93 protein-coding genes (2 of these 93 cut by a window edge) are annotated in these 115343 nt (G+C 58.2%); 38 read left to right on the top strand and 55 right to left on the bottom strand.

Annotated elements, in window-relative coordinates; translation table 11 throughout:
- The 9 genes from fliF to JMF94_RS07755 all read left to right on the top strand — a co-directional run.
- On the top strand, positions 1-14 hold the final stretch of the coding sequence (gene fliF / locus JMF94_RS07795) for a flagellar basal-body MS-ring/collar protein FliF (RefSeq protein ID WP_240824571.1). The gene continues 1630 nt to the left of window position 1, outside the view; 14 of the gene's 1644 nt are visible here — the last part of the coding sequence; the start codon falls outside the window, past its left edge; its stop codon occupies positions 12-14.
- Between the two features lie 16 nt (positions 15-30).
- On the top strand, positions 31-198 hold the full coding sequence (locus JMF94_RS07790; RefSeq protein ID WP_240824570.1) for a flagellar M-ring protein FliF: 168 nt from the start codon (positions 31-33) through the stop codon (positions 196-198).
- Positions 199-244: 46 nt separating this feature from the next.
- Positions 245-1240, top strand: a complete 996-nt coding sequence (fliG, locus tag JMF94_RS07785) for a flagellar motor switch protein FliG (RefSeq protein WP_240824569.1) — start codon at positions 245-247, stop codon at positions 1238-1240.
- Positions 1241-1277: 37 nt separating this feature from the next.
- Entirely contained in the window at positions 1278-2897 is a 1620-nt protein-coding gene (locus JMF94_RS07780) for a FliH/SctL family protein (protein WP_240824568.1), read from the top strand.
- A 6-nt stretch (positions 2898-2903) separates the two neighbouring features.
- Positions 2904-4421 carry a FliI/YscN family ATPase gene (locus tag JMF94_RS07775; RefSeq protein WP_240824567.1) on the top strand — a complete coding sequence of 506 codons (1518 nt, stop codon included), beginning with the start codon at positions 2904-2906 and terminating at the stop codon, positions 4419-4421.
- Positions 4422-4587: 166 nt separating this feature from the next.
- Positions 4588-7230, top strand: coding sequence for a PEP/pyruvate-binding domain-containing protein (locus tag JMF94_RS07770; RefSeq protein ID WP_240824566.1), 2643 nt, complete (start codon positions 4588-4590; stop codon positions 7228-7230).
- On the top strand, positions 7230-8933 hold the full coding sequence (locus JMF94_RS07765) for a sensor histidine kinase (RefSeq protein ID WP_240824565.1): 1704 nt from the start codon (positions 7230-7232) through the stop codon (positions 8931-8933). Before JMF94_RS07770 ends, JMF94_RS07765 begins: the two co-directional genes overlap by 1 nt.
- A 50-nt stretch (positions 8934-8983) precedes the next feature.
- Positions 8984-9361, top strand: coding sequence for a response regulator (locus JMF94_RS07760; protein WP_240824564.1), 378 nt, complete (start codon positions 8984-8986; stop codon positions 9359-9361).
- A gap of 1 nt (position 9362) precedes the next feature.
- Positions 9363-11975, top strand: coding sequence for a PEP/pyruvate-binding domain-containing protein (locus tag JMF94_RS07755; RefSeq protein ID WP_240824563.1), 2613 nt, complete (start codon positions 9363-9365; stop codon positions 11973-11975).
- Positions 11976-12305: 330 nt separating this feature from the next.
- Here JMF94_RS07755 and groL read toward each other — a convergent pair whose 3' ends face one another.
- The 3 genes from groL to JMF94_RS07740 form a co-directional block, all read right to left on the bottom strand.
- Positions 12306-13958, bottom strand: coding sequence for a chaperonin GroEL (groL, locus tag JMF94_RS07750; protein ID WP_192112017.1), 1653 nt, complete (start codon positions 13956-13958; stop codon positions 12306-12308).
- A gap of 42 nt (positions 13959-14000) precedes the next feature.
- On the bottom strand, positions 14001-14288 hold the full coding sequence (gene groES, locus JMF94_RS07745; RefSeq protein ID WP_022659228.1) for a co-chaperone GroES: 288 nt from the start codon (positions 14286-14288) through the stop codon (positions 14001-14003).
- 384 nt (positions 14289-14672) lie between these two features.
- Complete coding sequence (locus tag JMF94_RS07740) at positions 14673-17750, bottom strand: hypothetical protein (RefSeq protein ID WP_240824562.1); 3078 nt, start codon at positions 17748-17750, stop codon at positions 14673-14675.
- 226 nt (positions 17751-17976) lie between these two features.
- On the opposite strand from JMF94_RS07740, the gene JMF94_RS07735 reads away from it, so the two are divergent.
- The 8 genes from JMF94_RS07735 to aat all read left to right on the top strand — a co-directional run bounded on the left by JMF94_RS07735 (position 17977) and on the right by aat (position 26595).
- A complete protein-coding gene (locus JMF94_RS07735; RefSeq protein WP_240824561.1) occupies positions 17977-18240 on the top strand; it encodes a hypothetical protein in 264 nt (87 codons plus the stop codon).
- A gap of 570 nt (positions 18241-18810) precedes the next feature.
- The gene (locus JMF94_RS07730; protein ID WP_240824560.1) at positions 18811-20214 is read left to right on the top strand and encodes a diguanylate cyclase; all 1404 of its coding nucleotides are present in this window, start codon (positions 18811-18813) and stop codon (positions 20212-20214) included.
- 217 nt (positions 20215-20431) lie between these two features.
- Positions 20432-20737 (top strand): hypothetical protein, encoded by a 306-nt coding sequence (locus JMF94_RS07725; RefSeq protein ID WP_240824559.1) that lies wholly within the window; start codon positions 20432-20434, stop codon positions 20735-20737.
- A gap of 287 nt (positions 20738-21024) precedes the next feature.
- Positions 21025-22368: a DNA repair protein RadA gene (radA, locus tag JMF94_RS07720; RefSeq protein ID WP_192112012.1), complete on the top strand. Its 1344-nt coding sequence runs from the start codon at positions 21025-21027 to the stop codon at positions 22366-22368.
- Positions 22369-22379: 11 nt separating this feature from the next.
- Positions 22380-23021 carry a class IV adenylate cyclase gene (locus tag JMF94_RS07715; RefSeq protein WP_240824558.1) on the top strand — a complete coding sequence of 214 codons (642 nt, stop codon included), beginning with the start codon at positions 22380-22382 and terminating at the stop codon, positions 23019-23021.
- A 19-nt stretch (positions 23022-23040) separates the two neighbouring features.
- Entirely contained in the window at positions 23041-23361 is a 321-nt protein-coding gene (clpS, locus tag JMF94_RS07710; protein ID WP_022659235.1) for an ATP-dependent Clp protease adapter ClpS, read from the top strand.
- A 9-nt stretch (positions 23362-23370) separates the two neighbouring features.
- On the top strand, positions 23371-25683 hold the full coding sequence (gene clpA, locus JMF94_RS07705) for an ATP-dependent Clp protease ATP-binding subunit ClpA (protein WP_240824557.1): 2313 nt from the start codon (positions 23371-23373) through the stop codon (positions 25681-25683).
- A gap of 132 nt (positions 25684-25815) precedes the next feature.
- Entirely contained in the window at positions 25816-26595 is a 780-nt protein-coding gene (gene aat / locus JMF94_RS07700) for a leucyl/phenylalanyl-tRNA--protein transferase (protein ID WP_240824556.1), read from the top strand.
- Here aat and JMF94_RS07695 read toward each other — a convergent pair.
- Positions 26559-27050 carry a hypothetical protein gene (locus JMF94_RS07695; RefSeq protein WP_240824555.1) on the bottom strand — a complete coding sequence of 164 codons (492 nt, stop codon included), beginning with the start codon at positions 27048-27050 and terminating at the stop codon, positions 26559-26561. The two genes, aat and JMF94_RS07695, sit on opposite strands and share 37 nt — an antisense overlap.
- Positions 27051-27107: 57 nt before the next feature.
- Here JMF94_RS07695 and uvrB point away from each other — a divergent pair, with 57 nt between their 5' ends.
- The 3 genes from uvrB (at position 27108) to dapB (ending at position 32162) form a co-directional block, all read left to right on the top strand.
- Positions 27108-29138, top strand: coding sequence for an excinuclease ABC subunit UvrB (gene uvrB, locus JMF94_RS07690; RefSeq protein ID WP_240824554.1), 2031 nt, complete (start codon positions 27108-27110; stop codon positions 29136-29138).
- An 89-nt stretch (positions 29139-29227) separates the two neighbouring features.
- Positions 29228-31357, top strand: a complete 2130-nt coding sequence (gene ligA, locus JMF94_RS07685) for an NAD-dependent DNA ligase LigA (protein ID WP_240824553.1) — start codon at positions 29228-29230, stop codon at positions 31355-31357.
- Between the two features lie 16 nt (positions 31358-31373).
- Positions 31374-32162, top strand: coding sequence for a 4-hydroxy-tetrahydrodipicolinate reductase (gene dapB / locus JMF94_RS07680; protein WP_240824552.1), 789 nt, complete (start codon positions 31374-31376; stop codon positions 32160-32162).
- Between the two features lie 272 nt (positions 32163-32434).
- Here dapB and JMF94_RS07675 read toward each other — a convergent pair whose 3' ends face one another.
- Positions 32435-34750, bottom strand: coding sequence for a methyl-accepting chemotaxis protein (locus JMF94_RS07675; protein ID WP_240824551.1), 2316 nt, complete (start codon positions 34748-34750; stop codon positions 32435-32437).
- Between the two features lie 254 nt (positions 34751-35004).
- Positions 35005-35925 (bottom strand): DMT family transporter, encoded by a 921-nt coding sequence (locus tag JMF94_RS07670; RefSeq protein ID WP_240824550.1) that lies wholly within the window; start codon positions 35923-35925, stop codon positions 35005-35007.
- 261 nt (positions 35926-36186) lie between these two features.
- On the opposite strand from JMF94_RS07670, the gene JMF94_RS07665 reads away from it, so the two are divergent.
- Together JMF94_RS07665 and panD are read left to right on the top strand one after the other, a co-directional pair.
- Positions 36187-36609 (top strand): hypothetical protein, encoded by a 423-nt coding sequence (locus JMF94_RS07665; protein ID WP_027180902.1) that lies wholly within the window; start codon positions 36187-36189, stop codon positions 36607-36609.
- Positions 36610-36728: 119 nt separating this feature from the next.
- Positions 36729-37286, top strand: a complete 558-nt coding sequence (gene panD / locus JMF94_RS07660) for an aspartate 1-decarboxylase (protein ID WP_240824549.1) — start codon at positions 36729-36731, stop codon at positions 37284-37286.
- Between the two features lie 94 nt (positions 37287-37380).
- Here panD and JMF94_RS07655 read toward each other — a convergent pair whose 3' ends face one another.
- The 19 genes from JMF94_RS07655 to glpA all read right to left on the bottom strand — a co-directional run bounded on the left by JMF94_RS07655 (position 37381) and on the right by glpA (position 60054).
- On the bottom strand, positions 37381-38397 hold the full coding sequence (locus JMF94_RS07655) for a J domain-containing protein (RefSeq protein WP_240824548.1): 1017 nt from the start codon (positions 38395-38397) through the stop codon (positions 37381-37383).
- A 2-nt stretch (positions 38398-38399) separates the two neighbouring features.
- A complete protein-coding gene (locus tag JMF94_RS07650) occupies positions 38400-38852 on the bottom strand; it encodes a YkgJ family cysteine cluster protein (RefSeq protein WP_240824547.1) in 453 nt (150 codons plus the stop codon).
- An 18-nt stretch (positions 38853-38870) separates the two neighbouring features.
- Positions 38871-39296, bottom strand: a complete 426-nt coding sequence (locus JMF94_RS07645) for a CoA-binding protein (RefSeq protein WP_240824546.1) — start codon at positions 39294-39296, stop codon at positions 38871-38873.
- A gap of 230 nt (positions 39297-39526) precedes the next feature.
- Positions 39527-41545: a cation:proton antiporter gene (locus JMF94_RS07640; protein WP_240824545.1), complete on the bottom strand. Its 2019-nt coding sequence runs from the start codon at positions 41543-41545 to the stop codon at positions 39527-39529.
- 133 nt (positions 41546-41678) lie between these two features.
- Positions 41679-42620 carry a hypothetical protein gene (locus JMF94_RS07635; RefSeq protein WP_240824544.1) on the bottom strand — a complete coding sequence of 314 codons (942 nt, stop codon included), beginning with the start codon at positions 42618-42620 and terminating at the stop codon, positions 41679-41681.
- Between the two features lie 11 nt (positions 42621-42631).
- Positions 42632-43282 carry a Fe-only nitrogenase accessory AnfO family protein gene (locus JMF94_RS07630; protein ID WP_240824543.1) on the bottom strand — a complete coding sequence of 217 codons (651 nt, stop codon included), beginning with the start codon at positions 43280-43282 and terminating at the stop codon, positions 42632-42634.
- A 230-nt stretch (positions 43283-43512) separates the two neighbouring features.
- Positions 43513-44376 (bottom strand): hypothetical protein, encoded by an 864-nt coding sequence (locus JMF94_RS07625; RefSeq protein ID WP_240824542.1) that lies wholly within the window; start codon positions 44374-44376, stop codon positions 43513-43515.
- The gene (locus JMF94_RS07620) at positions 44369-45313 is read right to left on the bottom strand and encodes a hypothetical protein (RefSeq protein ID WP_240824541.1); all 945 of its coding nucleotides are present in this window, start codon (positions 45311-45313) and stop codon (positions 44369-44371) included. Before JMF94_RS07620 ends, JMF94_RS07625 begins: the two co-directional genes overlap by 8 nt.
- 81 nt (positions 45314-45394) lie before the next feature.
- Positions 45395-48106 carry a nitrogenase cofactor biosynthesis protein NifB gene (gene nifB, locus JMF94_RS07615; RefSeq protein WP_240824540.1) on the bottom strand — a complete coding sequence of 904 codons (2712 nt, stop codon included), beginning with the start codon at positions 48104-48106 and terminating at the stop codon, positions 45395-45397.
- Between the two features lie 74 nt (positions 48107-48180).
- On the bottom strand, positions 48181-49608 hold the full coding sequence (gene nifE / locus JMF94_RS07610) for a nitrogenase iron-molybdenum cofactor biosynthesis protein NifE (RefSeq protein WP_240824539.1): 1428 nt from the start codon (positions 49606-49608) through the stop codon (positions 48181-48183).
- Positions 49609-49674: 66 nt separating this feature from the next.
- Positions 49675-51039 carry a nitrogenase component 1 gene (locus JMF94_RS07605; protein ID WP_240824538.1) on the bottom strand — a complete coding sequence of 455 codons (1365 nt, stop codon included), beginning with the start codon at positions 51037-51039 and terminating at the stop codon, positions 49675-49677.
- Position 51040: 1 nt separating this feature from the next.
- Positions 51041-52630, bottom strand: a complete 1590-nt coding sequence (gene nifD, locus JMF94_RS07600; RefSeq protein WP_240824537.1) for a nitrogenase molybdenum-iron protein alpha chain — start codon at positions 52628-52630, stop codon at positions 51041-51043.
- 11 nt (positions 52631-52641) lie between these two features.
- Entirely contained in the window at positions 52642-53019 is a 378-nt protein-coding gene (locus JMF94_RS07595; protein WP_240824536.1) for a P-II family nitrogen regulator, read from the bottom strand.
- 9 nt (positions 53020-53028) lie between these two features.
- On the bottom strand, positions 53029-53352 hold the full coding sequence (locus JMF94_RS07590; RefSeq protein WP_240824535.1) for a P-II family nitrogen regulator: 324 nt from the start codon (positions 53350-53352) through the stop codon (positions 53029-53031).
- Positions 53353-53379: 27 nt separating this feature from the next.
- Positions 53380-54201 (bottom strand): nitrogenase iron protein, encoded by an 822-nt coding sequence (gene nifH, locus JMF94_RS07585; protein ID WP_240824534.1) that lies wholly within the window; start codon positions 54199-54201, stop codon positions 53380-53382.
- Positions 54202-55001: 800 nt separating this feature from the next.
- A complete protein-coding gene (locus JMF94_RS07580) occupies positions 55002-55757 on the bottom strand; it encodes a class I SAM-dependent methyltransferase (protein ID WP_240824533.1) in 756 nt (251 codons plus the stop codon).
- Between the two features lie 208 nt (positions 55758-55965).
- The gene (locus tag JMF94_RS07575) at positions 55966-57177 is read right to left on the bottom strand and encodes an anaerobic glycerol-3-phosphate dehydrogenase subunit C (protein WP_240824532.1); all 1212 of its coding nucleotides are present in this window, start codon (positions 57175-57177) and stop codon (positions 55966-55968) included.
- Positions 57174-58463 carry an anaerobic glycerol-3-phosphate dehydrogenase subunit GlpB gene (gene glpB / locus JMF94_RS07570; RefSeq protein WP_240824531.1) on the bottom strand — a complete coding sequence of 430 codons (1290 nt, stop codon included), beginning with the start codon at positions 58461-58463 and terminating at the stop codon, positions 57174-57176. The genes JMF94_RS07575 and glpB overlap by 4 nt, the downstream gene beginning before the upstream one ends.
- Positions 58447-60054 (bottom strand): anaerobic glycerol-3-phosphate dehydrogenase subunit GlpA, encoded by a 1608-nt coding sequence (gene glpA / locus JMF94_RS07565; RefSeq protein ID WP_240824530.1) that lies wholly within the window; start codon positions 60052-60054, stop codon positions 58447-58449. The genes glpB and glpA overlap by 17 nt, the downstream gene beginning before the upstream one ends.
- A gap of 283 nt (positions 60055-60337) precedes the next feature.
- On the opposite strand from glpA, the gene JMF94_RS07560 reads away from it, so the two are divergent.
- The gene (locus JMF94_RS07560) at positions 60338-61117 is read left to right on the top strand and encodes an HAD-IIA family hydrolase (RefSeq protein WP_240824529.1); all 780 of its coding nucleotides are present in this window, start codon (positions 60338-60340) and stop codon (positions 61115-61117) included.
- Between the two features lie 124 nt (positions 61118-61241).
- Here JMF94_RS07560 and ggt read toward each other — a convergent pair whose 3' ends face one another.
- Both ggt and JMF94_RS07550 read right to left on the bottom strand, forming a co-directional pair.
- Positions 61242-62999: a gamma-glutamyltransferase gene (gene ggt / locus JMF94_RS07555; protein ID WP_240824528.1), complete on the bottom strand. Its 1758-nt coding sequence runs from the start codon at positions 62997-62999 to the stop codon at positions 61242-61244.
- Between the two features lie 350 nt (positions 63000-63349).
- On the bottom strand, positions 63350-65158 hold the full coding sequence (locus tag JMF94_RS07550; protein WP_240824527.1) for a methyl-accepting chemotaxis protein: 1809 nt from the start codon (positions 65156-65158) through the stop codon (positions 63350-63352).
- 509 nt (positions 65159-65667) lie between these two features.
- Between JMF94_RS07550 and JMF94_RS07545 the strand changes: the two genes are divergently transcribed.
- Positions 65668-66723, top strand: coding sequence for an NAD(P)-dependent alcohol dehydrogenase (locus tag JMF94_RS07545; RefSeq protein WP_240824526.1), 1056 nt, complete (start codon positions 65668-65670; stop codon positions 66721-66723).
- Between the two features lie 116 nt (positions 66724-66839).
- Here the strand turns inward: JMF94_RS07545 and JMF94_RS07540 are convergent, their stop codons facing one another.
- From JMF94_RS07540 to JMF94_RS07525, 4 genes are all read right to left on the bottom strand, one after another.
- Positions 66840-68129 (bottom strand): TRAP transporter large permease, encoded by a 1290-nt coding sequence (locus JMF94_RS07540; protein ID WP_240824525.1) that lies wholly within the window; start codon positions 68127-68129, stop codon positions 66840-66842.
- A 9-nt stretch (positions 68130-68138) separates the two neighbouring features.
- The gene (locus JMF94_RS07535) at positions 68139-68699 is read right to left on the bottom strand and encodes a TRAP transporter small permease (protein WP_240824524.1); all 561 of its coding nucleotides are present in this window, start codon (positions 68697-68699) and stop codon (positions 68139-68141) included.
- A gap of 200 nt (positions 68700-68899) precedes the next feature.
- A complete protein-coding gene (locus JMF94_RS07530) occupies positions 68900-69904 on the bottom strand; it encodes a TRAP transporter substrate-binding protein DctP (protein ID WP_240824523.1) in 1005 nt (334 codons plus the stop codon).
- A 751-nt stretch (positions 69905-70655) separates the two neighbouring features.
- Positions 70656-71753, bottom strand: coding sequence for a DUF362 domain-containing protein (locus tag JMF94_RS07525; RefSeq protein ID WP_240824522.1), 1098 nt, complete (start codon positions 71751-71753; stop codon positions 70656-70658).
- A 215-nt stretch (positions 71754-71968) separates the two neighbouring features.
- Here JMF94_RS07525 and upp point away from each other — a divergent pair, with 215 nt between their 5' ends.
- The 3 genes from upp to JMF94_RS07510 all read left to right on the top strand — a co-directional run bounded on the left by upp (position 71969) and on the right by JMF94_RS07510 (position 75804).
- Positions 71969-72595: a uracil phosphoribosyltransferase gene (gene upp / locus JMF94_RS07520; protein WP_240824521.1), complete on the top strand. Its 627-nt coding sequence runs from the start codon at positions 71969-71971 to the stop codon at positions 72593-72595.
- Between the two features lie 11 nt (positions 72596-72606).
- On the top strand, positions 72607-73866 hold the full coding sequence (locus JMF94_RS07515) for a uracil-xanthine permease family protein (protein WP_022659274.1): 1260 nt from the start codon (positions 72607-72609) through the stop codon (positions 73864-73866).
- Between the two features lie 675 nt (positions 73867-74541).
- Positions 74542-75804: a diguanylate cyclase gene (locus JMF94_RS07510; protein ID WP_240824520.1), complete on the top strand. Its 1263-nt coding sequence runs from the start codon at positions 74542-74544 to the stop codon at positions 75802-75804.
- Positions 75805-76012: 208 nt separating this feature from the next.
- On the opposite strand, the gene JMF94_RS07505 is transcribed toward JMF94_RS07510, so the two are convergent.
- On the bottom strand, positions 76013-76243 hold the full coding sequence (locus tag JMF94_RS07505) for a hypothetical protein (protein WP_240824519.1): 231 nt from the start codon (positions 76241-76243) through the stop codon (positions 76013-76015).
- Positions 76244-76501: 258 nt separating this feature from the next.
- On the opposite strand from JMF94_RS07505, the gene JMF94_RS07500 reads away from it, so the two are divergent.
- Positions 76502-79042: a glycosyltransferase gene (locus JMF94_RS07500; protein ID WP_240824518.1), complete on the top strand. Its 2541-nt coding sequence runs from the start codon at positions 76502-76504 to the stop codon at positions 79040-79042.
- Positions 79043-79181: 139 nt separating this feature from the next.
- Here JMF94_RS07500 and JMF94_RS07495 read toward each other — a convergent pair whose 3' ends face one another.
- Together JMF94_RS07495 and JMF94_RS07490 are read right to left on the bottom strand one after the other, a co-directional pair.
- Positions 79182-79403 (bottom strand): hypothetical protein, encoded by a 222-nt coding sequence (locus JMF94_RS07495; RefSeq protein ID WP_240824517.1) that lies wholly within the window; start codon positions 79401-79403, stop codon positions 79182-79184.
- A 246-nt stretch (positions 79404-79649) separates the two neighbouring features.
- Positions 79650-80801: an HD-GYP domain-containing protein gene (locus JMF94_RS07490; protein WP_276612849.1), complete on the bottom strand. Its 1152-nt coding sequence runs from the start codon at positions 80799-80801 to the stop codon at positions 79650-79652.
- A 338-nt stretch (positions 80802-81139) separates the two neighbouring features.
- Here JMF94_RS07490 and JMF94_RS07485 point away from each other — a divergent pair, with 338 nt between their 5' ends.
- Positions 81140-82177, top strand: a complete 1038-nt coding sequence (locus tag JMF94_RS07485; protein WP_240824515.1) for a polysaccharide deacetylase family protein — start codon at positions 81140-81142, stop codon at positions 82175-82177.
- A gap of 36 nt (positions 82178-82213) precedes the next feature.
- Positions 82214-82858, top strand: a complete 645-nt coding sequence (locus JMF94_RS07480) for an HAD-IA family hydrolase (RefSeq protein WP_240824514.1) — start codon at positions 82214-82216, stop codon at positions 82856-82858.
- Between the two features lie 107 nt (positions 82859-82965).
- On the opposite strand, the gene JMF94_RS07475 is transcribed toward JMF94_RS07480, so the two are convergent.
- From JMF94_RS07475 to JMF94_RS07460, 4 genes are all read right to left on the bottom strand, one after another.
- Positions 82966-84189, bottom strand: coding sequence for an aspartate kinase (locus tag JMF94_RS07475; RefSeq protein WP_027180909.1), 1224 nt, complete (start codon positions 84187-84189; stop codon positions 82966-82968).
- A gap of 61 nt (positions 84190-84250) precedes the next feature.
- Positions 84251-84742, bottom strand: coding sequence for a tRNA (adenosine(37)-N6)-threonylcarbamoyltransferase complex ATPase subunit type 1 TsaE (tsaE, locus tag JMF94_RS07470; RefSeq protein WP_240824513.1), 492 nt, complete (start codon positions 84740-84742; stop codon positions 84251-84253).
- Positions 84730-86397, bottom strand: a complete 1668-nt coding sequence (locus JMF94_RS07465) for an NAD(P)H-hydrate dehydratase (RefSeq protein WP_240824512.1) — start codon at positions 86395-86397, stop codon at positions 84730-84732. Before JMF94_RS07465 ends, tsaE begins: the two co-directional genes overlap by 13 nt.
- Position 86398: 1 nt before the next feature.
- Complete coding sequence (locus JMF94_RS07460) at positions 86399-86770, bottom strand: holo-[acyl-carrier-protein] synthase (RefSeq protein ID WP_240824511.1); 372 nt, start codon at positions 86768-86770, stop codon at positions 86399-86401.
- A 164-nt stretch (positions 86771-86934) separates the two neighbouring features.
- Here JMF94_RS07460 and JMF94_RS07455 point away from each other — a divergent pair, with 164 nt between their 5' ends.
- On the top strand, positions 86935-88269 hold the full coding sequence (locus JMF94_RS07455; protein ID WP_240824510.1) for a UDP-glucose/GDP-mannose dehydrogenase family protein: 1335 nt from the start codon (positions 86935-86937) through the stop codon (positions 88267-88269).
- A gap of 351 nt (positions 88270-88620) precedes the next feature.
- On the opposite strand, the gene ychF is transcribed toward JMF94_RS07455, so the two are convergent.
- The 4 genes from ychF to JMF94_RS07435 form a co-directional block, all read right to left on the bottom strand.
- On the bottom strand, positions 88621-89721 hold the full coding sequence (gene ychF / locus JMF94_RS07450) for a redox-regulated ATPase YchF (protein ID WP_215647852.1): 1101 nt from the start codon (positions 89719-89721) through the stop codon (positions 88621-88623).
- Positions 89722-89952: 231 nt separating this feature from the next.
- A complete protein-coding gene (locus JMF94_RS07445) occupies positions 89953-90561 on the bottom strand; it encodes a FlgO family outer membrane protein (RefSeq protein ID WP_192111968.1) in 609 nt (202 codons plus the stop codon).
- A gap of 8 nt (positions 90562-90569) precedes the next feature.
- Complete coding sequence (locus JMF94_RS07440; protein ID WP_192111967.1) at positions 90570-90923, bottom strand: hypothetical protein; 354 nt, start codon at positions 90921-90923, stop codon at positions 90570-90572.
- A 12-nt stretch (positions 90924-90935) separates the two neighbouring features.
- The gene (locus JMF94_RS07435; RefSeq protein ID WP_240824509.1) at positions 90936-91580 is read right to left on the bottom strand and encodes a FlgO family outer membrane protein; all 645 of its coding nucleotides are present in this window, start codon (positions 91578-91580) and stop codon (positions 90936-90938) included.
- Positions 91581-92037: 457 nt separating this feature from the next.
- On the opposite strand from JMF94_RS07435, the gene ispG reads away from it, so the two are divergent.
- The 7 genes from ispG (at position 92038) to dxs (ending at position 100542) form a co-directional block, all read left to right on the top strand.
- Positions 92038-93111, top strand: a complete 1074-nt coding sequence (gene ispG / locus JMF94_RS07430; RefSeq protein ID WP_240824508.1) for a flavodoxin-dependent (E)-4-hydroxy-3-methylbut-2-enyl-diphosphate synthase — start codon at positions 92038-92040, stop codon at positions 93109-93111.
- Positions 93111-94841, top strand: coding sequence for a proline--tRNA ligase (locus JMF94_RS07425; protein ID WP_240824507.1), 1731 nt, complete (start codon positions 93111-93113; stop codon positions 94839-94841). The genes ispG and JMF94_RS07425 overlap by 1 nt, the downstream gene beginning before the upstream one ends.
- A 171-nt stretch (positions 94842-95012) precedes the next feature.
- Positions 95013-96554, top strand: a complete 1542-nt coding sequence (gene xseA / locus JMF94_RS07420; RefSeq protein WP_240824506.1) for an exodeoxyribonuclease VII large subunit — start codon at positions 95013-95015, stop codon at positions 96552-96554.
- The gene (locus tag JMF94_RS07415; protein WP_240824505.1) at positions 96554-97486 is read left to right on the top strand and encodes a M23 family metallopeptidase; all 933 of its coding nucleotides are present in this window, start codon (positions 96554-96556) and stop codon (positions 97484-97486) included. The genes xseA and JMF94_RS07415 overlap by 1 nt, the downstream gene beginning before the upstream one ends.
- A complete protein-coding gene (xseB, locus tag JMF94_RS07410; RefSeq protein WP_240824504.1) occupies positions 97483-97743 on the top strand; it encodes an exodeoxyribonuclease VII small subunit in 261 nt (86 codons plus the stop codon). The genes JMF94_RS07415 and xseB overlap by 4 nt, the downstream gene beginning before the upstream one ends.
- 3 nt (positions 97744-97746) lie before the next feature.
- A complete protein-coding gene (locus JMF94_RS07405) occupies positions 97747-98640 on the top strand; it encodes a polyprenyl synthetase family protein (RefSeq protein WP_192111961.1) in 894 nt (297 codons plus the stop codon).
- The gene (gene dxs / locus JMF94_RS07400; protein WP_240824503.1) at positions 98641-100542 is read left to right on the top strand and encodes a 1-deoxy-D-xylulose-5-phosphate synthase; all 1902 of its coding nucleotides are present in this window, start codon (positions 98641-98643) and stop codon (positions 100540-100542) included.
- Between the two features lie 143 nt (positions 100543-100685).
- Here dxs and JMF94_RS07395 read toward each other — a convergent pair whose 3' ends face one another.
- The 13 genes from JMF94_RS07395 to argH all read right to left on the bottom strand — a co-directional run.
- Entirely contained in the window at positions 100686-101231 is a 546-nt protein-coding gene (locus JMF94_RS07395) for a serine/threonine protein kinase (RefSeq protein WP_240824502.1), read from the bottom strand.
- Complete coding sequence (gene queC, locus JMF94_RS07390) at positions 101231-101989, bottom strand: 7-cyano-7-deazaguanine synthase QueC (protein ID WP_240824501.1); 759 nt, start codon at positions 101987-101989, stop codon at positions 101231-101233. The genes JMF94_RS07395 and queC overlap by 1 nt, the downstream gene beginning before the upstream one ends.
- Positions 101986-102708 carry a thermonuclease family protein gene (locus JMF94_RS07385; RefSeq protein WP_240824500.1) on the bottom strand — a complete coding sequence of 241 codons (723 nt, stop codon included), beginning with the start codon at positions 102706-102708 and terminating at the stop codon, positions 101986-101988. The genes queC and JMF94_RS07385 overlap by 4 nt, the downstream gene beginning before the upstream one ends.
- A gap of 112 nt (positions 102709-102820) precedes the next feature.
- Entirely contained in the window at positions 102821-104590 is a 1770-nt protein-coding gene (rpoD, locus tag JMF94_RS07380) for an RNA polymerase sigma factor RpoD (protein WP_022659301.1), read from the bottom strand.
- Complete coding sequence (gene dnaG, locus JMF94_RS07375) at positions 104577-106310, bottom strand: DNA primase (protein WP_240824499.1); 1734 nt, start codon at positions 106308-106310, stop codon at positions 104577-104579. Before dnaG ends, rpoD begins: the two co-directional genes overlap by 14 nt.
- A 17-nt stretch (positions 106311-106327) precedes the next feature.
- The gene (locus tag JMF94_RS07370) at positions 106328-108727 is read right to left on the bottom strand and encodes a Smr/MutS family protein (protein ID WP_240824498.1); all 2400 of its coding nucleotides are present in this window, start codon (positions 108725-108727) and stop codon (positions 106328-106330) included.
- 281 nt (positions 108728-109008) lie between these two features.
- Positions 109009-109476, bottom strand: a complete 468-nt coding sequence (locus tag JMF94_RS07365) for a GatB/YqeY domain-containing protein (RefSeq protein WP_240824581.1) — start codon at positions 109474-109476, stop codon at positions 109009-109011.
- 156 nt (positions 109477-109632) lie between these two features.
- On the bottom strand, positions 109633-109836 hold the full coding sequence (gene rpsU / locus JMF94_RS07360) for a 30S ribosomal protein S21 (RefSeq protein WP_183718206.1): 204 nt from the start codon (positions 109834-109836) through the stop codon (positions 109633-109635).
- A 311-nt stretch (positions 109837-110147) separates the two neighbouring features.
- Entirely contained in the window at positions 110148-110420 is a 273-nt protein-coding gene (locus tag JMF94_RS07355; protein WP_022659306.1) for an HU family DNA-binding protein, read from the bottom strand.
- 111 nt (positions 110421-110531) lie between these two features.
- Complete coding sequence (rsmA, locus tag JMF94_RS07350; RefSeq protein WP_240824497.1) at positions 110532-111353, bottom strand: 16S rRNA (adenine(1518)-N(6)/adenine(1519)-N(6))-dimethyltransferase RsmA; 822 nt, start codon at positions 111351-111353, stop codon at positions 110532-110534.
- A gap of 6 nt (positions 111354-111359) precedes the next feature.
- Positions 111360-113399 carry an elongation factor G gene (gene fusA, locus JMF94_RS07345; protein WP_240824496.1) on the bottom strand — a complete coding sequence of 680 codons (2040 nt, stop codon included), beginning with the start codon at positions 113397-113399 and terminating at the stop codon, positions 111360-111362.
- A gap of 191 nt (positions 113400-113590) precedes the next feature.
- Positions 113591-114463, bottom strand: coding sequence for a hypothetical protein (locus JMF94_RS07340; RefSeq protein ID WP_240824495.1), 873 nt, complete (start codon positions 114461-114463; stop codon positions 113591-113593).
- A gap of 17 nt (positions 114464-114480) precedes the next feature.
- Positions 114481-115343, bottom strand: the 3' portion of a protein-coding gene (gene argH / locus JMF94_RS07335) for an argininosuccinate lyase (RefSeq protein WP_240824494.1). 538 nt of this gene lie beyond the right edge of the window; the window shows 863 of its 1401 coding nt (coding positions 539-1401); its start codon lies off the right edge, out of view — the gene reads right to left on this strand; it ends in the stop codon at positions 114481-114483.

The following is a 115343-nucleotide window of genomic DNA, read 5'->3' as shown; positions in this document are numbered from 1 at the left end:
CAGCTACCGCCTAAAGCATCAAACCGTCAATTGACGGAAAGCAGCTCGACGCTCTCGCAGCTCAAGGCCTTGCGCCTTGCGCAAAAAGAAAGCAATCAGCGCGTTGAGGAATTGAAAATGCGGCTCTTCCACATTACCGAGCAGCATATGGATCAGGCCGTGCGGCTTATCAAGCGCTGGCTTGCAGACAAGGAATGAGCAACCCCGAGCAGCCTAGTGCGGATCTCGGTGAAGGAGTAGGGAGATGGAGTTGACCGGCAAACAGCGTACTGCAGTGCTGCTGCTCGCCATGGGCGACAAATTCACGGCTGACGTGTTCAAACGCATGGACCGGCAGGAAATAGCCGACATCTCCAGAGCTATCGTGGAATTGGAGCCTGTGCCGCGCGAAACAGTCGAAGAAGTGCTGCGCGAGTTCCATGAATCGCTGGTTGAAGGCGTGGATATGATCACGGGCGGCAGCGACACGCTGAAGCGTCTGCTGGTCAAAAACCTTGATCCTGAAACCGCCAAGTACGTTATGGACTCCCTGAGCCTTGAAACCGGTCCCGCGCCCTTCCGCGAGCTGGAATCGGTCAGCCCCAAGCTGCTTTCACAGATTCTGCGCAACGAGCATCCGCAAACCCTGGCTTTGATCATTGGTCATCTGCATCCGGATCAGGCCGCCAATTTATTGACAAACCTTCCCGCAGGTGTGCGCGCAGAGGTGCTCATGCGCCTTGCGCGGCTTGAAGCCGTGCCGGAAGAAATGCTCATGGAAGTGGACAAGGTGCTCACAAGCCAGCTTATCGCCATGGGCGGCAAGGAAGGCAAAAAAGTGGGCGGCGTGCAATCTGTGGCAGAAATTCTCAATGCTGTGGACCGCGCCACAGAAGAAGAAGTGCTCTCCGAAATCGAAGAAGATTCCGCGCAGATGGCCGAAGATATCCGCAACCTCATGTTTGTCTTTGAGGACTGCAAGAATATTGACGACCGTGGCGTACGCGAAATGCTGAAGGAAATTTCCAACGAAGATCTTACCCTAGCCCTGCGCGGCGCCAGCGACGACCTCAAGGAAAAATTCTTCAAGAATATGTCGGAACGCGCGGGCAACATGATTCGCGAAGAACTGGAATTCATGGGGCCGGCCAAACTCTCGGACGTGGAATCGGCCCAGCAGAATGTCGTCAAGATCGTGCGGCGGCTTGAAGGCGAAAACAAGCTTGTCATCAGCCGTGGCGCTGGCGACGTGTTTGTGTAGCGGCCAGCCGCAGAATCTGTAACCATCGGAACCCGGCATGGCGTCAGACCAGTTGCGCAAAAAATGGGGCACCATCTTCATGGGCGAGCGCGAGGCTACACCTCAGCAGCTTGACGCCATGCAGGAACCCTTGCTCCGTGAACGCGCCCAGCACCAGCAGCAGGAGGACTATCTTGCTCGGGTGCGCGCCAGGGCCGAGCAACGCGCGCGCGAAATTCTTGGCGCAGCCTATGCCGAAAGGCAGAAGGTTCTGGAGGAGGCCGGGGCAGAGGCTCAGGCCCGCGTGGAGCAGTTCACGCGCGAAGCGAAAGAGCTGAAGGCTCAGGCGCAGGCAGAACTGGCCGAGGCCGAGGCCGAGCACGGCAAGGCCCGTGATCTGCGCGAAGAAGCCGAGTTTATCCGCAGTAATGCGCATAATGAGGGCTTTCAGGCGGGCATGGAGCAGGCCGGGGCCGAGCTTAAGGAGTTCCGCGTCGATGTGGGGCAGATGCTCGGCAACATGCTGCGCGCTCTTGAGGCGCAGCGGCACAGCCTTGGTGAAGCCTGGCGCGACGAACTGGCCGAGCTGGCCCGCGTGGCCGTTGAGGCCGGAACTGGCTGGATTTTGCAGGCAGAACATCAGCGCATTTTGCAGAATCTGGTCTTTGGTTCCCTGCAATTGCTGGAAGACCGCGCCACCGTGAGCATCCGCGTGCACCCCGATGACGAAGACACCGTGAGCGACCTGTTTCGGGCCGCCCGCGAGCGTGTGCCCGAACTGAGCCAGTGGATCGTGAACGGCGATCCTTCTGTTGAGGCTGGCGGCCTTGTGGCCGAGAGCGTCAGCGGTTCGGTGGAAAATCTGCGCGAACATTACCGCGAAATGGTCAACGGCATTCTGGAGCATCTGACCTTGCCGCCGCGCTCAGAGGAAGAAAAGGCGGGGGAAGAGGTGAGCGCCACCGCTGCGCGTGAATCTGCGCGGCTGACGCAAGTCGTGCCCGAGGCTGCACCTGTGGTGGAGCCAGAGCCAGAACTGCCCGTTGAGCCTGTCGATACGATGGGCCAGCCGGAACTGTTGCCAGAACATCTGGCAGAACATTCTGCTGAAACTCTGGCGGCTGATACCTCGCCGGAATCCGGGCCGGAATTTGCGCCCGAATCTGCACCAGGTATGGCCCAAGATGCGCTGCCAGAGCAGGCCGCTTTTGTCGGTCAGGATGGCACTGGCCTCGCTCATGACGAAATTTTGCCCGCATCCGGGCCTGTTGATGTGGCTGCTGCCGCTGAATCTTTTGAGCAAGGGCAGGAACCTGCGCCAGTTGATGTTGCCGCACAGCCAGATGCCGCAGTTCCTTCTGCCAATGCCTCGCCCGAAATAATGCAGGATTCCATGCCCGAACCCGGAGTGCAGGCAGACGAGCAGGTTGCAGAATCATCCCCGGCCCCGATGGCGCAGCCTGTTGATGGTATTGAAGGGCAGCCCGCACAGGAGCAGGCTCCACAACCTGCCCATGCTCAGGCAGCGGAGATCAACGCCAATCCCAGCCTTGCCGAGCTTGAGGACGAGCTATTTCCCCTGCCGGAAGAGGAAACGGAACACGTCTCGCAATCTTCTTCCAGCGTCTTTGTCAGCGGGGGCTTCCTGCCCGGCTCGGGCAACGGCCAGCCGGGATAGCCAGCCATGAAGCTTGACCCTGATTCCTGCATAAAGCTGCTCAAAACAAGCACCCCTGTTCGTCTCTACGGCAAGGTCAACAAGGTTGTGGGCCTTGTGGCCGAGGGCAGCGGTTTGCGCGCGCCCCTTGGGGCCGTATGCCATATGCTGCCCGATGAAGGCGACGACGGCATCGCCGCAGAAGTTGTGGGCTTTCGCGAGGGCAATCTGCTGTTCATGCCCTATGGCGACATGCGGGGCATCCGCCCCGGCAGCCGTATCCGCAACACAAGTCTGCCCCCGGTATTCCCGGTAGGGCCGGATTTGCTGGGCCGCGCCTTTGACGCTTTCGGTACCCCGCTGGATGCCGGTGCGCCCATAAGTGCGGAACTCTACGTTTCACCTCTTCCAGCGGGGGAAAGCTCCAGAGAAGATTTTCTCCGCCAGCAGGAAGAGCAGCGCCCCTTTGTGCCCCACTGGCTTGAGGAGGCCCGCAAAAACTGGAATCCGGAGCTGGTGCCCATCTATGCCGATCCGCCAAGCCCCCTGCAACGCCCGCGCATTACCGATATTCTTGATGTGGGCGTGCGCTCGGTCAACAGCCTGCTGACCCTTGGCAAGGGGCAGCGCGTGGGCATCATGGCCGGTTCGGGCGTGGGCAAATCCACGCTCATGGGCATGATGGCCCGCTACACCCGCGCTGATGTCAACGTCATTGCCCTCATTGGCGAACGCGGTCGCGAAGTTGTGGAATTTATGGAGCGCGATCTCGGCCCCGAGGGCATGGCCCGCTCCGTGCTGGTTATCGCCACGTCAGACCAGTCTCCTCTTGTGCGTATGCGCGCGGCCTATGCCGCCACGGCTGTTTCGGAATATTTCCGCGATAAGGGTATGGACGTGCTGCTGATGATGGACTCCGTAACCCGTTTTGCCATGGCTGCCCGCGAAGTGGGGCTGGCTGTTGGCGAGCCGCCCACCACCAAGGGCTATACGCCCTCGGTTTTTGCCCAGTTGCCCAAGCTGCTGGAACGGGCAGGGCGTTCCGCCAAGGGGACCATCACAGGGATTTATACCGTACTTGTGGACGGCGACGACTTTAACGAACCCATCGCCGACTCCGTGCGTTCCATCCTTGACGGGCATATTGTGCTTACCCGCGATCTGGCCGACCAGGGGCATTTTCCCGCCATTGACGTGCTGCGTTCCATCAGCCGTCTGCGTTCCGACATCTGCGACCGGCAGGATGTTCTCGCGGGCCGTGTTGTCACCCGCTGCATGAGCACCTTCCGCCGCGTGGAAGACATGATCAATATCGGGGCCTACGCCAAAGGCTCCAATGCGGAGATTGACGCGGCCATTGCCAAGATGCCGGACATCAACGCCTTTTTGCGGCAGGATGTGGGCGAACCCCAGTTTGTGGAGCAGTGCATGGCCCAAATGCGCGCTCTGGCCGATATGGACGATGGCCAGCAGGGCGATCCCCAAGGCAATCCGCAGGGCGGCATGCCTGTACCGCAACAGCCCAACGGCGTTGCGCCGCTGTAGTTTTATCCATAATTTTCTTTTCCACATTTGTTTTTTTGAGAATGGGAATTCTGTCACATGCAGCTTGAAGGCGGCTTAGTGCTGTGCTAGGTTCAATGTGTAACTGTTGGCGCTGCGCGGTTTTTTGCGTTGCCGCAGGTTTACAGCCTTATCTTGTGGAGCCGCCATGTCCCTGAGCCGTCTGTTGGGCTTTTTAACGCGAGGCGCCCGCCGGGGCGACGAAGCCGTTTCCTCTTCTTCCGTCAGCGCGGCGGAGGAAGCCCAACGCTTTTTTGCCTTGCGGCACCACTCCTTCCGTCTGTTTCTCACGGCATGGAACGCCTTTCAGGAAACCATGACCGATCTGGAATACACGCTTTGCTGCGATCATCCTTTTGGCCTGTATCGTGTGCGGGCGCTCTGTACCTCTATGGCCACCCAGGTTTTTCAGTGTATCAAGCAGCTTGAACGGCTTGATCCCGCGCCTTGCCCGGCCCTTTACGCACGCTTTGGCGAATTGCAAAAGCTGGTGGCGGAAGAAGTGTACGAGCCGGAAGCCTGCCTGCTCGGGCCGCTGGTTGTTCCCCTGTGTCAGGACGATGCCGGATGCCTGGCAGCTCTGCACAGCGAGGGGCGGGTGCTGGTGGATCCTGCAACCGCCCGGCTTGAGAAACTGCGCCCCATTTTCCCCGGTGCTGTGCCGCAGGGCTTTGTGGTCACGGCGGCGGGGTGTCAGCACTATTTTCAGAGCGGCGACCTGCAAAGCGAGATCAACCGCTGCATTCAGGCTGCTGGCGGCCTGGCCCCCAACCATCTTGCGCGGCTTTCCAAAAAGTTGGGCGCGCTGGTGGAGGGAACCCCCCTGCCGGAAGACCTTGCCGCTGCCATCCTTGAGCAGGTGCAGCGTTTACGTGGCCTTTGCAGCAAGCCCATGCAGCTTTTGCTGCGCGGGCGCGTATGGCCGCCTGCCGCAGGTGAGGGCGAAGGCTGCGGCGTTGTGCTGTGGGGGCCGCCTGTTTCGTTGCAAGCGCATGACGATGATATTTTGCGCGCGGTGCGCGTAACCCTGTCCAGCAAGCAGCGCGCTCAGGCTCTGGTTTACCGCCGTGCGCGCGGGCTGACAGAAGGAGGGGCTGGCGTCTGCCTCACCTGTATGGCGGTGGATGAGGGCTGTTTTGGCGGCATTGCCCAGTCATCTGCGCCATTGACCCCGCACAGCGAAAACGTGCATGTCTACGGATGCGCGGGCCTGCCGCAGGAGGTGGAGTATTCCACCATGCCTGTTGACGCCATAAGTGTTTCGCGCGCGGCGCCGCACACGGTGACAGACCGCCGTCCTTATAAAGCCAAGCGCCCGGTGCTGGACGATGCCACCGCCGTACGTGCCGCAGAACTTGCCCTCGCAGTGGAAGAAGCCGCCGGAAGGCCCGAGGTGCTCACCTGGGCATGCAACCCCGAAGGCCATGTTTTTATGCTCATGGCGCGGCCCATGTCCTTGCCTCAGGAGGAAGACCCCGCCTTGCCGGAGCCTGCCTTGCCTGAACCGTCCAGGGCGCTGGACGATGCCCTGCTGCTGGAAGGGGGATTTACTGTCAATCCGGGCCGCGTATCCGGCCCTGCCTGGGTGGCCCGCCGCTGGGAAGACGCGCGCAGGTTCCCCACCGGCGGCATCCTTGTGGTGCCGGACGACAACTACATTTGGGGTTCGCTCATTGACCGCGCCGCCGGAATTGTGGCGGAGCGCGGTTTTCAGGGGTCGCGTCTGGCTTCGCTGGCGCGGGAGTTCGGCAAGCCCGCCGTCTTTGGCCTTAAATGGGCCACGGAAGTGGTGGAAAGCGGTCAGCGCATCACCCTTTGCGCTGACCTGCGCACAGTATACGAAAACCGGCAGGATTCCCTGTTGCCCAAGGTACCTCCGGGCAAGGACTATATGCCCGGCAGCCCCGTATACCAGATTTTGCAAACCGCCTCCCGCCGTATTCTGCCCCTGACGCTTGAGGTGGACAGCGTGGACTTCAAGGCGGCTAACTGCGCAACGTATCACGACATTGTGCGCTATTGCCACGAAAAGGCCGTGAGCGCCATGTTCAGCCTTGGCTCGGAAAAAAAGTACGCCCCGCAACGCATCAAGCAACTGCGCGACAAGGTGATCAAACAGTTCTGGGTGGTCAACCTCAGCGATGGCTTTGTGCGTACCCCCAGCGGGCCTGTCATTGACGTGGAAGACATTGCCTCCCTGCCCATGCTGGCCTTGTGGCAGGGCATGAACGCCCACCCCTGGCAGGGGCCGCCGCCTGTGGACGGCAAGGGGTTTCTTTCCGTGCTTTTTGAGGCCACGGCCAATCCCAATCTGGATCCTGCCGCGCAGACGGCGTATTTCACTGAAAAAAATTATTTTCTTATCTCCAGCGATTATTGCAGCCTGCATTCCCGCTTTGGCTTCCATTTTGTTTCGGTTGAGGCGCGCCTTTCAGAGCGCACCAGCGAGAACTACCTGAATTTCCAGTTGCGCGGCGGCGCTGCCGACATTGAGCGCCGTATTCTGCGGGTACGCTTTGTGGCCGATATTCTTTGGGAGTTCGGTTTTTCACCCGTTGTGCGCAATGATGCCGTGAGCGCCACGCTCAAGGATCTGGACAAGGAAGAAGGCGAGCGCCTGCTGGCGGTGGCAGGGTATATGACCATCCACACCCGCCAGCTCGACATGATCATGCAGGACCCAGGCCAGGTTGCGGCCCGCCGCCAGGAAATGCTGGCCCACTGCCGGGCGCTTTTCAGGGGGGAATCCCTGGCTGGCGTTGCTGATTCTCCATCCCAGGAGGCCCGTTAATGTCGTCCACCGTGCCTGCATCCCACAGAGGCTACAGGGCCATATACCGCCGTTTGCTGATAACGCTGCTGCTCATGGCGCTTACGCCGCTGGCTGCTCTGGGGATGTTTTGTCTGGACAGGCTCAGCGCCATCTATGACGAAAAAATCACTGCGGGCATTGAGGCTGTCATCAGCAGCAAGCACCGCGCCCTTGATACCTTTATGGTGGAGCGCATCGCGCAGGTCAAAAATCTGGCCTTCACCCACCCATATTCTGATCTCAGCAATCCAGCGCGCCTGAGCGAAATTTTCAGCGTAATGCAAAGCAACAGTCGCTCGTTTGTTGATCTGGGCATTATCGGTATGGATGGTCGCCATGTTTCCTATGTGGGGCCGTTTGACCTGCGGGACGCCAATTATTCCGAGGCCCCCTGGTTCTCGGAAGTGCTGCGCAAGGGCGTGTATGTCAGCGATGTATTCATGGGCTACCGCCACGTGCCGCACTTTATCATTGCCGTGCTGCGGCACGAGGGCGGGCGCACCTTTATCATGCGCGCCACCATCGACATGGACGCCATTGACGCCCTGTTGCGGCGCATATACTCCGGCCCGCACAGTGACGCATTTATCGTCAGCAACACTGGAGTGTTGCAGACGGGTTCGCGTTTCTACGGCTCTATTATGGGTAACTTTGCCCTGCCGCAGGAAAATCTGACCCGCAACAATGTGGTTACCATGCGATCGGTCGTTCCCAGCGGGGAAGAAATGCTGGTGGCCATGATGCGGTTGGATTCCATGCCCTGGGTGCTGGTGGTCATGGATGATGTGCGCGACAGTCTCAAGCCCCTGCGGCAGCTCAAGGCGCTGATACTCTTTTTTACACTGCTTGGCGGCGCGCTGACCTGCATGGGCGCGGAGCTGTGCACCCGGCGGCTTGTGGCTTCGCTTGAAGCCTCGGATCAAAAGCAGGCCCACATTGACGCGCGCATGTTGCAGTCAAGCAAGATGGCCGCTCTGGGCAAGATGGCGGCTGGCGTAGCGCACGAAGTCAACAATCCCCTGATGCTCATTCAGGAAAACGCGGGCTGGATACGCGACCTTCTAGACGATGAAGACCCGTCAACCATGAAGAATTACAAAGAAATTTTCGATAGTACGGAGAAAATCGAGCAGCACGTCAAGCGCGCCAAGGGTATCACCCAGCGCATGCTGGGCTTTGGGCGGCGCATGAATCCGGGCCGTACGGAAATTCTTATCAGCTCCCTGGCAGATCAGGCCGTGGAGATGCTCAAAACCGAAGCCGCCAACCGCAATATCGCCATCGTGCGGCAGTACGATGCGCATGTTCCCGTAATTTTGTCCGACCCGGCCCAGCTTGAACAGATATTCATCAATGTGATAGACAATGCTATTGATGCCATGGGCAAGAATGGCACCCTGACCGTCAGCACGCAGCCCTGGCGTACCGGAGTGCGCGTTTCCTTTACCGATACCGGGCCGGGCATGGATCAGGAAACCCTGCGGCAGATTTTCGACCCCTTCTTTACCACCAAGAAGGTGGGCGAGGGCACGGGGCTTGGCCTTGCCATCTGCTATACCATTCTTGAAAAGCTCGGTGGGCGCATAGACGTGCAGAGCGAACTTGGGCACGGCACCACATTCAATATTTTTCTGCCTGCGGAACCGCCGCAGCTCGCGCCTGAAGAAAGCGCAGAAGCATAATACCACTAGGCGGCCCCAATGGGGCATGCTGCCATATGAAGGAGGCCTCCATGCGCGCATTGTTTGTGGACGACGAAGTGGAATTTCTGGAACTGATGGAAAAACGCCTTACCCGGCGCGGTATGGAAGTTGTAACCGCGCCCGATGGGCAGTCGGCCCTCGATCTGCTGGACCAAGCCCTGCAATCGGGCGAGATGTTCCAGATTGTGGTCATGGATGTGCGCATGCCTGGCATGGATGGTCTGGAAACCCTGCGCCACATGAAGGAAAAAGCCACCAATCTGCCTGTCATTCTGCTTACGGGGCATGCCTGCATGGGCGTGGCCGTGCAGGGGCTTGACCTGGGCGCGTATGACTACATGCTCAAACCCGTAGCCATCAGCGAGCTGATTATCAAGATGGAGGAAGCGGCCCGGTCCGCTATGTGACATGACGGTGCTCGACTGCCTGCGAAAGTGGCTGGGGCGCGATGGCTCGGGTGAGCCTGACGCGGAACAGCTTGCCCGTGAGGAGGCTTTCAAGGCCCACCTGAGGGAGCGTTGCACGCGCTTCCGCCGCTTGCTGTCGTCCAACAAGACAGCCCTTGAGGCCATGAGCGATGTAGAGGAGCACCTCTCTGGCGCGCGGCCTTTCGGCATGGATTATGTGCATGCCGTAAGCACTCGCGCCGTAACGGCGGTTTTTCAGATGGTGCGCGACCTCAACGCACTTTCAGATGAAGGCTACGAGCCTTTGCAGCAGGCCTTTGACCGCATTCGTGAGCAGATGCAGAATCTGCTTGAAGATCAGCCGCATCAGGACGGCCCCAATATCATGCCGCTTGGCGATATCCGCCTGCACCACATCACCCTTGTGGGCGGCAAGATGGCCAATCTGGGCGAAGTGGCGGCCCATGCAGGTCTGGACGTGCCGGACGGTTTTGCCGTGACGGTCAGCGCCTACTACCGCTTTATGGAATACAGCGGCCTGCACAGCGAACTGAACCGCCGCATTCAGGCTACGGATATGCACAGCCTGGATGAAGTTTTCAGCCTTTCTGCGGCATTGCAGCAGGCCGTGCTCAGCGCGCCGCTGCCGCCGGAACTGGAGCAGGAAATTACCGAGGCTGTGGCCGCCATGCAGCGCCGGGCCGGGCCGGGTCTTGCCCTTGCACTGCGCAGCAGCGCCGTGGGCGAGGATTCGCTTGGCGTCTCCTTTGCCGGGCAGTATCGCTCCGAACTTAACGTGCCGCCGGAAGAAGCCTGCGAAGTCTGGAAAGAAATTATCGCCAGCAAGTATGCCGTAACCGCCATGAGCTATCGGTATCAGCACGGTATCCCTGACGATGCTGCGCCCATGTGCGTGGGTGTGCTTGCCATGGTGCCAGCTGCCGCTGGCGGCGTGGCCTACAGCCGGGATCCTGTTGCTGCCGCGCGCGGGCAGGAACAGGTGCTGCTCAATGCCGTGCCGGGACTGCCTCAGGCAGTGGTGGACGGCGCGGTTACACCTGATGTTTTTATTTTTACCCGCACCAATCCGCCGCAGCCCATAAGCAAGACTCTCGCCGGGCTTGCAGGTGTGCCAGCCAGCCTCACCGATGCGCAGGCCGCAGACCTTGCCCAGGTTGCGCTGGCACTGGAAGAATACTACGCCGAGCCGCAGGATGTGGAATGGGCGCTTGATTCCCGCAATGGGCGTATTGTGGTGCTGCAAAGTCGCCCCCTGCACGAGGCGGATGCCGCCACTGAAAATCGGGCCGATGTTGCTGACGGTGCAGCGGTGGGGCCGGGCGAGTGTAAAATCCTGGCGGAAGATTTGCCTGAAGGCCTTTCCATGCTGGCTTGCGGCGGCGTTGCCGTAAGCCCCGGCGTGGGCATGGGGCCTGTGTTTGTGGCCCGCAAGGAAGCGGATATGCTTTCCTTCCCCAAGGGCGGTATTCTGGTGGTCGAACGGGCCTTGCCCCGCTGGGCCCCTCTGCTTTCGCGTGCGTCTGGCATGGTCAGCGAAACGGGCGGCATGGCGGGGCATCTGGCCTCTGTGGCGCGGGAATACCGCCTGCCTGCCGTGTTCAGCCTGCCCAATGCCTGTAGCCTGCTGGACAATGCCGGAGACGCCACTCTGGATGCCGTGCGCTGCGCCGTGTTTGCGGGGCTGAATCCCGAGCTTGCCGCTCAGGTGACGGAGCCGCCCAATCTCATGGAAGGCAGCCCGGTGCACCAGCGGCTTGAGGCCCTGGCGACCCTGATGGTTCCCCTGCATCTGCTGGACCCGGAATCACCGGAGTTTGCGCCGGAGCATTGCCAGACCCTGCACGACATTACCCGCTTTTGCCACGAGAAATCCGTACAGCTCATGTTTGAGGAGGGCTCGGATGTCAACCAGCGCATGGGCAAACAACTCAAGGCCGGGGTCAAGCTTCAGTACTGGATTGTGGACATGGGCGGCGGTTTCAGGCGGCATGTGGGCGGCGCGGTGGTGGATATCGCCGATATTGCCAGTACGCCCATGCTGGCGCTGTGGGACGGCATGGTGGCCGTGCCCTGGGCCGGGCCGCCTGCGGCAAGCGCCTCGGGCTTCATGAGCGTGATGCTTGAAAGCACCATGAATCCGGACCTGGAAAGCACTGCGCCCAATGCCATGTCCAACAAAAACTTTTTTATTATTTCTGATAATTACATGATTTTGCAGGCCCGCTACGGCTACCACTTCTGTACGGTGGAAAGCCTTGCAGGCGCAAATAATCATGAAAATTTTGTGAGCTTTCAGTTCAAGGGCGGGGCCGCCGACCGGCAGCGCCGCCGCCTGCGCGCCCGCATGGTGGCTGACCTGCTGGAGGCGCATGGCTTCCGCGCTGACGTGAAGGACGACTCGCTCTTTGCCGTGGCGGAAAATTTCCCTGCTACCGATATTCTGCAAAAAACCCGTATGCTCGGCTATCTGCTCATTCATACCCGGCAGGTGGACATGATCATGCTTGAGCAGGAGCGCGCCGCAGCCCTCAGGGAAAAACTGGGCGGCGACATGGCCTCGCTGCTCGACAGACCTTTACCGTCGGGCAATTAGAGCAGGTTATGAATGATATGAGTTAACCGCATTGCAAGGTTTTTCCTGAAAATCCTTGATACAAAATGTGAACAGGCAGGCTTTTGCCTGCCACAAGTAAAGGTTCCAGAGATATCTGCTCTGGTGGGGCACATTGAATTACCCTGTAGCGCTCACAGCTGGAATTGTCTGGCCTGATTTTTCCCCTTTGTTTTCCATGAAAATTGACTGGTTGGTGCAAAGTCAGCCTACTCCTGCTTTCTGATAGCGCTCACTTCGTCAACGCAAAAAAGGCTCCCGCCGAAACGGGAGCCTTTTTCATTATTCAAGCGTATGAGCCGTAGGGCTGGCTTAGTACATGCCGCCCATGCCACCCATGCCGCCCATGCCGCCCATGTCGGGCATGGCAGGAGCCGCGCTCTTGGGTTCGGGCTTTTCAGCAATGGCGCATTCGGTGGTCAGCAGCAGGGAAGCCACGGAAGCGGCGTTCTGCAGGGCCGTGCGGGTAACCTTTTTGGGGTCGATAACGCCAGCCTTGATGAGGTCTTCGTATTCGCCGGTGGCGGCGTTGAAGCCGAAGCCGTCCTTGCCCTGGCGAACCTTTTCGACCACGATGGAGCCTTCAAAGCCGGCATTGTGGGCGATCTGGCGCAGGGGTTCTTCAATGGAACGGCGGATGATGTTCACGCCAGCAAGTTCGTCGTCGTCGGCGGGCTTGATGTCGTTCAGCACCTTGGAAACGCGGATCAGCGCAGTGCCGCCGCCAGGCACGATGCCTTCTTCAACGGCAGCGCGGGTGGCGTTCAGGGCGTCTTCAACGCGGTCTTTCTTTTCCTTCATTTCCACTTCGGTGGCAGCGCCCACATGCACAACGGCCACGCCGCCCACGAGCTTGGCCAGGCGTTCCTGGAGCTTTTCGCGGTCGTAGTCGGAGGTGCTGTCTTCGATCTGGGCGCGGATCTGCTTCACGCGGGCCTTGATGTCGTCGCCCTTGCCAGCGCCGTCAACGATGGTGGTGTTTTCTTTGTCGATGACGATGCGCTTGGCGGTGCCAAGTTCGGCAAGGGTCATGTTTTCAAGCTTGGAGCCGGTGTCGTCAGAAGCCACCTGGCCGCCGGTCAGCACGGCGATATCCTGAAGCATGGCCTTGCGGCGGTCGCCGAAGCCGGGGGCCTTCACGGCCACAACCTGCAGGGCGCCGCGCAGCTTGTTGACCACCAGAGTGGCAAGGGCTTCGCCTTCCACGTCTTCGGCGATGATCATGAGCGGACGGTTCACCTTGGCAACCTGTTCAAGCACGGGCAGCATGTCTTTCATGCTGGAGATTTTCTTCTCGGTGCAGAGGATGTAAGGATTGTCCATTTCGCAGACCATCTTTTCGGTGTTGGTCACGAAATAGGGGGAGAGGTAGCCACGGTCAAAGCGCATGCCTTCCACCACGTCCATGGTGGTTTCCAGACCCTTGGCTTCCTCAACGGTGATCACGCCTTCCTTGCCCACTTTGGACATGGCTTCGGCGATGATGTTGCCGATGGTGGCGTCAGAGTTGGCGGAAATGGTGCCGATCTGGGCAATTTCCTTCTGGTCGCGGGTGGGCTTGGCCAGGTTGGACAGCTCGGCGATCAGGGCTTCAACAGCCTTGTCCACGCCGCGCTTGATGGCCATGGGGTTGCGGCCGGCGGCCACAAGCTTGGTGCCTTCGCGGTAGATGGCCTGGGCCAGAATGGTGGCGGTGGTGGTACCGTCGCCAGCGGCGTCAGAGGTCTTGGAGGCCACTTCCTTGACGAGCTGGGCGCCCATGTTTTCGAACTTGTCGGTCAGTTCGATTTCCTTGGCCACGGTCACGCCGTCCTTGGTGATGACGGGAGCGCCGAAGGACTTTTCAATGGCGACATTGCGGCCCTTGGGGCCAAGGGTCACTTTAACGGCATTGGCGAGCTTGTCGACGCCACGGGCAAGTTTTTCACGGGCTTTAACGTCAAAAAGAATTTCTTTAGCGGACATTGGAAATTTTCCTCCTGAAATATAATTCGGCAGCAGTGGGAGTTAGTCAATAATGGCGAGAATGTCTTCTTCGCGCATCACAAGGTGATCAACGCCGTCCAGCTTGACTTCGGTGCCAGCATACTTGTTGAACAGCACCATGTCGCCCGCTTTCACAGCTAGAGCGACGCGTTCGCCATTTTCCCCAGCCTTGCCGGGACCGGCAGCAACAACCTGACCCTTGGAAGGCTTTTCCTTGGCCGTATCAGGGATAAACAGGCCACCGGCGGTCTTTTCTTCGGATTCAAGGCGTTTGACCAGCACACGGTCGTTAAGGGGCTTCAGCTTCATGACGTCAAATCCTCCCGGAAATGATATTATTATTGTCCATTTAGGACGCAGCAGCGGCCGCATCGCTGTGGCCGCGCTGGAAATATTGCGCGTTATGAACCGAAGCCAGTTACACTTCGCTTCAGTTCCGCACCGGCATAGAAATAAGACGCGCTCGGAGCTTGAAAAGGGGTTTGGACTGATTTTTTTACTTTTTTTTTGTAAAAAAATAAAAAATCAAACAAATCAAGCATGTTGAGTTTGGCCCCGCTCCGGATGCCTTTTTCTCTGCGGTGTAACCGCGCTCAATACTTTGGGCAAGGAGCACTACCGGAGGCAGAGCGCGCAGTCAAGCTCGACTTGCCCTGATGCTGTTTTCTTATTCGTGCCTCGGCCCATGCAAAGTCAGCACAGGCAGGGGCATGTGCCCAGCCTGGACTGCGCCTCGCGGCGAAGTTCCTTCACATAGGCTCTGTTGTTTTGCAGATAAAAGGCCAGTGCGCGGGCAAAATCTTTTTTCAGCAGGCCCTCAAGAATGAGAGTGCTGATTTCCCGTTCGAGTGAGAGCAGGGCGTGCATGCCAATGACAATGCGCCGTTCCTCTTGCGGCAGAGCGCACAGCTTGCGCCAGAATACCTCCCGGGCGCGGGGCTGATAATACCACATGTACATCATGTCCAGAAGGTGCGTTACTATTTGCCGTGCTGCTGCGCGGTCTTTGCCGTACAGCATGCGCCAGTATTCCGCAGGGTCTTGCAGCATTGTTTCAAGGTCTTTGCTGGGGAACAGCAGTTCCTGCCGGGCCAGGCTTTTGTATATCTGCGTAAACTTGCTGTCGTAATCACATTGCCGCATGCGCAGATACATGTTGCGGTCGGCAAAACCTTCAATGATGGATGCCACCATGTCGGACGAACATTTGGAAACAATGGCCGCGCAGTTCTGCATCAGGTTTATGGGATCAGGCAGGTGCATCGCGGTAAAGCAGAGCAGCAAGCCTTGCCCCATGACCATGGAAAGCGGAATGGAAAGCGCGCTGCGAAAGAGGTTGCCGACAATGGCTTCCTTGGGCAGGCCACGGTAAATGTTGTGCCCTGAAATATAGGCGCTGTTGATCATGGCTATGACCGTATAGACCGCAAGCGCGTTGTCCTGCACCGTCAAGCCCATGAAGTCCTGCAAGAGCCACAGGCGCACCACGACCTCAAGCAGCGGAACGGATATGCCCGTGTAAAACAGTGAATCAGCCATGCGGCTCCAGCTCACATAGCGTTTCCACGGCACAAGCACAGAGCGGGTAAAGGCCCCACCGCCCACAACAGCCTGCCCCACGTTGCGCACCGCTGTAATGGCAAACCATATAAGCGCGCCAAACCATGTGAGCACCCACCAGCCGTCCACATAGCTAAAGGCCCACTGCGCGGGCAAAAAACCTGCCAGGATTTTGAGAACATTGACAATGTCGCTGTTCATGTATTCGGGCGACCAGAAAGGGATTTCCCCTTTTTCCGGGCCGGGCGTCTGCTGCATTTCGCGGTTCACGCCCTTGGCGTCAACACCGCCCAGGGTCACAAGGTTGCCGTCATGGCCCACGCTGGTGGTATTTTTTTCAAGGCCCCAACCGCGCACCCGGTGGCAGCCCAGATTGCCAAGGCCGGGAACGTGCCTGAGCAGGCGCTGCCACCATGGTTGCGGCTGCGCTGGCTCATGGTAATGCGTGAAGCGGTAAATATCCGTATGCACGGGCAGGGTGAGGCGCAGGGCATTGTCTTCGCGGCGCAGAACAGCGCGGGCCTTGGGGGGCAGCGTTTCCACAAACACAAGCCCCATGCCGTGGGTGTGGTGCGAGCGGCTGGTGGAGTCCGTGCCAATGCGCGAACCCAGCGGCGAAAGCGCATAAAATTCCTGCAGCTGCGGTATATGCCCCAGTATCTCCTGAAACAGAGGCATACGCGGGGAATCTTTGGGTTCCTTGCTGATAATGCTGCGGATGACCTGCTTGAGCCTCGGGGTGCTGCCCTCGTTGACGGCCCTTTGCAGTGTGTTGATTTCTTCCACGTGAGCAAGCTGACCGGCTGTCCACTCGCGCAGGTTAAAAAGCTCAAGGTGGGTAATGCGCCCACGGCCCAGCCACAGCAGTTCCAGCACGTCTTGTTCCGTCAGTCCGGCAAGATTGAGCACAATCTGGCAGGGATGCAGCGGATAGATGTTTTCCAGCAGAAATTCCGGCGACTGCTGCAAAATAGCGGGCAAATCCTTGTGCGGTTTGTAAGGGAACACGATCTCCGGGTTGGCCTCCGGGCCGAGCCAGTCTTCGCGCAGCATGTCGGGCACCATGTCGGTCAGTTCCGTCAAACTTTCGCGCAGTTTGGCCGCCCGTGCGGGGTTTGTTTCCGCAGTCAGGGCCTCGCGCAGGCGTTCGCCGCGCAACTGCCGCATGGGCTCCAGATGATGATAAATAAATTCGGCAAGATGCAGCGAGGACGGCTGCTTTTGACCCACATAGGCAAGAAAAGCCTCTTCCTTGATAGGCTCCGGCGCGGGCATATCCCAGCGGGCAGCCAGCGAGGCGGCGTGCCTCTCGTTCCAGGCCCGCAGGAGCTTGAGCACGTAGGCGCGCATCCAGTCGTTGACGGGCGCGTACTTGCGTAGCGCGTCTGTGATGTCCTTGCGGTGCAGCAGGTTGTCAAAAGCTCTGGAAGTTTCGGTATTGAGCGGCGACCATGTAAATTCCACCAGTTTGTCGCGGAACGTGGCCTTGAACTCAATGCCGATGCGCACCGTAATGTCCATGATGCGCGCAGCGCGCAACAGTTCCTGGGCAGCTTCGGGGTCAACGGTATTATAGTAGATCACCGTCAAAAAGCGGATGCCCTTGATCCACGCATCCATGACCAGATGGGTGGGATTTTTGCGCCCCTTGGTGTTGGCGTCGTGCACGTGGTGGTCAAAGGCGTGCTGATTCCATTCCTCCGGCATTTCAAGCAGGTGGTATTTGCGCAGCAATGCCCGCACAATGCGCGGCGTGCCGCGCACGGCCTGATGAAATTCGTGCGCGAGGGGCAACTGGTGGCTGGCATCGTTATGTGAGCGCACGAGGTCTTTCATGATCTGCACCAGCACGCGCGCTGTATTGTTTTGCAGCGAAGAATGTGTGGAGTACAGAACCTCGTCGTGCAAGCGGCGCAGAGCCTGCAATCTCTCGCTGGGGCCGCCGGCCTCCAGGCTTTCCAGCAGCACGATGACGGCGCTGGCAAGGCGCAGGCCGTGCGAAGAGGTCATTTCAATAATGCCGTGGGGGTGCAGGCCCGGTTCGGGCTGACGCAGGGCGTGATCCTGGGCGCGGGCGTCCACAAAGGCGTTCACCATCTGGATGAGCTTGTGGTCCTGCCTGTCGAACAGCAATGAAGAAAACTTCCGGTGCGCGTGTTCGCGCCCACCGGTTGAGAAACCGTTGGTAGTGGTACTTGTAGAACTGAGCATGTATAATGTCGGGAAAAAGTGCTTAAAGATATTTGCAGCGGCTGCATGCCCTGCAAGCTGACCGTATCAAGATATGATGCAGTGCAAGTGCGCGAAAGTCCAGCGTCATGTTTCTGCCAGCGGGCATGCGCTCATGCGCATTGATAAAAAAGCCATACTGCCGTTAAATGGCAAAAAGCAGTCTCCTGCACGGATGTCCGCTCTAACCCGTTACCTTGGAGGATATATGTACCAGCAAACCAATGAACTGGCCGGGGGGCATGTGTTCGCCTCGGCTCAGGAAATGATGGACTGGCTTGAAAAGGCCATGACTGACAATATCCGAAATAACAAGGATCAATACCGGTTTGAGGCTGATCCCTACGCCTATGTGGTCAACTATGCCGCTGCCGCCGGGCTTGAACTCGACGATGCGCAACTGGGCGACATGCAGCGGCGTGTCGCCCAGTGGGCAGAGCAGCGCTTTGCCGAGACTATGATGGAAGAATAGCTGTCTTTTCTTTTACTGCTGGCTGCTGCGGTGATTGCAATGCAAAGCGCGGGAGATGATCAAAAAATTCAGGTGGTTTGCACTGATGTTTGCCGACAGCAGTCAGCAATGTTTCGTTGATAACAAATTTTAATCCGTTACTGAAAGCTGATGGTGCAGGTTGTATTGATATGTCAGTTGCAGTATTTCAGAATGTTACGCAAAACCGTACACAGTAAATGTAATTATTTTACTGAGGTTATAAAAATTTTATGTGCAATGGTTACATTTTGGGGTTGCCAAACGCGCATAAATTGATGAAGGTGCTGGGGGTAATTTTCTTTACGGCAAACGCAAGGGAATATGGCTTGTGAATATGGTTTTTTGTATATGAAGTCATTGTTTGGACTGCTCAGAACGCAAATTGAAGAACGTCCAACTCGAGCAATATTTTTGCTTTGGTCTTTATCACTTCCTGTTGCTGCATTATTTTCACTGCTTGTAGCATTGCACTGGCGTTCAGAGCGTTTGTCAGTTGCAATTGATGAAGCAGAATATTCTCTGTCGCAACGTGTTCAGCGCGTTGCTGAAATGGCAGATCTTAAATTTGATACAATAAAAAAACTTACCGTACTTCTGGCTACAGATTCGCGCATTATTTCCGCTCTGAAGGGAGAAGGGGATTTTGCGGAATGCACCCGCTACCTGCAGAGCGTGGGGGACACTCTCCGGCTGCACCGTGCGTTCCTGCTTGACAAAAACGGCGTGTGCGTTGCTTCCAACGATGCCGGGATGCCCAAAAATCTCCTTGGCGTTAATCTTGCCGACCGTGATTATTTTATCCGCGCCATGGCTGGCGAAAGTTCCGTGCAGTTTGTTGTAGGGCGGGTTTCAACAATTCCCGGTTTTCATTTTTCCGCGCCTGTCAGCGGGCCTGATGGCTACCTTGGCGTGGCTGTGCTCAAGGTTGATACGGACACGCTTGCGCAGCAGCTTTACCTGCCCACGGGTTTTGTTACGGACAAGGCGGGTGTGGTGGTGCTCTCCGATTCACCGGGGAACATGCTGCGCGTGGTGCCTGGCGAGAGTGCCGCCTCGCTTGCCCCGGGCAAGAGTCTGCTCCGCTATCAGCGAGAAAGTCTTGAACCCGTGTATCTGCGTAAAGTGGATGTGGACGGCTACGATGCATGGGAGCTCAGCCCCGGTGGCCCGCCCTACTTGTGCAAGACGGTACGCATAAGTAAAGAAGGGCTCAGCGTGTACGGCTTTGAGAACCTTGCACCTCTGCTGGCTGACCTTGCGGAAAACTTCCGCATGCATCTTGCCACCACGTTTATTTTTTTTGTGCTTGGTTTTGCGGTCATAATCGGTACCACCGTGAACCTGCTGCGCGACAGATATCTGCGCAAAACCTTGCAAAAACTTAATGATACCTTGCGGGTTCAGGCGCAGCATGATTCCCTGACAGGGCTGCTCAACCGCAGGATGTTTGATGAAATGGCCGAGGCGTGGTTTGCCCAGACATTGCGGCTTGGCGTACCTTTTTCGCTGGTGCTGTTTGACATCGATCATTTCAAGCGGCTGAATGATGCTTTCGGGCATCAGGCCGGCGACCATGTTCTGCGCGAAATCGCCAGATGTGTGAGCATCCGCCTGTCCCGCAGGGGCGACAGGGTTTTTCGCATTGGTGGAGAGGAATTTGCCGTGCTGGCCAGCGCGGCAGAGGAGCGGCAGATCGTTTCCCTCATGGAAAAGATCCGAAAAACAGTGGAGGATATGCGCCTCCAGCATCCCGATGGGGCCGACAAGGTCGTAACCATCTCTTTGGGCGGCTTGCTGGTGCGAAGCTGTTGCGATATGTCGTTTGACGAAGCGTTCAAAAGGGCGGACGAAGCATTGTACAGCGCCAAGGCTCAGGGGCGCAACCGAAGCGTATTGGCAGGCAGTTGCGGCGCTGAGGAGAATAAGGACTGTTTGATACGTCCTCATTTCTGACACAGCACATTTATGCGCTCTCCATTACGAAGTTTTTCGTGCTCAAGTTTCCAGGTTCACGCTGATAATCCATATAGTTGCAATCATGCTAGACGCAACGGCGTAATGTTCTTCTTTTTTATGTTGACTTTGAATTTCAATTTCATAAAATACAGCCTGTCGCCCCAATCGGGCCTCACTGTTTACCGCCGCAAAGGCATACAGGAGAACAGGTAAAATGTATAACCGTTTTGGAACAACGCAGGAAATGATGATCCAGACCGTTCAGGAAAATGGAACGGAGGCCGTGCTGGCCATCGACAGCAGGGGTCTGTATCTGACCACCGCCCAGTTTGTGGGGCGCCCCATTGCCGACCGCAACCGCTATAGTGGTGTGCGTAAAGAGGTGCCGCAGAGGCTTGCCGCCCTCAGGCTGGATGTGGAAGCTCTGGTGGCCGCAAACCAGCACCGCATTCAGGTGGAGACCGTCTCCTCCAAGAAGGTCAACCCCCTCAAGGCCTCCAAGCGTGGTTCCAAGGGCTAGGCTGGAGCAACTGCCAAGTTTGCAACTATCCATACTCCAGAACAGGATGTGGCTGAAAATGCCCAACTGCTCAGGTTGACGCCACAGGCCGAAATTTTACGGCTGTATACCAGCGTCCGTTGTTGATACGATTGCCCGTACAGGGTTCCGTTCAACAACGGGCGCTGTTGCTTCAATCTCGCCGGAATTTTTATTGCGCCAGCCTTGCAGGGGAGGGGCAGAGGGGGGCTGCATTGCCCGAGCGCCCATGCCTTGCGCCCTGTGTACTTTTTCCGTAGGCTTTATTCATGTCGAAAACACGTGAAATTTATATATGCTCTTCTTGTGGCTCACAAACCATGCAGTGGCGTGGGCAATGCCCCAACTGCCATGAGTGGAATACGCTCCAGGCGGCTGTGCAGCCCAAATCCGCCCCCGGTGGCAACAGGCCCCGCGCTGCCACGGATTCTTCCAGCCGACCCATTGCCTTGCGCGATGTGGAAGATGCCGGGCATGCGCCCTACGGCAGCGGCCTGAAAGCCCTTGACCGCGTGCTGGGCAAGGGCCTTGTGCCCGGTGCGGCCATTCTTGTGGGCGGCGAGCCGGGCATCGGCAAATCAACCCTTCTGCTCCAGGTGGCGGGGCTTGTTGCGGCGCAGGGCAGGCGCGTTCTTTACGCCAGCGGCGAGGAATCCCTGCCGCAGATCAAGGGCCGGGCCGAGCGGCTTGGCATGCTGGATCATAATCTGATGGCCATCGCCACCTCCCGCGTGGAGGACGTGCTCGAAGCTGCCAATGCCGCGCCGCCAGCCCTGCTGGTGGTGGATTCGGTGCAGACCCTCACAAGTCTTGAGGCCGATGGCCTGCCGGGCAATGTCAGTCAGGTGCGGGCCGTGGCTACCACCTTGCTTGAGGCCTGCCGCCGCCTGTCATGCACCCTGATTCTGGTGGGGCACGTGACCAAGGACGGTGTGCTGGCTGGCCCCCGCCTGCTGGAACACATGGTGGACACCGTTATTTCGCTTGAGGGCGACCGCCGCCAGATGTTCCGCCTGTTGCGCGTGTTCAAAAACCGCTTTGGCCCCAATGAGGAACTGTTGGTTTTTCGCATGGAAGCCTCGGGCATGCAGATTGTGGACGATCCCTCCACGTTTTTTCTGGGTCAGCGCGATCCTTCGCTATCCGGCACTGCCGTGGTCATGGCCGTAGACGGGCAGCGCCCGCTGGCAGTGGAGGTGCAGGCCCTTGTTTCCCGTACTTTTCTGAGTATTCCGCGTCGCGCGGCCCTTGGTTTTGACGTGGCCCGCCTGCATTTGCTGCTGGCTGTGCTGGAAAAAAGGCTCAAGCTCAACTTTGGTCAGGTGGATATTTACGCCAAGGTGGGCGGCGGCATGAAGCTGAGCGAGCCGGGGCTTGATCTGGCGCTGGTGGCTGCGGTGCTTTCGTCGTATTATGATGTTCCGCTGCCGGAAAAGAGCGTGCTGTGGGGCGAGGTTGATCTCAACGGGCAGGTGCGGCCCGTATCCGCGCAGGATTTGCGCCTTACGCAGGCGCGGCGGCTGGGCTTTGATCCCATTGTCCACCCGGCTGTGGAGCAGGGCGGCATCAGCACCATAGCCGCCTTGCAGCAAAAACTGTTTCATCGCAAGTAAAGGCGGCGGTTATGGGCCTTGAGATTGAACGCAAATATCTGCATGTGAATCTGCAAAGCCTGCGGCAGGCGCTTGTGGACAGCGGGGCGCACTGCCTTGGCGCGCATTTTGAGTGCAACTGGGTGTTTGACACTGCCCAGGGAGCGCTGGTCACAGGTGGCAAACTGCTGCGTTTGCGCAGTCAGGAATGGCAGGACAAAACGCGCCACCTGATCACGCTCAAGCTGCCCGCCACGGAAGACGGCGGCTTCAAGGTGCGCGAGGAGCGCGAAACGGAAGTTGTCGATGGCGCGGCCTTGCGGGGTATTCTGGAAGGGCTGGGCTATACGGTGGCGGCCCGGTACGAAAAAGTTCGCGAGCCATGGCGCATGGACACCGTGGAAGTGGAGCTGGACGCGCTGCCCTTTGCCCAGGTGGTTGAACTGGAAGGCCGGGCGCAGGATATTGCAAGGGTCGAGAAGCGTCTGAACCTTGACAATGCCGAAATAAGCATCAAAAGTTATCATGAGCTGCATCAGGAATGGTTGCGGCAAAACAACAAGCCGAAACAGCTTTCCTTTGTGTTTGACGAAGCGCAGAGGGCGCACTGGCGCACAGTGCTGGGCCTGACCGACAAGGCCGATGTCAACACGGATTCATCGCGGCAGAGCTGAAACGTCTTGGGAGCCATGCATGTCTTTTATCCCCGACAATCAAACCAGCGGCGACAGCCGCGTAATCGTGGAAAAAAAACTCAAGGAACCGGATCGCTACCGGGTGCTCCTGCACAATGACGACTATACAAGCATGGAGTTTGTGGTGTCTGTACTGTGCGGCATTTTCCACAAAACCGCCGAAGAAGCCACGGCCATCATGCTGGCGGTACACCAGCGCGGGGTAGGCCAGTGCGGCATATACACCCTTGAAATAGCCGAGGCCAAGGTTCGGCGTGTGCACAACACGGCGCGGGCGGCAGGGTATCCCCTTAAATGCACCATGGAAAAAATCCATTGAGATAAGCCTATGTTGAGTAAAAATGTTCAGTTGGTCATTCGGGACGCCCTCATGGAAGCCCACCGGCGACGGCATGATCTGTTGACTGTGGAGCATGTGCTATTTGCGCTGACCAACAGCATGAAGGGGCGCATCATTCTTGAGGGCAGCGGGGCAAGCGTGCCCGTGCTGCGCGAGCAGCTTGAGGAATTTTTCAACAAGGAACTGGAACCCGTTTCCCTGGCGGAAAAGCACGAAGTCTCGCAGACAGACAGCGTGCAGCGCGTGCTTGAACGCGCGCTGGAGCATATCCGCTCCTCCGGGCGTGATGCTGTGGAGCTTGGCGACCTGCTCATTTCCATCATGGATGAGGAGGAAAGCTACGCCCACTTCTATCTGCGCAAACAGGGCGTTGAACGGCTGGACGTGCTGACTTTTATTTCGCACGGGCTTGATGAAGGTTCCGGTTCGCGCGGCGTGGAAGCCGGGGCCGAAGCCGGGGATGGCGAAGCCAAGGCAGACCCCCTGGCCCAGTATACCGTTGAACTTACGGCCCGTGCCAGGGAAGGCAAGATTGACCCCCTCGTGGGGCGCACTGCGGAGCTTGACCGCGCGGTTGAAGTTCTGTGCCGCCGCCGCAAGAACAACCCCCTCTTTGTGGGCGACCCCGGCGTTGGCAAAACAGCCCTGGCCGAGGGCCTTGCCCTGCGCATTGTGGAAGGCAACGTGCCTGAAATGTTTGCCAAAACAAAGCTCTATGCCCTTGATATGGGCCTTCTGCTTGCAGGCACCCGCTACCGGGGCGACTTTGAAGGGCGCCTCAAGGCCGTGGTGCAAAAGCTCAAGGAGCAGCCCGACTGCATCCTGTTTATTGACGAGATCCACACCATCGTGGGGGCTGGTTCCACCTCTGGCGGCTCGCTTGATGCGTCCAACCTGCTCAAGCCCGTGCTCGCCAATGGCGAAATCCGCTGCATTGGTTCCACCACCTACGAGGAATACCGCAACCATTTTGAAAAAGACCGCGCGCTGGCCCGCCGGTTCCAGCGCATTGACCTTACCGAGCCGACCACGGAAGAATGCCTTGGCATTCTTGAAGGGCTTGAGCCGCGTTATGCGCAGTATCACCACGTGCGTTACAGCCCTGCGGCCCTCAAGGCCATGGTGGATCTTACCGCGCGCCATGTGCGCGACCGCCTGCTGCCCGACAAGGCCATTGACGTGCTGGACGAAACTGGCGCAGCAGTGCGTCTGGGCCGTGGCGTAACGCCTGCCGGAAAGCCTGCCAAAAAGAGCGGCAAGGACGCCCCGCTGGTAGGAGTGCCCGATGTGGAACGCATTGTGGCCCGCATGGCGGGAATACCCGTGCGCACTGTCTCCGGCAAGGAACGCAACAAGCTGGCAACGCTTGAGAAAGACCTCAAAAGTCTTGTGTTCGGGCAGGAAAAAGCCATTGAGCTGACCGTGCGCGCCATTCTGCGCGCCCGCGCCGGGCTTGGGCAGGAGCAGCGCCCCGCTGGGGCCTTCCTTTTCTACGGGCCTACGGGCGTGGGTAAAACGGAAGTGGCCCGCAGCCTTGCCAAACTCATGGGCGTGGAGTTTCTGCGCTACGACATGAGCGAATACATGGAGAAGCACTCTGTTTCGCGGCTCATCGGCGCCCCTCCAGGCTATGTGGGCTTTGATCAGGGCGGGCTCATGACCGAGGCCGTGCGCAAGGCTCCGTATTCCGTGGTGCTGCTGGACGAAGTGGAAAAGGCCCACCCGGATATCTTCAACGTGCTGCTCCAGGTGATGGATTACGCTACGCTGACGGACAACACCGGGCGCAAGACGGACTTTTCGCACGTTATCCTTATCATGACCTCCAATGCCGGGGCCTTTGAAATGTCGCGGCCCGCCATGGGCTTTGGCGGCACGGCCCCGCAGGATGCGGCGCACAAGGGCCTCAAGGCTGTGGAAAACACCTTCAGCCCTGAATTCCGCAACCGGCTGGACGCGCTTGTTCCCTTTGGCAGCCTCACAGAACCCATGATGTTGCGCATTGTGGACAAGTTTGTGGGCGAAATCCGCACCAGCCTTGAGCAGCGCGGCGTAACGCTTACACTTACGGAGACCGCCCGCAAGTGGCTGGCCCGCAAGGGTTTTGATCCCTCCATGGGGGCGCGGCCTCTGCGCCGTCTGCTGCGCACGGAGCTGGAAGACCGTCTGGCGCACGAACTGCTCTTTGGTTCGCTCAAAAAGGGCGGCAGCGCAAAGCTGACAGTCAAGGGCGAAGAACTGGCCCTTGAACATGAGGGCAGCGCGGCAAAAAGCCGTAAGCCGGTGTCTGTAGACGCCTGATTATATGCACAAAGGCGGGCCGGGGCTGTTGCCGAATGCGGCAGTCCCGGCCCGTTTGCGTTGACGCTGTTTTCAAGGGCATCCGCCCCATCCCCCAAATATTCAAATGGTACTCTGTCGGCAAAGGACGCTATGATCGGGGCATTTACAGCACTGGCCTCTCAATTTCCGCCGCCGGAATCAGCCCGTGAAGACGGCTTGCTGTGTCTGGGCGGCGATCTGCGTCCAGAACGTCTGGTTGCTGCCTACAGCCGTGGGATTTTTCCCTGGTACTCCAAGGGAATGCCCATCCTTTGGTGGTCGCCGGATCCCCGCTGCGTCATGCCCCTTGAGGGCTTTCGTTTGCCTGCGCGCAGCGCGCGCAAACTGCGCCTGCATCCTTTTGAGCTGACCCACAACGCCGCTTTCGGGCGGGTTATCCGCGCCTGCGCAGCACCAAGGGACAAGGAGGGCGGCACCTGGATTATTGACGACATGATGCGCGCTTACGAAGACCTGCACGCCCTTGGCTATGCCCATTCCATTGAGGCCTGGCGCGATGGCGAACTGGTGGGCGGTCTGTACGGCGTGGCGCTTGGACGGGCCTTTTTTGGCGAATCCATGTTTCACACCCAGCCCGAAGCCTCGCGGGCCGCACTGGCAGGGCTTGTGGCCCTGCTGCGCCAGCGTGGAGCAACCCTGCTTGACTGCCAGCAGGAAACGCCGCACATCATGCGCATGGGCGGCGTGATGCTCCCGCGCGCAGTTTTTCAGGCCGAACTTGAGCGCGCCCTTGCCTCGCAAACGCAAACAGGCGCTGTGCAAAGTTGCGCAACGCCTGAAATGGCTGGAAGCGGTCTGCCGTTTCCGTGGCTGCCCTGGGGAGTTGTGTACAGTTATTCCCCGGACGGCTTCTGGGCGGCCAGATCGTAAAAACCATAGGCCGGGAAGGGCAGTGGGTAGTCGCGCACCGCGTCAAAGCGGATGAAGCCCGTGGTCTTGCCTTCGCCAATGCCTGCCAAGGGCGCAACGCCAAAGGGCACGGGCAGATCAAGCGGGCAGACCGTGATTTTTTCAATCTGGTCGGCATAGCGCTTTTCAAGGTATTCCACCAGCGCGTGGCTTTCTTCAGCGGTGAAGGATTCAAGCACGCAGCGCAGGGCGGCTTCTTCCGTAGCGCCTTGCAGCACTTCTGCCGGAACGGAAGGGTCAGCCGGGGCCACAAGGCCAAGACCCTTGATGGCTTCCACTTCGGCATCAGTTGCGCCGGGGCGGAAAATCTGCACGTCCAGATGGCGACAGCCCTTGAAGGTGCTGAGGGTTGCGGCCACAATGAAAACCCGGTCGATGGGCAGATCTATCTGAGAAGGTACGAAGATTTTTTCCATGGCAATTCCCGTTCGTTATTGATGTAATCCTGTCCTCTTACTCCAAAACATAATATTATGGAAGATAATCCGGTTATCCCATTCAGCCTTGAAACGGCATACACCCCCACGGGCGACCAGCCCACGGCCATTGACGCCCTGGTGGACAATCTTCAGGCCGGGGTTCCCTCCCAGGTTTTGCTGGGCGTTACAGGCTCCGGCAAAACCTTTACCATGGCTAACGTCATTGCCCGCTGCAACCGCCCGGCGCTGGTTCTGGCCCCCAACAAAACACTGGCAGCACAGCTTTACGGCGAGTTCCGGGGGCTGTTTCCGCGCAATGCCGTGGAATATTTTGTCAGCTATTACGACTATTACCAGCCGGAGGCCTATGTTCCGGCTTCCGATACCTATATTGAAAAAGATTCGTCCATCAACGACAATATTGACAAGCTGCGCCATGCCGCCACTCACGCCCTGCTGACCCGGCGCGATGTGATCATTGTGGCTTCGGTTTCGTGCATTTACGGCCTTGGCTCGCCGGAATATTACGCCAAGATGGTCATTCCCGTTGAGGTGGGACAGCACTTCCCCATGGACAAGCTCATCACCCGTTTGGTGGAAGTGCACTACGAACGCAACGATTACGACTTCCACCGTGGTACCTTCCGCGTGCGCGGCGATGCCCTTGAAATCATTCCCGCCTACCATCACGAGCGGGCGCTGCGGCTGGAATTTTTTGGCGACGACATCGACCTCATGCGCGAGATTGACCCCCTCACGGGCGAGGTGCTGGCCGAGGTAAGCAAAACCGTGCTGTACCCTGCCAGCCACTTTGTTTCCGCGCAGGACAACCTCAAGCGGGCTGCCAGCGACATACGCGATGAGCTGGCGGTGCGGCTCGCCTATTTCAAGGAGCACGGGCAACTTGTGGAGGCCCAGCGCATTGAGCAGCGCACCCAGCTTGACCTCGAAATGATTGAAGAACTGGGCTACTGCAACGGCATTGAAAACTACACCCGCCACCTCGACGGCCGCAAGCCGGGCGAGCCGCCGTCCTGTCTGCTCAACTATTTTCCCGAAGATTTTCTGCTTTTTGTGGACGAATCTCACATCACCATTCCGCAGGTGGGCGGCATGTACAAGGGCGACCGCTCGCGCAAGCAGACCCTTGTGGACTACGGCTTCCGCCTGCCCTCGGCTCTGGATAACCGCCCCCTCCAGTTCAACGAGTTCACCAACCTGCTCAATCAGGTAGTTTACGTGTCGGCCACGCCCGGCAAGTACGAGCTGGATCAGGCTCAGGGCATTGTGGCGGAGCAGATCATCCGCCCCACGGGGCTTGTGGATCCGGTGGTGGAGGTGCGCCCCACCAAGGGCCAGATGGAAAACCTGCTGGGCGAATGCCGGGGCAAGGTCACGCTGGGTGAGAGGGTGCTGGTCACCACCCTTACCAAACGCATGGCGGAAGACCTCACCGAATACTGCTGCAACATGGGCGTGCGGGCGCGCTACCTGCATTCGGATATTGATACGCTTGAGCGCATGCAGATCATCCGCGCGCTGCGGCTTGGGGAATTTGACGTGCTGGTGGGCATCAACCTGCTGCGCGAGGGGCTGGACATCCCCGAAGTGTCGCTTGTGTGCATTCTGGATGCGGACAAGGAGGGTTTTTTGCGCTCCACGGGTTCGCTTATTCAGACCTTTGGCCGCGCCGCGCGTAACGCGCAGGGCAAGGTCATTCTGTATGCGGACAAGATCACTGATTCCATGCGCGCCGCCATGGGCGAAACCGAGCGCCGCCGCGCCAAGCAGTCGGCCTACAATGAAGAGCACGGCATCACGCCCACGAGCACCCGCAAATCGCTTGAATCGCCACTGGATAGTCTGTATGTGGAAGATGGCGGCGGACGCGGGCGCGGCAAGGGCAAGGGCAAACAGCGCGAGGCAGATGCCGTGCCGCTGACAGCCGAGGATGTTGCTGTTCTTGTTGCCAAGCTTGAAAAGGAAATGCGTCAGGCGGCCCGCGATCTGGAATTTGAACAGGCCGCAGAGCTGCGTGACCGCATCCGCATTTTGCGGGCCAGGCTTATCGCCATGCCCGAATAGACAGGGGCGCTTGCCCCTGTGAGCAGTGCCGCCGCAAAGCCCGTAAACCAAACAGGGACACGGCGGCTGACCATAAAAAAGGTTTTTTCATGTCGCAGAATTCACGCAATGGCAGGCAGGAGCAGAACAGCCTCTTTGCCACTGGCCCCGCTGGCGGCCCAAGCAGCGAGGAACGCAACCGCGCCCGCTGGCTGGCCGCCGAACTGGAGCGCCACAATTATCTGTATCACACGCAGGATGCGCCGGAAATTTCGGACGACCAGTTTGACGCGCTGTTCCATGAGCTCGCAGCGCTGGAAGACCGCTGGCCCGAGCTGCGTTCTGCCCATTCGCCCACCCTGCGCGTGGGCGGCAAGCTGCTGGACGGCCTCGCCAAAAAAAGCCACAGCCGTCAGATGTACGGTCTGGACAACGTCTTTTCTGTGGAAGAGTGGCGCGATTTTGTGGAGCGTATGCGCCGCGCATGGGATACGGAAGTCAACGGCCCCCTGCCGCAGGCCTTCTGGTGTGATCCCAAGCTTGACGGCCTCGCGCTGGAAATCATCTATGCGAATGGCGTGTTGCAGGAAGCTCTGACGCGCGGCGATGGCGAAGTGGGTGAAGTCGTCACCGAGGCCGTGCGCACCATCCGCACCGTGCCTCTGCATCTCAGGGGCGAAGGGCCGTTTCCCGCGCGGCTTGAAGTACGCGGCGAAGTGGTGATGTTTAAAAAGGATTTTGACGCCCTCAACGCCCGGCAGGAATCCCTGGGGCAAAAGACCTTTGCCAATCCGCGCAATGCCGCCGCCGGGACTCTGCGTCAGCTTGATATCTCGGTTACGGAATCGCGCCCCCTGCGTTTTCTTGCTTACAGCCTCGGTGATGCACAGTGGGCCCCGGCGCAGCCCTGCCGCCTGCATTCGGATCTGATGGCCCGTCTTAGGGAATACGGCTTTCTTACGCCGCCAAACGGCAAGCTCTGTGCGAATCCGCAGGATGTAGAAGAATATGTGAACTGGGTGCGCGAGAACAGGCCGGAATTTGCTATGGAAATTGACGGTGCCGTGGCAAAGCAGAACGACCTTGAAGCCCAGGAGGCGCTCGGCTTTACGGCGCGCGCGCCGCGTTTTGCCGTGGCCTTCAAGTTTCCGGCCATGCAGGCGCAGACCTTACTTGAGGGCATAGAAATTCAGGTGGGCCGCACAGGGGCGCTTACGCCTGTGGCCATGCTTGCGCCTGTGGCTGTGGGGGGGGTCATGGTTTCGCGCGCAACCCTGCATAATGAGGATGAAATCCGCGCGCGCGACGTGCGCGTGGGCGATACCGTCATTGTGCAGCGCGCGGGCGATGTTATCCCCGAAGTGGTCGGCCCGGTGCTGGATAAACGGCCCGCAGGCGCTGAACCTTATCAGTTTCCCCGCACATGCCCGGCCTGTGGGCAACCTGTGTACCGCGAAGAAGGCGAGGCTGCCTGGCGGTGCGAGAATCTGGCTTGCCCCGCCATCCGGCTGCGCTCCATAACCCACTTTGTTTCCAAGGCCGGGCTTGATATTCAGGGCGTGGGGCAAAAGTGGATCGAGCAGCTTGTGACCAGCGGACGCGTACAGTCGCCAGCCGATCTGTTCAGCCTCACCGTGCAGGAGCTGCTGGGCTTTGAACGCATGGGCGAGGTGCTGGCGCAAAAGTTTGTGGATTCGCTGGAAAGCGCCCGGCACACCGCGACCCTGCAAAGGCTTATCAGCGCCCTTGGCATCCGCCACGTGGGCGAGCAGACGGCCCGCACCTTGGCGGCGCGCTTTGCCGATCTGGACGAACTGGAAAATGCTACGGTGGAAAGCCTGCTGGCCCTGCCCGATGTGGGGCCGGAAGTGGCTTCGTCCATACGCAACTTCTTTGACAGCCCAGCCAACCGCGAGCAGCTTGCGCGGCTCAAGGAGAACGGCCCGTGGCCCAAGGGCGCAGATTCGGCTCAGGGCACGCAAACCCTTGCCGAAGGGCCGCTGGCTGGCAAAACCATTCTCTTTACGGGCACCATCAGCGTGCCGCGTGGCACGGCGCAAAAGTGGGCCGAGGCCGCCGGGGCTGTTCCACTTGGTGCTGTCAGCAAGAAGCTGGACTATCTGGTTGCGGGCGAAAAGGCGGGCAGCAAACTGGACAAGGCGCGCTCCCTTGGCGTAACCGTGCTGGATGAAACGGAATTCAAAAACCTGTTGCGTGAATCCGGCATTGAGCCGGAATAACGGAAACGGAGAAGCTATGAGCACTTCTATTATTGTGGTCGGGGCCAGCGGGCGCATGGGCAAAACCATCAGCGGGCTTGTGGAAGCCGACCCCCAGTTCACCCTTGCGGGGCTGGTGGACAGCCCGGAGCGCATAGCCGCTCTTGCGGGCGCTGCCTGCCCTGTTTCCGACAGCTTGGCGGCCCTCTTGCCCAAGCTCCCGGGGGCAGTGGTCATTGATTTCACCGCGCCTGCGGTGAGCCTGCAATCGGCCAAGGCCGTGGCGCAGACCGGCAATGCCCTTGTGATCGGCACCACGGGTTTTACCGATGAAGAAAAGGATGAGCTGCGCGTCCTTGCCGCCAAGGCCCCGATTTTCTGGGCCTCGAACATGAGCATCGGCGTGAACGTTCTGCTCAACATCCTGCCCCAGCTCACCAAGGCCCTTGGCGAAGATTATGATATTGAAATGGTGGAACTGCACCACAACCGCAAAAAGGACAGCCCCAGCGGCACGGCCCTGACCCTTGGTGAATGCATTGCCGAGGCCCGCGACTGGAAGCTCAACGATGTGCGCTGCTCCGCCCGTGACGGCATCATCGGCGCTCGCCCCAAGGAGCAGATCGGCATTCAGGCCATACGCGGCGGCGATGTGGTGGGCGTGCATACCGTGTACTTTATGGGACCTGGGGAGCGCATTGAAGTGACCCATCAGGCCCACTCGCGCGAGAATTTCGCGCGTGGCGCTATCCGCGCCGCCGGCTGGATGGCAGGGCAGAAGCCCGGCAAGCTCTACAGCATGCAGGATGTGATCAAGGATATTTAGTACACATCACTGGTTGTTTTGTCTGGACGAAATTTCAGTCTTGAATGTTTTTTGTACAGACCAAAGCCAGGTGGTTTAAAAAGGCCCGTTTTCGTCCAGTGGCAGCACGTTAGGTGCTGCATTGAACGAAGGCGGGCCTGATCTGTTTTATTGTTGCCGAGTCTGAGTACATGGGCCAGAGCGCGATAAAGCCCCTGAATGGTAGACCATTCAGGGGCTTTGAGTTTGTTGCAGGGGAGGGCAGGCTTGCGCACTGCCCCCTTTGTGCGTTTTTAGGAAACCATCTGCGCAATGAGCTTTTTGAGTTCCTGCGCCTGCTTTGCCAGTTCCGTCACTGCGTTTGCAGATTGCGACATGGCGGAGGCCGTCTCAGAGCTGATGGTATTGATCTGTTCCACGGCGCGGTTGATCTCGTCGCTGGTGGCCGACTGTTCTTCTGCGGCGGCGGCGATGGAATGCGCCTGATCCGCAGCCTGATCCACCAGCACCACAATTTCTGAGAGCGCCTCGCCGGAGGTTCCGGCAAGTTCAGTAGTCTGCTCGATGGTGTCTACAGTCTGGTTGACCTGATCAATGTTCTGCGTGGTGCCATTCTGGATGCCCTGAATGGCGGAACCAACCTCGCGGGTTGCCTGCATGGTCTTTTCCGCCAGTTTGCGCACCTCGTCGGCCACAACTGCAAATCCGCGTCCGGCTTCGCCCGCGCGCGCCGCCTCAATAGCTGCGTTAAGGGCCAGCAGGTTGGTCTGATCTGCAATGTCTGAAATCACGGTCATGATCTGGCCGATACTCTGGGCCTGATCGCCCAGCGAGGCCATACCGGTCTTAAGGCCCATAGCCTGCGTGTGCAACTGGTTGATGCCCTGCACCACCTTATTGACCACTTCTGCGCCGTGTTCCGCCTTGCGCTTGGCATTAATGGTGGTGTCGGACGCGCCGCCCGCATTGCGCGCAACTTCAAGCACCGAGGCATTCATCTGCTCCATGGCGGTGGCAGTTTCAGAAACGCGCTGCGTCTGCTGATCCGCGCCACGGCTGGCCTGTTCCACCTGGGTGGAAAGCTCTTCGGTCGCTGTGGAAAGCCTGTCAGCGATGGCATTGGCGTTCTGCGCCACCTGGGCAACGGCATCACGCTGTTGCTCGATGGTGGCCTGCTGCTTTTTGATTTCCGTCAGGTCAAACACAAGTGTTACTGCGCCCACAATGTTGCCGTCCAGATCGCGGATCAGCGAGGCATCAATGCGCAGGTTTTTGTGCTGGCCGTCTGCAAAGGTCATTGCAGCTTCAATGCCATGTGCGTTCACTCCCTCGCTCAGACATTTATGACAGATGGTGCGCTTGTTGGCATCCCCATAGAAAAATTCAGCCGCTGTCATACCCTTATAATCTGCGGGCTTGCCACTTTTTCCTACAAGTTTGACCATGGCATCATTTACATAGGTAATATGCACGTCTGTATCTGCAACCAGGGTGGGGAAGGTGATGCCCTGCAATACGCCGTCAGCAAAACCCAGACGGTTTTTGAGCACAGCTGTCGTTTCTTTGAAATTTCCTGCAAGTTCAGCCAGTTCAAAACTATAATTGCCCGTGAGCGTGGCCTTGAAATCGCCGTGCGCAATCTGTGCGCTGTAGTCCATGATGTTTTTCAGCGGGGCAGTAATGATCCGGCGAACCATAAATACGATGCTGCCCAGCAATACAACAAAAATGCCGATGGCAACGAGAATAAGAATGTTGCGTTGCTCAATGGCGTCTTTTGCAAGATCGTCTGTAAAGGCGGAGGTGCAGACAAGCCAGCCTGTTCTTTCAATGGTCTGAAAAACAATTACCTTGTCCTTACCCTGAAATTCGTAATCAAAAGAGCCGTTCTTGATTTTGAGCGCCTTGACTACAAACTCCAGTTTGCTGACATCGCTCATGTGAGTATCAGCATTGGGGTGGGCGATAACGCGACCGTTGGCATCAATAATAAATGCATAGCCATGTGATGCAACAGTTATGTTAAAAACATGACTTTTGATGTATTCAAGCCAGTTGATGGTTACGCACACAGCACCAACGGGCTTGCCGTTTTCGCCAAAAACTGGGGTTGCAATGGCAAGGACTTCTTTTTTGGTGGTTTTGGCAACAATGATATTGGGGTCAATGGCATCCTTGCCCTGCATAGCTATTTTGAAATAACCCCTGTCGCCATAATTATTGCCAATAAAGGACTCTCCCTGGCTTGACGCCCCTGATACGGCGATACCCTGAGCATTCAAAACATAGATAGAGTTGATGCCCTTGTATTCTTTTACAAGGGCTTTGATCAGGGCGTCCATTTCGGCGCTGTTGCCTTCGATGGCTTTTTTAGCCTGACCGCTCTGGGCTGGGACCTTGATCATACTCATGTTTGCATCGATCAAATCATTTACGTTGGCGATAAGGCCATTGTTTATGATCTTCATGCCGTCTACAGACGTTTTGTTGACGACATTATATGAAGATTTTCCAACGTAAATAACAAGGCTTGAAACGCCGATGAGCAAGACAATGCTTATGATTGTGGCTAATACCGTGTTTACACTCTTGAATGACAGGCGTGGCATGATATCCTCCAGTGAACTCGTGCAGCCATGATGATTATAATGTGGTGGTAACGCATGTTAAAAAAATTAGCATTCCGTTAACACTTCACATCTCTCTAGAATATTATCACTTTTACTAGTTTAAAAAATCGTCAAATCCAATATAAACTTTATATCATTTGTAATAATATTTTAATGAAAATGCAGTATTGCAGTATGTATTCATGTGATTATTTTTCTCAAATATTTTAAACACAGCAAAAATGCCGCTTATATCATCGTCTGCTGAGTCTGAACACAGCGCCAAGTATGAGTGCGCCGCCTGCAAAAATGCCCAGACCGGGAGCATCGTTAAAGAGCAGCCACGCTGCGATTATGGCGTAGACTGGCTCAAGCGTGATAATAACCGCTGCCTGCCGGGCCTTGAGGGCTGTGAGGCTGCTTACGTAAAGGCTGTAGGCGAGGGCGGTGCACAACAGGCCCAGGCAGATTATCCACAGCCAGTCCAGCGCGGCGATGTGCGGCACATCCGCTGCTGCAAAGGGCAGAAGGCAGATGATTATTACCGTATTTTGCCACCAGCAGGTCTGCATGCCAGACATTCCCCCGGCAAAGTGCCTGTTTGCTATGGCCACCAGGCCGTAAACCGCAGCGGAAACAATGCCCCACAGCAGGCCGTGTGTTGCAGTATCAGCCAGCGAAAACGAGGGCGTCAGGCACACAAGCCCAATGCTCACCATGCCAATGCACTGCAATTCCCTGGAGCTTGGGCGTTCGCGGTAGGCTATGGCTTCAAACAGGGCTGTAAAAGCGGGAAAGCACGCAAAACCGAGCGTGCCCACCGCAATGCCGCCCAGTTTTATGCCCATAAAAAATGTAACAAAATGGAGGGTCAGCAGAATGCCGCTTACGGCAAGGCCTGTCAGGTCGCGTGCCGTAATTCCATGCCATGGCGGATCACGCCGGATAAGGCAGATGCAGCCAAGAGCGGCCACTGCTACCACGGCCCTGCCCCAGACAAGATCAATGGCGGAACACTGGCACAATTTGCCAAAAATGCCAGAAATACCAAACAGAACAGTGGCTGCGTGCATGCGGATCAGGGCTGCGCGCACGGCGCTTTGCTGCATTGCGTCCTTCTTGGGTGCTGTGGTAGATTGTAATTGTGAAGGCGCAGCCTGTCTGGCATCCTGCATGTAAGCTCCTTTATTCTGTCTGTGTGTTATGGATACATTCAAGGGCAGCGCGCGGCAAGCAGGGCGGGGCAAGGGAGCATGCATCTGGCCTATTTGCCATAAGCGCTGCCTGATCTGCGGTAAGCCCAGACAATGTTTCTGGAAAAAAGTCTAGATTTTATCTTGAAATTCACGGGCAGGTAGTGTAGCGCAAAAAGAAAACATAGCGTAACACGATGCTTGGCGAACTTGCGCCAGGCCGCACGCAACATCGGGGGCATCATGCCGCAGGTCGCAGCACGTATTAACGACGATCAGGAACGCTGGCTCAAAGACTATTTCCGCACAAAGAGCGCGGGGGCGGAGTTTATCCTTCCCTGGGCGGTGGACACGTTTTTTCGGGCAATCACGGGCATCAAGCATATCTTTAGTGCTGCGGAGCTGAAAACCATTGTGGAAGCCCACAAGGATATGAAGCTCATGCCCGACCATACGCGGCTTTCGTATCTTTTGCTGCGCGTTACGGATGCCTGCGACATCAACGGCGTACATCTGCGGCATGGGGCCAGCAAATCCAGCCTTGAGGCCAAGATCAAAAGCCTGGACGACACGCAGGCCACAGCCCTGATGGTATGGGCCTCTGCTTTTTGGGTCAGCCGCAACTGTTCTGCGGAAAATATGGACGAGTACATCAAGGCCTATTGATTTTTTTGCGCCGTCTGCTTAGGTTCACACCGCTTTTGCGGCCCGGAGCATAGCGACCAAGGCGGGGCCGCGCCCGGTGAGGCTTGCGGTGCGCTTCATAGTTGTTGTAGACCGTGCTCATGCGTTTGCCGCTACCGGACGGCGCGAGGGGTTGCCCTGTGTTGGCAATCCCTGCGGGGCGGGCAACTGCCGGATTCGGCATCATTCATGGTCGCTTGTGCGACCTTTTTTTAGGCGCGTCCAACCGCGCAAGAGAGTTTGTCATGCTGCAAATACTGCGGGCAAAACTGCATTGCATTCGTGTTACCGGGTGCGAACTGAACTACCACGGTTCGGTGACGCTTGACCCGGAGCAGTGCCGCGAGGCGGGCATCTACCCGCTGGAATTTGTGTATATCTGGAACAAGAGCAACGGACAGCGCATTTCCACCTACGTTATCTACGGCGAGCCAGGGTCGCGCTGCTGCATACTCAATGGTGCGGCGGCCCGTGCCTGCCAGCGTGGGGATGAAGTCATCATCAGTGCTTACGAATATGTGAACGGCCCGCAGGATCTGTACAGCCGCAAACCCGTTGTGCTGACCTTTAACGAGGACAACAGCATTCATGAGCGCCTGCGCTACGTGGTTGACGGCGAGGAAGATGGCGACTTTGGCTTTCATGTGGAAAAGGAATAGCACCTACAAGACACTTTCGCCCAGCAGACTACCGCAAACGAAAAGAGACCCCACGGGGTCTCTTTTCGTTTGCGGTGCGCATTAAAACGCTCGATCATTCGTTGGTGATAATCAGGTACAAGTCGCCTTGCCACGGCCCCACGCGTTTGCCCAGCCCGCGCAACCGAATGGGTTTGCCCACGGCAAAATCCGGCGGCAGGGTGACTTCGACCGTTTTCAGCTCGCCTGAAAGGGCCTGACGTATTTGCAGGCGAATGCGTTTGCCGGGCGCAAGGTTGGCCGAGGGCAGTGCAAGGGTTTGTTCTTCATCAATCTGACGGCGCAGCCAGCCCTTGACCATGCCGGTAACGCCCTTGCTGTGGTCTTTGTTCCACTTGGGCGTACCCCAGGCCAGATTGCTCTTGTGCAGTTTTACATTGCGCTTTTCCGCCGCCGGTTTTTCCTTGGGTTGGCCAAAAGAGGGCGCCTCTTTTTGGTAAGGCGCTTCCTGCTGGGGGGGCGCTTCTTCCTGATGCTGACGGTTCAGTTCGCTGTAAATATCTTCAAAAACGCGGCGGGCAAAGGGATCTGTGAGCAGGTCGCGCAGCACGTCATGTTCTGAATAGCCGTTCTGCGCGTTTTTTGGGCCTGCGGTTTTGCTTTCTTGCCGCTCTTGCTCCTGATCTTTTTGAGCCTTCCCGGCCTCGGCTGAGGCCTGCGCCCCGGCAGCAGCGTCAGCCGCGCCAGAGCTGGCTTCTTGTGCGTCAGAGCCCGCCTGCTGCCCGGTACTACCCTGAGAGGCATTTTCAGCCTGGGTCTTCTGCTCAGCCCTGTCGTCAGTGGGTTCTTCCTTTGCGGCCCGCGCCTTGCTCTCTGCCTGCGCAGCCCTGCTGGCCTCGGTTGAAGCCCGTACGCCGTCCTCATGTTTGAGTATGGCGGAAAGGGCCACATAGGCCTCGTTCAGCAGCTGAAATTCCCGGCTGGCATCGGGGTTGCCGGGGTTGAGATCGGGGTGCAGCTCAAAAGCGCGACGCCGGTAGGCCCGCTTGAGGTCAGCCGTATCGGCGTCCTTTTTAAGCTTGAGAATGTCGTAGCATTCTTTCAACGATATCTGGCGGGGGCGGCGTCGCATGATTACTTCAGGATAAGCGCATTGGCTTCACAGGTGGCATCGGAAGCAAGCAGACCGTTTTCGCGCAGATAGTCGCGGCCTTCGCGCGCAAAATCCGCATGCAGCGCGCCAGTTTCGATGCCGGGGCAGAATTCCTTGGCCATGGCAAGGCTGGCCGGGTCTTCGATATTGCCGCGAAAAAAGGGCCATGCGCGGCAGATTGAAGGCTTGCCCTCATGCACGCCGCAGCCGCTGCCCTGGCGAAAAAATACGCAGTAGCCGTCTTCGCCGCAGCGAATTTTGAGCTTGCCGCCAATGCGCTCGCAATAGTTCTCCGCCACTGCTTCCGGCGCTTGCTGCATGTGCGCTGCCAGCCGGATCAGGTCTGTGGGGCTAACGACAATGCCGCCTCTTCCTTCGCAGCAGTGGCCGCACATGCGGCAGTTGAAAACAGATTCTCCGTGAGCGGCAGACATGGGCTATAATCCTTGGCCTTAAAAAGTGAGCGAGGGGCGCATGAGGCGCTCGTGTTCCACCATGATGCAGGAATCTTCAACCACTGTCATGCCTGTACGGGCTAACAGTTGACGTGCCTCGATCGAGCGTATGCCAAGCTGCATCCAGAAAACTTTTGGTTTCCAGGGCAGATCCAGTACTTCCTGCGCGTGGGCGGGGCAGTATTCCGGCGCGCGAAACAGATTGACGATATCCATCGGCCCGGGCAGTTCCGCAAGACAGGTTGCCGCAGGCAGCCCCCAAACGGTTTTGCGCACGGGATGGACAGGAAAAATCGTGTATCCCTGCTCCAGCAGATAGCGCCCGACCCTGTCCACGGCCTGTCCGGCTTTGTCCTTGGCGCCGATAATGGCGATGCTGCGTGATTCGCCAAACATGGCGCGCATCAGTCTGTCGTCAAGCATAGTACATCCATACCGCAAGAGGGCGGATTATCAGCGGGCAGCCCTTTGGGTTGCTCCCGTTAGTATATCTGTAATCAGTTTTAATAGACGGCAATGGCAAAATGCGCAAGTTCCCAGCCCCGGTTTGGCAGAATCTTTTACCCAAGTAGCGCTAATACCTTGCTGAGTTTGGCAATTAAAAGGAGGCAGGGCAAGCCCCGCCTCCTTTGTCGCAGCAATTGTGAAATGCGCTAGGCAGCCTTGGGCGGAGGGCTGGTTTCCTTGCCGGATTCGCGCAATGGGCCGGAAAAGAGCGGGGCTATTGCCAGAAGTTTATCTGTTTTGCCAAACAGGTACACCACGTCATCGGCCTGGAACTGGTCGTTGGGTTCCGGCGATGCCTGGGTTGCGCCGTCACGCAGAATGGCAATAACCGTTACGCCATATTTGCGGCGCATCTGGCTTTGGGCAAGGCTGATGCCGCAAAGGGGCGAGGCGGCGGCAAGGCGCATGGCCTGAACGCCCATTTCCGGCAGGCGGCTGACCATGGAATCAAGCGAGTTTACCGATGCGCTCATGCGGCGGATCATGCGGTAATTCTCCTGCCGGATACGCGCGGCAAAGGAATCTATGTCCTGACGGGGAACCAGATAGCGCGTCAGCACGCGGCTGAAAACCTCAATGGAGGTTTCAAATTCTTCCGCGATCACTTCGTCCGCGCCAAGCGCGCGCAGGGGGGCCACCTCGCTCACAAAGCGGGTGCGCGCAATGATGTGGAGGTTGGGGTTGAACCGCCGGGCTTCAATAACAATGGAGCGCACAGCAGCCGGGTCCGAAATGACGATGGCGAGCACACGCGCCTTGGTGACGCCCAGATGCTCCAGAACGATTGGCTGCGAAGCGTCGCCGTGCGAAATGGGTTCCTTGTGCCGGTAGCGGGTAACGGTTTCGGGGTTCATTTCAAGGATGGTATAACATACGCCGGATTCACGGGCCACATGGGCCAGGTGTTTGCCGCTGATGCCAAAGCCCACAATGATCAGGTGGTCTTCCATGGCGCAGGCGCCTTCGTGATCTTCGGCTTTGGCGAGCATCCGTTCGTTGCGTTTGCCTGCAACCTTGTCGGCGAGAAGCGGGGCCACAGCCATAAGGCCGGGGGTCAGCATCATGGTGAGCACGCTGACATCAAGGAATGTCTGGTAGGCGTTCATGTCGAACAGCCCGGCAGCCAGACCAGATGCCGCCAGAACAAAGGCAAATTCGCCCACCTGCGCCAGGGAAAGGGACGTAACAATGGCAGCGCGCAGGGGATAGCCCTGCACCAGCACCGAAGGCAGGGTGAGCAGGGATTTTATGACGATGAACAGCGCTGTCAGAACAATAATGGCGACAAAGTGCTGTAAAAAAAACTCCAGATTCAGCATCATACCTACCGAGATGAAAAACAGGCTCATGAAAACGTCGCGGTAGGGCAAAATACCCGAAATAACGCTCATGCTGTATTCCGAGCGTGCGAGCATCAAACCGGCCAAAAAAGCTCCGAGCGAGAGCGAAAGGCCCAGATGATTGGTCAGCATGGCCATGCCGAGGCACAGGCCAAGGGTGGAGAGCAGCAGTATTTCCCTCGTGCGGGTGCGCACCACGGCTTCCATAAGCCTGTTGAGGCCAAAGCGGGCAAACAGCAGCACGCCGCCCAGCACCGCCACCACACGCAGGGTGGAGAACACCGCGCCCTGGAGCGAAAGCTCAAGCGTGCCCGCAAGCAGCGGCACCGCCAGCAGCATGGGCGCTACCATAATGTCCTGAAAAACAAGGATGGCGAGGGAAAGGCGGCCCGTGGGCGTGTTGGTGGCCCCGCGCTCCTGCAAAATGCGCAGCACGATGGCCGAGGACGAAAGCGCCACCAGACAGCCCCAGAAAAGGCCTTTCTGGTAGGTGGCATCGCGCAGCAGCATGGCAATACCTGCCACAGCAAGAACCGTCAGGCCGATTTGCAGGCTGCCGCCCAGAAAAACGGGCCGTTTCAGCCGATTGAGGGCCTCGCCGGAAAGTTCCATGCCTATTGTGAACAGCAGCATGGCAACGCCGAGTTCAGCAATATGGTCAATGGCCTGCATGTCTTTGACGATACCCAGCAGGGACGGGCCGCACAAAACGCCTGTAAGCAGAAAGCCCACGGTGGCGGGCAGTTTTATTTTGTTACAGACGATGGTGACGAAAATTGAAAGAAGAAAAATAATGACGATTTCATAGAGCAAAGGAACTTCCATGCGGCCTCCTGCAGCAATCTAGCACTGTGACCATATACTGCGCAAGACGCACTGCCGCAACAATGTTTGCGGCAGCAGGAGGCCCGCCCAACTGATTGTAATTATAACAGGATTGCTGCTGTTGCGCAAAACCTCAGCTGTTCTCGCGCATGTCGGGCAGAGCCACAAAAGGCCCGACAGTTATGCCCTGCGCCGGGGCCTGCATGATCTGCTTGCCATCGTCCATGCGCACCAGCCCATTGGGCAGAAATTCCACCCGCAAGGGAACAACCACGGTGCGCAGCATGGTGAGCTGATCTTTTTCCAGGCGCGGCGACATGCATTTCTGCTCCGCGCCCTGCTGCCAGCGCAGGGAGCAGGCGGCGGTGACAAGGCCGGAAACCGTGCCATCTTCACCAAAGCACAGGGAATTGACGTCGCCGCAGATGGCCGAGGCTGCGGGGTCGTAAGCAGCAATCTGCCCCGTGGAGGTCGGCACATGCACAGGCCGCGCCGGTTCGCAGCTCCGCAGCGCGCCGCTCTCATAAAAGGCGCAGCCGTACCTCACGGGCATGGGGCCAAGCGGGGTGGCAAGCAGGATTGTTTCGCCGGGCCAGAAGGTGACGCTTTCCAGCGCGCCTGAAGGGTAGAAACGCAGGCCTTGAACTTTTGCGCTCACTTCCTGCCCGTGTAGAGAAAGGGATATCTGGCTTGCCAGTTTGCGCTCGTCCTGTTCTGTCCAGTAGCCGCTGAGCTTGCCTTTGCGCAGCAAAATACGCTTGAGCGCCCCGTTTCCGTGCCATGCCAGCCATTCAGCGGGCATGTCGCCAAGGGGGGTGCTTATGCTTGTTTGATCTTGCAGTTCCAGACTACGCCACATGCCGTTGGGGTAGAGGCTGAAGCTCTTGACGCCGCTGCGGCGTACGTCTTCCGGGTCATGGTGGGGCGTGAGCCAGCCGTGGGGCGTGGGCACGGTATCTTCGGCCAGCAGGCGGCAATCCTGCGGCGCGCCGCCGGGCCAGCGGGAGAGCACATGCACGTTTGTGATGGTGCCGTAGGGCGTGGCCACAGTTTCAAGTTGCAGGGCGGTACCCATAACATAGACTCCTAACGTCCATTGGACGCAGTTTCGCCGCAAAGCGCATGCGAAATCCGGGCGCGGACGGTTCCGTCATCCTGCCGGGTGAGGGCGCATGTCAGGCGCTGCTGGCGCATGTGCTCCTCAAGCCAGGGGGGCATGTGCCCGCAGATGAGTTCCAGTTCCACAAAGGGCGTGGACGCAAAAAAGGGACGCAGGGCTTTTTTTGACGTGATTTCCGGGTGCGCGGCCTGCACTTCCATAAGATTTATGCTGTATACGCCGGGCGTATCCGTGGGCGTGGGCGCGGTGGGAACCTGCACTTCCCCTTGGGCGGAAGCCAGAATCTCGCTGGCCAGGGCATCCAGAATATCGGGCGAGAATGCGTCCAGCTCGCACAGGCAAAAGCCCATGCGGCTGAGTTCGTTGTAGGCAAGACCGGAAATACTGGCCCCGGCTATGGCCGCCTCTGCGGGCAGCAGAAGGGCCAGTTGGCGCAGCCGATCGCGCATCTGGGGCAGGGTGCCGCAGCCTTCAAGAGAAAAGGGCACGGGATCACAGGCATGCCAGCCCTTACCCGTGCTCCAGTCGCGCTGCCAGACGGAAAGGTGGGTGCAGTTTTCCATTGAGGTGATTGAATTATCTGTATTTTCCAATACTGCAATGCAGTCGCATTTCATGGCGATCTCCATATGCTTGGGCGTCCAGAGTGTTAGCGGCAACGAGTGATGTAATTATTAAAAATAACATCTATCTGACGTAATTATGATAAACTTGTTTTAGCACAAGATGGATTTTGTTCTCTGCCAAGGAAGACAAGCCTGTTTTTGAGGGAGTGTACTCTTATAGTACTCGACCGAAAAAACTGGCGCAGTGTAACGCTGGCAGAGGACAAAAGACGCTTGTGCCGTTAAAGACCAAAGGGGCGCGTGCCATAGCTGTACCCCAAATGCTTGCCCCAGCCGTTCATGGATTTTTGCGGCAAAAGCGTGGCCGCAAGGCGTTCCAGTTCAAGTGCCTTGCGCGCGTCCACCGCGCAGGATGTATTGCCAAGCCGCGCAGCCGCCGCCGTAAAGGTGGCAAGCCCACAGTTGCCAGCCCGCTCGCCAATGCCCCACAACGTTGTATTGACGTAGCGCGCCCCGGCGTTCACAGCCATGAGTGAATTGGCAACAGCCATGCCAAAGTCGTTGTGCGCGTGGATTTCCACATCCACGCCTGTCTCGCGCAGCATGCGCACGGCCCGCCAGACCTTGTCTGGCGTGTAACAGCCCACGGTATCGCTGAGCCGCACCCGCACCACGCCGCACTGACGCGCCGCCTTTGCCGCTTCGCGCAACTGGTCGGGCGAGGCGTGGGAGGCATCTTCAAAGCCAACTGTCACTTCCGCGCCACGGCTTGCGGCGAGTGCCGCGCACTTGGCAAGGGAGGCCATTACCTCGGCGCGGGTGGTTTTGAGCTTGTCCTTGATCTGCCGGTCAGAAACCGGGCAGCACAGATGAATGATATGCGGGGAGCAGTCAAAGGAGTGGCGCACATCGCTTTCGCGCAGGCGGTTCCAGGTGGAAACGCGGGCATTGGAACAGGCCTCGCGGATGGAGCGGATGGTGGCCTTTTCGTTTTCACCCATGGCGGGGACGCCCGCCTCGATCTGGTCCACGCCAGCTTCGTCCATCATGGCGGCAAGGCGGATTTTCAGGGCAGGGGGAAATGCAAAACCGGGAGCCTGCTCGCCGTCGCGCAGTGTGGTGTCGACAATAATGATCTCAGGCATGGCCCACCTCCACAGAAACCGTTGCGCCCGAAAGACCGCAACAGTCCGTTCGGGCAGAAGACAAGGATTCGGGGGGATGGCATGTGTGACACAGGTCGAGAAACTGGGCATCGGTCAGGCTGCATTGCTGGCGCTCGGCAAGCTGCTGAACCAGTTCCAGCATATGTTCTTCCGCCGTGCGCGGCAAGTTCAAACCAAGCTGGCGGGCCTTGATGCGCAACGAAACACGCCCTGAGTGCTTGCCTACCACAATCTGGCGTTCAAGCCCCACAGTGGCTGGAGCATATGGCTCGTACAGAAAGGGCTTTTTGACAATGCCGTCCACATGGATGCCGGATTCTACAGCAAAGATATCCGCGCCCAGCACGGCCTTGTGGTGGGAAACTTCCTGGCCTGCCTCCCTGAGCAGAGCTGTTGCTTCAGGCAGTTTGTCCAGATGCGTCAGGTCTGTCTCCAGACCCTGGGCGTACAGGCTCAGGGCCACTTCTTCCAGGGCAGGTCCGGCATCGGGGCCGTGCAGGGCAGAGCCGCCAATGCAGCCCGCCACCCGGAGGCCGCCCTTGAGCAGCCACAGCACGGCAAGTGCCGTGGCGCAGCCCGCGTGGTCGCCCGGGCAGAACTCCACCATATCCTTGATGGCGGCAAAGCGCGGCCAGAGTTCCGTTTCGAAGGTATAGAGAGCGTCACAGCAACCGCTCAGGCGCGACCACGGCCCGTTAAGGTTCGGGCGTTTGCCCGTGCGGCGGGCCTTGGTGCTGGCTGCTGCAAATTGCAGGTCTGGGGGAATTTCGACCACAAAACCCATGTGGTGCATGAGGTCGATCCATTCCCCGGCCCAGAGCGCAAATGCGTCTGCGGTCTGCCTTTCCTCTTGCGAGTGCGCGGCTGGCAGCACCCGGTAGAGCAGGCAGAGCGTTCTGTCCACCAGTTGCGGCATGGAAATAACCTCTTGGCAAAGATGGCGTGTGCCCCGGCCTGACCGGTTTGCCTCCGGTCAGGCCGTAGGATTGGGCCGGAATTATCCGCAGAGCGCCCTGGCGGCGTCATTCACGGCCTTGTCCACATTTTCATAGAGGGTGAACACGCGTATTCCCTTGGTCTCAAGCTTTTTCAGCGGGCTTTCGCCTATGCGCAGGGCCAGCACGCCCTTGCAGTCGTCCACGGCGGCCAGAATGCCCGCCATGCGCCCGGCCTTTTCGCCGCAGTCGTCCATGCCGTTGCAGTATTTGGAAACACTGCGGGTTTCCACGTAGCTGGCTGCGTCGCCGTCGCTCTCGTAGATGTAAAACTGTTCGGCCTGACCAAAGTGCTGATCAACTGTCATGCCTGTCTTGGAAGCCACGGCAATGCGTATCTTGCGGGCCACGGCGGGCTTGGTTTCTTCCGCAGCGGGGGCCTTTTCGGCCACGGGCGGGCGGTACTCAATGGACTTGTCGTCGCCCAGCAGGCCCACGGCATCGGCGCGGCACTGCTTGCAATGGTACATCTGCTTGAGCGTGGGCTCGCAGCTGCGGCGCATGTCCATGAGTTCCTTGTTGCTCACAAGGGGCATGTTTTCAAAAACGCTGCCCTTGACCGGGATGAGCTGCATGATGTTGGTCATCACAGCGCCCAGCTCGCGCGCGGTTTCCACTACCTGCGGGATGTGCCCGTCGTTGATGCCCTTGAGCAGCACCGTGTTGACCTTGCTCACTATGCCCGCCTGGGAGAGGGCGCGCAGGCCCGCCATCTGGTTTGCCAGCAAGAGGGCGGCTGCGGTTTCGCCCGTGTATTTCTTGCCACGATACATGGCAAACTTGTAAATCTGCGCGCCAATGGCGGGGTCAACAGCGTTGATGGTCACGGTGGCGTGGCTTACGCCCACGCGCTTCATGTCTTCCACGTATTCCGGCAGGGCCAGACCGTTGGTGGACATGCAGAAGGTGATATTGGGGTCTTCCTTGCGGATCATCTCCAGCGTGCGGAAGGTTTCCTCGGGATTGGCCAGCGTGTCGCCGGGGCCGGCGATGCCCACAACCGTAAGGTTGGGCATGTCGCGCTTAACCTTCATAAAGTGGTCAAAAGCCTGTGCGGGCGTGAGCACGGCGGTGGTGACGCCGGGGCGGCTTTCGTTAACGCAGTCGTACTTGCGCAGGCAGTAGTTACAGCTCAGGTTGCACTTGGGCGCGATGGGCAGATGCAGACGCGCCGAGGTGGCACAGGCCCCACAGGAAAAACATGGGTGGGACTTGGTGCGCTCGGCATTGACGGAGGCGGCGCTGCCAGCGGCATGGACGGCTGAAGGGGCTGTTACAGGCACAAGAGGCTCCATGGCCGGGGCCGCAACTTCTATGCGGGAGGCATCAGCTTCCATGACGGCTTCATCCTTGAAGTATTTGTTGAGAAGCTCCTCGCGGAAGCTGCCCTCGGTGAACTGCAACATGGCGTTTGCCGTGGCTTCCATGAGGCTGAGCGAGCCATCATAGAAGAGCATGCGTGTGCGCTGGCCGCCGACCCTGTCGTGGATGGGAAAGCCGTAGCGCAGCAGCGGAACGTGGTGGCGCTCCTCAATGCGGCGGCCATCGGAATTACCCAGCATGAGGTTGGCCTTGCGCGCCAGCATGGCGTTTTCAATGGCGGCAAAGTCTGCAAAATTCAGAATGTCGTAATCGCCGCTGAACTGGGTTTCCGTAGCCTGAGCCATGTCAGGCGCAAGCGTTTTTTCAAAGGCGGCGCAGCGGCTGCCGGTGGCGGCCACCACGGGGACAGCCCCATTTTCGCACGAGGCGCGCACAAGGGCCAGCACCATGTCCGGCTCGCCAAATACGGCAACGCGGCTCTGGGCGTTATACTTGTGCGCATCGATCATGGCGTCAAGGTAGCGGGCGCGCTCTTCACGTACAGTGGCGGGGATGGTTCCGCCAAGGGCTTCAAGCGTGGCTACAAAGGCGTCGGTATCACGCAGGCCCACGGGTAGGTTCATGCGCAGCAGCGGTACGCCGTAAGTATCGCGCAGGTACGCGCCGGGGGAATAACCCTCGGGGCAGAAGGGCGCAAGTTCAAGAGTCATGCGCGCGCCAGCCATGAGGCCGATGCGGGCAAGCGTGGTGCCATACTGGGGCAGCCTGTTATAGTCGTCTTCATGCCCGCCATCAAGATTCTGCGAAAGGTCGGGCAGCAGCACGTATTCGAGGCCGCTGGCGTCGAGCAGCAGCTTGAGGGCTCTGGTATCCGCCGCAGAGAGGTGCCCGGTGATGATGTTGACCACGTTATTGGGTGCGTCGTTCATGGGCACGTGGCGCACAATGGCGTGCAATGCGCGGAAAAATCCTTCGTACTGAGAGCCGCTGTAGCCCGGCGAGGCCACGGGAATGATGGTGGCCGTCACTTCCGGGTGTTCGTCCTTGAACTGCTTGATGATGGCGGGCACGTCCTCGCCGATGGTTTCGGCAAGGCAGGTGGTGGAAACGCCGATCACCTCGGGATTGTAGAGCTTGATGAGGTTTTCAAGCCCCTTGAGCAGGTTCTTGGTGCCGCCGAAGACCGTGCCTTCTTCCGTAAGCGAAGAGGAGGCGATATCCACCGGCTCATTGTAATGGGTTGCCATGTGCCGCCGAATATAGGTGCTGCACCCCTGCGAACCGTGCAGAATGCTCATGCTCTTGCTGATGCCGTAAAAGGCGCTCACCGAACCCATGGGCATGCACATCTTGCAGGGATTTGTATTCAGGTTGACAAGATTGGCGCTCATTGTCTTCTCCTTTGTTCCAGGCGGCCTTTGGGCCGCAGCGGCGGGCAAACTGCGTGCAAGCCGATTACGCTGTGCTAGAAATGTGCTGCTCTTGCTGCCAGTGCTTCACGCACCAGACTGGCCTGCGCCTGCGTTGCCTCGGCAAATGAGGCAGAGCTGCGCGTGAACTGCCACACAGGGCTGTTGATGGAAAGGTTCACCTCGCGGGTGAAGTTTTCCACGCCTTCAAAACCGCCCAGAGCGTGCTTGCGCTCGTGGTTGTGGTCGCAAAAGGCAATGCCGAGCTTGTAGGCGAGGGGGCGTTCCTTGACGCCGCCAACCAGAATATCCGCGCCTTTCTGCTTCATGAAGGTTTCAAGCTCTGCGGGGTTGGCATCGTCCAGAATGACGGTGCCGGGGTTAACGAGGCTTGAAATGATTTCATAATCTTCAGGCTTGCCGGTCTGGGTGCCGACCACTACGGTTTCAATGCCCATTTCGTTAAACTGACGGATGAGCGATATGGCCTTGAAGCCGCCGCCCACAAAGATGGCGGCCTTTTTGCCCACAAAGTGCGGCTTGTACTGTTCAAGAAAAGCTTCCGCCTTTGTGCCGCGTTCAGAGATAAGGGCTTCAGCCTTGCGCTTTGCGTAGTCGTCATTGAGGCGCTCGGCCACCTGCCGCAGGGCGGTAGATGTGTCTTCCACCCCAAAGAAGCTGGCGCGCATCCATGGGACGCCCATTTCGTCTTCCATGCGGTGGGCCAGATACATCATGGAGCCAGCGCACTGCACGATATTGAGCTGGGCAGCCGGGGCCTTGATGAGCGTTTCGTACGCGGCATCGCCCGTGAGCGTGGCGACAATGGGAATGCCCATCTCGCGCAGGTAGTTGCGGATGATCCACATTTCGCCTGCAAGGTTGTAGTCGCCAAGAATGTTGACGCCCTTGATCTTTGGCTGTTCCTTATGCGGCTCCATAAGCTGCACAAGGGCGTTGCAGGCCATGCGGTAGCCCGTGGACTTGGTGCCCGAAAAGCCCGGAGCCTTGACCGCGATCACCCGGATGCCGTGCTTTTTTTCCGCATTGCGGCACACGGCTTCCACATCGTCGCCGATAACGCCCACGATGCAGGTGGCGTACACAAAGATGAGCTTGGGCGAATAGTTGGCTATGGCCTCGTCAATGGCGCGGGTGAGCTTTTCCGCGCCGCCAAAGACGATGTCCTTTTCCTGCAAGTCAGTGGAAAAACTGTTGCGGAACAGTTCCGACCCGCTGGTGAGGCTGCCGCGAATGTCCCAGGTGTAGCTGGCGCAGCCGATGGGGCCGTGCACGATATGAAAGGCGTCGGTAATGGGGTTTAACACCACGCGCGCACCGCAGTACACGCAGGCCCGCTGGCTCACGGAACCGGCCACGCTGGCCGTATCGCAACGCAGGCCGTCGCCGCTACAGCAGCCCCCGCCCTTGTTTCCCTTTTCCTTGATGGACGTACGGCGTTCTTCAAGTATTTCCATAGCCATGGGAACCCCCTTGCAAGGGCGGGGGGGGGGTGCCCCCCCCCGGCCCTATTGCGGCTTTGAGCCGTCTTACATAATCAGATCCATGTCTTCGTCGGCGCAATTGCGGTCAAACTCTTCCATGAGCGTATCTGCTATCCTGGTGGCGAGCTGGAACGCGCCACGGTAGCCGACCATGGGCAGCGAGGCGTGTCCGTAGCGGTCAAGCACCGGGAAACCGGCGCGAACCAGGGGGATGCCCTCGGCCTTGGCGATCTGCTTGCCGTGAGAGTTGCCGAGCAAGAGATCAACGGGTTCTTCCTTGATGAACTGGTGCAGGTCAAAGAGGTCCTTGGCGGCAAAGGCCTGACACTCTTCTTCCTTGCCGTATTCCTTGAACATGGCCTTGGACAGTTTGACGAAGGTTTCGCCGGGCGTACCGGTGAGCACATACTTGGGGATCATGCCCAGTTCGAGGCAGAAGCGGGTCATGCCAAGCACTGTGTCGGGGTCGCCGTACACGGCAACCTTTTTGCCGTAGAAGTACGGGTTTGCGTCCAGCATGAGGTCGAGCAGGCGGCCGCGTTCTTCATCGATGAGCGGGTCAACTTCGCCGCCGTTGAGGTTTGCCATGGCCATGATGAAGGCATCGGTATCCGCCAGACCGATGGGCAGGGGCAGCAGGTCGTAATCCACGCCGCACTTGCGCTTGAGCTGGGCTGCGGGTTCCTCGCTGGTCAGGCGACCAAGAGCCAGAACCTTACGGCACGAGCCGAGGTCGCGGATTTCTTCAACCGTGGTGCCGCCATCGGGATACATCTTGTATTCGCCGGTCATGGGCGCATCCATGACGTTGCTGCAATCGGGGAACATGATGGACTTGAGCTTCATCAGGTTCACAAGGTGCTTGTACTCGCGGATGTCGCCGGGGTTCACGAAACCGGGGAACACCGCCACGGTTTCCGTGGTCTTGCCCTTGGCGGCAAGGTATTTGATGAACCCGGCCATCATGTTGCCAAAACCCGTCACGTGCGAGCCAACATAGCTCGGCGTGTTGCAGTGTACCACGATCTTGTCGTCCGGAATTTCCATGTCGTCGATGTAGGTCTTGAGGTCATCGCCGATGGTTTCAGAAAGACAGGTGGTATGCACGGCAATGATGTCCGGATTGTAGACTTCAAAGGCCGTCTTGACGCCCTGGCGGATGTTGGGGCCGCCGCCGAACACGCACGCGCCTTCGGTAAAGGAGCTGGTGACGGCAATGGCGGGTTCCTTAAAGTGACGCGTAAGGTAGGTGCGGTGGTAAGAAGCGCAACCCTGCGATCCGTGGCTGTACGGCATGCAATTACGCACGCCCAGGGCGGCAAACAATGCGCCAACAGGCTGACAGGTCTTGCACGGGTTGATAAGAACGCCCGATCTGTTCACATGTGTCTTTGGGGTGAGGTCAAGCATACTATTCTCCCACAGTTCCTTGCAGGGTGGCGCGGTTCTTCCAGGGCGGGGTTACCATGTGCCACGCGGGGGTGAAGTAACCCATGCAGAGGTCGTAACCGAACTGCGTTGCACCCTTGAAACCCGCGTAAGGCCCGCTGTAATCGTAGCTGTGCAGCTGGCGCGAGAGGGTCCCGGCCTTTTGCAGCGCGTACTTGTCCTTGATGCCGGAGAAGAACATGTCGGGCTTGAGGATTTCCATAAATTTTTCAGCTTCGTACATGTTGAGGTCGTCAACCACGTAGGTGCCCTCGTCCATGTCGCGTATCATGCCGTGGTACTTTTCAAGCGGGATCTCGGCGGCCAGCTTGTCGTACTGTTCCTGGGTAAGGTAGGCGTGATACTTCTTTTCGTCCTTTTCCACCGTGATGTGTTCGATGTTCTTGCTGTCCGCGTCGTCCTTGATGTTGGGGATGATTTCCCGGCCTTCGTAGTCGTCGCGGTGGCCGAATTCGTACCCGGCAAGCACGGTCTTGATGCCCAGGTCCTGCAACAGACCCTGATAGTGGTGTGAACGGCTGCCGCCCACAAAAAGGGCTGCGGTTTTGCCGTTGAGGCGGGCCTTGTAGGCCGCCATCTGATCCTGCACCTCGGCCAGTTCTTCGGCGATGACTTGTTCGGTGCGCTGCGCAAGCTCGGGGTCGCCAAAGTAGGCTGCCATGTCGCGCAGGCTCTGAACTGTTCCTTCCAGACCGATAAAGTTGACCTTGAGCCAGTCCACGCCGTACTTGGTCTTCATCATTTCGGCGATGTAGTTGATGGAGCGGTGGCACTGCACGAGGTTCAGGTTGGCCTTGTGCGAGCTGGCGATGCGTTCCACTTCACCATCGCCGGTGAACACCGAAACCACTTCGTAACCGATCTTTTTAAGGATGCGTTCCTGCTCCCATCCGTCGCCGCCGATGTTGTATTCGCCAAGGATGTTGACCGAATACTTGGTGGCGGGTTCATAATCGCCAGTACCAATAACGCGCTTCATAAGGCCGTTGTTGGCGATATGGTGGCCCGCCGACTGGCTTACGCCCTTATAACCTTCGCAGCTGTAAGCCACGCAGCGGATGCCGTATTCCTTTTCAGCTTCTGCGGCCACGGCCTGGATGTCGTCGCCGATCAGGCCCACAGGGCAGGTGGCGGCGATCATGATGGTCTTGGGGTGCATAAGCTCCATGATTTCATCAATGGCCTTCTTGAGCTTTTTGGTGCCGCCAAAGACGATGTCCGGTTCCTGCATGTCCGTGGTAAAGCAGTACTGGATGTAGTTGGGGGCGTCCCCCTCTGCCTTGGCCTTGTTGCGGCGCGTGCCCCAGCTGTAGAAGCCGCAGCCCACAGGGCCGTGAGTGATCGTAACCATGTCCTTGATGGGACCGAGCACAACGCCCTTGCAGCCAGCGTAACAGCAGCCCCGGTTGGTCATGATGCCGGGAATGGCACGCGTGTTGGCGATAATAATCTGGTCTTCCGCAGGATTGACCTTGAGCATGTGCTCCTTGCGGTTCTTGAAGACCTTGGCGTTGTAGCGCTCAAGCACTACTGCGTTGGCGTCAATACTCATACATACCTTCCTTATGCGTCAGCGCGCTCGCCCGTGCGAACCACATAGGATTCTTCCACCGGCATCACAAAGATCTTTCCATCGCCGGGGTGGCCGGTGCTGTTGGCCTCTATAATGGCCTTGACCACAGCTTCGACCTTTTCATCGGGAACGCAGATATTGAACAACCGCTTGGGGATCAGCCTGCCCACTTCGGTCAGGGATTCGCCCGCCGGAGTGCGCGGCAGCTCGCCGCTTTCCATAACCATGCGCAGGGTGGCGGGATCCATGCCTTTTTTGCCGCGTCCCAGGCACTTGGTGCATGAGAATGAGGGGCATCCGGCCTTGGACAGGGCGTTCTTTGTCGCCGCCACCATGTTGGCTCGAACCATTGCAACTACTTCCTGCATGGGAGCCTCCTACAGGCCGGACTTGCCGCTGCTGATGGTCCAGGCCTCGCTGACGCTTGAAACAAAGATTCTGCCATCGCCAAAGTGACCATCGCCAGTTTTTGCCACGCGCAGGATAACGCGGATGGCATCGTCCTTGTCTTCGTCGCTGACCACAAGCATGAGCATCTGCTTGGGAATTTCATCATACTGGATATCGCCCACCATGATGCCTTTCTGCTTGCCGCGCCCCACCACATCAAGCTTGGTAACGGCGGGAAAACCCGCTGCCAGCAGCTCGGAGAGAACCTCGGTGGTTTTTTCGGGCCGGATAATCGTGCGAATCATCTGCATAGCTGTTCTCCGTTTCGTGCTGGGTGATTAGGCGTCCATCAAGCCGTGTTCCATGAGCAGCTCTTCGAGCCTTTCCTGGGAGAGGGGCTTGGGGATAACAAACATGTCGTTGCCGTCGATCTTCTGGGCCAGGGAGCGGTATTCGTCGGCCTGTCCGCAGGTGGGGTCGAATTCGATAACGGTCTGCTTGTTGATTTCGGCGCGCTGCACCATGTTGTCGCGCGGCACGAAGTGGATCATCTGGGTGCCGATTTCCTTGGCAACGGCAGAGACAAGCTCGGCTTCGCCATCAACCTTGCGGCTGTTGCAGATGATGCCGCCAAGGCGCACGCCGCCGGTGTTGGCGTACTTCTTGATACCCTTGCAGATGTTGTTGGCGGCGTAGAGGGCCATCATTTCGCCCGAAGCCACGATGTAGATTTCCTGGGCCTTGCCTTCACGGATGGGCATGGCGAAACCGCCGCACACAACGTCGCCCAAAACGTCATAGAACACGTAGTCGAGGTCTTCTGTGTAGGCGCCAAGGCGTTCCAGCAGACCAATGGAGGTGATGATGCCGCGCCCGGCACAGCCAACGCCCGGTTCGGGGCCGCCGGATTCCACGCAGCGGATGCCCTTGAAGCCATTTTTGAGCACCAGATCCAGCTCGATGTCTTCACCCTCTTCGCGCAGGGTATCGAGCACGCTCTGCTGGGCAAGGCCGCCCAGGATAAGGCGCGTGGAGTCGGCCTTGGGGTCGCAACCCACGATCATGATGTTCTTGCCCATTTCGCCAAGACCGGCGTTAAGGTTCTGTGTGGTGGTGGACTTGCCGATGCCGCCCTTGCCGTAAATAGCTACCTGACGCATGAGATTCCCTCTGGGTTTGATGTTCCCGCGCTCGTTGCGCTTGTCCCTCTTTGTGCAGAAACCGTGCCGTTAGATTAAATATTCAATATTATTGCTTAATTTTATAATCTGCATGCACAATCAATACAAAATTGTTAAGATGGCCCACGGTGCAGAAAAAACTCTGTTCTCTGTAAGTTTCTTTAATAATAGGTTTTTATTTGAAGAAAAATTTTGGTCGTGAATCGGCGATACAAATTTGTTTGAAATTGGGAACGTGTTGCAGAGAAATCACCAAGCGTGAATATGCGGGGGCAGACTGGGCTGCATTTGGGGCGCTCTGTGATGGACGCGGCAGAGGAAAGCAGGCAGGTCAGCACTGACTGCCCATGAATGCGAAAGCCCGGCCCATCAGGTAAATGGGGCGGGGGTAGGGATTAATCACAAAAAAAGGGGCGAATTGAGAGCAGTGTGGGGGAGGATGGTGGCGGTTCAGGCAAGAATGCATCTGATCGGGCAGTTCAGCCAGTGGGGGAGGCAAGAGGGCTTATTCTTCAAGTATGCTCAGCCCTGCATGCCGCAAAGATATGTATGGCGGTGCAGGGAGAGTTTGATTCAAAATTGTATCAAAATAGGAGCAGTAGTGTAAAAACTGCAAACCGTGAACACGCCAACCCGCGTAAGAGATACAGCGGCAAGATCGGGCGCACGGCTTATGCGCGGCATATACGGCAGAAATGCAGGCAGTGGTTCGGCGGTGGGGATGGTAGTTCTACGCTCAGCCAGAAGTTCTTTAAGTATCCGGCGGATGAGCGCCGTGGTCAGGATGTACGCCAGATAAGCATTTCAAGGGAATATTCCGTGCGCTCCACATATTCCCCGTTCTGGTTGCGAAATCCCTCAAGATGCGCGGCAAGATGGGCCATATCCGGTTCCGCGCCACGGGCGCGCAGGTTGGTGGCGCAGGCTCCCAGCAGCTTATCACGGGTGTGCGGCACAACCCACTGGCCGTCAACAGGCAGCGCGGTGTACTGAATGCGGCAGCCTTCAAGCCATGCGCGCATGTCGGGGGCATCGGCAAATTGCGGCGGCGTGATACCGTAGTACGTGTACAGCCCGGCCATGACATCCGAGGTTTTGCGTTCGGTAAAGCCCATAAAGACCACCTGCTCCAGAGCATAGTGCTGCAATTTTTCGCGGGCGGCGTCATCGCTCAGGGCCGGGGTCATGGAAGCGAAAACAATCTGAAAGCGTTCCTCAAGGGCAAAGTGCTCCCAGTCGGAAAGCACGGGGCGGATGTTGGCAAGGCCCTGCGCGGCGGCATCCTGCATAAGGATACGGAGCATTTCGTCAGATATATCAACTGCCGTGACAGATGCGGCCTCCTGCGCAAGCCGGATGGTGTACATGCCGCTGCCGCAGCCCACATCCAGAACCGTTTTGTCCCGAAAATCCACGCCATTATCGCGCGCCAGCTGGAGCATGCGGGCCTCGTAGGTGTCGGCCCCGGCTTCATAGCGGGGAAAGGATTCGGCTCTGCTGTTCCAGAATTCCCTGGTGCTGTTTTGGGCTGTCATGGCGTATCCTTTGGGTTGGTCGCAACCCGCCTGGACAATTGGAGCAATGCACGGAAAATATGAGTCAGACGGCGCGGCAATATTGCAGCTTGTTTCTGATTCCCTGAGGTGTGGACTTTGCAAACACCCACTTGGCAGACGGTGAACCGTCTGCCAAGTGGGTGTTGTAAGCGCTTAACTGCGCGGCATAGTTGCCGCAATCCAAAACCTAGCGGGCTTCAAGCCGCTGCCGCAGAATTGTGACAGGGTGCAGGCTGAACTTGCCGGAACCGTGCGTGATCTGCACGCGGCAGGTGCCGCATTCAGAAACCGCCGCCTGAGCGCCGCTTTCGCGTACCTTGGCGAAAAGTTCCGAGCCTACAGTCTGGGCAATGTCGTATTTTTCCTTTTTAAAGCCATAACTGCCGGAAATGCCGCAGCAGCCTGCATCAGCATTTTCCACGGTCACGCCGTCAAGGCGGCGCAGCAGTTCCAGCCCCGGCAGGCCGTTGCCCTGCGCCCGCAGATGGCAGGGCGCGTGGTAGATCAGCTTGAGGTCGGGCAGGATTTGCTGTTTGCCATCGGCCTTCAGCGAGAGGTCTCCGCTGTCCACAGCATCCAGCAGAAATTCCTGCGCGTCCGCGAGGCTGCATGCGCCGTACTTTTCCGCCACATCGGGGAAGTATTCCGGCAGATCCACCCGGAACATGAGGGCGCAACTGGGGCAGCCCGTCACCACAGGTAGCCCTGCATCGCGCCACTGGCCCAGAGCTTTCAGGTTATGTTCCGCATTGGAGCGGGCATGCTGCCAGAAGCCGTTGGCAACCATGGGCAGGCCGCAACACACAAGTTCCTCGGGCACAATGACCTTGTAGCCCGCGCGGTTCATGGCCCACACCATATCAAGGCCGGTGCGCGGGTCGTACACGTCCACGTAGCAGCCGGGGTAGAAAACCACGCTGCGCTTGTGGTCGGGCTGATGCACATGGCGCATGAGCTGGCGGAAGGTCTGGGGCGCAAAGGCGGGCAGGGGCGCGCGTTTGTCGATGCCCAAGGCATCCAGCACCGTGCGGGTAACGGGATTGAGCATGCCGAAGTTCTTGAGCGCCGCCGGGATGAGCCGCAACCACTTGGCCATGAGCTCGCCGTGACCAAGCACCCAGTCGCGCAGGCCGGGGGAGTGCTTCTTGAACTGGTCGGCCCTTGCCATCATGTTGAGGCTGGAAACCGGCACGCCGTGCGGGCACGAGATGTCGCAGTTTTTGCAGTTGGCGCAGTAGTGCAGCGAGGGGTCTTCCGTCAGGCCTAGCAGGCGAAAACGCTCATAGGCAGGGCCTATCATGCGCGGCCCCAGAAACTTGGGGGTCGCATCCGCCACGGGGCAGTGCACCACGCAGGTGGTGCAGGCTATGCATTTGTCTGGATTGATGCGCACGCTCATTGGTTTTCCCCGGAAGCGGCGGCTGCGGCGGCCATGAGGCCCGCCTGCCAGCCCGTGGCGATGGCAACGCCGTGACCGCTTTTTTCTGTTGCGTAATCATATCCGCCAAGGCTGCGCCCGGCGAAAAAGACGTTTTGCCAGCGTACCACGGCGGCATCGTCCACAGGCCGCATGGTTCGGTCAACGCGTACACCCATGCGCGAGAACAGATGGTTGCCGAAAATTTTCGGCTCTGACCACTGCGATACATCCTGCGGCACGGTAATGTCGATGCCGAACACGGAATCCCAGCACTGGCCGGGTTCAAGCGTCATGCCGCCGCCAAGGATGCCGCCGGTGGCGGTTACAAAGGCGCGGGCGGCGTGGTGGCGTTCCTGCCCGGAGGCCTCGGCCACCAGGGCGGTGCAGGTTTTGCCAGTCGTTTCAGCGCGCAGAACCGTGGTGTTTTCCACCAGTTCAAAGTTGTGCTTGTGCAGGGCCTGCAACAGGGCGTCACGCAGGCGCAGACCGCCAACCCCCGGAGGGATGGACAGCATTTCCACCACCGGGCAGCCAGCGGCGGCATTGACCGCCTGCCAGACTTCCGGGTTGGCCTTGCTGCCGCAGAGCGGCGGAATAAGTATGAGGTCGTACTTTCCGGCATGCGGGGCAAGCGCATCCAGCAGCCAGCGGCGGCTGTGCGGCTTGTCCGCCATGCGGGCCAGATCAAGCGCCGATATGGCGCGGTGGGTTTCGCCAAAAGGCGAGGGCAAAAGCCCCTGCGTGAATTCCTTGTCGGCCCAGCTTTTGTAGCGCCGCAACTGGCTGACCACCAGGGAGGGGCGGCAGTCGCGCAAGCCCTGAACGCTCAGCACCAGCACCTTTTTGGCGCTGGCGAGCGCCTCTGTGTGCAGGCTGGCAGGCAGCAAATAGGTGGGCTTGAGCGTCCCCATGATGGTGGGCAGCTGGGTGTTGCGCGGCGTACCGTCCTGGGAGAGAGCGGGGCGCATGGGCCAGTGCTGGCCTTCCATCACATCTGCAAAGAACTGAAAGGCCGAGCGGACGCTTTCTGCCCCAAGCAGGCTGTAGGGATGGTCTTCAGGCAGCATGGCCAGACCCTGCCACGGGTCGGCGGCAAACCTGCCGTCAGCGTAGCCAAGAAAATCCACCGAACCGCCGCTGATAGCCAGCGAACCCATGCCCGTAGTGAGCAGCCGTACGCTGCGGCCCTGATCCGCTGCGGCAAGGGCGGCCACAAGGCCCGCCATGCCGGAGCCGACCACCAGTACGTCAACAATCCTGCTCATGGGCGGCTCCATCAAGATTGAGTGTTCCCGCGTATACGGCGCGGCCAAGTTCCATTTCACGCGCCTGCATGCCCCACAGGGCAGGGCGCAGACCGCCCCACCGCTCCTGAAGGAAGCGCCGCACGTTGTCGGTAGCTGAAAATTCAAGGGGAATGTCGTGTTCGGAAAGTGCGGCCACTGCCCGCAAGGAGCAGAACGTTCCCTGGCAGGTGCCCATGCCCAGACGTGTGCGCAGGCGGATATCCGTCAGCGAATGGGTGGAGGCATCACGTGCCACGCATTCAATCTCGGCCATGCTGACCATTTCGCATTCGCAGAGCAGGGGGTTGGAATCGGCCTTTTCCGCGCGTTCGATCACAGGGGTCAGGTCATCGCCCATGCGGTCGGCCATAAGCTGGATGCCCTGCACCGGAAAGTACTTGGCGGCGCGGGAAAGCGTTGCTTCGTCCGGATCCGGCACAATGGCTTCTTCTGCGGTGCGGCAGGGGGCGGTAACGCCAAGCTTGGCGCAAACCTTGTCTGCGGTGCGTTCGCCCATGAGGCGGTAGGTGGTCAGCTTGCCGCCGAAAATGGAAACCATGCCGTCAAGGCCCTGCTCGGCGTGGTCCATAACATGGAAGTTGCGGCTGGCCTTGCGCCCGGCGGCATTGCCCGGCGTGTAGAGGGGGCGTGTGCCCGCAAAGGCTCGCAAAATGCGGTAGCTGCGCACATCGGGGAACAGCGGTTCGCCGATTTTGAGCAGGCGCAGCACTTCCTCGCTGGTGGGGGTAGTGTCGTCCGGCCTGTCTGTGGGTATGGACGTGGTGCCAAGAATGGTGATGGAGCCGTGCGGCACAAAAATGTCGCCGTCCGAGCCGGGGTGCAGGCGGTTGACCACGCGCGAAGTGAAGCGGTGGTTAAAAACCACAAGCGTACCGCGATCGGGTGAAACCGCCACATCCAGCCCCGCAAGGGCCGCAATACGGCCAGACCACGAACCAGCGGCGTTGACAACAACAGAACAGGCAATCTCAATGGTTTCGCCCGTATTTTTGTTGATGGCCGTAACGCCGCAGACCTTGCCGTTCTTCTGACAGATGCCGGTCACTTCATGATAGGTGAGCATCTGCCCGCCGTGGCGCCTGGCCGACATGGCGTTGTGCAGCACCAGCCGGAAGCCGTCCACGCAGGAGTCAGGCACGCGGAAAACGCGTTTGACCTCGGGCGACATGTTGGGTTCAAGGCGCAGGGCTTCTTTGACGTCAATTTCAGGGGCATCAATGCCCGCTCGGGCACAGGCCTCAACCCAGCGATCCACGTAGGCGGGGTCGTCTTCAGGCGTGAGCGCAAAAAAACCTTCGGTTTGTTCCACGCACTGCCTGCCAATGCGCCGCACGATCGTGTTTTCTTCAATACATTCACGCGCGGATTCATTGTCCCCCACAGCGTAACGGCCGCCGCTGTGCAGCAGGCCGTGAAAGCGCGAGCTTGTGCCGTGGGCCAGGCCGCCCTGTTCGAGCAATATGGCAGGAACGCCGCGCATGCAAAGATCGCGCAGGGTTCCTATGCCTGTTGCGCCGCCGCCGATGACGACAACAGTAGTTTCAAGCATGGTTTCTCCAGTGGAGCAAATTGTCGGAATCGTCCTGAAGCATGCAGACGCTGTTAGATGCCGCGCCTGCGGGGCCGAAAAACAACGGCGCATCTACGCAACAAGATTGAAGGGCCAGATCGGTTGGATAATTGCTGCGGTTATGCTCAGGATGATTGTTGATACCGTATGGTTATCAATTTGTGTAGTTGCGTCAAGATTGAATGCAGGAGAATGTTGCGGTAGCGCTTGCCAGAGTGGGCAATGCCGCATAATGAAAGCAAAAAACTTGAGGATTGCATATATGGATTGGTCAAAAAAGCGTTGCGTTGTGCTTGATATGGACGGCACCGTCTACCTCGGTCATATCCCCATTGATGGGGCCGTGGGATTTATTCAGCGGCACTGGAACAGTCTGGATTTTTATTTTCTGAGCAATAATACTTCCAAATCGCCCGTCACCTATGTGGATAAACTCAACGGAATGGGTATTGCCGCGCGTGAAGATCTGCTTCTCTCACCCGTGACGCCACTGGTGGATTTTTTGCGCGCCAACGGCATCTTGCGTGTATTCCCCGTGGGCAATGCCGATTTTCAGCATGACCTGCTCAAGCGCATGCCCGAGTTGCAACTGGTCGAAGAAGGCGCGCAGGCCGTGGTGCTGGCCTACGATACGGAGCTCACCTACCACAAGCTTGCCCGTTCTGCCGTACTGTTGCAGGACAGTTCTGTGCTCTTCCTCGCCACGCACCCCGATCTGGTATGCCCCTCGCCCGAAGGCCCGCTGCCTGATGTGGGCAGTTTCATCAGCCTCTACGCCACTGCCACTGGCAGAAAGCCGCAGCATATTTTCGGCAAGCCCGACCCAGCCGTGCTCGCGCCTCTGCTGGCGCGCTACCGCAAGGAAGAAATGGTCATGGTTGGCGACCGCCTGAGTACAGATATGCAGCTTGCGCGCAATGCGGGCATTGATTCCATTCTGGTGCTCAGCGGCGAAGCCACGCGCGCCGATCTTGCCAGGGAGGAGCATCAGCCGACTCTGGTGCTTGAAGACCTGGGCCACGCCGATAAAGACTGGGCATAAAGCCAGTCTGCCCGTTGCCGACAATAAAACACCCGCTCTGGCCGAAAGACCAGAGCGGGTGTTTTATTGTGTCAAAGCCCAAGGCCTAACATGTTGTTGGGCCTAAGCTCGTTTTTGCGTCAGTCTAGTAGGCCACGGCAGCGCCATCGCCGCGCGGGTCCGTACCGCCCTGACGCACGCCGGTGGCCTGATCCACAAGGATTGCGCCAGCATGGCCCATGGTGTCGGTGTAGTTTTCAATCAGGCGCACGGGATGCCCGCGCCGCTTGAGTTCGTCCGCCACTTTCTGAGGAATGCGGCCTTCAAGCTTGAGGTCGTTGGAAGAAGCGCCCCAGGTGCGGCCATAAAGCCAGCGGGGAGCGGCAATGGCCTCCTGCGGGGTCATGCCAAAGTCCACCACGCGGGTAACGATGGCGGCCTGGGTCTGGGGCTGGCCTTCGCCGCCCATGGTGCCGTACACAAGGTAGGGCTTGCCGTCTTTGAGCAGCATGGCCGGGTTCAGCGTGTGGAAGGTGCGCTTGCGCGGCTCAAGATGGTTCACGTGCTTGGGATCAAGGGAGAAGAAGCTGCCCCGGTTTTGCAGCAGTACGCCGGTGCCGCCCGCCACGATGCCGGAACCAAAATCATGATAAATACTCTGAATAAGCGAAACCGCGTTGCCCTGCGCATCCACAACGCCAAGCCAGATGGTGTCGCCCTTGGGATCAAGGGGCGTAAGGTTTGTGGCAGCCTTGCTCATGCTGATGCGCGCGGCCTGATCCTTGCCATGCTTGGCAGAAAGCAGGTAGTCGAGCGGAATTTTTACAAAATCAGGGTCAGAGAGATACTTGTCGCGGTCGACAAAGGCTTCCTTGGTGGCTTCGATCAGCGCGTGGTAGTAATCCGCCGTGCCTTCGCCCATGGCCTTGATGTTGAAGTTGTTGAGGATGTTCAGAATTTCAAGGGAGGCCATGCCCTGCGTGTTGGGCGGGAAGTTCACGGCCTTGTAGCCCCGGTAATTGACGGAAATGGGGTCAACCCAATCGGCCTTGTGGTTGGCAAAGTCATTGAGGGTCAGCAGGCCGCCGTTGGCTTGCAGGTCGGCCACAATGCGCTTGGCGATGTCGCCCTTATAGAAGACCTGCGCGCCCTTGTCTGCAAGCTGGTTCAACGTGGCTGCCAGATCGGGCAGGCGCATGACCTGACCCACGGTGTAGGGGCTGCCGTCCGCATGCAGATAGGCTTTGCGGAAGGCGTCAAAGCGTTGCAGGTTGCGGAATTCTGAATCATTGGGATTGGTGTTGATCTTGCTCCAGTAAGCCAGCGAGGTGCTCACGGGAAAGCCGTTGGCGGCATAATCTGTGGCGGAAGCGAGCAGCTCCTTCCACTTCATCTTGCTGCCCATGCTCTGCTTGCTGTAGGCATAGGCCGCATCCCAGCCGGAAACTACGCCGGGCACAGTATTGGCCGCAATATAGCCTCGGGAGGGAATTTTTTTCAGCCCTTTGGAGGCATAAAAATCAATGGTTGCCATTTCGCCCGAGCGGCCGCTGGCGTTGAGCGCCTTGAGCTCGCCGGTTTTGGCATTGTAAATGAGCCAGAAGTTGTCACCACCCAGGGTGCACATCTGCGGGTAAACAACCGCAAGGGTAGAGGCGGTGGCAATGGCCGCGTCCACAGCCGTGCCGCCGCGCCGCAGCACGTCCAGCCCGGCCTGCGAGGCCAGATAGTTGGGGCTGGTGACAACGCCCCTGGTGCTCAGGGGGTTGGTTGCGGCAGAAATAGTCGCCGTGTACTGGGGCTCATCCTGCGCCTTGACTGTCGTGGTGGGCAGTAGCAGGCCGCATGCCATGAGAACAGGCAGGGTTTTGCGGCTGACCAGAGAGAGAAAATTCATGGACATCAGATTCTCCTTTCAGAAATGCTAAAGGCAATGAAACCGGCCATGTATATGCACCATCTGTTCCAAAGAGAAAGATAAACTATTTAAATGTATTGAATTTTTCAATGAGTGCAATCTGGAACATTTTTGTTTGATTCTCGGCTTGCTGGGCCAATTTTGTAACAAGTTGCAGACTGCGCGGCAAAACCATAGACCCGCCCCCGACAATCGCGGGCGACAATCTGTCTGTACAGCAGGCGTTGCGGAAATTTCCACGCTGTCGCTGCGTATTTGTTTATCAAACTCTGGAGGAATGATGGCGCGGTGCAGCAGGGCGCTTCACCTTGGCGAAGCGCCCTGAACTTGCCGCATTATTTGGTATTTTTTAGTTCAGTGACCATGTTGTTGAGTTTTTTGGCCTCATCGGCAAGGGCGGCAACCGCTCGGGCCGACGTGTGCATGATGGTGGCGGTTTCTGCCGCGATGGAGCTGACCTGGGTCACTGTCTGCGTGATGGATTCGGTCGCGGCGGACTGTTCTTCTGACGAAGTGGCAATGCCGCGCACCTGATCAACGGTCTGATCCACCATACCCACGATTTCGCGCAGGGCTTCGCCGGATTTTTGCGAAAGCGTGGTGGCGCTTTCCACATTGCCAGCCGTCACGTCAACCTGGCGGATGCTGGAATCCACGCTCTTCTGGATTGCGCCTATGGCATTGCCCACATCACTGGTGGAGCTCATGGTTTTCTCCGCCAGTTTGCGCACTTCATCGGCCACAACGGCAAAGCCGCGTCCGGCTTCGCCGGCGCGCGCCGCTTCAATGGCGGCGTTAAGGGCCAGCAGGTTGGTCTGGTCTGCAATATCGGAAATAACGCCCATGATCTGCGAAATGGCCCCCGCATGCTCGGCAAGCTTGGTCATTTCGTCTTTGAGCACAAGGGCATCCTTTTGCACATTGCCAATGGCCTGCACGGATTGGAACACAACTTCCGCGCCTTCCGCAGCGCGCTGGCGCATGCTGGTGGAAAGATCCGCCGTGGCCGAGGCGTTTTTGGCAACCTCTATGACCGTGCAGTTCATCTGTTCAACCGCCGTAGCGGCTTCAGTGGTGCGTGCGGCCTGCGTGGTGGCCCCTTGCTCGGCCTGTTCTATATTGCCGGAAATTTCGGCAGAGATGCTGGTTATGGCCGTTACCACCTGTTCCAGATGCTTGGCGGCGCTCAACATGCCTTCGCTGCGGGCGCTTCGCGCTTCTTCGGTCAGGCGTTCAGCTTCGGCAACGGCTTCAAGCGCCTTTGCCGCGCTCTGCTCGGCCTCGCGGGTTTTTTCTTCAGAAATTGCCAGCGATTTTTTTACGTTGGCTGTCATTTCCGACATGCAGCGTTCCAGAACTGTGACTTCGTCCTTGCCCGAGGCAACGATCTGCACGTCCATGTCGCCGTTGGATATGCGCTGCGCAGCCTCGCGGGCGGCCTTGATGGGCGTCAGGATGGAGCGGGTAATCAGCAGCATGAGCGGTATGTACAAAAGTACTATGCAGCAGGCCACCCCAATAAGGATTTTTTTGAGATTGGCGTAAATGGCATCGCTGATCTGGCCCGCGATTTCATTTTTGACCTGCTCCACGTTATCGATATAGACGCCAGCGCCAACCCACAGGCTCGTGCCGGGCACCTGCGCGCCATAGGCGATTTTGGACTGGGTGCCGCCGCCGGGCTTGTTGAAGACAAACGTCACAAAACCGCCGCCTTCAGAGGCTTTCTTGGCAAGCTCCGCATTGAAGCGGACGCCGTTTTTATCCACGGAATTGCCAAGATCCTTGCCTACCAGATCAGGGAAAACGTGGGCAACAACAATGCCGCCGTCGTATACAAAGAAGTAGCCGGAGCTGTCTTTTTCGTAACGGGCTTTTTTTATGGCGCTGGCAATAATGGCATTGCGCTTGGCAATGTCGGTAATGCCGCTGATCTGCTCGCCAATGCTGTTTGCCATGGTGGTCGAGAGATCGCGGATACGTTGCTTTTGGCCTTCATAGAACATTTCGCCCACTTTCTGGGCGGAAAGTTCGGTGGCAGAATTGGAAATGTGGATCAGGGAGTATACCAGCCCGCCAACAATAATCAGGGTAAAAATCAAGATCATGAACATACGATACGAGATCGTAAACATCCTGAACATGCATACCTCCTGTACCATTTACTGTTGAAGCAAATCAGCGGCGCCAACCCTTGGATTGGCCTTATGGTTCAGTCTGCAGATAAAAATTCCTGCTGCATTTTCACATTGATACTAATTAGCGTATCGTTCGTTGTATATATAACTTTATGCTTTGAATAAAAATCCTTTGTTACGAGAAAACGACGATTTTTTATCGGCTGGAAGTATTTTGATGCATGCCTATTGAATTGTTCAAAAAAGATGATGGCAAAGCGGTAAGGGAAATAACCATCTGTTAATTTTGACAGAAGGGTGATTTGTTGGCGATTTTTTTTAGATGACGGCAACAGCGGTGCTGTCGGCCAGAAAGTATGGACAATGGCAGACCGTATTGTTGAGTAAAAAAACTATATTTGCATAATATTATTTTGTGAAAAAAATCACTTTACTCCTGCTCTGGTACATCCTAGTGTGAATGCACAACCAGTTGTACTGGCTGTCGCAGTTACCCAAAAGACAGGAGAAGAGAAATGAAAGGTTTTGCAATGCTTGGCCTGAACAAGATCGGCTGGATAGAAAAAGAAAAGCCCCAGTGCGGTCCGCTGGATGCCCTTGTTCAACCCGTGGCGGTAGCTCCTTGCACTTCAGATGTCCACACGGTTTGGGAGGGCGCGCTGGGCGACCGGCACGACATGATTCTGGGACACGAGGCAGTTGGTAAAGTTGTGGAAGTTGGCTCCCTGGTGCGCTGCTTTAAACCCGGGGACAAGGTTATCGTGCCCGCGATTACGCCTGACTGGAATTCCCTTGAGGCGCAGGCCGGGTATTCCATGCATTCCGGTGGCATGCTCGCGGGCTGGAAGTTTTCCAATTTCAAGGACGGCGTGTTTGGCGAGCTTTTTCACGTGAACGATGCGGACGGCAACCTGGCCCTGCTGCCGCCCTCCATTGACCCCGCCGAAGCCGTGATGTTGAGCGATATGGTGCCTACGGGCTTTCATGGCGCGGAACTGGCAGATGTGCAGTACGGTGACTCCGTGCTGGTGGTGGGCATTGGCCCTGTAGGCCTGATGGCGGTTGCAGGCGCGGCCCTGCGCGGCGCTGGCGAAATTTTTGCTGTTGGCTCCCGGCCTCTCTGCGCAGAGGTTGCCCGTGAATACGGCGCCACAGCTATCATCAATTACCGCGATGGCGACATTGTCAGCCAGGTGATGGACCGCACCAAGGGCAAGGGCGTGGACAAGGCCATCATCGCCGGGGGTGATGTGGATACCTTTGCGGAGGTCATACGCGTGCTCAAACCCGGCGGACGCATCGGCAACGTGAACTATCTGGGTTCTGGCGATGCCGTTAAAATCCCGCGCATCGAGTGGGGTTGTGGCATGGGCCACAAGATAGTGGCTGGCGGCCTGATGCCCGGCGGCAGGCTGCGCATGGAAAAGCTGGCAAGCCTGCTGGTTCACGGGCGGTTGAGCGTTGCGCCCCTGCTGACCCACAGATTTAAGGGTTTTGAAAATATTGAAAGCGCCCTGTTGATGATGAAGGACAAGCCGCGCGACCTGATCAAGCCTGTGGTTGTGGTGTAGTACCCGGCCACAATGAAGCTTGTCGGGCAAAACAATAAGCTCCGGCATGCGTCAAACAAAACCTCCCGGCATACCAGTGGCATGCCGGGAGGTTTTTACTTATGCGCAATGAGTTGCTAGTTGCCGCCCATCAGCCAGTTCATGGGAACAATCGAAAGGCTGGGGAAGAACAGCAGCAGGAAGAGCATGAGCACTTCCACAAGCACAAAAGGCACAAGCTTGATGATGAGGTCGGCAAACTTGATGTGCCCGATGCCGCACACAACGTACAGCACCGTGCCCACTGGGGGCGTGATAACGCCGATGCCCAGGTTGAGCACAAAGAGCAGGCCGAAGTAGTACGGGTCAATGCCTGCCTGCTGGATCAGCGGGTAGAACACCGGTGCAAAGATCAGGATGTTGGGCGTGAGATCCATGACCATGCCGATAAGGAACAGGAAGATATTGATGCTGATGAGCAGCAATATGGGGCTGTCAATAAGCGGCGAGAAAAGCGCGGTCATCTGGTTGGGAATCTGCGCAATGGTGATGAACCAGCCAACAGCCGTAGCCGTGGCCACAATCAACATAACCACCGAGGTGGTACGGGCCGCCCGGGCGCTCACCCGCAGCAGATCGCGGAAGGAAAGCTCGCGGTAGTACAGCACGCACACCAAAATGGCGTAAATGGCTGCAAACGCGCCGCCTTCAGTAGGGGTGAAAACACCAAAGCGAATGCCGCCAAGCAGCAGCACAGGCATCATGAAGGCAGGCGTGGAGTCGATAAGAATCTTGATGGCTTCTTTTTTGGTGAAGCGGATGGTTTCGTTATAGCCATCCTTGCGCACCACAAAGAACCACACCACCATGAGGGCCAGACCTATCATGATACCAGGCACCAGGCCGATCATGAACAACTTGGTGATGGAAAGCCCGCTGACCGTAGCGCCAAGCAGAATAAAGTTGGTGCTGGGCGGGATGATGGGGCCAAGAATAGCGCCGGAGGCGATAACAGCGCCCGCGCGGCCAGGGTGGTAGCCCACCTGCTTCATCATGGGCAGCAGCAGGCCGCCAAGAGCGGCGGCTTCACCCACGGAGCTGCCCATCAGGCCAGCAAAGATGATACTGGCAATAATGGCCGCATAGCCAAGACCGCCGCGCACTCGGCCAATTATGAGCTGGGCAAGCTGCACCACGCGCTTGGAAAGGCCGCCCTCCGCCATGATTTCACCAGCGAACACAAAGAAAGGAATGGCCATCAAGGGATAGTTGTTGGCGCCGTCCAGCATGCTGCCGGGAATAATCATGGCATCCCACATGCCCGAGTGCCACATGAGCACAATGGAGCACAACACAAGCACAATGGCCAGCGGAACGCCAATGAGCATGAAGAAGAAGAGGGAGCCGAGGAAAATAAAGAGTTCCATTCTTCTCTCCTAGCCCTTTTGGAAGGTGGATGCAGGTCTGCGAACCAGGCTCACGAGGGAGCGCAGTTCTACAACAAAACCAACAAGGGCCATGACGGGCAATGTGCCGTTGATAAAGGCCATGTTGACGTTTGTCGCCACGGAGTAGGTATCAAGCGTCTGCAGCACGTTGACCACGCCGCCGTAAAACAGCAGGCCAAGGGCAAAAAGGCTGCAGGCCGATGCCATGATGTCTATTGTTTTGCGCTTTGTGCCTTCAAACTTTACCACGAGCAGGTCGACGGCAATGTGCTTCTTGCAGATAAAGGCTTCAATGGCGCCGAAAAACGTGATGTACATAAAGAGAAAGCGCGCCCATTCTTCGCTCGGCGGGTAGCTGGAAGAAAAAATGTAGCGCAGCAGGGCATTGTAAAACACAAGACCGATCATGCCCAGAAAGATGACGGCGCAAAATACTTCAAACAGCAATTGCCCCATGGTTTCGTGCTTGGGTTCCTGCTCCGGTTCAAGCAGGGCATGCACGCCCGGCGCATGATCCGGCGGAAAATTTTTGGAAATGTCATCGCTCATAACGAACCTCTGGAAAACGCTGCCCCAATCGCTGGCTACGCAGTGCCGTGCTGATGCTAGCAAGCCTGTTTGTGCCGCCGCAGATGGCTGCGTGAAGAATTGTTACACCCCCCGCTGTCCAAAGGGCTGCGGGGGTTTTGTCCATGAACTGCACAGGCCGGAAAAGCCTATACTTTTCCGGCCTGCAAAGCGGGGAACAATTATTTGGATTCGCGGTAGCTGGCGGCGCTGTCCAGAATGGCCTGGCAGTTGGGCACCGTATCATAAAAGAGCTTCCAGCTGCGCTTGCCGGCTTCAACCATGTACTCGTGGAATTCCTTGCTGGGGGTGTTGATGCTGCCCTTGTTGGCAAGGATGGTTTCCTTGGCTTTTTCGTCGCCTTCCTTAACCATGACCCACACATCGTTGGCGGAGCGCTTGGCGGCTTCGTCAAACCACTTTTTGTCCTCGTCGGGCAGCGACTGATAGAACTTGTCGTTGATGTAGAGGGAATGGATCACGAGGATGTGGCCGGTAAGGGTGATCTGGGGCGTGATTTCGTACATCTTGAGGCTGACGATGTCGGCCAGGGGGCTGTCGCCGCCGTCGATGACGCCCTGATCAAGCGCGCCGGGCACTTCGGCAAAGGGCATGGGCTGGCCGCTGATGCCGCATTCCTTGGCAAAGTTGGTGTACAGGGGAATGTTGGGTACGCGCATGCGCAGGCCCTTAACGTCTTCCACCGTGACGATGGGCTTCTTGGTGTAGAAGTGGCGGAAGCCCAAGGGGAAGGCGTTCATGGTACGCAGGCCGGACTTTTCGGTGAAGCCTTCGTTGATAAGGTCAAAAGTCTTGCCTTCCATGGCGCGGCGGGCGTGATCCAGATCGTCGAAGAGCATGGGCGTTTCAAGCATGGCCATGGCTGGGTGCAGGGCAGAGGTCTGCGTACCGGTGGCGCACATCTGGATGATGCCCTTACGGGTGGCGGCAATGTAGGCGTCTTCCTTGCCAAGCTGGCTGTTGGGGAAGACCTGCACTTCATATTTGCCATTGGAAAGTTCGGCAAGATACTTGCCGAAAAGGTGCATACCGATGGTTTCCGGCTCGCCTTCGGGCTTCATGCCCGCGATCTTGATGATGGTCTTGGCTTCGGCAGCCTGGGCAAAACCAAGGGTCATGCCGCAAACAAGGCCCAGAGCAACAAGCAGAGCTACGATACGTTTCATCCTGTAAACCTCCTCGCTAGTAAAACTTAGATGCCGTTTGACAATGAAAACTTATCCCTGTCCACAGCAGGGGGGCAATTATGACCAGCTGACGCGCCCACGTTTCCCTCAACGTTCTGGTGTGTCAGACTCTGACGGGTCAAAAGCTGAGGCAAACTTAAGTGACGATCTACCTAAAATTCAACTGTTATTTGCAAAAAAAAGTTGAAGAAGCTCTTATATCCTGAATCCACGCCGAAATGATTATTTTCTGCAAAAATGTAGAAAATTGAAATATTGCTGTTTTTGCTGAAAACATGGCAACTACTACAGTTGATTTATAAATATGAAAAAATTTTTTACATAAAAGTTATATAGTATATAAAAAAATTATTTGAAATTTATTAAATACTGGACATAAAAATTATAAACAAAAAAATATGATGTAGTTTTTGAAAAAAAATCCTGTCTCAAATTATTTTTACGGAAAAAATTTATTTTTATTTTTTAAAATAAACTAAAAAATATTGTTGATGTATAAATAATAAATAAAAAATTAAATCATAACACACTTAATCGTGATTATTGTGACAAATATATTACAAATTTGTGACAATTTGATGGCTCAGTTTTTCGGCGGCCTCCCCGCCATCTGCTTATGTGCAACTGGCAGCCGGGCAGGCAGTGAGAATCCTGGTCAGCAACAACGCATTGCAACACCAAGGCGCCTGACAGTGGCGGCATGTGCCCTGATGTTGCAATGCGCAGGGTGCTAGATTTTTTTGAGCTTGTATTCGCGACTTCCAAGGCCCAGCGATTCGCCATAACTTAGTTGCACCTGTCCGCAGGTATGCGGCCAGCGGGCGGAAAATTTGTCTGCAACCGTTTGGGGCGAGGCCTCCTGCCCAAGCGAGGGCGCTTTTGAAACAAGGTCAAAACATGCTTGATCCAGCGCTACCGGGTCGGTCGAGGCCAGAATGCCCACATCCGGCACCAGCGGCATGTCGCTCCAGGGGGCGCAGTCGCAGTCGGGTGTTACGTTGAGCACAAAGTTGATGTAGCAAACACTCTTTTTGCGGCCTTTTATTGCCCCATATGCATATTCTGTCATGCGCTCGATAAATGGCTGCATCTCTGTTTCCCAGTCTATGCTAATTGCTTTTTCGGGGCAAACAGTAATGCATTCAAAGCAGCCTATGCATTTTTCAATGTCCACAACGCTTTTTTTGCTTTTCATGCTGAGCGCGTGCTGAGGACACACCTTGACGCACTTGGCGCAGCCAACGCATTTTTTTTCGCTGACAGACACGTGGGTGGCGTGCTGTTCTTTTTTTCCGCGCACGGCAGCGCCGCCCATGGCGAGATTCTTGATCGCGCCGCCAAATCCCGCCATTTCATGCCCCTTAAAGTGCGACAGCACCACCATTGCCGGAGCGCGCCGTATCTCTGTGGCGATATGTACGTCTTTGAAATGCTTGCCGTTGATGCGCACGGGCACGTCATTTTCGCCATACAGGCCATCGGCCAGAATGATGGGGGCATGCACCACCGAAGGCGCAAAGCCGTGGGCGTATGCCGTTTGCATGTGGTCTACGGCATTGTGGCGGCTGCCGGAATACAGGGTTGTTGTATCTGTCAGAAATGGCTTGCCGCCTGCCTCCATGATCTTGTTTACAACCTGGCGCACCAGAGTGGGGTTGAGGTGCGTGTCGTTGCCGTATTCGCCAAAATGCAGCTTGATGGCGGCAAGTTCTTTTTTCTTGATGATTTTTTTCAGATTGAGCGCATCGCAGAGGCGCGCTACCTTGGCGATTTTGCTGTCCTCGTGCGACCGGCAGTGCATATCTGCATAATAAACTGTGGCGGGCATGGCGTGGCCTCCATGTGAGGATGTTTAGGGTGCGGCAGGGCAGGGAATCCGGCACGGTTCTGTCCTGTGCAAAGCTTCAAAATACTAGCTCATGCCGCGCAGCCAAGGCAATAAGGCTGTCCGCAAGTATCGTTGACACGAGCCGCCATTAAGAATAGCGTATTCCGGTTTTAATTTTTTCCACTCAGCCAGTTATGCATAGCTAAGGAGGCTTTATGGCCGTTTATGTCGTTGATCATCCTCTTGTGCGCCACAAGTTGGGCATTTTGCGCATGGGGGCCACCTCCACGCGCGAATTCCGTTCTGTTTCCAACGAAATCGCGAGTCTGCTCATTTACGAAGCCACCAAGGGCTTTCGTACAGAAAAGCACACTGTTGAGGGTTGGGCCGGGCCTGTGGAAATTGAGGTCATTTCCGGCAAGATGGTGACGGTTGTTCCCATTCTTCGCGCTGGCCTTGGCCTCATGGACGGCGTGCTGGACATGATACCCGGCGCCAAGATCAGCGTTGTGGGCCTCTACCGCAACGAAGAAACCCTTGAACCTGTTGAATATTACGTAAAGCTTGCCAACGACATGGACCAGCGGCTTGCCATCATCCTTGACCCCATGCTGGCAACCGGCGGCTCGCTTATTGCCGCCATCAGCCTGCTGAAGCGCCACGGTTGCAAGCAGATTTGCAGCCTCAACCTTGTGTGCGCGCCCGAAGGGATTGCCAAGGTCAAGGCCGCCCATCCGGATGTGGACATCTACACCGCCGCCATTGACGACCATCTGAACGAAAACGGCTATATCATTCCTGGTCTCGGCGATGCCGGCGACCGTATCTTCGGAACCAAGTAGCGAGGGGCCCCATGAGCACAGCCAGTACGCGGCGCGAGATTGCACCCACTGACTATAATTTTCGCTTCAGGGATTGTCTTATAGGCGCGCAGATGCTCTTTGTGGCCTTTGGCGCTCTGGTTCTTGTTCCCCTGTTGACCGGGCTTGACAGCAACGTGGCTCTTTTTACCGCTGGTGTGGGCACCTTGCTGTTTCAGGTTTGCACGCGGGGCAAGGTTCCCATTTTTCTTGCTTCGTCTTTTGCCTTCATTGCGCCCATCATTTACGGCGTTCAGACCTGGGGCATGGCGCAAACCCTTGGCGGGCTTGTTTGCTCCGGTCTGGTGTATTTTCTTTTGAGCGGGCTTATCCGCTGGCGCGGCACGGATGTGGTGCTGCGTGTGCTGCCGCCCATTGTGACCGGCCCGGTCATTATGGTTATCGGCCTTATTCTTGCCCCGGTGGCAGTGCACATGGCCCTGGGCAAAACAGGCGACGGCGCGGTTGTGCTGGTGCCTGAAAACACGGCCCTGTGGATTTCCATGACTTCGCTGGCCGTTACCGTGCTGGTGTCGCTCATGGGCAAGGGCTTTTTGCGCCTCATGCCCATTTTGTGCGGCATTGCAGCTGGCTTTATTGTTTCGATGTTTTTCGGTGTGGGCGATTGGACAAAGGTTGCCGCAACACCCTGGTTGCAGATGCCCTCGTTCACCTTCCCAGAGTTTGCCTGGGAGCCGATACTTTTCATCATGCCTATTACGCTTGCCCCGGCCATTGAGCATTTTGGCGACGTTGTGGCCATCAGCTCCATTACCGGGCGCGACTACCTGAAAGACCCCGGTGTTCACGCCACCATGTTTGGCGATGGTGTTGCCACCATGGCTGCCGGTTTTGTGGGCGGCCCGCCCTGCACCACCTATGCCGAGGTTATCGGCGCGGTGAGCCTTACGCGGGTGTTCAACCCCGCCGTGATGACCTGGGCTGCCATGTGTTCAATTTTGCTGTCGTTTGTGGCTAAAATCGGCGCGTTCCTTGGCTCCATTCCCGTGCCTGTCATGGGCGGCATCATGATTCTGCTGTTCGGCGCGATCATGGTTGTGGGCCTGAACACGCTGGTGCGGGCTGGCAAGGATCTGATGGAGCCGCGCAACATGATCATTGTTGCGCTTATCATCATCTTTGGCGTGGGCGGCATGCAGTTCAGCATCGGTTCGTTCAAGCTTGGCGGCATCGGCCTTGCGGCAGTTACGGGCGTGTTGCTCAACCTGCTGCTGCCCAGAAGCCGCACCTAGATCAGAATCTTCAGCGCGGATTTTTGTAAGGTTCGCGCTGATCTGGCGCGGCATATGGCTGATTTTGCCTGATTCCTTTTCTATGCAATTTGGCTGATGGATTTTGTCCGTTGCGGGCGGCATGGCGTACTTCGTCGTGCCGCCCTGTTTTTTTGCAAATTTATTGGGCAGCAACTGGTGGAGCCCAGAGGCAATCAGGATGGTGGGCAGTACAGCGCATTCAGGGCTGTGAATTTTCAGAGATTGCCGTACGTTGGTATCAATACGACACAAAGTTGATAGATATGTCATGCATTATGTTTTTACCGCTTGGGTGTGTGCTGTAGATAATATACTGCAGCAATAATTTATTATCACAAGTAATTATGATAATTTTGTGTAGCTATTAAATGAAATAGAATATTTTTAAATAAATATTGCTTAGAGAGTTTTTCGTTTGTTAGTTTATATCTGTATTAATGCGAAAAGTGCAGTAATTTTTTATATAAATATTATTTTTTTAATAAAAACATATTGAATATATATGAAATTATATAAATAAAATGTGTCTTAAAACATCTGTACCTGAGCGGAGAAAATCGGTATAGAGATATCCCCCAAGTTTGGATGGGCCTGCCAGCCAGCAGACCATTGTCAAAATCTCTTTTCTTTTTTGGGTAAATCCCCGAGTCGCCAATGCAGCGTAGTAGTAATCATCAGTCCTGGGAATGGGTAGCCGGGCCAGATTTGTGTTATTGCGACGATGTCCCCTTCAAGTCCGCAATTCTTGGCATTCCAACGGTAAAAGGGCAGTCCCTGTTTTTCGGCATGGATGCCGTTGACCAGCAGATGGCCATGGAAACCCTCATGGATGAATATGGCGAGCCGCGCGCCTTTTCAAACGTGATCGGTCATTATGTGCGGAAAAGCGATGGGGTGCTGTTTCTGCTTGAAATGAGCGGAGAGCCTCTGTTTGATGATGGTTACGGCCTGATGGGATATAAAGGCGTAGAACGGGTTATTGCCAACATTGCCTTGTATTCTGCGGGAATTTCCACCTCCATTGACCTAGACACCATCTACGCCACCGCCCCCATTGCCATGTGCGTTGTTGACCGCGATGGCGTGCTTATTTCTGCCAACGAGCACCATGTGCAACTCTCTGGGCGGTCATTGTTTGACACAAGCGGCGCGCACATTTCTTTGTTGCACCCGGAGCTGGAAGCAAACATCCAGAGTGACTTTTGCAATCTTGATGCGGGGGGGCGGGTTTCTGACCACGAAGTGAGAATCGACAACAGGGATTACGCTGTTTCCGTCACGCCGGTTCGCAATGCGTCAGGTACCATCACGGCGCTGTCGCTGGCGTATTTTGATATTACTGAGCGCAAATCGCTGGAACGCAAACTTAAGGAAGCCAACGAGCGTCTGCGCCATATGTCCATTCACGACCATCTCACGGGCGCGTATAACAGAAGATTTTTTGACGCCATCCTGCGCCGGGAGGCTGCCGTGTGCAACCGCCGCGCGGGCAACCTTTCAGTGATCCTTATAGATATAGACTTCTTCAAGTTTTATAACGACAAGTACGGGCATCTGGCAGGCGATGAATGTCTGGCTCAGGTCGCCAGAACCATGAAGGACTCGCTGGAAGATATGGGGGGCGAGCTGTTCCGCTATGGCGGCGAAGAGTTTGCCGTGGTGCTGCCCGAATGCGATGACCGCAACGCCCATGAAGTATGCGAAACTTTGCGGGCAGCGGTGTGTGATCTCAAAACACCCCATGCGGGCAGCGATCGCAACTATGTGACCATAAGCGCCGGGGTGGCCACGGTGCAAAGCCGGTTTGAAAAAGTGTCGCCTTCCCAACTCGCGGCCAAAATCCTTGAAGCCGCCGATAAGGCGCTTTACGAGGCCAAAAATTCCGGGCGCAACAGAGTGAGAACCAGCACCGTGTAAGCCTTTTATCTGCCGCTGCCCCTGGTTATGTTTTCCTGCCGCATCCCATTCCGGGAGGGCAGGATTTTTTTGTGGGCTTGTTGTGCTAGTTCACCTTTCCCTTCCAATCCCCTCCAGTCTGGAACCGTTTTAGCGCTTCTGGGCTGCCTGGCACACCATTTGCCGAGACCTAACCCTTGCTTTGATTGCTACCTGCGCCTGGACACACTCAGGGCCGCGCCAGCAGCTCCTTAACGTGTTCCGTCATAAAATCCACCAAAGCCCGCACTCGCGAGGGCAAACCTTTTTGCACCGGGTAAACCACATGGGCAGGCAGTTCACGCGCGCGCCATGGGGGCAACAGGCCGGCGTGGTGCTGCTGGCGCAAGGACTTGTGGACTGAGGGCAGCGCGCAAAGCGCCGCTTTTTGAGCGCTGATTGTTACAGTTACATGGTGCATGTCTGTTTAAAATTTTGATTTCAGCCTGTTAGCCATGTTACGGCATAGCAAAAAAGCCCGATAACCTTCACGCTGCCAGCACACAATCCCTCTGGATTTTTTCTATAGTGCAGGCCATGCAATACCCAGTACGCATCCGCATCATTTCAGGCAACGCTGTAAACGGCGGATGTGTCGCGCCGTTACGGCAACGTAGTTGCTGACGGCGTGATGATGGCGGAATCGCGAATGGTCACAGCACATTCAGGAGGAAGCCGCATGTTCCCAAGCCCAGACGGAAAGCCGAGAAATTCCAGCCCGTTCAATGCCACGTTCTGCGTAGATCTGCACGTCCATTCCCGCCATTCAACCTGCCCCTCGCAGTGGATTTTGCAAAAGATCGGCTGCGGCGAAAGTTACACCCCTCCCCGCAAGATTTACGACATAGCCCGAGCCAGGGGCATGGACTACGTTACGATTACAGATCACGACACCATTGCTGGCGCGCTGGAAATCGCCCACTTGCCGCAGACCTTCATCAGCGAAGAAATTTCGGCCTACTTTCCTGAAGACAAGTGCGAAATTCATGTGCTCGCCTGGGATATCACGGAAGCGCAGCACCGGGAGATAACCCGGCTCAGGGGCAACATCTTTGAGCTTGTTCCCTACCTGATGGGTCAGGGCATTGCCCATGCTTGCGCGCACCCCCTGTGCGCAGCCAATAACCGGTTGACTCTGGGCCATGTGGAGCAGCTCATACTGCTGTTTTCAGTTTTTGAGCTTAACGGCGCGCGCAATAATGTGCAGAATGACGCGCTGCGCCAGATTGTGGCCGACCTGACCCCGGAATCCACAGCTAGAATGGAAGAAAGACACGGTCTTGACGCGCTTGTTGCCCAGCCCTGGCGCAAGAGTTTTGTGGCCGGGTCAGACGACCATTCCTCCTGCAATATCGCCAGAAGTTCCACAGTGATAGAAGTTCCCCGCGCGGAACTTGGCTGCTCGGGCCACGCCCCGGCTTCGGCCCTGTTGCGGGCTGTCATGGCAGGTGGCACCACGCCCAGGGTCATACCTGCAACGCCGTTGGGTTTTGCCCATAATCTGTATGCCATTGGCTACCAGTTCTACAAAAACTCCACGGGGCTCGCGCAGGATATCAACAACAGCAACGTGCTGCGCTTTGCCGAAAACATGCTCACGGGCAAGCCAGATACGCGCACCCACACCATCAAGACGCGGGTTATGTCCATTGGCGGATTTTTGCTCAACTGCGGTAGATGGGTGTCCCGTTCTGAAAAAAGCATGCAGGAAAGTATACTTGAGGCGGCAGGCAGGGCCATTGCCCAATCTCCGGAGCTTGCCGCGGCGGCGGACAGCGTCAACGTCATTGTGCCGCAGGAGCGCATGCCCCGGCGTGAGGCGCTGCTGGCCCGCTTTGTAGGCGATGTGGCGGAAAATGTGCAGCTTGCCTGCGCCAATTCTGTTTTGTCTGACGTACTCAAGGGGAATTTTTTCAATGTATTCAAGCTGGTGGGAGCCATGGGATCGCTTTACGCCATGCTTGCCCCTTACGGCATCGGTTATTCGCTTTTTGCGCAGGATAAAATGTTTGCGCGTGAATGCCTGCGCCGTTTTCTCCCAAGGGATGCCAGATCCGGCACGGCGGCGGACAGGGCCGCCATTGCCCATTTTACGGATACCTATCTTGAAGTGAACGGTGTTGCCAAAACCCTGCAATCCATGTTGCCCCTGGCGCGGGAGCAGGGCAAGAAAATGGATATTCTCACCTGCGTGCGGCCAGAAAATGCGAAAGGCAGCCACTCCGACGGCCTTGGCCCCATAAATTTCAGCCCCACGGGCAGTTTTTCAATTCCTGAATATCCCGAGCTGACGCTGCACTATCCGCCAGCACTTAAAATCGTACAGCACTGCTATGAGAGCGGTTACACCCTGCTGCACTCCGCAACGCCCGGCCCCATGGGGCTTGCGGCCCTGCTGACGGCAAAAATGCTCAAACTGCCCATCCACGCCACCTACCACACGGCATTTCCGCAGTATATTCTGGAGCTGACGGGCGACCCCTCCCTGGAGGAAGCCACCTGGCGGTATGTGTACTGGTACTATAACCAGATGGATGTGGTCTTTGCGCCCTCAGCTGCCACCATGAAGGAACTGATCGCCCACGGTCTGCCAGAGGAGAAAATCCGCCTCTATCCCCGTGGGGTGGACGCCTCGCGCTACACGCCAGCCTGGCGCAACAGCGGACGGGAAAGTGCTCAGGGTACACGTTTTCTGTATGTGGGGCGGCTCTCAAGAGAAAAAAGCGTCAACCGTCTTGTGGATGCCTTCAGGATGGTGCTGGAGCATATCCCCGGCGCGCAGCTGACCATTGTGGGCGATGGCCCGCAGGCTGGGGAACTTCAGGCGCGGGCTGCGGACATGCCCGTGACCTTTACGGGCTATCTGAGCGGGGCAGCACTTGTGCAGGCCTATGAAGAAGCCGACATCTTTGTTTTCCCTTCAACCACAGATACGTATGGCAAGGTTGTACTGGAGGCGCAGGCTGCGGGGTTGGCAGTGGTGGTCAGCGGGCAGGGCGGCCCCAGAGAAAACGTGGTGCCGGATAAAAGCGGTATAGTGGTGCGGCAGGAAACGGCAGAGGCCTATGCCTCGGCCATGGTGGCTCTGGCAAGCGACGAGGCCACGCTGTTTGCCATGAAGCGCGAGGCCCGCTGCTATGCAGAATCGCGCAGCTCGCAAAAGGCCTTTGCCGCTCAGTGGAAGCTCATTGAAACCCTGACGCCCCAAGCATGCTGGTAGCCTTTGCGGCATACCGCAAGGCCAGCCTGGCACGTTCTGCACAGCTCAGGCGCGCTAACTAACCGCTCTGGCAGCAAAATACCGCAAGACTGGGTTTGATATGAGCCTGACCGCCCTTGGCAGAATGCCCGGGGCGGTTTTAGTCGCTGACTCTGCTCACAAGGCGGGCCAGCACATCGGGGCCGTCCTTGAGGAGTCTTTCGCGCATGACCGAAGCCTCGCTGAAGGTAATTTCCGCAAGCAGGTCTTTGCCTTTATCTGGATTGCTGGAAATGATGGCTTCAAAGGTCTGGGCTACAGCTTCCTCATCCCGGCCAGTCAGCTGGCTGAGGGCACCGATCAAAACATCAACTCTGCGCATGAAAATTATCCTTAAGCCTGATGCGTTTTGACATTTCAAATTCTGGGGCAGCGTTGCCGCATTCCAGATGGTGAACATGCTGAAATAAAAGGTTTATCCCTTACTCGGTATATAGCGTTTACAGCACCTGAGGGCAAGCCTGGATGTGTAAAAGAAATGTGGACATTGCGTATTTGCGGCAGAAAATGCCGTGGATTGCTGGCTGAGCGTACTGAATAGTGCTTGTCTGAGGACCAGTGAACTGGCCTACGCAGGGCCGCCAAGCAACATCGGAATATCAAAATGCGCCGCTTCAGCCGCAGATAGAGAGCGCGTGATACGCAGGCCTATGTAGCGCGTGAGGTCAACAAACTGGGGCTGAATGGCGCGTCCATCAGGGTCGCGCGCCACAAGAACGCAGGGCTGCGCGGGAAAATTGGGGTTGGAGCGGCATACAATGCCCTGGTGTTCGTTTGAAAGCTCCACTGCAGTACCCACGGGGAAAATGCCCACCATCTTGATAAAGCGTTCCACATAGCCGGGGGCCCAGGCCTGACCGCGCATTTTATACATCATGCCCAGCGCCTTGTTGGGGGCGAGTGCGCCCTTGTAGGCACGCCTGGACGAAAGCGCGTCATACACATCGCTGAGCGAAAGAATACGACCAAAAACGCCAATCTGCTTGCCGGATAGCCGATTGGGATAGCCCGTACCATTGTGCTTTTCATGGTGCTGCGCAATGCCTTCAATGGCTTCTTGCTCAACGCTTGAAAACTGCTTGATTTTTTCAACGCCAAGCAGCACGTGCGACCGCATGACCTCAAATTCCTGAAACGTCAGGGAGCGGGGCGCGGTGAGAATTTCATTGGGAATCAGCGCCTTGCCGTAATCGTGCAGCAGCCCGGCCAGCCCCACGTTGTGCAGGCGGTCATCGGGCATACCCAGAAAATTGGCAAAGGCAACGGCAAAAATGGTCACGTTAACGCTGTGGGCGTAGGTGTATTCGTCTGTTTTTTTGAGCAGGGAAAGCGTCACCAGAGCGTCAACATTGCGCGAAAGGCTTTTGATGATGTCGCCCACCAGCGGGCGCGCAAAGGTAAGATCAAGCGCGCCGCCTCTGGCGGTTTCGAGAAAGTTTTTTACGTTCTCGTAGGCGTCTTCATAAATTCTGTTGGCGGTCTGTAGTTCTATGGCAAGCGGGGTGTTTGGCTGGGGAGCTGCGGAATTTTCGTCGCGTGACCGTTCCGGGTCGTAGTATGCTTCGGCAAATCCCTGAAGGATTATGCCGTTGATCTCATCGTCCGACGCCAAAATTCCCTCCTGCATATACAGCAGGGGGGCTTTCAGCCATGATATTCCGGGGTCAACAATATACATCCCCGGACGTAGGGTTGAAACGGGTATTTTGATGTGGGACATGTGGTCTTGATCGCCTGGATATAAGTTTTTGCCTTGATCTTCGCAGATAGCAAACCCCGCAGTAATGCCCACGTAAGGCCAACACGCCGCCGCAAATAGATTTTGAAATTATGCGATATTTGAAAAATAAATTCAACACGCAATTTGCTGGGGAATTAATTCTTGTGATTACAGGTGGGTATAGATGCCACTCCCCACGCTTGTACGCCGATTGTGTAAAGGATATAGACCTGCTTGGCAGAAAAAGGCTTCACTGTGTGTACAACGCACTAATCCGTGGGCTATTGTTCCCAAAAGTTGCTGTTTGACGCCGTAGCGCGGCGCAGGAGTTTCCCTCTATGTTCAGCTCAGTCAGCCCGGTTTTGCGGTTGCGGCTTATTGTTGCTCTTTCGGCAGGCGTTATCTTTTTTTTTGCGGGCATATGCACTGCCTCTGTTGCGGCTGATGCGGTGTCTGCTGCTTCGTCCCCCTCATGGGCGCCCGATGCGCAGGATGCCCGCAAGGCTTTGCGCAACGATGCAACCCCGCCCGTCAAACGCGAGCCTGCCGTGGTGCTTCCTCCGCTCGGGCCCGATGCGGTGGGTACCATCCGGCGGGTAGCGCTGGCAGGCGGGGACAAGGTGGTTGCCCTTACCTTTGATCTTTGCGAGCTGGACACCGTCACCACCGGCTGCGATATGGATATTCTGGGCTTTTTGCGGGCCGAGCATATCCCGGCCACGCTCTTTATGGGCGGCAAGTGGATGCGTACCCATTCCCGACGTGTGCTGCAAATTATGACCGAGCCGCAGTTTGAAATAGCCAACCATGCGTGGTCGCACGGCAATTTTGCCCTGCTTTCTCCGGCAGGCCTGCGCGCCCAGGTTTTGTGGACGCAGGCGCAGTATGAGCTGCTGCGCGAGGAGGCCTTGCGCGATGCCAGGGCGCAGGGTCGCCCGGAACCGGTCATTCAGCCTGTACCCACACTGTTTCGTTTGCCCTACGGGCGTTGCAGCGACGAGTCTTTGCAGGCGCTGGCAAAGCTGGGCATGCAGGTTGTGCAGTGGGATGTGGTGGCGGAATCCGGCGCAGACAATACCAATATCGAACATGCGCGGCGCGAGGCCCATCTGGTTGCCTCGCAGGCCAAACCGGGCTCCATTTTGCTGTTCCACGCCAATCTCGTGCCCAAGGGCTCGGCGCAATTGTTGCGCGAGACTGTGGCGGAACTGCGCCGCAGAGGCTACAATTTCGTTTCTGTGAGTACCCTGCTTGGCATGGGCGTCCCGCAACGCACCATGAACGGCTACTTTACCTCGCCGGGCGACAACAAGGCGCTGGACAGCAAGTTTGGTGTTGACGGCACCGGGCGGCATACGCCCTTTAACGGCGAGTAGTCCTTCGTCTGAAACCCGAAGCAAGGAATCCCCTTCGTGAAGCAATACCTTTTTTTTGATCTTGACGGCACGGTGACAGACTCCAAGATCGGTATCATCCGCTCTGTGCAGCATGCCCTGAAGTATTTTGATGTTGCCCGGGCTGACGATGAACTGCTGTATTTTATCGGCCCCCCGCTGAAGGATTCGTTCGGCAAGCTGTTTGGGGGCGACACAGCCAAGGCTGAACTGGCCGTGCAGAAATACCGTGAATATTATTCAGTCACGGGCATATTTGAAAATGCGCTTTACGACGGCGTGGCAGACATGCTGGCCGATCTGCGGCGCGAGGGCCGGGTGCTTTCGCTGGCAACGTCAAAGCCGGAACCCTTTGCCCAGCGTATTCTGGAGCATTTTGGCATTGCCGGCCTGTTTGACCATGTGGCGGGCGCGGAGCTGACCGGCCCGCGCAACAGCAAAACGTCCGTGCTGCGGCATGCCTGCGGCCTGTGCGGTGTTGCGGATATGGCGCAATGCCTGATGGTGGGCGACCGAAAATATGACATCCTGGGGGCGCATGCCGTAGGTATGGACGGCGTGGGCGTACTCTATGGATACGGCTCGCGCGGCGAGCTTGAAGAAGCCGGGGCGGACAAGTTGTGTGAGGATGTTCCCGCGCTGCGGCAACTGCTCCTTACCTGATTGTTGCCATGGTCGGCATCGGCCTTGGATAATAAACGATAACAAAAAAACTCCCCGAAGCGGGGAGTTTTTTTGTTCAATATGTCAGCAAACTTGTCTGCGGGCGTTTAGCCCAGATCCCAGTCCAGCCCGAAGGTGTCGTGCAGAATACGCACGGCAAGCTCAACGTACTTTTCCTGAATCAGGATGGTGATCTTGATTTCAGAGGTGCTGATCATGAGGATATTGATGCCTTCCTGAGTCAGCGCGGCAAATGCCCGCGCGGCAACTCCGGAATGGTTGCGCATGCCCACGCCGATGGCGGAAACCTTGGCAACGCTCACATCGTGCAGCACTTCGCGCGCGCCGGTCTTCTGGGCCACTTCTTCCATCATCTGCAAGGTCTGCTTGAGATCCTTGCGCGAGATGGTGAAGGTCATGTCGGTGTGGCCGTCCTGGCTGGTGTTCTGCACGATCATGTCGACCAGAATGCCCTTTTCGGAGAGAGGGCCAAACACCGCCGCAGCCGTACCGGGCACGTCGGGAAGGTCGCGCAGGGTCACGCGGGCCTGATCTTTGTCATATGCAATGCCGGAAACGAGTACGGCTTCCATGGTGGAGTCCTCCTGAGTGACAAGCGTGCCTGGATCATCGCTGAACGTAGAGCGCACGCGCACGGGAACCTTATATTTTTTGGCAAATTCTACCGAGCGGATATGCAGCACCTTGGCCCCCATGCTTGCCATTTCAAGCATTTCCTCATAGGCGACGCGGTCCATTTTACGGGCCGTGGAGCAAATGTTGGGGTCGGTGGTGTAAACGCCGTCAACGTCGGTGTAAATGTCGCATTCCACAGAGCCGAGGGAGGCGGCCAGCGCCACCGCCGAGGTGTCCGAACCGCCGCGCCCGAGCGTGGTGATGCGGCCATCTTCGGTGCAACCCTGGAACCCGGCGACCACAAGCACATCGTAGTCGTTGAGGTATTTGCGCAGGGAATTGCTGTCGATGGAGCGAATGCGCGCACGTCCAAAATCGTTGTCCGTGGTGATGGGAATCTGCCAGCCGAGCAGCGAGCGGGCGCGAATGCCCGCATCTTTGAGCAGCATGGTGAACAGGCTGATGGAAACCTGTTCGCCAGTGGAAACGAGAGAATCAACTTCCGCGCGGTCAGGCGTGGAAGACCATTCATCAGCAAGGGCAAGCAGCTTGTTGGTGTCGCCAGCCCGCGCCGAAAGCACCGCAATGACCTTATACCCCTTGGCAAGGCCTCCCAGCACTTTCTCGCGTACCTGCTTCATGCACTCCAGCTTGGCAACGGAAGTGCCGCCAAATTTCTGGACCAAAATTTTCATGCCTGTATCCATTGTCCTCAATCCTTGATGGGTACAACAGGTCAGCCCACCCCGGAACTGGTTACCCGTGGTCAGGACTGTCCACAGGCCAATTTCGGCGCAGGTGGCGCAAAAGCTCAGCAGCAATAGGGCCATGAGCTTGCAGCGTCAGTAGGCGACCTTCTTCGCACGGTTGCAACGAGATGTCCAGATAATCTTGCGGCATTTCCGCCTCGGGCAGGTATTCCGACCATTCCAGCACAGACAGGATTTGCGGATCGTCCAGACCTTCGGCAATTTCATCGGGCAGGCTGCCGGGGCTGCGGTACAGATCGCTGTGTATAATAGGCGGCTTGGTGGGGTAGTAGTTGCAGAGCGTGAACGAGGGGCTGCCCACCTCGGCCTGATCCCCGCCGGGCATGGCTTCCACAAGGGCGCGTGTGAGCGTGGTTTTGCCGCTGCCAAGCGGGCCGCGCAGCAACAATGCCGCAATGCCGCAGGTGGCGACAGCCTCGGCAAGCATGTGTCCAAGGCGGTCGGTATCAGAAAGATTGCGCAGGATTATCTGGGCCATGGCAGAATGTCGTCCTTTGATTCGCAGGCTGCCATGCAGGCAGAGAGGGTTTGCGGCAATGCATCCGCCACTGCCGAAGGCGTATTGCCCCTGAGGGGCCATTGTTCGGCAAGGTTTTTGCCCGCGAGGGCGTGCAGGGCCGCTGCCTGCCCGGCCAGCATGTGGGATGGGGTTAAGGGCTGATTTGCGGTATTGTTGTGTACTTGCGCTTGCTCTATTGCGGTCTGCATACCTGGCAACATTCTGGCAAGCAGCCCGCCAGCGCAGCCCGCCAGCACATCGCCGGAGCCGCCCACCGCAAGCTGCGGCACATCGTAGGGGCAGAGCAGGGTTGGGGCGTCAGCCTGCCCTATGAGGCTTGCCGCTCCTTTAAGAATAATCACGCCACGGCAGAGGCCGCGCAGGCGCTCAAGCGCGCCTTGCCGGTCGGCCTGAACATCCGCTGCGGAACAGCCGAGCAGGGTTGCCGCTTCGCCGGGGTGGGGCGTCAGAATATCATCTGCGGTTATGTGCTCGAGCAGGTCTTGCCGCCCGGCCAGCAGCATCAGGGCATCGGCGTCAAATACTGTTGGCGGTCTGTGGTCCAGTGCCAAAAGAGATCCAACAAAGGCCGCAGCGTCCTGCCCCCGGCCCATGCCGGGGCCGACCACAAGGGCGGCGCAGCGTTGGGCCAGTTCCAAAAAGTTTTGCGGCAGGCTGGCGGGCCACTGGCGTTCGCTCTCGCCCAGCGGCAGGGTCATTATTTCGGGCCAGCCGTTCTTGATATCCGCAATGCCAGCACCGGGCGCGGCGGCGGTTACAAGGCCTGCGCCTGCGCGCAGGGCCGCACGGGCGGCAAGATGCGCTGCTCCGCCAAGACCGGGCGCGCCACCAATCACCAGCACATGCCCGTAGGAGTTTTTGAAGCCACCGGGCTGAATCGCCGCAAGTGGGGCGAGGCAATGCCCGTCAGCCACGTAAAAAGAGCAGGGGGCCTTGCGCCGGGCGGCAAGGGGAATGCCAATGCTGCGCACGTGCAGTGCGCCCGTCCAGGGGCGCGCCTCGGGCAAGGCCAGCCCCGGCTTGGCAGCCGCAAAGCTGACTGTGGCTGTGGCGCGCACAGCCTCCGGCATGGGCTGCCCGGTGCGTCCGTCAAGCCCCGAGGGAATGTCGAGCGCCAGCACAAAGGCACGGTTTTGCAGCGTATTGACCGAGCGCACAAGCTCCAGCGCATCTGGTCGCAGTTGACCACTGAAGCCTGTACCCAGCAGGCCGTCCACAAAAATATGGGGGAGCTCCGCTCTTCGGAAGACCGCCGGGCGGCAGCGTTCAAAGGCAACGCCTGCGGCTCTGGCAATGCGCACATGTTTACCGCAGGCTCCCTTGCAGGAGGCAAGGGGCCGCGTGTGCAGCACCAGCGGTTCCGCGCCCACGTCCAGTAAATGCCGCGCAAGGCATGCGGCATCGCCGCCGTTGTTGCCGCTGCCCATAAGCAGCCAGACGCGCAGACCCGCCAGACGTGGCTGGTATTCACGCAGAACGTCAAAGGCCGCTCTGGCGGCATTTTCCATCAGCAGTTCTTCGGGCAGGCCAAGGGCTATGGCTTCCGCATCCCATTGGCGCATTTCAGCAGGCAGGGGAAGGGGAGGGAGCAGATCGTCAAATGAGGTGGGCATGTTATCCCTCCAGCACCACAACCGCCACGGCGGCGTTGCGGTCATGACTTATGGAAATGTGGGCGGCGCGCATGCCCAGAGCTTCAGCCCGCACAAGTGCAGGGCCGTGCAAATGGAGTTGGGGTTGCCCCGCAGGGCCGCGCAGCACCTCAATATGGTGAGGGCCAATTCCCTCGTTAAAGCCAGTGCCGAGCGCCTTGACCGCTGCCTCTTTGGCGGCAAACCGACCGGAAATGTAGGCAATGGGGCTTTCCGGCATGAGTTTCAGCTCATCTGGGGTAAGGATCTTTTGCAAAAAGCGCTCCCCAAACCTGTCGTAACTTGCCTTGATACGTGCCAGTTCCGTAATGTCTGTCCCAATGCCTATGATCATCAGTTATCCACCATATGCAGTACGGGCAAAATGTACTGCAAATAGGGCTGTTGCCCATTAAAAAAAATTAGCGTATTGGTTGCCTTTCAACCTAAACTATTCTGACCCGTTCCCCGCTGTAACGTCAAGCGCGCTGGCTGTGGGAACGTACGGAGAAATTTTGTATGAAGTTGTGCATTATCGGGACCGGCTATGTTGGCTTGGTCAGCGCCGCGTGCTTTGCTGAAATGGGTAATACCGTGACCTGCGTGGATGTTAACCCGGCTGTGGTGGAAAAGCTCAATGCCGGTTCCGTGCATATTTTTGAACCCGGTCTTGAACCCATGGTTCGCCACAGCCGTACTGATGGCCGCCTCAAGTTTACTACCCGTCTTGAAGATGGCATTGCGGATGCCGACTGCGCCTTTATCTGCGTTGGCACCCCGCCCCAGCCCGACGGCTCGTGCGATCTGAGCTATGTGCGTCAGGTGGCTGGCGAAATTGGCCGCCACATGCAGAACGACCTCGTGGTTGTGGACAAATCCACGGTTCCCGTGGGTACCGCTGACGAAGTGCGCGCGCTCGTGGAAAAAGAGCTTGCCGCGCGCGGCGTGTCCTACAAGGTGGACGTGGTTTCCAACCCTGAGTTCCTCAAGGAAGGCGACGCCATCTCCGACTTCATGAAGCCCGACCGCGTTGTGCTTGGTACGGATTCCGACCGTGCTGCTTCGCTGATGCGCGAACTGTATTCGCCCTTTGCCCGCACCCGCGACAAGATCATCGTCATGGGCGTGCGCAGCGCAGAAATGACCAAGTACGCGGCCAACTGCATGCTTGCCACCAAGATTTCCTTTATCAACGAAATCGCCACCATTTGCGAAAAAGTGGGCGCGGACGTGCGCGACGTGCGCACCGGCATCGGCTCCGACACCCGCATTGGCTACCAGTTCATCTACCCCGGCGTGGGGTACGGCGGTTCGTGCTTCCCCAAGGACGTAAAGGCGCTCATCCACACCGCTGAAAAGGCTGGCGTGGAACCCAAGCTGCTCAACGCTGTGGAAGACGTCAACGCCCGGCAGAAAAAGCACATGGCTGGCCGCATCATGGAATATTTTGCTCCGCAGGGCGGCGTGAAGGGCAAAACCCTTGCGCTGTGGGGGCTGGCTTTCAAGGCCAATACCGATGACATGCGCGAAGCCGCTGCAATCAGTATTGTCAACGAGCTTACCGCCGCCGGCATGAAGGTTCGCGCCTTTGACCCGGTTGCCGCCGATAATGCCCGCGAAATCTTCAAAGATAATAAGCTGGTTGAAATTGTGGACAGCCAGTACGGCGCATGCGAAGGCGCTCAGGGCCTGCTGGTGGTTACGGAGTGGAACCAGTTCCGCAACCCCGATTTCGACAAGATCAAGGGCCTGCTGACCGCCCCCCTGTTGTTTGACGGCCGCAACCTGTACTCGCCCAACTTCATGGCGCAGCGTGGGTTTGCGTACTTCTGCATTGGCCGCCGCGCCAACTAGGAACAGCCCCCAGACCATGAGACAATACAGCCGCCCGGAGCGTCAGCTCCGGGCGGCTGTTGTCATAAAAAAGGCTCTGTTCCACAGGAACAGAGCCTTTTGGCCTTATATAATGAGCACTTTGAAATGAGAAGTATTTCAAAGTTAATCTGCTCTAGGGGCTGTTTCTAAATAAAAGATTTTGCGCCGAGGACAAGGAAAACAGTGTTTTTTACGACAGGAGTGGACTCGCTTTTGCCGTTGCGACGAAGGAAGCTACGGATAAAGACAGCAGCGCTTTCTGTCCATGACTGGAGTAAAAAATGCTGGATGACGCAGTGATCGGCCAAAAGAATTATTTAGAAACAGCCCCTACACGTTAAACAGGAAGTGCATGACATCGCCGTCGTTAACCACGTATTCCTTGCCTTCCACGCGCAAGACTCCGTCGGCGCGGCAAGCGGCTTCGCTTTCGTGGCTCATGTAGTCGGCGTAGGAAATAACTTCGGCCCGGATAAAGCCCCGTTCAAAGTCGGTATGGATAACGCCAGCGGCCTGCGGGGCCTTCCAGCCCTTGTGGATGGTCCAGGCGCGGACTTCGTCCGGCCCGGCTGTAAAGTAGCTGTACAGGCCAAGGGTAGCGTAGCCGGTGTGGATGATGCGCACAAGGCCGCTTTCATCAATGCCGTAGGAGGAGAGCAGTTCCGCCTGTTCCTCATCGGGCAGGCCTTGCAGTTCTTCCTCAAGCTTGGCGCAAATGCGCGCAAAGCCCGACTGGCGTTCCTTGGCAAAGGCTTCAAGCTTTGCGGAAAATTCATTGCCTTCGGCAACGGCGGCTTCATCCACATTGGCGCAATAAATAACGGGCTTGGCCGTGAGCAGGCCAAGTTCGCGCCATGTGGTCAGGAAGCTTTCGTTATCAGGCAGGTCAAATCCCCGCGCGGGCTTGCCGTCGTTAAGCTGAGCCAGCAGGGTCTGCATGATTTCTGCAGACGCCTTGGCGTTTTTGTCAAACTTGGCAAGCTTTTGCAGCTTGTCCAGGCGTTTTTCAACGCTTTGCAGGTCGGCCAGCAGCAGTTCGGTTTCAATGGTGTCCACATCGCGCAGGGGATCAACGCCGCCGTCCACGTGGGTGATATTTTCATCCTCAAAGCAGCGCACCACATGCACAATGGCCGCGCATTCGCGAATGTTGCCCAAAAACTGGTTGCCCAGCCCTTCACCCTTGCTTGCGCCGCGCACCAGACCTGCAATGTCGATAAAATCCACGCTGGCGTAGATGGTCTTCTTGGGCTTGGCCTTGGCGGTCAGGGCATCCACCCGTTTGTCCGGCACCGCCACCGTGGCTTTGTTGGGTTCGATGGTGCAGAAAGGGTAGTTGGCGGCCTGGGCATTCTGGGCCTTGGTCAGGGCGTTGAAAAGGGTGGATTTGCCAACGTTGGGCAGGCCCACAATACCAATACTGAGCGACATGTTGTCTCCTTGCTGCGCGCAAAAAGGCGTATAGCCCGCAGTGGGCGGCGTGCCCGCGCGGGATTGGCCGCCAGCAAAATCAGCGGCCCGGGTTCACGGATCGTTTACGCAATTGCCCCGGCGGGCAAAACGGAATTTTTGAAAACAGCGGCTGCCACAAAGGCAACCCGCGCCGTCAAACAGACAGGCGCGGGCATGTTATAGACGCAAAGCGCGTATGAGGCAAGGACGCTACTGAAGCCGTGTGCTCACGGAGGGTGCAAGCCCGTCGCCGGGGCGGGGTTCGCGCACGAGGGGCCGCAGGTCGTCTGTAATGGGCACAGTGGCCGTGCCCATGGCCAGTACCTCATTGCTTGAGGTGTGGATAAGCCGGATGCTGAAGCGCACCTGATCGCTGGTGGTCACATAGGTGCCCGCCAGTATCGCCTGACTGGTGCCGCTGGGGCTGGCAAGCTGGCGCACATCGCGCGTCAGGATAAATTCGCCCTTGAGCTTGTCAAAGCGGATATCGCGCCCCTTGCGCAGTTCCTGAAAGCGGTAGCCCGCATTGATGAGCCAGCGGGAGATTTCTTCCGTCATCTGGCGCGCCAGCGGGGATGCTTCATCAAGGTTGTTGATGTTGACCGGGGTGGTGCCCATGATCATGATGCGGGCGCGGGCCAAGGATTCGCGGTCTTTACGGCTCATGTCCTGACTGTCGCCCGAAAAGCGCATCATGATCTGTTCGTCAAGCTGCTTGGCAATGCTCACGGCAGCAGTGGGCACGTTTCCGGCTGCCGCCGCCGTGAGCGGAAAAAGCAGGGCCGCAAGCACAAGAATGGTAACGAAGAAGCGGTTCATGGTGATCCTTAGCGCATGGTGCGCAAAAGCAGTTCAACGCCGTTCAGCTCCCTTTTTATGACATAAAGGGTCTGGTCGTCGGCACAGATGGAAAGAGCCTGAAGATAGCGCTGCCGCGCAAGCTCATAGCGTCCCTGTTCGCGGAACTGACGGGCCTGACCAAGATAGACCATGCTGTGCTCGTTGGCATCAGAAAGATAGTTGGCCCGTTCCTTTGCCTCGCGCTTTGCCTGGGCATCATTGGCCTGTCCGTTGTAAGACGACATGCTGTCGGCCAGCGCGCTGGCTGGCAGTGCCGCAAGGGGCAGGGCGCATGCGGCCATAAGGCAAAGTGCGCAGATGTTGTTCAACGTTTTTTTCATGGCAATTCCGGCTTACCGGCCTTGTTTGATTACAAGCGTGCCGCTGCTGATGCTGCTGGCAGGCGTATAGAGCGAAGTTGGGGCCGGTTTGGCTGGGGCGCTGCTGGCTGTGGCCTTTACTGGCGGAGGCGCGTCGGCCTCGGCCATGCGCGTCACAATGGGCGTGTTCACCAGCACAAGCTGGCCCGTACGCATCACAAGGCCATCGCTGGCGCGCACCAGCCGGGCGTTGATAAAGGTTGCGTCCTTGTCCACATAATAGGTGCCCACAACAAGGGCGGCCCATTTTTGTCCGGTGGTTGAAACCATCTGGTTGGCGGCAAGTGCAAGGTCATCACGCCCGCCCTGCACGTTGATGGCCCCGTTCAGCCTGTATTCGCGCGTGGGAAAGCCCCGCTGGTTGAATTCATAAAACAGAGATTCAGCCATGAGCCGGCCCATGGGCGAGCTTTGCGAGGTGTTGTTCTGGTTCACAAAGGCCGTGGGCATGGCCACAAAGCCCTGAATGGCGTCGTTGGGCATGGTGGCAAGCATCTGCTCGGCCAGTTCGCGGCTTTTGAGCTTCAGCTCCACGGCGTCCGTATAGCCGGGCGAAAGCGCGGAAGGCCCGCTTTTGCTACAGCCGGAAAAGAGCGGCAGCAAAAGTGTGCAAAGCATAAGAAGACGCGGCATTATATGCATACAAACCCCGAGTGAAATTGCTCTGATGCAGCTCCTCGCGCCGTGATCCCGATAGATCCCAGGCGGGATAATTCCTCGCTTGCCAGGGGCTATTGCCCACAGCCCAGCAGAACTGCTCTTACCATAGTCTTATCGTCACAATGGCCGTCAACTTGAGTGCTGACGGAAAAAACGTCAGCCTGAGGCCTTTTTTCAGAACTTTGCAAGACACGTTCCATACATCGTGTTTGCCCCACGGTCGCTTACTGCCACGCTGTCCAAATGGGGTTTTATGCGGCACAGAAACTCCATGCATGCGGCAAGGCTTGCCGCAAAGGCCGCAGCGAGGCCCGTGCTGCGCGCACTTGGCTTGCAGGGGGAAATAGCATAGAAGACTCGTTTACGGAGTGCCGTGGCTTTTGGCCGTGGCTCCACTTGTTTTTGTGAGGGAAGCATGCAAAAGCACACAACCCGCGCCATCCGTCTGGGCGGGCTTTCCATTGGCGGCGGTGCGCCTGTTATGGTGCAGAGCATGACCAATACAGACACCCGCGATGCCGAGGCAACGCTTGCGCAGATTGCGCGGCTTGAGGCGCGCGGCTGCGAGGCCGTGCGCGTCGCTGTGCCGGACGAGGCTGCCGTTGCGGCCCTGCCCGCCATCCGCGCGGGTACGCGCCTGCCGCTCATAGCGGACATACATTTTGATTACCGCCTTGCCGTGGCCTCGCTGGAGGCCGGGCTTGAAGGCCTGCGCATCAACCCCGGCAATATCGGCCCCAAGGAGCACGTGGACCGCGTGGTGGATGCCGCCAAGGCCCACGGGGCGGTCATTCGCGTGGGGGTAAACTCCGGCTCGGTGGAAAAGCGCCTGCTCCAGCAGTACGGCGGCCCCTGCCCCGAGGCGCTGGTGGAAAGTGCTCTCACCCATGTGCGCATGCTTGAGGCGCGCGGCTTTTACAATACCAAAATTTCGCTCAAGTCCTCCTCTGTGCTTGATACCATTGCCTCCTACCGCAAGCTTGCCGAAGCTTGCGACTACCCCCTGCACATCGGCGTTACCGAGGCCGGGGGCCTCATGCGCGGCACGGTAAAATCTGCCGTGGGGCTTGGTATTCTGCTGCACGAGGGCATTGGCGACACCCTGCGCGTTTCGCTCACCGCCGACCCGGTGGAAGAAGTAACCGTGGCGTGGGAAATATTGCGCGCCCTTGGCCTGCGCTCGCGCGGGCCGGAAATAATCTCGTGCCCCACATGCGGGCGCACGGAGATTGACCTGTTTTCGCTGGCCCGTGCGGTGGAAGACCGCTTAGCCACCTCCAAGGCCGACATCAAGGTGGCGGTCATGGGCTGCGTGGTCAACGGGCCGGGCGAGGCCCGCGAGGCCGATCTGGGCGTTGCGGGCGGGCGCGACAAGGGCATCATATTTCGCAAGGGCGAGGTCATCCGCTCGGTCAAAGGGCAGGAGGCCCTGCTGGCGGCTTTTATGGAAGAACTGCAACAACTGCTCAACGAAAAGGAATCACAGTAATGCGTTTCAGCAACTGCTATATTCCCACCCTCAAGGAATCTCCGGCGGATGCCGAGGTAATCAGCCACAAGCTTTTGCTGCGCGCCGGTATGGTGCGCAGGCTTACCTCGGGCATGTACACCTATCTGCCGCTGGGCCTGAAGGTGATTGAAAAAATAAGCCGCGTCGTGCGCGAAGAAATGGCCGCCGCCTACTTTGAAGAACTGCTCATGCCCATGGTGCAGCCCGCCGACCTGTGGAAAGAATCGGGCCGCTGGGAGCATTACGGCAAGGAACTGCTGCGCTTCAAGGATCGCAACGAGCGCGAATACTGCCTTGGCCCCACGCATGAAGAAGTCATCACCGACCTCGTGCGCGGCGAAGTGCGCTCCTACCGTCAGCTTCCTGTGCGTCTGTACCAGATTCAGACCAAGTTCCGCGATGAAATCCGCCCCCGTTTTGGCCTCATGCGCGGGCGCGAATTTATCATGAAGGACGGCTATTCCTTTGACGCCACGGAAGAAGGCGCACAGCAGAATTACTGGGCCTGCCACGCGGCCTACAAGCGTATTTTCCAGCGCCTTGGCCTTAAGTTCCGCCCAGTTGAGGCCGACTCCGGCTCCATCGGCGGCAACTTCTCACACGAATTCATGGTGCTGGCTGAAACGGGCGAAGATACCATCGCCTTTTGTCATCACTGCGATTACGCGGCCAACGTGGAGCGCGCCGAGGTGGTCTGGAAAGGCAAGCCCTGCACGGAGACCTGCGCTCCGGCCGAAAAGGTCGCCACACCCAATGCCCACACGGTGGAAGAAGTGGCGGCCCTGCTGGGCGTGCCTGCCTCCTCCGTTGTCAAAACCATGCTCTTCAAGGTGGACGGCAAGCCCGTTGCCGTGCTTGTGCGCGGCGACCGCGAAGTGAACGACATCAAGCTCAAGAACCTGCTCAACGCGCAGGATGTGGTCATGGCCGACGCCGCCACCGTGCAGCAGATCACCAAGGCACCGGTGGGCTTTGCCGGGCCTGTGGGGCTGGAAATTCCGGTCTACGCTGATGCCGAGCTGCAAGGCACTACAGATTACGTGGTAGGTGCCAACGCTGGCGATGCCCACCTTGTGCATGTTGACCTCAAGCGCGACGCCACGGTGACCGCCTGGGCCGACCTGCGAGCCATCACGCCAGAAGACACATGCCCCCGCTGCGGTGGCCGCATTGAGCTGACGCGCGGCATTGAAGTGGGCCACGTGTTCATGCTTGGCCGCAAATACAGCGATGCCATGCATGCCGCCTTCCTTGACGAAAACGGCAAGGAACAGATCATGATCATGGGCTGCTACGGCATCGGCGTTTCCCGCGTGGCCGCCGCAGCCATCGAGCAGAACAACGATGAGCACGGCATTGTGTTCCCGCCGCCGCTGGCTCCTTACGACTGCATCCTTTTGAACCTTGACCCGCGCAATGAAGAAGTCAACGCCAAGGTCGAGCAGATTTACGCCATGCTCAAGGATATGGGCGTGGACGTGCTCATGGACGACCGCGACGAACGCCCCGGCGTCAAGTTCAAGGATGCTGATTTGCTGGGTATTCCCATGCAGCTTGTGGTGGGCGGCAAGGGCCTGGCCAAGGGCATTGTGGAATGCAAGGATCGCCGCAGCGGCGAAAAGGGCGAACTGCCCGCCGATGCCATGGCTGAAGCCTTTTCCGCCTGGGCTGCCAAGGTTCGCGAGGGGTGGGCGCAGCAGCAGGCCTAGGGGCTGTACTGACGAAAAACAAGCCTTCCCCTTTGTATTGGGCGTGATGCAGAACATGACGCACGCAGCAGGGGGAGAGCTGCTGGTTTTGGTAGAAGGGGCGCTTTTAGCGCCCCTTCAGCAACAAAATCTCAACGACGTTTTCTGATATACTGCCGCACACGGAGCACCATGCAGGAAGCCATACTGTCTGTCCGTGAACTCACGGAACAGCTGCGCAAAACCCTTGAGGGACGTTTTCCCTTTGTCTGGGTGCGGGGCGAGGTGACGAACCTTACCCGTCCCGGCTCGGGGCATGTCTATTTTACCCTCAAGGATGCCGATGCGCAGTTGCAGTGCGTGTGGTTCAGGCACATGCAGCGGCAGAACAGCCAGGGTTTTGATCCGCTGACAGGCGAAGTTTTTGACGCGCCGCGTCCTTCGCCGCTGGAACTTTTGCGCAACGGGCTGGATGTGCTCTGCGCAGGGCGCATCACCCTGTATGCGCCGCGCGGGCAGTATCAGCTTGCCGTGGAGCTGGTGCAGCCAGCAGGCGAGGGGTTGCTTGCGCAGGCCTTTGAGGCCAGCAAGCGCAAGCTGGCGGCTCTGGGCTACTTTAGCCACGAGCGCAAACGGCCCTTGCCGTACGATCCGCAGCGCGTGGCCCTTATCACTTCCCCAACGGGCGCGGCTCTCCATGATTTTATGGAGCTTGCGGCCAGCCGGGGCAGCGGGGCGCGCATTCGTCTGTTTCCGGCTCTGGTGCAAGGTGCCGAAGCCGCGCCTTCAATTGTGCGGGCCTTGCACGAGGCCAACGCGCAGGGTTGGGCACAGGCCGTGGTGCTGGTGCGCGGCGGCGGTTCGCTGGAAGATTTGTGGGCTTTTAATGAAGAAGCCGTGGCTGAGGCCGTGTTTGAGTCGCGCCTGCCAGTGCTTGCGGGCATTGGGCATGAGGTGGATGTTACCCTTGCCGACATGACAGCAGACCTGCGCGCGGCAACGCCCTCGCATGCGGCCCAGTTGCTCTGGCCCGCACGGGCCGAGCTGATGCAAAAGGTTGACGAGGCGGAGGCCGCCCTTGCGCGCGCGGCGCGGCGGCGGCTGGAAACAGCGGGGCAGAGCCTTGCCCAGTTTGAAAACGCCCTGCGCTGGTTTTCGCCCATGCGGCATCAGGCCCGCCTTGCGGAGCAGCTTGACGGCCTGCACCGCTCCTTGCACAGGGCCGCGCGCCAGTGGCTCGACACCACGGAGGCCCGGCGCGACCGGCTTGAGCGCGCTCTGCAAAATACCTTCAACCTCTCGCGGCTGGATGTGCTGGGCAGCAGGGTCGAGTCGCTTTCCGCCAGTCTGGCTGCGGCCATGCCGCGCATGCTGGCCGCGCAGGAGCAGCGGTATGATGCCGTGCGGCAGCGCCTGCAGTCGGCAGGGCAGGAAATGCTTGCCCGCACAGGGCGGGAACTGGAAAAATGCGAATTTGCTCTGGCAGCCGCCAATCCCCTCGCGCCCCTCAAGCGCGGCTATGCCCTTGTGCGTGGTGCGGATGGCGGCCTGCTGCGCACGGTGACGGCGGCCCCTGCGGGCAGTGCCATCACGGTGCGGCTGGCGGATGGCAGCCTTGCTGCCGTGGTCAGCAATGTGCTGCCAGATGTTGCGCCAGACGCTGCAACTGACTGTGCGCCTGACTCGGATACAGGCGCGGTGCCGGTTGCCAAAAAACAAGGACGGAATAGCTGATGTTTGTGCTCACGCGCATGCTCATGGTTCTGTTGGCGGGGGCTTTTCTTTTTGTTCCTTCAGCCGTTCTTGCTGCGCCATCCCCCACATCAGCCCTTGCGCTTGACGCGCCCGAATCCGTAGCCAGAGGGGATGCTTTTCCCGCCCTGGCGGTGAGCGACGCGCCCGCAAAGTCCTTTACGTTCAGCTGGCTGGGCAAGACCTACGAGGCCAGGGCGGAGCAGGTGAGCGCCAACACCGCTGCGGGTGCTGCAACGCGCTGGCAGGCCGTCATGCTGCTGCCCGTGCCGCTGGAAGAAAAGGAATCCGCGCGCGATCTTGCCGTCTTCACGGGCAATGGCAAGGATGCCCACGCTGTAGCGCGCAAAATTGTTTTTTTTGACAAAGACCGTCCGGTGCAGAAGCTGAACGTGGATAAAAAATATGTTGATCCCCCGGCGGCGGAGATGGCGCGCATCAAGGCCGACAGGGAGTTGGTGCGCCAGGCCCTGGCCCAACGCCTGCCCGAACGCTTCTGGGTGCTGCCCTTTGTGCGGCCTGTGCCTGGCGATGTTTCAAGCCTGTACGGCCTCAAGCGCGTGTTCAACGGGCAGCCTCGCGGGGTGCACAAGGGCCTTGATCTGCGCGGCCCGCAGGGGCAGCCTGTACTTGCCTGCGCTGACGGGCAGGTGGGCCTTACGGGGAATTTGTACTTCTCTGGTAATGTAGTGTACATCAATCACGGCGAAGGGGTGTTCACCGCGTATCTGCACCTCTCTGAAATACTGGTGCAAAATGGCGATCGGGTGCGCAAGGGGCAGGTTATTGGTCTGGTAGGGGCCACGGGCCGTGTTACCGGGCCGCATCTGCATCTTTCGCTTCTGGTTCAGGGCGAGTCGGTTGACCCGCAGCCCTTTTTGACAACCGGGAACGCCAGGGGAAACAATCCATGAGCGCCAAGACCGACAATACGTTTGAAAAAAAGATGGCCCGGCTTCAGGAGATCGTGGCGGCGCTTGAAAGCGGCGACCTGCCTCTGGAAAAGGGCATGGCCCTGTATAAGGAAGGAGCGGCGTGTTCGCGCTATTGCCGCGAGCAGCTCGACAAAGCCCGGCATGAGCTTGAAATCTGGCAGGATGGTCAGGCTCGTCCCCTTGAGTCACGCCCTGTGGCGTCAAGCGGGCTGAACGCAGAAGAGGAGGCGGAATAGGCGATGATGAGCGTTGCTGACATGAAGGCCCTGCTGCACGCACGGGGCAAGGATGTGGAAGCCTATCTGGCCACCTGTCTTGACGGCCGTGATGTGCCGCAAAGGCTCAAGGATTCCATGCTGTACAGTCTGCAAGCCGGGGGCAAGCGTTTGCGCCCTGTTTTGTGCCTGAGCACTGCCGCCCTGTGCGGGCTTTCGCCACAGCGCAGCATGCCCTTTGCTGCCGCTATCGAGATGATCCACACCTATTCTCTCATCCATGACGACCTCCCCGCCATGGATAACGATGACCTGCGCCGGGGCAAGCCCTCGAATCACAAGGCATTTGATGAAGCCACGGCCATACTGGCGGGCGATGGTCTGCTGACGGACGCCTTCATGGTCATGTGCCGCACTGCGGAATCCCCGGACCGTGTGCTGGACGCCGTGGCCGAGCTTTCGTTTGCGGCGGGGTCTTCCGGCATGGTGGGCGGGCAGGAATGGGACATGATCTATACGGGCGCGTCTTCTATTACGCTTGAGCAGATGCGCGCCGTGCACGCCATGAAAACAGGGGCGCTGCTGCGGGCATCGTGCGTATGCGGGGCCATCCTTGCCGGGGCTGAAACGCCCGCGCGCGAGGCAATTGCCGCCTACGGCGCTGCGCTTGGCGTGGCCTTTCAGATTGCGGACGACATCCTTGATGTGGTTTCCGACACTGAAACTCTGGGCAAACCTGCGGGCAGCGACGAGGAACAGGGCAAGAGCACCTATCCCGCCCTGCTGGGGCTTGAAAAAAGCCGTGAACTGGCGCGCGCGCAAGCACAGGCCGCGCAGGACGCGCTGGCCCCGTTTGACGGGCAGGAAGCGGATTTTCTGCGCGCATTGGCCGACTACACGGTAACGAGGGCGGCCTAAATGGACACCACAGAGAGCGCATTGCTGGACGCTGTGAGCAGCCCGGCGCAACTGAACAAGTTTTCTGACGCACAGCTTGTCCAACTGGCTGGCGAGGTGCGCAGCCGCATCATTGAAACCGTCTCCCGCAACGGCGGGCATCTTGCGCCCTCGCTGGGCGTGGTTGAGTTGACTCTGGCCCTGCTGGCGACCTTTAATGTGGAGCACGACAAGCTCATCTGGGACGTGGGGCATCAGGCCTACGCCTACAAGCTGCTGACCGGGCGCGCCAAGGATTTTCACACCCTGCGGTCATTTGGCGGCATTTCCGGCTTCCCGCGCATGGCAGAAAGCCCGTACGACCATTTTGGCGTGGGGCATTCTTCCACGTCCATTTCTGCGGCCCTGGGCATGGCTTTGGCCCGTGATCTTTCCTGTCTCAAGCACCACGTGCTGGCTGTCATCGGCGATGGCTCGCTGACGGCGGGCGAGGCCTTTGAAGGGCTGAATCTCGCGGGTCACATGGGGCGGCGGCTTATTGTGGTGCTCAACGACAATGAAATGTCCATTTCCCCCAATGTGGGCGCGCTTTCGCTGTTTTTGAGCCGCACACTGTCGCAGCGCTGGGTGCGGCAAACCCGTAAGGAAGTGCTCAATTTCCTGCGTTCCATCCCGCGCATCGGCCAGAAGCTGGCAGTGTACGCCATGCGCGGCGAGTGGAGCTTCAAGTCCTTCTTTACGCCGGGTATGCTGTTTGAGGCTTTTCGCTTCAACTACATCGGCCCGGTGGACGGGCACGACATCACAAGCCTGCGCCGCCATCTGGAAATGGCTGCCGCCATTGAGGATGGCCCGGTGCTGCTGCACGTGCGCACCCAGAAGGGCAAGGGCTACGGCCCAGCGGAGAAAAATCCCACACTGTACCACGGCATCGGCCTGTTCACGCCCGAAACCGGGCAACCTGTGGCTTCCACAGCCAAGCTGCCCTCGTTCACCTCGGTGTTCAGCAATACGCTGACCGAGCTTGCCGAGCATAACGACAAGATTATCGCCATTACGGCAGCCATGCCCGAAGGCACCGGCACGGACAAGTTCCGCGCTCGCTTCCCCGACCGCTTTGTGGATGTGGGCATTTGCGAGCAGCACGCCGTGACCTTTGCGGCGGGCCTTGCCAGCCAGGGCTATCGGCCCGCACTGGCCGTGTATTCCACCTTTTTGCAGCGTTCGTACGATCAGGTTGTGCACGATGTCTGCCTGCAAAATCTGCCCGTTACCTTCTGCGTAGACCGTGCGGGCCTTGTGGGCGAGGACGGCGCGACCCACCACGGAGCCTTTGATATTGCCTATTTACGGCATATTCCTAACATTACCATGCTGGCCCCACGCGATGAAAATCTGTTGCGGCACTGCCTGCATACAGCCCTGTGCCATTCCGGCCCGTGTGCCCTGCGGTACCCGCGTGGCAGCGCCTTTGGCGTTGCCCCAGACGGCGCGCCCCGCCTGCTGACCCCCGGCAGGGGCGAAGTGCTGCAACAGGGCGAAGGCCTTGCAGTGATAGCCCTGGGCAACCGCGCGCATCCGGCGCTGGAAGCTGCGGCCATGGTGGAGCGTCAGACAGGCGTAAAACCCTTTGTGTTTGACCCTGTCTGGATCAAACCCTTGCCGGAAGAACAACTGGTTGAAATCGCTCAGAACTTTGATCGTATCCTTATGGTGGAAGAAGGCGTGCTGGCTGGCGGTTTTTCGTCCGCAGTGCTGGAATTCTGGAATGACCGTGGCCTTATGCGCGGCCAGCGCATCAAACGCCTTGGCCTGCCCGACCACTTTGTGGAGCACGGCAGCCAGTTGCGCCTGCGCGAGCTTGTGGGCCTGCGCACCAATAATATCGCCGAGGCAATGCTGGAACTTTTGGGAAAGAAATAAGTCAAAAGTCGTTCTAAAAAAGAAAGCGCCGGGATTTTGATGCATCAAAATCCCGGCGCTTTTGTATCCTGGGCGGAAAATTATTTTGCGGTGCTACACCCTATGACTTTTGAATCAAAATCAAAGTATTCCGCCCTACGCGTCTAGTCTGGCTGAATGTCGTACTGTTCCAGTTTGTCCCACACGGCGCTGATAATCAGGGCCATAACAGCAGCGAGGCGGGCCTTGGCGTGGTCGTCCGGCGGGGTGGCCTGACCGCGCAGGTTGGCGGCCTGCACCGCAAGGCGCTGGCAGAACAGTTCCGGGCAGCGAACCTGCTGTTCCTGCGCGAGCAGGGGCATGTATTCAGCAAAGGGGCCGTCCACAAAGGCGTTGAGGGCAGCGTTGACCGCTTTTTCGTCCCCGCCGTCAAAATCATTGCTGGCGGCTGCCAGCAGATTGCCCGTCTGGCGCAGATAGGCCAAAAATACGGTATTGGGCGCATGATGCATGATGGCGGCAGTAACCACCGCATGCACAAAGGCCCGCCACTCCGCGCAGAACATATCCGCACCGGGGCCTGACAGATATTCATCCGGCATCTGCGCGCCGCTGGCCATATTGATGATGTCGGCAGTCTTGCTGTTGAGCTGAAACAGAATACAGGCTGCTTCCACACCCTGAGCCGCGCTGAGCAGTTTTTTGGACATCAGGCCTCATCCTCCAGCGGGTTTTGCGCGCAGGCTGCCTGCGCCTCGGCATAGGCGGTATAACCCGCAGCGCGCAGACGGCAGGCCGGGCAGTCGCCGCAGCCATAACCCCAGGGGTAACGCTGCCCGCGCTGGCCCATGTAGCAGGTGTGGCTTTCTTCCACAATCAGGTTGACCAGCGCATCGCCGCCAAGGCTGCGGGCCAGCATCCAGGCGTCTTTTTTGCTGCGCCACATGAGCGGCGTGTGTAGCGTAAAACTGGCGTCCATGCCGCTGTTTATGGCAACCTGCATGGACTTGATGCTGTCGTCCCGGCAGTCGGGATAGCCGGAGTAATCGCTCTGGCAGACGCCCAGCACCATGTGGCGGATTTCCTTGGCGTAAGCCCATGCAGCGGCGTGCAGAATAAATATGAGGTTACGGCCAGGTACAAAGGTGTTGGGCAGGCCGTTTGCGCCGTGTTCTTCAATGGGCGCGTCAGAGGTCAGGGCCGTATCTGCCAGCTGGCGGAAAATATCTAGACCAAGCAGGGTGTCCGGCCCCAGGCGTTGCGCCCACTGCGGATTGAGGGCGGCAATGCCCTCGCGTACACGTTTGCGGCAGGCAAGCTCCACAGAGTGACGCTGGCCGTAGTCAAAGCCCAGCGTCAGCACCTGTTTGAATCGGCTGAGCGCCCAAGCGAGGCAAGTGGCGGAATCCTGCCCGCCGGAAAATATGACAAGAGCCTGTTGCTCAAGCAGGGGAGAAGTGGTGTTCATTTTACTTGCGGCCAGAAGTTGCAGGGACGCGCCGGGGCGTAGCCAGCCATAAAGGCATCCATGAGCGTGCCGAAAAACACGCGGTTGCGGGGCTTTATGTGCTGTACTTCAGCGCAGTCAGTAGGGAAAAAGCGCATGGATTCGCGGTTGCCAAGATAGGTTTTTTTGGCGGCGGGCAGGGTGAGCACTTGCGCCCACATGCCGCGCCGGGCGGTAATGGCCTCGTGCTGGAGCTTGCGCAGCCTTTCCTGAAAATGGGGATTGAGGTCGTTGTGCGGGTACACAAAGGCCGCGCCGTTGCGAACCATCGTGTCGGACAGGGAATGCCCGTCAGGCAGGATAACATCGGCCACCACGCGTCCGTAATGATCCTTGCCCTTGGCATCCACGGCCACAAGGCGCACATCCTTGCCCTGAGCCAGCTTGGTAAGCTGGTCAAAGGCTTCGCGGGCGTAGTACTGGGGTTTATGCTTGCCCCGGTCCATTTCAGGGGCGTCAATGCCTGCAAGGCGTACGGTGCGCCTGTCCGTGAGCTTTAACGTGTCGCCGTCAAAACATTTGGCGACCTTGCCCTGTGGATTGGGCAGGGATTCTGCCGCAGGCGCAGCGCCAGCAGCACTTGTCAGTGCCAGCAGGCACAGAAGAATAAGCGCAAAGGCTTGCGCTATAGTATGATTTTTGCCGCCCGAAAAATGGGGCCAGCGGAAAAGCTGTTGCATGTGGCTCAGCATGGGTGCGGTGCTCGTCCGTTGCTGTCAGAGTGGCGTAAGGGTCAATGGGATAATGACCGTGCAAGCCCGGCAGGTCAACCCGCCGGGCTTGCGCAATGAATCAGTTTTCGTAGTAGGAACGCAGGGGCTGGCTGCGAACGGGGTGGCGGAGCTTGCGCAGGGCCTTGGCCTCGATCTGCCGGATGCGTTCGCGGGTGACATTGAAGAGCTTGCCCACTTCTTCAAGGGTGTGGTCGCTCTTTTCTGCAATGCCAAAGCGCTTGCGCAGCACCTGTTCTTCACGCGGGGTAAGGTCGGCCAGCACGGCGGCCAGCTGTTCGGACAGCTTGGTATTGATGACTTCTTCAGCCGGTGCAACGGCCTTTTTGTCTTCAATAAAGTCGCCGAGGCTCGAATCTTCTTCATCGCCAATGGGCGTCTCAAGCGAAATGGGCTCCTTGGCGATCTTGAGCACTTTTTTGACCTTTTCCACCGGGTATTCCATACGCTCGGCGATTTCCTCGGGCGTGGGGTCGCGGCCCAGTTCCTGCACAAGGTAACGCGAGGTGCGGATAAGCTTGTTGATGGTTTCGATCATGTGCACGGGAATACGGATGGTGCGTGCCTGATCCGCGATGGCGCGGGTAATGGCCTGACGGATCCACCACGTGGCGTAGGTCGAAAACTTGTAACCGCGTTGGTATTCAAACTTGTCCACGGCCTTCATCAGGCCGATGTTGCCTTCCTGAATAAGGTCAAGGAACTGGAGGCCACGGTTGGTGTACTTTTTGGCAATGGAAACAACCAGGCGCAGGTTGGAGCGAATCAGCTCCTGCTTGGCGCGCATGGCGGCGGTGTTGCCGCGCTTGATGCGCCACAGCACTTCTTCAAGATCAGTGACGTTATGGCAGCACTTTTCCTGGAGGCGGCTGAGAATTTCGATCTTGCCGATGATCATTTCCTTGAACGAAAACAGCTCGTCCACGCTCAGCTTGAGGTCGCGGGCCGCATCGTTGGGGTTGACCTCGCGCTTTTCAAGGCCGTCAAACATGGCCTGAATTTCCGCCTGGGTGCGCCCGGTGGAAAGAATGTAGGCCGACAGGTCGCGCTGGCAGTTGTGCATCTGGCGCACGTAGTCCTCGACCGTTTCAATGATGCGGTCAATGAGCGTCTTTTCCAGTTTGATGTCGCGCAGGCGGGTGACGATTTCATCCTTGAAGCTGATGATTTCTTTCTGCACGGCGGTAACGCGGCGATCCATGCAGGCGCATGCGTCCAGCTTTTTGTAAATCTTGCGTTTTTTCTTGAAGGTCTGCTTGATTTCGTCCAGCAGCAGAATAACGCGGGTGCGCTGGTTCATTTCGTCTTCGCTGGGGTCGTCTTCTTCAATGGTTTTGACCACGTCCTTCAGTTTGACGCGGTTCTGGCGCAGGTCTTCGCCCACATTGATGAGTTCTTCAACGGCCACAGGCACTTCAACCAGGGCGTAGAGCACGTCCTGTTCACCCATTTCGATCTTTTTGGCGATGACAACTTCGCCATCGCGGTCGAGCAGGGGCACTGCGCCCATTTCGCGCAGGTACATGCGCACGGGGTCGGTGCTGCGCGAGGAATAGTCCGCTGTGTCCTCGTCTTCAGTCAGATCCAGCGAACCTTCGGTAATATCTTCGTCAGTCTCGGTGGCGGCGGCGGAAATCTTTTTTCCGTCCTTTTCCGAATCCACAATGACGATTTCGAGCTGTTCAAAGATGCCGATGATTTCCTCAAATTGCTCCGGCGTGCTCATTTCAACAGGCAGAGCCTTGTTGACCTCTTCAAAGGTCAGAAAGCCCGCGCCCTTGCCTTTGGCAATAAGGGATTGTATCTGCTGGATATCTTTAAGATTGCTCATGCCCTTTCTCCAAGGTTTCCTTAAGTGCGCGAAGATAATCCAAATCAGCTTCAAAGTCACCTATGCCTGTATTGGCCCGCATGGCAGCGGACAGGGAGGAGGCCTGAGCTGAGGCGTAGTATTGATCTAGCGACTGTCGCAATAATTCGAGTTCTTTTTCGCCGCTGTCGCATGGCGCGGCTTCCGGGCCGCGACATTTGCACCAGAAGTTTTTTTCCCGTTCGTCAAGCTGATGGAACACTTCTTCCGGGCCGTGGGTTTCAATCTTGTCCCACAGCCTCCGGGCGATTTCAGACCTCAAGGCAAGGTCTGCCCCCATTTCCTGCATATCGCGCAGTCGGTGGGGATACCGCACGGCAAACATCATTATTTCGCGGTCGCGTATGTTCTGGCGCGTCCGCGAGGCGGAGACCCCCTGTGGCTGGCCGTCTTTGCGTTGCCCCCGCGCCCCGGCAATGCCCTCGCGCAGGTCGGCTTCCGAAAGCTGCAAATGAGCCGCCAGCCGTGAAATGTAGGGGCTGATCAGCTCTGGAATATCCAGTTGGCGCAAAAAATTGCGCGCCCATTCCACTGTTTCGCGCGGGGCCAGGGCCTTGAGCACGTCCACGCAAAAGCGCAGACCATCCGGGGCCTGTGCCTGCAAGGCCTCAAAGGCCTCGGGGCCAGCTCCGCGCAGCAAACTGTCTATGTCTTCACCTTCGGGCATGATCACCACATTGCACGAAAGGCCGCGCGTGAGCAGCATTTCGCACGAGCGCAAGGCTGCCTTGCGTCCGGCGCGGTCGCCGTCAAACAGCAGGGTCATTTGCGATGCAAAGCCCGAAAGGCGTTTTATCTGTTCTGGCGTCAGAGCCGTGCCAAGCACGCCAACGGCATTGTCGTAGCCGAACTGGTGCAGGGTGAGCACGTCCATGTAGCCTTCTGTCAACATGGCTCGGCCTTTGGTCACAATGCCGCGCCGCGCCTGCGCCAGCCCGTAAAGGTGCTCACCCTTCTTGTAGAGGGGCGTGTCGGCGCTGTTGATATACTTGGCTTCTTCCTCATCGGCGATAATGCGCCCGCCAAAGGCGATTATCTGGTTGGAAAGACTCTTGATGGGAAAAATGAGCCGCCCGCGAAACCTGTCGTAGGGACGCCCGCTGCTTGCCTGCCCCACAAGGCCGGCCTCTGCGGCCATGCGCATATCAAAGCCCGCACGGCGCAGGGCATCAGCCAGCGACTGCCATTCGCGCCTGGCCCAGCCAAGACCAAAGCGCTGCACTATCTCATCGCTCAAACCGCGTTTTTCTATATACCGCCTGCATTCTTCCGCCTCGGGACTTTGCAGGGCCGAGGCAAAATGGCCTGCCGCGAGCTCGTACATGCGCAGCATCTGCTGCCGCGCAGAGCGCTGCTTGCGTTCCTGCCCGTCCCGCTGGGGATCGCGCGGGCCTCGGTCAATGGTAATGCCAGCTTCCGCAGCCAGCTGTTCGAGCGTTTCCTTAAACTCCAGCCCGTTGATGCGGCTGTAAAAATCAAAAATATCGCCTGAGGCGTGGCAGCCGAAACAGTAAAAAAGCCCCTGATCTTCGTTGACGGAAAAGGACGGCTTGGTTTCCTGATGGAATGGGCAGGGTGCCACCCAGCGCGGCCCGTTGCGCTTGAGCTCAACATAGCGGCGCACCACGTCAACGATATTCAGGCGCTCTTTAATGGCGCGGATTGCGTCCTTGGACTGCATGGGTCACACGCCCGTAATTAGCGAAAGGTTACTATGGTCATGCCATCGCCGCCCCGGTCTTCCGGCGCAAGGGCAAACTGCCCCACAGCGGGGAAACTCCGCAAAAAATCATGTACCTGGCGGCGCAGTGCGCCCGTTCCCCTGCCGTGTACCACTTCCACCTCTGAAAATCCTGCCAGCAAGGCCTTGTCCATAAAGCGTTCCAGCTCTGCCAGCGCCACATCCGCGCGCATGCCGCGCATATCAAGGCGCAGGGATGCTGCCTCGTCACTGGCGGATGTGCGGCCCACAACGCCCCTGAGGGAGCTTTTGGCCGGGCTTTGCGCTGTCTGACCTGGCACACGCAGGGCCTTCATTTCGGCCCAGAGGTTCACGCCGTTCATTTCCAGCCGCACCCGCCCGCGCCGTTCGTCCACATCGGTGATGACGCCGCGCTTGTTGAATACGGTGTGCAACACTTCCTGCCCGGCCGCAAATGTCTGGGGCTGGGGCAGCACGGACGCGCCATCCGCAGTTTCATCCTGCGCGGGAGCCAGCGAGGCCCGCAGACGCGACATTTCCTTGAGCGCCTGCTTGTGGGTGGCGCGGCCTTCCTTCCATGCGCGCATGAGGTCACCAGCCTGGGCGCGAACCTCATCGTGCAGGCGGAGGCGCTCCTTCTCAAGTTTTTCGCGCAGATCCTGCGTCTGGCGGCGGGTTTTATCCTGCTCGCGCTTGAGTTCCGCCAGTTCTTCCTCCCGCTTTGCGGCCAGATCGTTGAGCCTGCCAAGCAGGGCCGTGGCGTCTTGCCCGTCCTGCAAAAGGTAATGCTCCGCCCTGCGCACAATGCTTTCGGCAAGGCCGTGTTCGCGCGCCACATCCAGTGCCTGACTGGCCCCGACCTGATCGTAAGCAAGCCGGAACAAAGGCTTTTTGCTTTGGGGATCAAAGAGCATGGAGGCCGCCCGTGCGCCTTCGCGCGTGAGGGCATAGCTTTTGAGCGCGGGGAAATGCGTTGCCGACAGAACAAAGGTATGTTTGTCCAGCAATTCGTCAAGTACGGCCTGCGCAAGGGCAGCGCCTTGGGCCGGGTCGGTGCCTGCGCCAAATTCGTCAAGCAGCACAAGGCTGCTGGCGTCCAGGTGCTTCCAGGCCTTGGCGAGGTGCTCGATCTGGGCGGTGAAGGTAGAAACATTGTCCGCAAGGCTCTGCTCGTCGCCGATAAAGGCATCCAGCCTGCTGAACCAGGGCAGGTGCGAACCCGCGCCCACAGGCACGGGCAGGCCGCTCAGGGTCATGGCCGCAATGAGGCCAAGCGTCTTGAGGCATACGGTTTTGCCGCCCGCATTGCCGCCGGTGATGACCAGGGCGCGCTCGCCGGGGCGCAGCACGATATCCAGAGGTCGCACCTTGCTGTGGGCAGCGGCGGCGGCCTTGGAGCCGTCCTTGCCTGATTCTGCCACGCGGTTGAGCATGAGCAGGGGGTGGCGGGCATCAAGAAGCTGAATGCCCTCCGCCACAGGGGTGAGGGGCAGCGGGCGGCCGTCAAAGAGGGCGGCAAGCCTGCGCTTGGCCTGCAAAACATCAAGTTGGGCCAGCAGTTCAAGGGCTGCGCGCGCACCGGGCAGCTCCGCTTCAAGCAGGCTGCGCAAATAGACCAGAACCTTGCGTTCTTCTTCGCGTTCTTCGCGCTTCAGTTCCTGAAGGCGGTTGTTGATCTCCACCAGAAACATGGGCTCAAAGTAGCAGGTCTCGCCCGTTTGCGACCAGTCGTGGATGATGCCCTGCATGCGGCCCTTGAAGTTGGCCTTGAGGGGCAGCACGTAACGGTCGGACGAGAGGGTCATGAACTCGTCTTGCAGGTATGCCAGCATGTTGTACTGCTGGGCAAAGTCCTTGACCTTGCGCATGCAGCTTTGGTGCAGGCGGCGCAGTTCGCCGCGCAGGCGGTACAGCTCGGGCGAGCTTTCATCACGCAGCAGGCCGTCGTCAGAAATACAGCGCAAAAGGGCCGCAGTGAGCTGAACCGGCAGAGGAGAGCCATCGGCCATGGCCATAAGATGCGGCCAGCGGGTGGCGGCTTCTGGCTGGGCAATGGAAGCGTGGGCGTCCCTGGCAAGGCGCAGCACCTCGCGTAACGCCCAGAAAGCATCTACATCGGGCTGAAAGGCGTGGGCGCGGCTGGTGGCCGCAGCGCGCAGCATGCCGCTGACATCGGGGAAGGAACAGACGCAGAAAACAGCGCCGCCTGCGGCTGGGCGGCTGGCCCAGTCGGCGGCTTCCTCATAGATGCGCGCGGCAAGCGTTACAGCCTCTGCATCTTCAAGGGGGGCAATGGCCCTGGCGCGTTCCCGACCAACGCCGGAAAGGCACAATTCCGAAAGGTGGTCTGCAATGCGGTGAAATTCAAGGGCGTTGAGCGTGCGGGCGTGAATCATGCGTGAACTGCCTTAAAGCATTGGGTTTGCGCGCAAAAAACGGCGCTTGCCCGTGGTGCGGAAAAAAATCGTGAGCCGTTGGGCAGTCTGCCCTTGCGCAGCAGCAAAATTACCCGGCAAACGCAGCTGTAGCTGCGGAGCTTTCGGGCAGTCGCCCAAGGGGCGGAAGTGAGCTGCTCAAGGCTGTTTGCTCCAAAACGAGGCGACTCCCGCAAGATTGCATGCCAACTCAAAACGGGACACTGAAACGGGGGTTTTCCCCAGGTGGAATGCGCCTGAAGCTACGGCTGGAGGCGTTTTTTGACGGCTTCCGAAAGAGCCTTGCCGTCTACACGGCCTTTGTGGCCCGCCATGATGGCAGAAATGACCTTGCCCATATCCTTGGGGGAAGTTGCGCCCACTTCGGCCACGGTGGCGTCAATAAGGGCTGCAAGTTCTTCTGGCGAAAGAGGCTTGGGCAGGTATTCCTTGAGAATGACAAGCTCCGCCGCTTCTTTGTCGGCCAGATCGGTGCGGCCTGCTGCCGTGAACTGGTCGATGGAATCCTGCCGCTGCTTGCCTTCCTTGATGATGATATCAAGCATTTCTTCGTCGGCAAGGCTGCCGCCGGGGCGCTTGAGTTCCACCAGGCGATTCTTCACCGCCGTCTTGAGAAGGCGCAGCACGGTAAGGCGCACACTGTCCTTGGCTTTGTAGGCTTTGATATAGTCAACGTCGATCTGCTCAAAAAGCGTGGTGGTGACAGTCATGGCGGTGGTGGGGTGGAGGGTGGAGAAAAGCAGAAAACGCGGGAAGCCCGAGGGGCCTCCCGCATAACTGGCCGAATGAACGGAGCGATGGCTTTGCATCGCGCGGCCTGCCGTTTACCGGGCAATGCCCTGCAAAGCGGCGCAAGGCATTGTTGCCTAGGCCATGTTCATCTTCCTGATCTTTTTCATCAGCCGCTTCCGGGCGGCGGCCTTCTTCTTTTTACGCATAACGCTGGGCTTTTCGTAGTGCTGGCGCTTCTTCATTTCAGAAAGAACGCCCGCCTTTTCTACCTGCTTCTTAAAGCGGCGCAGTGCGATATCGAAGTTATAGTCGTCGTCGTTAAGAAAAACTCCGGGCAAGAAAATCACCCCCTTCGGCGGTGGGGCACGGCTCTAGACCATGGCCCGCAAAATATGAACTGCTCTTTTAGCCCGCACTTTAGAAAAAGGCAAGCCTCAAGTGCGGGAAAATGAATATTTTCCGCAAAAGGTGGCAGCTTTTCAAATTGCTGATTCCCAGCGGCAAGGCAAAGAGGTATCTTGCAGGGGGCACCGGGTGCACCGTTGGCGAAGCGCTTCTCTGCCTTGCGCTGGGCAAAAGCAGTCGACAACAGCCTTGCGGCTGCTGGCGCAAATCAAAAGCCGCTATGCCAGGGCATAACGGCTCAAGCTTAATTCAGGGAGTCCTTGAGCATTTTGCCGGGACGGAATTTGAGAATTTTGCAGGCGGGAATGGTCAGCGTATCGCCGGTGCGCGGGTTGCGCCCCTGACGAGCTTTGCGGGTTTCTACCGCAAAGGTGCCAAAACCCGTAAGGGTCAGTTTGGACTCTTTTACAAGAGCGTCTTCCACAGAAGCAAGAAAAGCATTGAGGGCACGCTCGGCGGCAGCCTTGGTCAGGTTTGCCTTGGCGGCGATTTTTTCAACCAGATCAGCTTTAGTCATCAGCACATCCTCCTGAAAATTCCCCGGCTTGAGTTGTTCTGCCAGCAAGCTCAGGCGGCAAAAGCCGCCAAGCGTTACGTTCTAAAAGACAGTGCGTAAACTCAAAACTTTTTATGCATTATTGTCAAGCTGCTCGGCCCAAAAAGCGGCAAGAGCCTGAAAATCTTTATTGGCGAGGGCTTCCGGGCGCAAGCTTGGGTCGATGCCTGTCTTTTCCAGCGCGGCTTCAAGCCCCGGCTGACCGCTGCGTCTGAAAACGCCGCCAAGCTGTTTGCGGCGCTGCTGGAAGCACACGCGCAAGAGGCGAGACAGAATCTCGGGGTGAGCTGGCCTGCGCTCTGGCGGCAGAGGATCAAAAGAGAGCACGGCAGAATCCACCTTGGGCGGCGGGCTGAAGGCCCCCGGCCCCACAATAAATTCCATGCGCGGGCGGGCGTAGCTTTGCACCCAGACCGAAAGCGCGCCGTAGTGATTGGTATTGGGCTGTGCAGCCAACCTCTGGCCCACCTCTTTTTGCACCATAAAGGCCGCGCGCTGCCAGCCCGTTGCGCGCGAAACAATGTCCCATATGAGGGGCGAAGCCACGTTGTAGGGCAGGTTGCCTATGACCTTCCACGGTTTATCGGGCGTGATGCGCCGCCAATCAAAACGCAGGGCATCTGTCAGCACCGCCTGGGTGCGGGCCTCGCCAAGGCGCTGGCGCTCAGCCGCCCAGTGGCGGTCTTTTTCAAGCAGCAGCAGGCGGGCGTGGGGCTGTTCCTCAATGGCGCGGGTCAGCGCGCCTGGGCCTGGGCCGATCTCAAGCACCATATCTTCGGGCTTGGGCAGCAGCAGCGTGGCAATACGGCGGCAGATGTCTTCGCGCTTCAAAAAGTGCTGGCCGAGGCTTTTTTTTGCGCGGGGCTGGCCGTGTGTAGATTCTTGGTGCTGCATGGTTCCTCAGGGCAGGTCAAAGCGGTCAAAGGTCATTACCAGCCCGGCGCGGCCCTGTGTGGCCGAGCGCAGGGCGGTGGAAAAGCCGAACAGGCGGCGCAGGGGGGCGGTGCCACGCAGGGTTTTGCGCCCGCCGTGGTCTTCCATGTCCTCAACCTTGCCGCCGCAGGTGGTGAACAATGTGATGGACGCGCCGAGGAAGTCTTCCGGCACGGTAATTTCCACGCGCATCACAGGCTCAAGTACCACGGGAGTTGCCGCCGCCAGCGCCTCGCGCAGGGCTTGCCCGGCGGCCATGCGGCAACCGGGAACCGTTGTCAGGCCTTCCTGCCTGCCCACTGCGGTAAGAGTCACTGCCACATCTTCAATGGGGTAGCCTGTCAGATCACCGCATTGCAGGGCATCGCGCACACCTTCAAGGGCAGCGTCCAGATAGACCCTGGGCAGAATTTTGCGGGCTTCGGCGGCATCCTGCGGTAAAAAGTCGCCCACTTCAACCACGTTGCCCGTGCCTCGGGTGCGCGGCGCAACGCGTAGGGCCGCAGAGCCCTGATGGCGCTCCTTGCCCATTTCGCGGTCAAAAACAGAAGCCGCCTCGGCCTCCTTGCGCACGGTTTCGCGCAGCACAACCTGCGGATTGCCCGCGCGGGGGCTGATGCCGTATTCGCGCTGCATGCGCTCCAGCAGAACGTCCAGATGCAGCTCGCCCATGCCGGAAACCATGCGGGAGCCTGTGTCGTCATCCAGCCGCGCCAGCAGGGTGGGGTCTTCTTCCGTATAGCGCGCCAGCGCTTCGTCCAGAATCTTGCCTTCGTCCGCATTGCGGGGTTCCAGCGCAAGGGTGATGACGGGCGCGTAGGCATCTATGCTTTCCAGCGCAAGCTGCCGCTCCCGGGCAGTATAGGTTTCGCCCGTATGCCCGCGCAGGCCCACCACGACCACGATTTCGCCCGCTTCGGCGCTTTCCACCTGTTCCCGCCTGTCGGCATGGGGGCGGTAGATGCGGCCCAGGCGGTCATCCTTGCCGCTGGCGGTATTGCGCAGGCTTTCGCCCTCGCGGATGCGGCCCGCGTACATGCGTACAAAGGCCAGCTTGCGGCCATTTTCCATGAGCACTTTAAAAACCAGCGCCGCAGCAGGGGCATCGGGCGTTGCTTCCACAATGATTTCCCGACCATCGGCATCATGCCCCACCGGGGCCGGGACATCGGCGGGCGAGGGCAGCAGGGCGCACACGGCATCAAGTACGGGCTGTACACCCATGTTGCGCAGGGCAGAGCCGCAGAAAACGGGTGTGAGCGTGCGGGCCAGCGTGGCGCGCCGCAGGGCCGCGTTGATGTCGGCCAGGGTGAAGGTGCCTTCAAGATAGGGTTCCACAAAGGCATCGTCGGCTTCGCCAAGCTTTTCCAGCAGAATTTCGCGCCAGGGGGCGGCGATGGCGGCTTCTTCTTTGGTGAAGGGCGCGCGGTGCATGGTCTGGCCCTGATCCGCCGGATCAAACGTCAGGCTTTGCTCGTTCACAAGGTCAAGCACGGCGCGGAAATCCTCGCCCTGCCCAAGGGGGATGGTCACGGCAACGGCGTTGGTTTGCAGGCGCTGGCGCATGGCCTCGAGTACGGCCTCAAAATCCGCGCCCAGCCGGTCTATCTTGTTGATAAAGGCGATCTTGGGAACGTTGAAATCTTCCGACTGCCGCCACACGGTTTCCGACTGCGGCTCAACCCCGCCCACGGCGCAGAACACGCCCACGGCCCCGTCCAGCACGCGCAGGGCGCGCTCCACCTCAATGGTAAAGTCCACATGACCGGGCGTGTCGATGAGGTTGATGGTATTTTCGCCCCACTGGCAGGTGGTGCAGGCAGACATGATGGTGATGCCGCGTTCCTGCTCCTCCGGCATGTAGTCCATGGTGGCCGAGCCGTTGTGCACCTCGCCCATGCGGTGGATTTTGCGGCTGTAGAACAGCATGCGCTCGGAAAGCGTGGTCTTGCCCGCGTCGATATGGGCAATAATGCCTATGTTGCGGATATGCTTGATGCTGGGCATGGCTTTGCTCCCAAGGAGAGGTGTTTCTGAATGATTACGGCTTTTTCAGGCGCAGGGCAAGGCTGGCCGCCGCAGCTTCCCCATGCTGTGCGGGGAGGCTGGGCAGCCAGCTTGCAAAGAGCCTTTTTGCGAAGAATCAATTGAGGGCGGCTGATGAACTGTGCGCCGCGCAAATGTTGCATAGAGCTGGATTACAGCAGCCCGAATGCCTGCCGCTGCACGCGGAAGAAATCGGGCGTGAGGCCGGGGTGCAGCCAGAAGCCCTCGCAGCCTGGCGTGAGCGCGGGCGCGCCACTATAGGGGAATGGCCCGGTGCGGCGCTCGCGGCAATGCCCAAGGGCTGCCACGGGTGCAAGGTAGGTGGCGTCAGGGGTGAGGCGCAAGGAGGTGTCGAGCGCAGTTTCCAGAGCCTCGGCCTGCGCAAAGGCCAGCGCTTCAAGGTCAAAGGCTTCGGGCTTGGGCAGGCACAGGATGGGCGAACGCCGTTCCTCGTAGCAGGGCAGTTCCAGCGCCCGTGCGGCTCCGGCCACGCCGTCAAGCTCGCCCCTGTGCAGCAGCACCAGCCGCCCCGGCCCTGGCTGGGTTTCTTCCAGCAGGGTGCAGAGGTTTGCGCTGTCCATGACAAAAATATCTTCCACGCCTGCCAGCTCCAACGTGACCAGAGCATTCCTGCCGGGCGCGCCGCCCACGCACACGGCCCCCACAAGGGGCACGCCGCCAAGCAGGGCGGGCATGCAGGCTGCGGCAAGACGGGCCGCAGCGGCGTATGCGGGCGTAAAGGCAACGACCGCCCAGGGCGCGGGGTGCGCGATGGAACGCCGCCAGAAGCCCAGATGCGCGTTGCGCACCTCATTACGCTGGCTGGTGGTGGACTCGCCAAAGTGCATGTGGGCCAGAGCCAGCCCTGTCTTGACAGCGGCGCGCAGGGGAGCAGGCGTGGCCTCATAGGCCGCTGCGGCGAGGTCGTCGTCCAGCCGCGCGTCTTCGGCCCACTGGGGCCAGCTCACGGCTGAGGGGGCTTCCGCCCCCATATCTTGTCGGTTTTCGATATCAAAAATGGACATGGCGTTCGGCTCCGTGCTCAGTTTTCCTCGCCCAGATTCTGCCCAAGCCACTGGTGGATCTGTTCAAGCTGTGTTTCCACAGAGCGGGGGCCGGTACCGCCGGGGGTTTCGCGGCGGCTCACGGCTGCGGCATATTCCAGAATGGCAAAAACCGAGTCCTCAATGCGCGGTTCAAGGCTCAGGAGTTCGCCAAGGCTGAGGTCTTCAAGGCCTTTGCCAGCCTTCTCGGCCATAGCCACGGCCTGGCCTGTGATGTGGTGCGCCTCGCGGAAGGGAATACCCTTGCCCACGAGGTAGTCCGCCAGTTCGGTGGCGTTGAGGAAGCCAGCCTTGCAGGCCTCGCGCATGCGGTCAGTGCGGAAGGTCAGTTCTTCCAGCATGCCCGCCATGAGGCGCAGCGAGGCTTCAACGGTGCGGTCGGCGTCAAGGAAACCTTCCTTGTCTTCCTGCATGTCGCGGTTGTAGGCCAGGGGCAGACCCTTCATGACCGTGAGCAGGCCCGTCAGCGCCCCGTAGACGCGCCCGGTCTTGCCGCGCATGAGTTCGGCAACGTCAGGGTTTTTCTTTTGCGGCATGATGGACGAGCCAGTGGAATAGCCGTCAGAAAGGCGCACAAAACCAAAGGCGGGGTTGGCCCAGAGGATGATCTCTTCGCACAGGCGCGAGAGGTGCATCATGATGGTCGAGCCGTCAAAAAGGGCTTCAAGCACAAAATCGCGGTCAGAAACGGCGTCCATGGAGTTGCCGTAAATTTCTGCAAAACCCACTTCGTCCGCCACGCTCTGCGGGTCGAGAGGGTAGGTTGTTCCAGCCAGAGCAGCCGCGCCAAGGGGGGAAATGCGCACGCGTTCAAGGGTGTCTTCGAGCCGCATGGCGTCGC

Origin of the sequence: Desulfovibrio sp. UIB00 (assembly GCF_022508225.1) — a bacterium.
Taxonomy (GTDB): domain Bacteria; phylum Desulfobacterota; class Desulfovibrionia; order Desulfovibrionales; family Desulfovibrionaceae; genus Desulfovibrio.
This window is presented reverse-complemented; position numbering and strand designations above follow the sequence as displayed.

Excerpts from the sequence above, each read along its gene's own strand:
- JMF94_RS07455 (WP_240824510.1), top strand. The coding sequence starts at position 86,935 with ATGAAGTTGTGCATTATCGGGACCGGCTATGTTGGCTTGGTCAGCGCC.
- JMF94_RS07590 (WP_240824535.1), bottom strand. The coding sequence starts at position 53,352 with ATGCAGATGATTCGCACGATTATCCGGCCCGAAAAAACCACCGAGGTT.
- JMF94_RS07510 (WP_240824520.1), top strand. The coding sequence starts at position 74,542 with ATGCAGCGTAGTAGTAATCATCAGTCCTGGGAATGGGTAGCCGGGCCA.
- JMF94_RS07740 (WP_240824562.1), bottom strand. The coding sequence starts at position 17,750 with ATGCTCAGTTCTACAAGTACCACTACCAACGGTTTCTCAACCGGTGGG.
- upp (WP_240824521.1), top strand. The coding sequence starts at position 71,969 with ATGGCCGTTTATGTCGTTGATCATCCTCTTGTGCGCCACAAGTTGGGC.
- ligA (WP_240824553.1), top strand. The coding sequence starts at position 29,228 with ATGTCGCAGAATTCACGCAATGGCAGGCAGGAGCAGAACAGCCTCTTT.
- JMF94_RS07655 (WP_240824548.1), bottom strand. The coding sequence starts at position 38,397 with ATGCGACGCCGCCCCCGCCAGATATCGTTGAAAGAATGCTACGACATT.
- dxs (WP_240824503.1), top strand. The coding sequence starts at position 98,641 with ATGGACACCACAGAGAGCGCATTGCTGGACGCTGTGAGCAGCCCGGCG.
- JMF94_RS07385 (WP_240824500.1), bottom strand. The coding sequence starts at position 102,708 with ATGCAACAGCTTTTCCGCTGGCCCCATTTTTCGGGCGGCAAAAATCAT.
- JMF94_RS07775 (WP_240824567.1), top strand. The coding sequence starts at position 2,904 with ATGAAGCTTGACCCTGATTCCTGCATAAAGCTGCTCAAAACAAGCACC.
- JMF94_RS07780 (WP_240824568.1), top strand. The coding sequence starts at position 1,278 with ATGGCGTCAGACCAGTTGCGCAAAAAATGGGGCACCATCTTCATGGGC.
- tsaE (WP_240824513.1), bottom strand. The coding sequence starts at position 84,742 with ATGGCCCAGATAATCCTGCGCAATCTTTCTGATACCGACCGCCTTGGA.
- JMF94_RS07575 (WP_240824532.1), bottom strand. The coding sequence starts at position 57,177 with ATGAGCGTGCGCATCAATCCAGACAAATGCATAGCCTGCACCACCTGC.
- JMF94_RS07560 (WP_240824529.1), top strand. The coding sequence starts at position 60,338 with ATGGATTGGTCAAAAAAGCGTTGCGTTGTGCTTGATATGGACGGCACC.
- ggt (WP_240824528.1), bottom strand. The coding sequence starts at position 62,999 with ATGTCCATGAATTTTCTCTCTCTGGTCAGCCGCAAAACCCTGCCTGTT.
- JMF94_RS07545 (WP_240824526.1), top strand. The coding sequence starts at position 65,668 with ATGAAAGGTTTTGCAATGCTTGGCCTGAACAAGATCGGCTGGATAGAA.
- JMF94_RS07425 (WP_240824507.1), top strand. The coding sequence starts at position 93,111 with ATGCGTTTCAGCAACTGCTATATTCCCACCCTCAAGGAATCTCCGGCG.
- aat (WP_240824556.1), top strand. The coding sequence starts at position 25,816 with ATGATCGGGGCATTTACAGCACTGGCCTCTCAATTTCCGCCGCCGGAA.
- JMF94_RS07435 (WP_240824509.1), bottom strand. The coding sequence starts at position 91,580 with ATGCTTTGCACACTTTTGCTGCCGCTCTTTTCCGGCTGTAGCAAAAGC.
- JMF94_RS07445 (WP_192111968.1), bottom strand. The coding sequence starts at position 90,561 with ATGAACCGCTTCTTCGTTACCATTCTTGTGCTTGCGGCCCTGCTTTTT.
- JMF94_RS07415 (WP_240824505.1), top strand. The coding sequence starts at position 96,554 with ATGTTTGTGCTCACGCGCATGCTCATGGTTCTGTTGGCGGGGGCTTTT.
- dnaG (WP_240824499.1), bottom strand. The coding sequence starts at position 106,310 with ATGCAGTCCAAGGACGCAATCCGCGCCATTAAAGAGCGCCTGAATATC.
- JMF94_RS07485 (WP_240824515.1), top strand. The coding sequence starts at position 81,140 with ATGTTCAGCTCAGTCAGCCCGGTTTTGCGGTTGCGGCTTATTGTTGCT.
- queC (WP_240824501.1), bottom strand. The coding sequence starts at position 101,989 with ATGAACACCACTTCTCCCCTGCTTGAGCAACAGGCTCTTGTCATATTT.
- rsmA (WP_240824497.1), bottom strand. The coding sequence starts at position 111,353 with ATGCAGCACCAAGAATCTACACACGGCCAGCCCCGCGCAAAAAAAAGC.
- JMF94_RS07505 (WP_240824519.1), bottom strand. The coding sequence starts at position 76,243 with ATGCACCATGTAACTGTAACAATCAGCGCTCAAAAAGCGGCGCTTTGC.
- JMF94_RS07395 (WP_240824502.1), bottom strand. The coding sequence starts at position 101,231 with ATGTCCAAAAAACTGCTCAGCGCGGCTCAGGGTGTGGAAGCAGCCTGT.
- nifB (WP_240824540.1), bottom strand. The coding sequence starts at position 48,106 with ATGAGCGCCAATCTTGTCAACCTGAATACAAATCCCTGCAAGATGTGC.
- dapB (WP_240824552.1), top strand. The coding sequence starts at position 31,374 with ATGAGCACTTCTATTATTGTGGTCGGGGCCAGCGGGCGCATGGGCAAA.
- JMF94_RS07770 (WP_240824566.1), top strand. The coding sequence starts at position 4,588 with ATGTCCCTGAGCCGTCTGTTGGGCTTTTTAACGCGAGGCGCCCGCCGG.
- JMF94_RS07540 (WP_240824525.1), bottom strand. The coding sequence starts at position 68,129 with ATGGAACTCTTTATTTTCCTCGGCTCCCTCTTCTTCTTCATGCTCATT.
- xseA (WP_240824506.1), top strand. The coding sequence starts at position 95,013 with ATGCAGGAAGCCATACTGTCTGTCCGTGAACTCACGGAACAGCTGCGC.
- JMF94_RS07355 (WP_022659306.1), bottom strand. The coding sequence starts at position 110,420 with ATGACTAAAGCTGATCTGGTTGAAAAAATCGCCGCCAAGGCAAACCTG.
- JMF94_RS07605 (WP_240824538.1), bottom strand. The coding sequence starts at position 51,039 with ATGCTTGACCTCACCCCAAAGACACATGTGAACAGATCGGGCGTTCTT.
- JMF94_RS07765 (WP_240824565.1), top strand. The coding sequence starts at position 7,230 with ATGTCGTCCACCGTGCCTGCATCCCACAGAGGCTACAGGGCCATATAC.
- JMF94_RS07550 (WP_240824527.1), bottom strand. The coding sequence starts at position 65,158 with ATGTTCAGGATGTTTACGATCTCGTATCGTATGTTCATGATCTTGATT.
- groES (WP_022659228.1), bottom strand. The coding sequence starts at position 14,288 with ATGAAGCTGAAGCCCCTTAACGACCGTGTGCTGGTCAAACGCCTTGAA.
- glpB (WP_240824531.1), bottom strand. The coding sequence starts at position 58,463 with ATGAGCAGGATTGTTGACGTACTGGTGGTCGGCTCCGGCATGGCGGGC.
- JMF94_RS07460 (WP_240824511.1), bottom strand. The coding sequence starts at position 86,770 with ATGATCATAGGCATTGGGACAGACATTACGGAACTGGCACGTATCAAG.
- JMF94_RS07730 (WP_240824560.1), top strand. The coding sequence starts at position 18,811 with ATGGCAGATCTTAAATTTGATACAATAAAAAAACTTACCGTACTTCTG.
- JMF94_RS07595 (WP_240824536.1), bottom strand. The coding sequence starts at position 53,019 with ATGCAGGAAGTAGTTGCAATGGTTCGAGCCAACATGGTGGCGGCGACA.
- JMF94_RS07475 (WP_027180909.1), bottom strand. The coding sequence starts at position 84,189 with ATGAAAATTTTGGTCCAGAAATTTGGCGGCACTTCCGTTGCCAAGCTG.
- JMF94_RS07535 (WP_240824524.1), bottom strand. The coding sequence starts at position 68,699 with ATGAGCGATGACATTTCCAAAAATTTTCCGCCGGATCATGCGCCGGGC.
- JMF94_RS07365 (WP_240824581.1), bottom strand. The coding sequence starts at position 109,476 with ATGACTGTCACCACCACGCTTTTTGAGCAGATCGACGTTGACTATATC.
- nifD (WP_240824537.1), bottom strand. The coding sequence starts at position 52,630 with ATGAGTATTGACGCCAACGCAGTAGTGCTTGAGCGCTACAACGCCAAG.
- nifE (WP_240824539.1), bottom strand. The coding sequence starts at position 49,608 with ATGGCTATGGAAATACTTGAAGAACGCCGTACGTCCATCAAGGAAAAG.
- JMF94_RS07670 (WP_240824550.1), bottom strand. The coding sequence starts at position 35,925 with ATGCAGGATGCCAGACAGGCTGCGCCTTCACAATTACAATCTACCACA.
- JMF94_RS07580 (WP_240824533.1), bottom strand. The coding sequence starts at position 55,757 with ATGACAGCCCAAAACAGCACCAGGGAATTCTGGAACAGCAGAGCCGAA.
- JMF94_RS07695 (WP_240824555.1), bottom strand. The coding sequence starts at position 27,050 with ATGGAAAAAATCTTCGTACCTTCTCAGATAGATCTGCCCATCGACCGG.
- JMF94_RS07500 (WP_240824518.1), top strand. The coding sequence starts at position 76,502 with ATGTTCCCAAGCCCAGACGGAAAGCCGAGAAATTCCAGCCCGTTCAAT.
- JMF94_RS07630 (WP_240824543.1), bottom strand. The coding sequence starts at position 43,282 with ATGAAATGCGACTGCATTGCAGTATTGGAAAATACAGATAATTCAATC.
- JMF94_RS07525 (WP_240824522.1), bottom strand. The coding sequence starts at position 71,753 with ATGCCCGCCACAGTTTATTATGCAGATATGCACTGCCGGTCGCACGAG.
- clpA (WP_240824557.1), top strand. The coding sequence starts at position 23,371 with ATGTTGAGTAAAAATGTTCAGTTGGTCATTCGGGACGCCCTCATGGAA.
- JMF94_RS07495 (WP_240824517.1), bottom strand. The coding sequence starts at position 79,403 with ATGCGCAGAGTTGATGTTTTGATCGGTGCCCTCAGCCAGCTGACTGGC.
- JMF94_RS07635 (WP_240824544.1), bottom strand. The coding sequence starts at position 42,620 with ATGGGTACCGCCCTGCAACTTGAAACTGTGGCCACGCCCTACGGCACC.
- JMF94_RS07760 (WP_240824564.1), top strand. The coding sequence starts at position 8,984 with ATGCGCGCATTGTTTGTGGACGACGAAGTGGAATTTCTGGAACTGATG.
- panD (WP_240824549.1), top strand. The coding sequence starts at position 36,729 with ATGCGTTTGCCGCTACCGGACGGCGCGAGGGGTTGCCCTGTGTTGGCA.
- JMF94_RS07625 (WP_240824542.1), bottom strand. The coding sequence starts at position 44,376 with ATGCCTGAGATCATTATTGTCGACACCACACTGCGCGACGGCGAGCAG.
- glpA (WP_240824530.1), bottom strand. The coding sequence starts at position 60,054 with ATGCTTGAAACTACTGTTGTCGTCATCGGCGGCGGCGCAACAGGCATA.
- radA (WP_192112012.1), top strand. The coding sequence starts at position 21,025 with ATGTCGAAAACACGTGAAATTTATATATGCTCTTCTTGTGGCTCACAA.
- JMF94_RS07465 (WP_240824512.1), bottom strand. The coding sequence starts at position 86,397 with ATGCCCACCTCATTTGACGATCTGCTCCCTCCCCTTCCCCTGCCTGCT.
- uvrB (WP_240824554.1), top strand. The coding sequence starts at position 27,108 with ATGGAAGATAATCCGGTTATCCCATTCAGCCTTGAAACGGCATACACC.
- ychF (WP_215647852.1), bottom strand. The coding sequence starts at position 89,721 with ATGTCGCTCAGTATTGGTATTGTGGGCCTGCCCAACGTTGGCAAATCC.
- JMF94_RS07675 (WP_240824551.1), bottom strand. The coding sequence starts at position 34,750 with ATGCCACGCCTGTCATTCAAGAGTGTAAACACGGTATTAGCCACAATC.
- JMF94_RS07640 (WP_240824545.1), bottom strand. The coding sequence starts at position 41,545 with ATGGAAGTTCCTTTGCTCTATGAAATCGTCATTATTTTTCTTCTTTCA.
- JMF94_RS07405 (WP_192111961.1), top strand. The coding sequence starts at position 97,747 with ATGATGAGCGTTGCTGACATGAAGGCCCTGCTGCACGCACGGGGCAAG.
- JMF94_RS07735 (WP_240824561.1), top strand. The coding sequence starts at position 17,977 with ATGTACCAGCAAACCAATGAACTGGCCGGGGGGCATGTGTTCGCCTCG.
- clpS (WP_022659235.1), top strand. The coding sequence starts at position 23,041 with ATGTCTTTTATCCCCGACAATCAAACCAGCGGCGACAGCCGCGTAATC.
- JMF94_RS07370 (WP_240824498.1), bottom strand. The coding sequence starts at position 108,727 with ATGATTCACGCCCGCACGCTCAACGCCCTTGAATTTCACCGCATTGCA.
- JMF94_RS07515 (WP_022659274.1), top strand. The coding sequence starts at position 72,607 with ATGAGCACAGCCAGTACGCGGCGCGAGATTGCACCCACTGACTATAAT.
- JMF94_RS07490 (WP_276612849.1), bottom strand. The coding sequence starts at position 80,801 with ATGTCCCACATCAAAATACCCGTTTCAACCCTACGTCCGGGGATGTAT.
- JMF94_RS07530 (WP_240824523.1), bottom strand. The coding sequence starts at position 69,904 with ATGAAACGTATCGTAGCTCTGCTTGTTGCTCTGGGCCTTGTTTGCGGC.
- JMF94_RS07340 (WP_240824495.1), bottom strand. The coding sequence starts at position 114,463 with ATGTCCATTTTTGATATCGAAAACCGACAAGATATGGGGGCGGAAGCC.
- nifH (WP_240824534.1), bottom strand. The coding sequence starts at position 54,201 with ATGCGTCAGGTAGCTATTTACGGCAAGGGCGGCATCGGCAAGTCCACC.
- JMF94_RS07665 (WP_027180902.1), top strand. The coding sequence starts at position 36,187 with ATGCCGCAGGTCGCAGCACGTATTAACGACGATCAGGAACGCTGGCTC.
- JMF94_RS07620 (WP_240824541.1), bottom strand. The coding sequence starts at position 45,313 with ATGCCGCAACTGGTGGACAGAACGCTCTGCCTGCTCTACCGGGTGCTG.
- groL (WP_192112017.1), bottom strand. The coding sequence starts at position 13,958 with ATGTCCGCTAAAGAAATTCTTTTTGACGTTAAAGCCCGTGAAAAACTT.
- rpoD (WP_022659301.1), bottom strand. The coding sequence starts at position 104,590 with ATGAGCAATCTTAAAGATATCCAGCAGATACAATCCCTTATTGCCAAA.
- JMF94_RS07645 (WP_240824546.1), bottom strand. The coding sequence starts at position 39,296 with ATGCTTGACGACAGACTGATGCGCGCCATGTTTGGCGAATCACGCAGC.
- JMF94_RS07440 (WP_192111967.1), bottom strand. The coding sequence starts at position 90,923 with ATGAAAAAAACGTTGAACAACATCTGCGCACTTTGCCTTATGGCCGCA.
- JMF94_RS07755 (WP_240824563.1), top strand. The coding sequence starts at position 9,363 with ATGACGGTGCTCGACTGCCTGCGAAAGTGGCTGGGGCGCGATGGCTCG.
- JMF94_RS07715 (WP_240824558.1), top strand. The coding sequence starts at position 22,380 with ATGGGCCTTGAGATTGAACGCAAATATCTGCATGTGAATCTGCAAAGC.
- ispG (WP_240824508.1), top strand. The coding sequence starts at position 92,038 with ATGCAAAAGCACACAACCCGCGCCATCCGTCTGGGCGGGCTTTCCATT.
- JMF94_RS07725 (WP_240824559.1), top strand. The coding sequence starts at position 20,432 with ATGTATAACCGTTTTGGAACAACGCAGGAAATGATGATCCAGACCGTT.
- fusA (WP_240824496.1), bottom strand. The coding sequence starts at position 113,399 with ATGCCCAGCATCAAGCATATCCGCAACATAGGCATTATTGCCCATATC.
- JMF94_RS07650 (WP_240824547.1), bottom strand. The coding sequence starts at position 38,852 with ATGTCTGCCGCTCACGGAGAATCTGTTTTCAACTGCCGCATGTGCGGC.
- xseB (WP_240824504.1), top strand. The coding sequence starts at position 97,483 with ATGAGCGCCAAGACCGACAATACGTTTGAAAAAAAGATGGCCCGGCTT.
- fliG (WP_240824569.1), top strand. The coding sequence starts at position 245 with ATGGAGTTGACCGGCAAACAGCGTACTGCAGTGCTGCTGCTCGCCATG.